This window comes from Devosia sp. CAU 1758, assembly GCF_054482695.1.
Genome location: NZ_JBTLRJ010000003.1, coordinates 1 through 112,552, shown reverse-complemented (window position 1 = coordinate 112,552; position 112,552 = coordinate 1). Strand labels below are relative to the sequence as shown.

The window sequence follows — 112,552 nt, the reverse complement described above, 5'->3', positions numbered from 1 at the left end:
CGTCGATGCGCTCGAACTGTCGGCCTTCTATGACCATCTGGTATTGTTTTCCGGCGACGGGAATTTCACTGCGCTGGTTGCGGCGCTGCAGCGCAAGGGCAAGCGTGTGACCGTAGTCTCGACGCTGACCACTTCGACCCCAATGATCTCCGACGATCTGCGCCGACAGGCCGACTTCTTCCTCGATGTCGCCGAACTGGCCAAGACGGTGGGCCGTCCGCAAGTGCAGAAGCCGGCAGAGGCCTGAAGACTCTCGCTATTCGAGCATAGCTGTAGTGGCCTGCTCGCCTCAAATCTCTCGGTCGGGGAGACTTGCCCTGCGGGACGGCTCTCAGCCCCGGCCGCCCTCCTTCATGATGCGGGCCTTGTCGCGGTTCCAGTCGCGGTCGCGGCTGGTGGCGCGCTTGTCGTAGTTCTTCTTGCCCTTGCCGACGCCGATGAGCAGCTTGGCCCTGCCCTGGTCGTTGAAGAAGAGCTTTAGCGGCACGATGGTATTGCCAGCGCGGGCCACTTCCTGGTCGAGCTTGGCCAGCTGCTTTTTCGAGACCAGAAGTTTGCGGGGCCGCTTCTCCTCATGGTTGAAGCGATTGGCCTGCAAATATTCCGGAATGTGGGCGTTGATCAGCCAGAGTTCGCCGCGCTCTGGCGAGGCATAGGATTCGGTGATCTGCGCCTTGCCCAGCCGCAGTGACTTCACCTCGGTCCCGGTCAGGACAATGCCAGCTTCCACGGTCTCGCCGATTTCGTAATCAAAGCGCGCGCGACGGTTCTCGGCCACCTGCCCGTGGCTGATCCAACCATTCTTGTTCTTGTCGTTCTTGCTGGCGGCCATGACGTCAAACTAACTCAAATGTGGGATTGCGCCGTCCATAGAAATATCCGGGGTTGCCCGGGCATGCCGAACAGACGGAATATCTGGCGCCTCTTAGATAAGACCGGCGTGACGCATTGCAAAGTCCATGGCGTCCGCTGTCGGCTTGCTGACGGGCACCAGGGGCAAACGCATTTCGTTGGCACAAAGGTTCAACCGGTTGGCGACATATTTTGCCGGCGACGGGTTCGGCTCCATGAACAGGTCCTTGTGCAGGTAGGCCAGCTTGTCGTTGATGTCGCGGGCACCTGCGAAATCACCGGCAAGCGAGAGTTCCTGCATTTGCGAGCACAGGCGCGGCGCGACATTGGCCGTCACCGAAATGCAGCCACGACCGCCATGCGCATTGAAGCCCAGGGCCGTGCTGTCGTCGCCCGAGAGCAGAATGAAGTCCTTGCCGAGCTTGTTGCGCTGCATGGTGGCGCGTTCCATGCTTCCGGTCGCATCCTTGACACCGATGATATTGGAATGGGCATCGCGGAGCCGCGCAATGGTGTCCACTGTCAGGTCGACTATGGTGCGGCCGGGGACAGAGTAGAGCACGATTGGAATGCCGACGGCGCTGGCAATTGCGGAGTAGTGGTGGAAAAGCCCTTCCTGGTTGGGCTTGTTGTAGTAGGGCACGACCGACAACACCGCGTCGGCACCGGTCTTTTCAGCGAACCGCGCCAACGCGACCGCTTCGGCCGTGGCATTCGAGCCGGCGCCGGCAATCACCGGAACCCGGCCATTGGCGACTTCAATGCAGATTTCCACCACCCGGCGGTGTTCCTCGTGGCTGACCGTGGGGCTTTCGCCCGTGGTCCCGACCGGAACCAGGCCATGCGTGCCCTCGGCGATCTGCCATTCGACAAAGCTGGCGAAGGCTTTCTCATCGACGGCCCCATCGCGCATGGGGGTGATGAGTGCCGTTATCGAACCACGCAGCATTTGTCGGAATTCCTTAATAGGGTGCCGGTCACATGGCCGGCCGTGTTCTCTCGTGTGACAGCCCGGCGCAGAACCGCGCAGGCCGGGGCGCACCATACTTTCAACAGCGACAAGTCACAAGGCACGCGAAACGCCTTGTGAGCTGCCGTACCGGACCGGTAAATGAGTGTATGAAACCGCTCTTCCCATCTCGGCGCAAGGTTCCCGAGGAACATCCCGCCTTCGCGGGCCTGCCAGTATCGCACATTGCCCTTTCGGATGCGCGGACAAGGGCCGCCGTACATTTGCGTGGCGATTTCAAGCAGGGTCGGATGCCGGTGGTCTGCCTCGCCGGTTACAACCGGAACATGAGCGATTTTTCCGCATTCGCCGACTACTTCCAGCGGTTTGGAAGTGGCGACTGGCCGCTGATACTGCTGGACCTGCCGGGGCGCGGCCGTGCGGATGACCGGCCCAGGCGCACCTATTATAGCACGCTGACGGACGCACAGGATGTCGCCGATGTCCTGGCGGCACTCGGCATAGGGCGGGCCATATTGCTGGGCCAGGGGCATGGCGGACAGGTTGCCATGGCCCTCGCCGCGCAACGACCCTTGCTGATTGGCGGCACGGTCCTGCTCGATGCAGGCCCGGTGACAGATTCGCGGGGCATCGTGCGGCTGAACAACAATCTGGCGCATATCGAGGCCCTACGAGGCAAGGCCGTCAACGCCGGCTTCAGGCGGATGCTGGGGGGCGTCTATCCGGGCCTTGTCGAGGCAGAACTGGACGCGCTGGCGCTGCGGAGCCACTGGTTCGACAAGCGCGGCCGACCTCGCCCGCTGTTCGATGCAAGGTTGATCGAGCAGATAGGGGACATCAGCTTTGACGACATCCTGGTGGCCCAGTGGCCGCTCTACGACGCGCTGAGTTGTGCGCCGCTGATGCTGCTGCGCACGCAGCTGACCGACCAGGTGCGGCGCGAAACCTTCGAGGAAATGATGCGGCGGCGGCCCGATGCCGAAGCCATTACCATTGCCGGCCAGGGCTCACCGGCCCTGTTCGACGAACAGGCAGATATCGAAGCCGTTGCGGTATTCATATCCCATGTCAGCAATCGGAGGCGCAGGGTCGCGTGATGCCCCCCGTCGAGTCATGACCGGAGACTGCTCAGGCGGTCGATGTCGCCGTCATCAGCAGGATGGCCTGCTCCACCCATTGCTCGCGCCGGATGCGACCCCTGACGGCAATGCGGCCCTCCAGCCAGTCGATATGGGCCGGACTCCAGGCCGCGACCTGGTCCAGATGATAGATACCCAGATCATTGAGCGCTGATTCCGTTTTTGCCCCTATACCCTTGATCTGTTTCAGATTATCGGGCTTGCCGCCGCGTGGTGTTGGCAGGTCAGGTGGGCGTTTCTGCGTGGACAAGATCGCGGTGGGAGGAGAGGCAGGCTGCGGGCTCGTCTCGCGCTCGACAGCGCCGGCCAGCCGCCGAGCCGCCGATTTCTGGACCGGTGCAGCGGATTGTGTGGGCGTTGCGCTGGCGCGCTCCTTGAGCATGCTGGCCGCCATCTGCGCCTGGAGCTTGGTCTCAAAACGTGGGCGCGCCGCATAGGCCCGCACGGCAAAGTGGGCGATATAGCCCAGCACACAGCCGACCAGATAGGCCAGAAGCATCAGAAGCGCGATCTCGATCACATGATCGAAGGGGATCACCGGGTGCCCTCACCCTGCTTGCCGCTGAGGCTGAGCCAGCCGGTAACCAGCCCCACGGCGGCGACGACGGCCAGAAACGGCCAATAGACTCCGATGAGGAACTGCACTGAACTCAGGACCCCCGCCATATCGCGCTCCGTCAGCCCGGCTCGCCAGCATCGCGCACGGAAACCACAATGCGGCGGTTGCGGCGCTTGCCATCGGGTGTTGTGTTGTCAGCCACGGGCCGGGTTTCGCCATAGCCGATGGCGTAGAGGCGGGACGGCGCCACGCCGCGCTCGATCAGCGCATTGACCACGGCCTCGGCCCGCGCCACCGACAGCGCGAGGTTGAGACGGTCGTCGCCATCGCTATCGGTATGACCTTCGACTTCGATGACGGCGCTTGGGCAACGCAGAAGGGCTTCGGCGAAGGCATCCAGCTCACCCAACGCACCGGCCGCAATAATCGCCGCGCCGGACTGGAAGAGGATAGCATTGTGCGCCGACAGTTCAGCCACCCGCGCCTGGCACAGGGTGAGATCGGAGGGCGCGGAAATATCCAGGGACCAGTCCACGGACAGCACCCCCAGCTGGGCCTCGATTGCCGATTTCTGCTCGTGACTCACAGCCCTGCCGGTGAGCCTCCAGACGCCGCCGGCAAGTTCCAATTGTCCCTGCTGCAACTGCAACAGTGCGCGCAATCCGGCCTGCGCGTTGCCGGCAAAGTCCTCGGGTGCCTGCGGCGAGACCACAAGGTCGCCGGCCGCGCCGCCGGTCAGCGTGGCGAAGTAACGCGCGGTAGCCTCTGCGGGAATCTGGCCGGAGAGGCTCATGGAACCATCGTCCGTGCGGGTAGCCATGAAGCCGTAGGCGGGATCGACCTCCGTTGCGGGTGCCGGGGCGTCCGCGACGGTTTCGGGTTCTTTTGGTGCAGTCACGTCCGCTTCGGTCATTTCAACCGCCTCGGCGGGTGGAACCGGGGCATCGCCCAGTTCCAGCGTCCAACGCGGCGCCGCTGTGCCGAGCAACGTGGTCGCCGCGGCAATGGCATCGGCGTCGCTTGACGTGCCGCTCGCAGTCCAGGCGGCGCCGTCAAAGGTAACTTGTCCTTCCGTCAGCAGCGCCAGCACATCCATGGCCTGGAGTACATCGGAGGCAAAACCCTCGGGCGCGTCGGTGCGAACCAAAGTCCTGTCATCCACATCGGCGCCGGCCCGGACTGCGAGGAAGCGCTGAAGGGATTCGGCCGGAACGGCACCCTCGAGCAAAATTGCATCGCCGGTCTTGCTTGCCGACCAGGCATAGGGTCCGGCGGGCGCGGTTTCGATCACCGCTATTTCAGCGGCCTCGCCCAGCTCCAAGGTTTCAGCGACCAGCAGCACATTGTCACGCGATGCGGCATTGGGCGCTGTTCCGGCAAGGCTCCAGCCCTCGCCATCATATTCGGCCCTACCCTGCTCAAGCCCCAGCAGGGCATCGACCGCCGCACGCACGGCAATTGCAAATCCTTCCGGCGCGCCATGGGCCACCACGCTGGTGTCTGCCACGCGGGTGCCGACATGGACCTTAAGCCAGGACTGCAAGCTGGCAGCGGGAGTATTGCCTGCAAAGAAGAAGCTGCCATCCGGCAGGCGCTCGGCGGACCAGATATAGGGGTCGGCAAAGCCTGGTGTTGTTGCCGGGTTGGACAACGCCAGCGACCAGCCGGCTTGCGCGAGACCGCGAACGGCGAATTCGGTTTCGATCGAGCCCTTGTCTATGGCTGAATTGGGTTCGCCCTCGACCGACCAGCTCGTGCCATCAAAGCGGACGCTGCCGCGCCGAAGCCAAGGCAGGAATTCCAGTCCCTGTTCGGCCGAATTCAGGAAATTGGGCGTTTCGCCCGAAGCATAGCTGACGCGCGATTGCGCGCTGCCGCCTGCGGAACCCAGAAGCGAGGTTTCGACGTCCGGACCGGGCAGCATGCCTTCAAAGATCACGCTGCCACCGGCATCCTTGCGGACGGCGAAGAGATAGCTGGCGGCGGGCGGCGCCTGGATGGCCGTCCGCCCCAAGGTCAGGCCCTGCGGGGCGCTGGATTCGAGCTGCGCCAGCAGCGTGCGGAAATCGGTCGGCGACAGGGCGATGCCCGACACCGAGATCACATCTCCAGCAAGGGAGAAACGGCCCTCGGACAGATGGCCTAGCAGTTCCAGACCGAAATCGGCCCCACGGCGATAGGCTTCAGGGGCCCCCGCGCCATACTTGAGGAAGCTGACATCGGCCCCGGCGAGGCCGGCAAAATGCTCTCGGGTCGCCTCGTCCGGCACAAAGCCGTCAAAGACTAGCACGCCGCCGGGCTGGCGATTGATGCTAACCCAGTAATCGGCGATGCGCGGCGGGGCCAGATCGACGATGGAATTGGTGCCGGACAGCGCCTCGGTCACCGCCTGGGCAATGCCGACGCTGGGCGGCACGCCGACCAAGTGACTGACGCCGTCAACAATGCGCGCCTCGCCCTGCTCCAGACGGGCAAGCTGCTCCACGAGGAGTCTCGTGTGTTCGGCAAAACCTACCGGCGCGCCAGAGGCCAGAGAGAGACCGGTGGCAACCGGCACCCCGGCCACATCGGCCATGCGCAGGCGATCCGCCAGCCGTTCCTCGGGCACGTGGCCGGAAATGGCAATGCGGCTGCCGTCGAATTCGGCGCGCCAAGTGTAAGGCGCTACGCGAACGGGCTCCACGGCAATGTCGCCTACTGCCACGCCATCGGGCAGGTCCACCATCGCCATCTGCAACCGGCCGAGTGCCTTTTCCGAACTGGCCCGGCCAACAGCATTGAGTGTCAGCCCCGACAATTCGAAATAGCCGCTCTCCACCAGCGGTGTCTGTGCGAGCGCAAAGTCCAGCCCGGCGCGCCAGAGAGCTTCATCAGGCTGCCCGGAGCGGATCTGCAGGTCGATGCTCGCGAGGCCGGGAGCGGTCATGAAATGCTGGCGCAATTCCTCATTTGGTACACTGCCATAGAGACTTACAGCACCATTCTCAACCGCAACATTGATTCGATATGGAGCGGCCAGGGGCGCGATGGTGACCGTTTCATCCACGGACACGATGCCGTCCAGCGCCATCAGGCCTGCAATGGCAAGGTCGCGCTCGGTGTCGGATGATGTGGTACCGGTAAGGTGAACCCGGCGACCGGATAGCGCAATTTGCGCCCAATCCGATCCGGCCTCTTCCAGCGCAATTCTTCCTTCTTCCGCAAGCGCATCCAGCATGGCCGGTGTTGCCATTGCCAGGGCAGCAACTGTGCCGCCCAAAACTGTCACAACTCCCGGCGCCACCCACTTGAGGAGGTCCCTGATCATCCCGAATCCATTGGAAAACCGCAACTTTTCAAAGGGTAAATGATTTGCGGAGAAGGACAAAGAAAAATGGCATGGGCGCGGGCACTTTTGCGGCAGAGGCAAGATGCGAATTGGGCTCGCGAACAGGATGCCGCCACACATTCTGAGCCCGACTTCACTATTGACGCAAGGACCTGTGGCAATGACTGCCGTATCGTGGTGGAGGCGAGACCCTCGGATCAAGTTTGACGGCGGCACGGCGCCTGGGTGGGGAGGCGATGAACATCGAGCCTCCGTCTTCCCTGCCCTCTCACTCGAAACAAGGCGAGGGACCGGGGCCAAGAGGACAAAAAGAAAGGCCCGCCGAAGCGGGCCTTTCCGAATTCAGTCGTAATCCAAGGATTACTTGAATTCCTTGGCGGCCTTGAAGGTGACCTTGTAGGCACCATTCTGGTGAGCTTCGCCCTTGACCGAGGAGGTGAAACCACCACCCGGAGCCCAAGCCAGCTCGGCAGCGCCGTAGAAGTCGGTCGTGGCAGCAGTGACGTTGCCGAAGACACCAACTTCACCGGTGACCTTGATGGTCTCGGAGACAGCAGCAACGAGCTGAGCGGCAACCTGGTAGCCGTCCGAACCGCCGTTGTTGTCGTCGAAGTACTTGCCGCCGAGGTTGATCGACACACCTTCGGTGACAGCGGCGCCGATGGAGCCACCAAAGCCGAAGTCGGTGTTCGCACCAACAGCAGTGTTGTTCACAGCTTCACCCGACAGGGCGATGGTGAACATGTCGAAGGTACCCTTGGCCGAAACCAGGGCATGCCAGGCAGTGTTAACAGTGTCGTTCTGGACGGCAAATGCACCGCGAACCTGGAAGGCGTCAAGGTTGGCGGTGATGCCGGCATGGAGAGCCCAGGCGTCGACAGTGCCATCCAGGAGACCACCAGCAAGGCCGGTGACATGAGCGGTAATGCCGGCACCGGCGTATTCCAGAACGCCGACAGCGGTACCAGCATGGGTAGCGATGGGGTCGTTCAGGTTTTCAAGGCCAGCCTTGAGGGTGATGCCATCGGCAACAGCCGAGACGACCTGAATGACGTGACCACCGGTGTCGAGGTTGCCGTCGAGGATATCCCACTTGACGCCCTTGTCAGCCCAGTCGGAACCGAACAGGCCGAGGAAGTTCAGCGGCTCGTCGTCGCCGAAGTTGGCAATCGAACCCTTCTTACCAGCCATGATGGTGGTGGTGTCGCCGACAGAAACGAAGGCCTCGTCAACGATCACACCACCGGTGTCGTCGCCATGGACAACGCCCGCAGCTTCGTTCTGAACGCGGATGTACTGAACGTCCTTCAGCTTGATGGTGGCCGAGGCCGGACCGAAGTCAGACGACGCGGTGCCAACAAACTTCAGCCAGGATTCAACCTTGGACTGCCAGTCGTGCTCTGCGGGAGCAACGCCGTCGTTGTCCATGGTGTCACGAACACCGATGATACCGCCGCCGGCAACCGGGAACGAACCACGGTAGTCGCCCCACTGGAATTCATAGGACACGCCGCCAGTGATCTGCAGGCAGTTATCAGCGGACGAAATGGTCAGGCCGGAAATGCCCAGCGAGTCGCAAACGTCGAGCGAGGTGAGAACACCCAGATCAGCAGCGAAGCCGGCGGTCGAGAGACCAGCGGCAGCAACAGAACCGAGGATCAGGCTCTTGAGTTTCATTATTTGACCTCCAAAGTCAGTCATTTTTGGTGCCGGTTACCCAGCGGTTTGTCGAAACGCGACCACACAATTCGTGGTGCTGTGTGTTGCCGTCGCGTTGCGACCGACAAACGATCCCATGCATGGATTCGCAAGACCCACTCTACGCATGCAAAAAGCTGACGCAATCATGACGACAGGGTTTTGGGCTCGACACAATGTGGTTGCATAGCGGTTGTTGCAGATTCAGCACACAGCTGGAAACGGACTGTTAAGCAAGTTAAAGAAACCGTTAAAATTGCTGGCAAGTTAGGGCATTTGTGCGCCTCCCACGCCGTTTTTGCATACGCTTGGTGCGTCTATCATCATAGAACAACGACCTGCCGCAATCGCGGCGGCGCGATGGTGGAAACAAGGAGGACGGCATGGAAAGCAAGGGCATTGCACTGGTGACGGGCGGCACGTCGGGTATCGGACTGGCGACGGCGCGTGGTCTTCTCGCTGCAGGCTGGCTCGTGGTCATCTGTGGGCGGCGGCCCGAACTGGTCGAGCAGCTTTCAGATGCTTACGGGCTGGATGGCGTCGTCTGCGACGTGACAGACCCGCAATCGGTGGCGACCATGTTCGCGGGGATCAGGCAATCGCACGGTCGGCTGGATCTCGTATTCAACAATGCCGGGCGCTTCGCCCCAGCGACAGTATTCGGAGATCTCGATGTCGCCACCTGGCGCGAAATGATCGACACCAATCTCAACGGCGCCTTCTATGTGGCGCGCGAAGCCTTCCGGCTGATGCGGGAGCAGGCGCCCCAGGGTGGTCGCATTATCAACAATGGCTCGATCTCGGCCTATGTGCCGCGCCCCCAGGCTGCCTCCTACACGACAAGCAAGCATGCCATCACCGGCCTTACCAAGGCGATCTCGCTTGATGGCCGGGCGTTCAACATCGCTTGCGGGCAGATCGATATCGGCAATGCTGCCACGGACATGACCAGCGGCATGAGTTCAGGGTCGCTACAGGCCAATGGCACGATGATGCCCGAGCCGACCTTCGACGTGGCTCATGTCGTGGATGCGGTGCGATATATGGCGAGCCTGCCGCTGTCGGCCAATGTGCAGTTCATGACTGTGATGGCGACCACCATGCCCTATATCGGGCGGGGCTAGGGCCGGCTCAAGTTCGCGAGCCCCACACCTTCTCACCAGCGATCCAGGTGGACTTGACCTGCCGCTGGTCGGACAGGTGCACGAAGCTGGCGGCGGCGGAGGGGCGCAGATGACCCAGAGTGTCCGCCATGCCGATCGCGCCGGCCGGATAGAGGGCGGCCATGCGGAAAGCCTCGGCTGGTGTCGAGCCTATGGTGTCGATCATGAAATTGACCGCGTCGATCATGTCGAGGTCGGCGCCGGCCAGGGTTCCGTCGCTGAGGCGCAGGGCGCCCTCGGCGCGGGTGATGGCACGGCCATTGAGTTCGAACCGGGTCAGGTCGGTTCCGGTCTGCGACATGGCGTCGGTGACCAGGAATATGCGACCCGGCGGGCGCTTGGCGCGCAAGGCCGCCCCCATGGTAGCCGCATGCACATGGATGCCATCGGCGATCAGCCCGGCATGGATCTCGGGCCGGTCCAGGGCGGCGCCCACCACGCCCGGCTCGCGATTACCGAGTTGGCTCATGGCATTGAACAGATGCGTCACCATGGTAGCGCCGGCATCAAAGGCGGCGCTGGCCTGGGCATAGCTGGCGTCGGAATGACCGATGCTAACCACTGCGCCAGCAGCCACCAGGGCTGAGATCTGCGCGGGGGGCACGGTTTCAGCGGCAATCGTGCAGATGAGGTTGGGTAAGGCCTTCGCCGCCGCGGTCAATCGCGCCAGATCGGCCGTATCCATGAGACGGATCAGCGCCGGATCATGCGTACCCTTGCGGGCCAGCGAGAGATGCGGTCCCTCCAGATGCAGGCCGATAAAGCCGGGCACGCGTTCGGCATGGGCTGCCATGCCGGCGGCGATAGCTCGGTCATTGATCTCGACTGTGTCGGTGATCAATGTGGGCATGAGGGCCGTGGTACCGAACTGGGCATGGGCCGCGCAGATGGTGCGGATGGAAGCGAGCGTGGGCGCGTTGTTGAAAAGCACCCCCCCGCCGCCGTTGACCTGCAGGTCGATAAAACCGGGCACGACCATACCGCCACCAAGTTCGACCCGCTTTGCATGAGCCGGAATGGAAGCATGGGGGACAATCCCGGAAACATAACCGAACTCGACAAGCAGGGCAGCGTTGTCGTGCCAATCGTCGCTGTCAAAAATGCGGGCGCCGCAGATGGCCAGCAGATCGCTCATATGGTTTCGGTCACCTTCTTGAGGGCCGGCGGCACATCGGGGTTGAGCCCGCGATGGCGCGAGAGGGCCTCGACGAACCCATAGAAAGAGACGATCAGCGCCAGAGGATCGGTGATCGGGTGCCCGGTGGCGGCAAAGGGCAAGGCCATGGCGGCTCCGGGCTGGTCACTGGTCAGAAAAGCCATGGCGCCCTGCCCGGCCAGCTTGTGTGCCATGTCGGCGACGGACGCTTCGGCGGCATCGCGCGCGGCAAGACCGAGTACGGGATAGCCCGGCGTGACGATGGCGACCGGGCCATGCATCACTTCTGCGGCGCTATAGGACTCGGCCTGAATATTGCAGGTTTCCTTGAATTTCAGGGCGGCCTCGTTGGCGATGGCAAAGCCGGGCCCCCGCCCAAGAACATAAAGGGCCTCGTGTCCATCGAGTGCTCCGACCATGTCGGACCAGTCGCAGGCAATCGCGCGGGCCAGGCTTTCGGGCAATGCATCAATGGCGCGGGCCATGTCGGCATCGCCGCTCCAGCGCGCGAGGAGAGCAAGACCCGCAACGACCGAGGTGACGAAAGTCTTGGTGGCCGCGACACTCTTTTCCTGGCCGGCATGCAGGTCGATGGTGAAATCGCTCGCCTCAGCCAGGGGGGAGCCGGCTGTATTGGTGATGGCGATGGTGGTGGCGCCGCTACGGCGCGCCGACTGGGCCATGCCGACAATGTCCGGGCTCTTGCCAGATTGCGAGATGGCAATGGCGGCCGCCCTGCCCAGCTTCAGATCGCGCCCATATATGGAGGCGATGGAGGGACCGACCGACGCCACCGGCACGCCCAGGGTCAGTTCAATGGCGTATTTGAGATAGGCTGATGCGTGGTCGGACGAACCACGGGCAACCGTCACCACAAGGGCGGGATCCAGGGCACGCAGGCGCGCCGCAGCATCATCGAGCGTATTTGCAGAGGCCTTGAGGAACCCGGCGACCACCTGCGGGATCTGATCCACTTCCTGGCGCATGAAGGTCTGTTCAGTCACGGCTTGCGGGCTCCATTGCTGGCATCGCCAAGACGCAGTTCGGCGACAAAGTCGTAGGTATCGCCCCTGTAGATTGAGCGGGTGAATTCGATGACGCGACCAGTCCCGAGATAGGAAATGCGCTCGATATGCAGGCCTGCCGAACCCACCGGGATCTGCAGGAGATGCGCATCGTCCTCGGCGATATTGGCGGCGCGGATGCGCTGGATGGCCCTGACCGGCCTCGTGCCTGACATTTCCAGGTGCTTGTAGAGCGAATCCTTGATCGACATCGGGTCCGGCAGGACCTGAGCGGAAAGGCTGGCGCGCTCAATGGCCAGGGGCATGTCACCAGTGAGGCGCAGGCGGGAAATCCGCGCAACGCGCTCCCCCGAGCCAAGACCCAGGGTGATGGTTTCCTCGGGCGAGGGCACATAGAGGCCGCGCTCAAGCCATTCGGCCCGCACTGCCATGCCGCGACGGGCCATATCCTCAGTGAAGGAGGTAAGTTGGGAAAGCGACTGTTCGACGCGCTGGGTCTCGGGCGCAACGAAGGTGCCCGAGCCGTGACGCTGCACCAGAATCCCCTCATGAACCAGTTGCTGCACCGCCTTGCGCACGGTGACGCGGGACACATCGGCGCGCTGTGCCAGGTCACGTTCGGAAGGCAAGGCATCGCCGGGGTTGATATGCCCGCGCTTTATGGCATCTTCTACCCAGCGCTTGAGCTGGAGATAGAGCGGGCCGCCAATGGGCAGCACGACCGGACCGTCGCCAAAGATATTTCCGGACTGTTCAGTCACACGTCCTCCTCAGCCGCCCATGTGCAGGGTCGGCAGGTCTGGTACGGCAGAACCGCTAGGGCCATAATACCAATAAAATACCATTTACCAAGCCCCCTTGTGCGGTTCAGTTCATAAACATCCCATCCCGCTGTGGATATTGCGTTTTTGAAAAAGGGGAACTATCCCTTGGCCAGAAAATTGCGATAAGTGGTATTTTTTTGGCATTGTTGCCGGCTGGAGACACTGATGGCTGAAAAGCAGACGGAAGGGCGCCACGCAGGGGCGGTAGGGCTGGACCTGCGCGTCGATGGCGAGATTCTCGCCTTGCTGGCGGCCGGCCAAGTGCAGGCTGCCGCGTGCGTCGAGCCTGCCTCACCGGCCATCGCAGAAGGGGCGGCCCTGGCAGCGCAGGCGATCCGGAGCGGCGGGCGCCTGATTTATGCAGCGGCCGGCAGTTCCGGCCTGATGGCACTCGCCGATGCCCTGGAACTGCCCGGCACCTACGGCATTGCACGCGACCGAGTCGTGGTGTTGCTGGCTGGAGGCAACGAGGCTCTGGTCGACATGCGTGGCGGCCCGGAGGACGATGCCGACGCAGCCCGTGCAGCACTTGCCGCGATCGCGCCGGACGAGAACGACTGCCTGATTGCCGTGACGGCCAGCGGCCACACGCCCTACCCGCTCGCGGCCGCAGAAGCGGCCAGACGCGCTGGTGCCCGGGCTATCGGCATTGCCAACAATAAAGGGGCCCCCCTTTTCGACGTGGTGGATATCGGCATCTGCCTGCCGACACCGCCGGAGGTGATTGCCGGATCGACGCGAATGGGGGCAGGCACCGCGCAGAAGATCGCGCTCAACATGTTGTCGACACTGATGGCCATTCGCCTGGGCCATGTGCATGAAGGCTATATGGTCAATGTGATTGCCGACAACGAGAAGTTGCGCGGCCGGGCCCGGGGCATCGTGGAAGCGGTGGCCGGGGTGGATGAAACGACGGCTGATGCGGCTCTGAGAACCAGCGGCGGAGCGGTGAAATCGGCCATTCTGGTCGCGCGCGGGGCAGCGACGCTCGCATTGGCCGAGGACCTGCTTGCCCGGCATGAGGGCCAGCTGCGGCGCGCTCTTGCAGACCTGCCAGAACCTATAGCCGGGTAGTCCTCGCCTCCGGAGCCTGCTTGACTTGCTTCCGGAGAAGGCGACCGGGAGCAGTGGCAATGTCGTGGCTATCCATCAAGACGGCAAACGGCCTGTTGAAGATCAAGCCCCGCTGGCAGGCGCGCTGGGCCGAACGGACCGGCCGCGTGCGCGTCATAGATCTCGGTCCGGTGCTGGTGACCTGGTGGTCCAATGAGGACCTCAAGCGGTTTCAGTAGCCGCCTGTGCCAGGTCATTGGCGCAACGCATCACTGGCGCTGTGGTCAAGTCGGTCATTGTCAGCTGTGCCGCGCAATCGATTGAAAACATGTGGCTTTGCCCCGGCAGAAGCGTCACCAGCATGTCACTGATCTCCGCCTCGGGATGCAGCCGGTCGACGAAGATGCACACATCCCTGAGCAGTGTCCGCGCAGTGACCGTCAATTGCCATTTGCCGGCACCGCAATCGGCCAGCGCGAAGTCGGCCTGCGGCTCCGGGAGGTTGATGGCAATGTCCTCAGCGAAAAAGTGCATGGCCGTGCTGTCATGCATGGTGGCGACAAGCAGTTCATTGCGCGGGTCGCCCGGCTCCGCCACCTCAATGGGGATGGCCAGTTCAGCCAAAGAGAGGCGGTCCGCGCAGAGACGCCAATGGGTCCATTCGGCCAGAATGGTACCGTCAAAGCGCATGCGCCGGATCGTCACCGGCCCGCGCCAGAACAGGCTGCGCTCGTTGACGGCCACCAGTGCCAAGCCGCTCTCGCGCGGCTGGATGGTGAGGAAGTGCGTGGCATAGACGGACCGCAAGGCGTACCAGAGCGGCTTCTTGCGCCCATATCCATCGATGGCAGCCCATGACGTCACGGGCCAGCAATCGTTCAATTGCCAGACAATAGTGCCCATGTTGCGTGGACGATGGCTGCGCATGTGGGCGATGCCGAAGCCGATGGCACGGGCCTGGTTGAGCTGGGTGGCAAAGTGCCAGTCGTCCATGGTTTTCGGCATGGGTAGATGGCCTTTTAGACCGCGCAGCAGCTTGTCATTGCCGATGGTCGCCTTCTGGTGGTGCCAGACACCCGGCGAGGTCGGGGTGAGCGGATCATCGTGTACCGCCTCGGTCAGCGTTGCCCAGGTCGGCGGCGCCTGCCAGCCGAATTCGGAGCAGAAGCGCGGGACGCTATCCGCGTAGTGCTCATACCCAATGTCGTTCCAAACATCCCAGAGATGGGTGCAGCCATGGGCGGGATCGTTGGGATGGATGTCCATTGAACCCGAATAGGGTGAACCGGCCCAATAAGGGCGCTCCGGATCAAGCTCGGCGACGAGGCGGGGGAGCAGATCGAGATAGTAGCCCTGCCCCCAGGTCCGGCCTTCGAGGACGTCCTGCCAGCCCCAGTCGAACCAGCCCCAGATGTTTTCATTGTTGCCATTCCAGAGCACGAGCGCCGGGTGCGGCAGGAGGCGGACAATGTTGTCACGGGCCTCGGCCTCGATTTCGGCAGGCAGGTCGCCCTCTTCGGGATAGGCCGCACAGGCAAACAGAAAATCCTGCCACACCAGCATACCGGCGCGATCGCAGGCCTCGTAGAAGACATCCGTCTCGTAGATGCCGCCGCCCCAGACCCGCAGCAGGTTGATGTTGGCGGATTTCGCCTGGTCGATGCGTTCGGCATAGCGCGCGGGCGTCACGCGGGGGAGGAAGCAATCGTCCGGAATCCAGTTGGCGCCGCAGACATAGATGGGCACGTCGTTGACGATGAGGGTAAAGGCCGAGCCGTGCTCGTCGGGACCGGTGTCGAGGCGGATGGAGCGGAAGCCGATTTCGCGGCTCCAGCGGTCGATGACGGTGTCGCCGGACAGCAATTCGACTTTGAGCGGATAGAGCGGCCGGCTGCCGAGATGGTGCGGCCACCAGAGTTGCGGGGATTTTACCCGCAGATCGAGCGAAGAGGCGACACCGTCCGCCGGCAAATTCCCGGTCACACCTGCAACCGACACGCGCAGCGAGAGGCCGGTCGTATCGCCGACCACATCGGCATTGAGGCGCACCAGGCCGTCGGCGCCATCGAGCGTAATTTCGGGTCGGATGCGGTCGAGCCGCGCACCGGACCAGGTTTCAAGGGAGACACCCTGCCAAACGCCAGCGGTCACCAGGGTCGGGCCCCAGTCCCAGCCGAAATTGCAGGCCATCTTGCGCATCAGATTGGCTGGGCCAGGATAGTTGTTGGGACGCGGTTCGTATTGTCCTTCCAGCGCTTCGCCGCGCTTCCATGCGCTTTCAAGGGCGACGACCAGGTGGTTCTCGCCCACGCGCAGATGGTCACGGATGGCGAACCGGTACGTGCGGTTCATATTTGCTGTGCGGCCGATTTCGACGCCGTTGAGCGCGATTGTCGCGAAGGTGTCGAGGCCGGCAAACACCAGTTCCACCTGTTCGGCGCCCTCATCCCGCCAGTCGAATTGGGTCTCATAGCGCCAGTCGCAGCGACCGACCCAGTCAACGGTGATCTCGTTGAGATCAAGATAGGGATCGGGGATCAGCCCGGCAGCGAGCAGATCGGTATGCACAGTGCCCGGAACAGTGGCCGGAATGGCTTCGGGCAGGCCCGGGCGGGCGCCGGAGCCACCGAGACAGGTCAGGGTCCAGCCGGAGTGAATTGTACGGGTCTGGCGCTGCATGGAAGCCTCGAAATCGTTTTTCGACGCTTCCATACATGAGCACGGCGAAAATTCCAGCCATTCTCCTGGCGGTCCCCTACCCCCAAAAAGCCCCAACCGGAGGCCGGGACACGCGGGACTCCTGTTCGCCGACGACTACGCCACGCGTTGCTTGCGCGTGCCGCGCGCCCATTCGGGTAGCATGTCCCCATGGGCAACCAGCAAGTCGTCGACCAGGTTCCATATCTGGTCGAGGTCGAGTTCGGCGGCGGTATGCGGGTCCATCATCGCGGCGTGATAAATGTGCTCGCGGTTCTCGTCGATGAGGGCACGGACGGTCAGTTCCTGCACATTGATATTGGTGCGGATGAGCGCGGTCAGTTGCGGCGGCAGGTCACCGATGAAGGTGGGCTGCAACCCGTTGTCATCGACCAGGCACGGCACTTCCACGGCTGCGGCATCGGGCAGCGAGGTGATGACGCCATTGTTCCTCAGATTGCCGTAGATCACCGAGGGCTCGCCGGTCCAGACCGAGTTGACGATGGAGGAGGCATATTCCTTGGAAGGCTTGACCGTGATGGTGTCGGCGGTGCGGTACTGTTCCGAGGTCTTCTTCCAACCCTCGATTTGCTCGACACAGCGCTTGGGATACTCGTCCAGTGGAATGCCGAATTTCTCGATCAGATCCTCGCGGCCGTCCTTGATGAAATAGGGCGTGTATTCGGCAAAGTGCTCCGAGCTTTCGGTGACGAAATAGCCCAGCCGCGTCATCATCTCGTAGCGCACCTTGTTGGGGCAGCGCGGGTTCCAGCCCGGCTTGGGCGCCCTGCCCTCGCGATAGGCGCGGTGCAACTCCGGGTAGAGATCCCGGTAAGAGCCGTCGGGCTGGCGGTGCTCGAACTTGAGATAGAAAGCCATGTGGTTGATGCCAGCCGAGCGGTAGCGGATTTCCTCATAAGGGATGTCGAGGTCGTGAGCCAATTCCATGGCGGTGCCCTGCACCGAGTGGCAGAGGCCGACTTGCCTGATGCTGGGGTATTTCTCGGCAATGGCCCAAGTGTTAATGGCCATGGGGTTGACATATTGCAGCATGATCGCGTCGGGCGCGACGGCCAGCATGTCCTCGCAGATGCTCCAGAGGTGCGGCACTGTGCGCAGGCCGCGCATGATCCCGCCGACGCCCAGCGTATCGGCAATGGTGTGGCGCAGATTGTACTTCTTGGGCACCTCGAAATCGACGACCGTCGAGGGCTCGTAGCCGCCAATCTGGAAGCAGACGACGACGAAATTGGTGCCGTCCAGCGCCTCACGCTGGTTGGCATAGGTTTTTACAGTGGCCGGCATGCCCAGAGTCTTGACCAGTTTTCCGGCGATCACTGCGCTCTCTTCGAGACGGGTTGGATTGATGTCCATCAAGCGGATTTCGGCACCGGCGAGCGCCGGGCGCTGCAGGATATCGCCGACAATGTTTTTCATGAACACGGACGAGCCGGCGCCGATGAAGGTGATCTTGGGATTGGCCATTTGAGAAGAGCTCCAGAGGTCTTGGCGACACCGATTGCGCCAAGCTTACGACTTGCCGACGCCAGTGCAATCCGGAATGCTAGCGGCTTATTCCGGTTTTCTCAGGTTTAGACAGACGTGGTGATGGATGAGGCAAGAGCGCTGGAATTGCGCCTGCGCGACAAGGCACCTCGCCCTGTGTCCAGGTTATTGCGATCCGGCTTCAGGCGATGCCGCCGAGGCAGACATATTTGATCTCAAGGAAGTCCTCGATGCCGTAGCGGGAGCCTTCGCGTCCGAGGCCTGATGATTTCATGCCGCCAAAGGGCGCCTCGGCGGTGGAAACGAGGCCGGTGTTGACCCCTACCATGCCGTATTCGAGCGCTTCGGCCACTCGCCAGACGCGGCTGAGGTCGCGCGCGTAGAAATAAGAAGCGAGGCCGAATTCGGTGTCATTGGCCTGGGTGATAACATCGGCCTCGTCAGTGAAGCGGAACAGGGGCGCCAGCGGGCCGAAGGTTTCTTCGCGCGCTACCGCCATGTCGGGGGTGACGTCGGCCAGCACGGTGGGTTCGTAGAAGGTACCGCCCAGCGCGTGCGGCTTGCCGCCGCGGAGCACCTTGGCGCCCTTGCCCAAGGCATCCGCGACGTGTTCCCCGACCTTGTCGAGGGCAGCCTGGTCGATCAGCGGCCCGAGCATGACGCCTTCATCGAAGCCATTGCCGGTCTTGAGTGTGCCCACGGCATTGGCGAGCTTTTCAGCAAAGGCATCATAAACGGCATCCTGCACATACATGCGGTTGGCGCAGACACAGGTCTGGCCGTTATTGCGGAATTTTGCGATCAGCGCGCCGTCGACCGCTGCATCGAGATCGGCGTCGTCAAAAACGATGAAAGGCGCATTGCCGCCCAGTTCGAGCCCCAGCTTCTTGATGGTGGGCGCGCTTTGCGCGTAAAGCGTGGCACCGACTTCAGTGGAGCCGGTGAAGGTCAGCTTCCGCACGATGGGGCTGGACGTCATTTCGGCGCCAATCTCGCGGGCTGAGCCGGTGACGACGCTGAAGAGACCTTTGGGCAGGCCGGCGCGTTCGGCGAGGACCGCCAGCGCAATGGCCGAGAACGGGGTTTGCGATGCCGGCTTCAAGACCATGGCGCAGCCGGCGGCGAGCGCCGGACCGGCCTTGCGGGTAATCATGGCATTGGGGAAGTTCCAGGGGGTGATCGCTGCGACCACACCAATGGGCTGCTTCATCACCATGATCCGCGCGTCTGCCCGATGGCCGGGAATGAGGTCGCCATAGACGCGGCGAGCCTCCTCGGCGAACCATTCGATGAAGCTGGCGCCATAGGCGATCTCGCCAATGGCTTCCTTGAGGGGCTTGCCCTGTTCGAGCGTGAGGATGCGCCCAAGATCGGTCTGGTTCTCGATCATCAGGTCGAACCAGCGCCTAAGGATATGGGACCGGTCCTTGGCGGTGCGGGCGACCCAGCTCTTCTGGGCGCGCTGTGCGGCTTCGATGGCAGAGCGGGTCTCGGCAGTGCCGAGTTTGGGCACGAAGCCAATGGTCTCGCCGGTTGCCGGATTGGTCACGGCTATGCCGGTGGACGGATCGGCGTCGATCCAGGTCTCGCCGACCAGAGCGCTCTGGCGGAAAAGGGTCTTATCATCGAGCTGCATGGTTCCGGCTCCTTCTGGTGGTCTTGTTGTTCTGGCCGCCAAAGCGGTCTGTTGTCCAAAGGAATACCGCCTCGACGCATGGAAGTTCCAGCACCGAGACAAGAGTTTCGCACCAGAGCGGGACCGTCAGAGGTGCCCGCCTTGCCGGCTGGGCTAAGAAGTCCGACATCGCGCCGGTCGAGCATATGGACCCTCTACGTCAACAGCTGGGTCTTGCTCTGATGCGACCTCACAATTGGGGACACAGTCCGAAGGTATCCCCCGGAAAGACAACAAGCTCGAAGTTTTTGGGGACCAAAAAAATGGCGGAGAGGAAGGGATTCGAACCCTCGAGACAGTTGCCCATCTGCACCCTTAGCAGGGGTGTGCCTTCGACCACTCGGCCACCTCTCCAGCGCGGTCGGGTCTAGCGGGCGGTTCCCTAGATGGCAAGCGCTTTTTGTCAAAGCCGGAGCAAGGACTTGCCGCCTGGCGATGAGCGGGAACCGCCACGCCCGCAATTTGTTGGTAAGCGAGGTAATTCTTGGATTAGATCGTCGAGCGGCGGCGGCGCTTCGAATCGATTGGCGGCACGAGGCAGGCAAGAGGCAGGAACCTATGGCAGGCGTGATAGGCTTGAACAAGCAGGTGTCGCAGTGGCTGGCGGGCGCCGCGCTGATGTCGGTGGCGGGCGCGGCGCAGGCGCAGGAGCCAGCGGTCATCCCCGAGGCCGTCGAGGGCGTATGGCGTACCAAGCTCGCCTCGGAGGTCACGATCAGTCCCTGCGAAAGCGGTTTTTGCGGCTATCTCTCGCATATCGTGGTGCCCGAGGGCCTGTTGAGCGGGGCCGAGGCGGAAGCCGCAGCGGCAATGGCGCCAGAGGAGTTCTTCGACTATCGCAACGAAGATCCTTCGTTACGCAACCGGCCCATGCTGGGCCTGCAATTGCTGACGCTCTGGCAAGGCAACGAGTCCGATATCTATGACGGGAAAATCTACAATCCCGAGGATGGCAAGACCTATACCGGCTATATCGAGATGATCGATCCGGACACGCTGCGCCTCAATGGCTGCGTGCTGTTCAATGTGGTGTGCCGTGGCGAGGACTGGACGCGGGTGCCGGATGAGGAAGTCGACGCGCAGCAGGAGGCCGAGGCGGCCAAAGCAGCCCGGGCGCAGTAGTTTCAGGCCCGCATCAGGCGCATCTGTGGCTGACCATTGCCCCGCAAGGCCGGCGAGATGCCATGGATATCAACGGTGGCGACGACGCGATGGCGCAGCGCCGCGAACATGAAGGTCGGCGTTACATTGACCGGTTCGTCGAATTGCACGGTCACGGTGAAGGACTGCATATTGCCCAGCAATTGCACGCCGATGAGCAGGCCCTTGAAGGGCTGCTCAAGGTAGAAGCCCTTGACCCGCATGCCGACCTGGAAGGGCACGGCAATCCGATCCGGCAGCGCGGCGCGCGCCGTGTTCCAGTCGCGATAACCGTGAATACGGGCGACTTCTTCGAGGGCAGCGCCATGGGTAATCGGCTGGCCCGCCTGGGCGCGGGATTCGCGCAGGTTCCTTGCCTCGGACTTGAGAGTCTGTGCAGAGGGGGTATCGAGGGAAAAAGACATGGTTCGGGTCTCTCCAATATTGGAGGCGACTATGTTCACGGGGCCCGCATTGCCATGATGCGCCTTGGGAGAAAACAACCGAAGGGATCATATATCTGCTGAACTTCACCATGGACCTTGCGATCCGCGGGCGGCAGGCGCCAGCAACCGGAGCGGTAAATGCGCCCGGGACATGGGAAAGTCAAGGTCAGACCGATCAAATGCGGTGATGGCCCAATCAGACAATTGCGTTGGGCGGGGCGTCATCGAGGCGCTAGGAGGACGGATGAAGGGCCAGGAGTGTCATGATGAACGAGATTCTGCTTTTTCTGGCCGGCCTGCTTGGCGGGGCGCTCAATTCGCTCGCCGGCGGCGGTTCGTTCATCGTCTTCCCGGCGCTGCTGTTCTCTGGCGTGCCGCCGGTGCTGGCCAATGCCTCCAATACCTATGCCGCCCTGCCCGGCTATGTCAGCGGCGCGGTGGGCTATTGGAAGTCGGTCGCGCATTACAGGGACAGGCTGGTTCTCTATGGAATCGTCGCGGCCCTGTTTGGCTATATGGGGGCCGAACTGCTCCTGGTGGTCTCTGATGAACAGTTTTCGCTGGTCGTGCCGTGGCTGATGGGCTTTGCCGTAGCGCTCTTCGTCTTCGGCAATCAGATCAATGCGGCGCTCAAGGCGCAGAGCGGAACACGACGCGGCATGAAGGCGCTCGGCGCGGTGCTGCTGCTGGCGCTCTTGGCCGCGGTCTGCGTCTATGGCGGCTTCTTCAATGCCGGGCTGGGCATCCTGCTGCTGGCTTTCCTCGCCATGGCCGGGATGACCGACATCCACGCCATGAACGGGCTTAAGCTCTATATCTCGTCCGTGGTGGCGCTGGTGGCGGTGGCTCGGTTTGCGCTCAATGGGTCCATCGACTGGTATCACGGCTCCATCGCGCTAGTGGGCGTGACCATTGGCGGCTATGCGGCGGCGCGGCTGGCAAAATTCATCCCCACCCAGTGGATACGCATGGGGGTGATCATCTATGGCATCGGGATGACGGGATATTTTTTCTGGGGCGCCTATTTCGCTTAGTCTCAGAAACGCGATGCCGTCCTTGGGCTGACTGACTTGCCTTGGCCTTCGCACCTGTCGTGACTGGCCCTCGGATCTAGTCCGAGGGCGGCCCGGCGGGCGGGAAGGCCCCGGCTCAGCCCGCCTTCCTGATCCACACCGCCGCGTCGTGGAAAGGCGCGCCGCCGAAGGGCGGCGAGGGTGTCGCGCTGGTCAACATGTTGATGCCCTGCCCGCCGCGATGCGCCTTGTTGCGATGGAGGCCCTCTGCAATGATCACGCCGGTCTGCAGGCCAGTGTGCAGGTAGGCGGTGAGTTCGACCTGGCCACGACGGTTCCCGACGATCACCGCATCACCATGGACGATGCCCAGCCGCACGGCGTCCTCGGGGTGAATGAACACAGTGGGTTCACCCTCGCGCCGGAGGCTGCCCGGTGTCTGGTTGAAGGATGAATTGAGGAAGGCGCGCGCCGGGCTGGTTGCCAGCTTGAACGGATGTGCCTCGTCGGCAGACTCGTTGATGGCCCAGTGGTCGGCAAAGCGCGGCATGTCGGCCGGGTCGCAGACCCAGCGATAGCCCTTCCTGTCCGCAACGGCCTGCCAATCGGGAGCGAAGCGGAAGCGACCATCGGGCCAGCCGAAGCCATTGGCGAAACGGGCGACCTCGTCGGGGCGTTCGCGGTCGATGAAGCCTGTCTTTTCGACCTCTTCCAGCGGGGGATAGTTCGAGCGCGCGAAAGTATCGGCCACGACTTCGCGGTCACTGGCATGGAAGCTGGGGTCGTCGCTGCCCAGCCGCAGGGCGAGGGCGTTGATGACCTCGTGATTGGAACGCGCCTCGCCGGGGGCTTCCATGACGGCAGGACCGAAGAGCACGCGGGTATGGCCGCCGCGCGTATAATAGTCGTTATGTTCGAGGAACATGGTGGCGGGCAAAACGATGTCGGCCAGTTCGGCCGTCTCGGTCATGAATTGCTCGTGGACGACGAGAAAGAGATCGTCGCGCATCAGTCCCTGACGCACCAGGGACTGTTCGGGGGCGACCGTTGCCGGATTGGTGTTCTGCACGATCATGGCGTGAACCGGCCCACCGCCCTGGAGGGCCTTCACGTCGCCGGTGAGGATGGGGCCGATCTCGGACATGTCGAGGAGTCGCGGTGTGCCCTTTTGCAGGTGGGAGCCTTCAAGGCGCGACTTGTCGAGGCCCCAGGTGCCTGAATTGGAATGGAAGGCCCCGCCGCCGCGATGCTGCCAAGCGCCGGTCATGGCGGGGATGCAGAGCGCTGCGTGGACGGCGGTAGCGCCATTGCGCTGGCGCGAGAAGCCGTAGCCCAGCCGAAAGAAGGTCTTGGGCGTCTGGCCCACGAGATGGGCGAAGGCTTCAATTTCGGCCACCGAAAGCCCGGTGATTTCCGAGGCCCATTCCGGGGTGCGGGCGGCCAGATGTGCCTCAAACTCGGACGAGAAATCGGTGAATTTTGCCATATAGGCGCGGTCGGCCAGGCCATCGCGCAGCAGCACATGCATGGTCGCAACGGCCAGCGCGCCATCGGTGCCGGGCCGGAGGACCAGGCCCATATCAGCCTGTTCCATGGTGGCATTGCGGTAGATGTCGATGACCACGACCTTGGCGCCGCGCGTCTTGCGAGCCTTCATGGCGTGGGTCATCACATTGACCTGGGTATGCACTGCATTGGTGCCCCAGATGACGACGCAGTCGGCCTCGGCCATCTGCTCGGGATTGACCCCGCCGAGCAGGCCCGTGCCAGCAATGTAGCCAGGCCAGGAGAGGCCCACGCAGATGGTATCGTATTGGTGCGAGTAGCCGCGCACGGCCCGGAGGCGCTCGATGCCGTCGCGATGCACATGACCCATAGTGCCGGCATAGAAATAAGGCCAGACGGCCTCGGCACCGTGGGTCTGTTCGACAGCGAGGAAGCGTGCGGCGATTTCGTCCAGCGCCGCGTCCCAGGAGATGGTTTCCCACTGCCCTGCCCCCTTGGGGCCAACCCGGCGCATGGGATGCAGCAGCCGCTCGGGGTGGTGGATGCGCTCGGCGTAGCGGGCGACCTTTTCGCAGATCACGCCAGCGGTATAGGGATCGTCCTTGGCGCCGCGCACTCGCCCGACTGTACCATCGGGCAGGATATCGACATCAAGCGCGCAGACCGAGGGACAGTCATGCGGACAGACGGAGCGGATAGTGCGCTGGGTAATGGGAGCATTCATGGCCGAAGGGTAGCGCCGCCCCCGCCCCGCGACAATCGCATTGTGGTGATGGGACGGATCAGGAGCGGTGATGAGCGCGCTTAGGTCGCAAATGCCTTGGTCGCTGTTTCGGCATTGCGGCGGGCGCGGATGGTGGCGTGCTTGGCCAATTGCGATGCCCCGGCATGAAATTGAGAGAAAGTAATGCGGCCGCTGGTTCCGGCGATGGTGACGCCGCGCCAATTGGGACGCACAGAGCGGACCTCGGACCAGTCAAGCGCCACTTCCCGGCCCATGGCATTGCGATGCCTGACCTGACGATGGTCCCATGAAGTCTGGGTGAAAAGACCCGCCATGCCAATACCGAGCGAACCACCGGACAGCAGCAGGACGGCCAGATAGGTGGCGACGAGCTGGGTGGTGTCGGCCACATGGCCCATGACAATCACGGCAAAGAGCAGGACGGCCGCCAGGGCCGCGGCGCCGTAGCAGGCGAAGTATTCGACGATCGAGGGTCGTAGTTCAGCCTTGCCGCCCTCGACCACAATGGCCTCTTCAGGCTGCAACAGGCGCAGCGCCAGGAATGCCGCATAACCGAAGGCGACGACACCGGCGGCGCGCGAAAGCGGCAGATGAGCAGTGGCGGGCAGATATTTGAGGATGATGAGAAGGGTGATCGTCATGAGTGGCAATGCCACTTCCTGCCAACGCAAAGGCACTCTGCTATTCTCCAAATTGCGGGGCCGGTGACGCGAAATCGGCAGCTCTACTCATTCAAGGGTACGCATCACGCGTGATTTGGCTATTCACAATTTCGCCATAACTGGGGCGGGGACGCTGGGAGGGCTTGAGAAAGCGGTTCAGGCCGCCGAGACGAAGATTCAAGCGCCTCGCAGGGTGATTCCGCAATGGCGGCAAGCTACTGTTGTAGCTCGACATTTTGTAACCGAACAATCATTTCATCCCGATTTGGTCCGGGGCGATCCCGGTGGTGTTATTTCCGTCCATCGTGGCCGAAAAGACTCAGCGGGTGGCGGTCGCAGGCGCGCCTACAATCGAGGCTGCGACCTGCTTCTCCGCCTCTGTCTCGGCTTCGGGCTCATGGCGCAGGGAATTGGACAGCGGCAGTTCCTGGAGCAGAAAAGTGAGCCCGAAGGCAAGTATGGCAGCGCCAGCACCGGTGAAGAATACCGGATGCAAGGCGCTGGCAAAGGCTTCGAGCACCATCACGCGGACCGGTTCGGGCAAGGCGGCCACGGCCTGGGCGCTGAAACTGCCGGCATTGCCGCCCTCTGGCATCACATCGCCCAGGCGAGTGGCCAGCCCACTGGTAAAGATCGCGCCGAATATGGAGACGCCGATGGAGCCGCCGATCTGGCGGAACAGGGTATTCCCGGCGGTCGCGACCCCCACGACCGCGCGCGGCACAGCATTCTGGGTTGCGGTGATGCTGACGCTGTTGACCGGCCCGATGCCGGCGCCCACCAGGAACATGTAGATAGCGATCTGCCAGGAGGGCGTATCGAGTTGCATCGTGGCGAGCAGGATCAGGCCACCAACGAGGAGGAAGGTGGATATCTGCGGCAGCAGCTTGTAGCGCCCGGTGCGGGTCATCAGGAAACCAGAGATCGTCGAAGCCCCGATCAGGCCCACCATCATCGGCACCAGTTGCAGGGCGGAATCGGTGGGCGAGACGCCCTTGGCCAGTTGCAGATACATGGGCAGGAAGGTGATTGAGCCGAACATGGCCATGCCGACGAGGAAGCCGACGGCACTGGTCACCGCAAAGGTGTTGTTACGGAATAGCGTCAGCGGCAGCACTGGTTCGGCGGCCCGCGCTTCCACCCAGAGGAAAGCGGCGAGCATGGCGACGGCCAAAAAGACCAGCCCGATGATCTGGACTGAGAACCAGCCCCAGGTATTGCCGCCCAGCGAGGTAGCCAGCACGAAGGCGGTCAGGCCGCCGGAGAGCAGCACGAAGCCGGAATAATCGATCGAATGCCTGACGCGGTCGGCGCGGGGCTTGAGGGCCATAGCAATGATGGCCAGCGCCAGCACGCCCAGGGGCACGTTGATGAGGAATATCCACTGCCAGGAGCTGTGCTCGACAATAACCCCGCCCAGCAAGGGGCCGACCACGGTGGCGACACCAAAGACCGCACCGAACAGGCCCTGCACCTTGCCGCGCTGACGCGGGGGGATGATGTCCGCCACCACGGTCACGGCCACGACCATAAGTCCACCGCCACCTAGGCCCTGAATGGCGCGGGCGAGGATGAGGAAGGTCATGGAACTGGCCATGGCCGACAGGACGGCACCTACCAGAAAGATGACGATGGCGGCCTGCAGGACGATCTTGCGGCCATAGAGATCGCCCAGCTTGCCATAGATGGGCGCGACGACGGTGGAACTGAGCAGATAGGCGATGACCACCCAGGTCAGGTGCTCGAGGCCGCCAAGCTGGCCGACAATGGATGGCAGGGCGGTCGAAACGATGGTCTGGCCGAGTGACGCGAGCAGCAGGGTCACAGCCACGGCGCCGATCACCAGCCTGGTGGAGGCGTTCTCCGGCGTTTCGTCCGGTTGAATGGTTTCAGACATTGGGGCATTCCTTGCGAAGGGGACCAACGCGCTGCATCGGCCCTTGCGAATTCAATTCTGGCGGCATACATGTGCCGAGGGCAATTGCATGTCAATAGCATGCAATTGTCGAAAGCATGCAAACTTGCGAGGGTTGCCATGCCTGTGAGCGACAAGACCGAACTGGGTGCGCTGCTGCGCAAGGCCGGAATCGACACCGCGACAGCCGAGGCGGTGATGGATATTGACGGGCTGATGCAGAAATGGCGCCGTCGCGCCATGAAGCGCGAACTCGGTCACCGCGCGCTGGTCACGCTCAAAGTGGGCATCGACCTGGCACAATTTGACGTGCTGGCCGCCATCGAGGGCCCTGCCCCAGAATTCGGCGAGGCACAGGGCGAAACCATGGTCGGAACCGTGGCGGAGCGGCTCAACATCGACCCATCGCGCGCCAGCCGGCTGGTGAGCGAAATGGTCGAACAGGGATTTGCCCGCCGCGCCGTGAGCCAGGCCGATGCGCGGCGCACCATCATCGAGCTGACCGAGCGCGGGCACGCCGTCGTCGATGCCGTGCGCGCCTACAAATTCCTCATCATGGGCGACTTCCTTGCCGAATGGGACGCGGGGGAATTGGCCGCCTTCGTACCGCTGCTCAAGCGCTTCGGCACCTGGATGGACGGGATTGATCCCAGTACCGAGAAACATGCCGAGGAGATCGCGGCGCTGGCCAAGGGCATTGAGACGACGGCCACTCACGCAGAGCCGGCCGAATAGAGGCCGGCGTCACGGGATTGCACGCTCCACGCGGCAGTTTCTGGCGGCGCGACCACTTGGCGTGATAGCTGCCATGAAAATGATTTGTTGGACAGCAAGGGCTTGGGCCCCTAGCAGTCTCTCCGCCTGGGGAGGAAAAACTGGAAATGACACAAGCCCGCCTGCCGGTCACGGCGCTCCTTGGCGCCAACATGTTCTTTTCCGGGGTCACTTACGCCGCGACCATGCCTTATGCGTCTCTGGTAGGGGTCGACACGCTGGGCTTGTCAGCGGGCTTTTTCGCAATGGTCATGAGCACCGGCGCCATTGTGGGCACCTTCGTTTCGCTCGGGCTGGGCTATCTCTCGGACAAGCTGCGGGACCGGCGCATCCTGGTGCTGATCACGGCACTGGCCGGCGTCCTCGCCCATGGGCTTATCTATCTGTTTCCCTCGCAGGCCAGCTTTGCCATCGCCATGGGGCTGATCATGCCGTTGGCGGGGGCGTCCTACGGGCAGAGCTTTGGCTATCTGCGCGTCTTTTATCTCAAGCGCCGGCCGGACAGGGCCGATTTCATGGTCACCTCGTTGCGGACAGTGTTCACCCTGGCCTGGATCATCGTTCCGCCACTGGCCGGGTGGGTGGCGGCAGAGTTCAGCATTTTCAATGTCTATCTGGCGTCGGCGCTTAGCTATGCGGTGATGGCCGGAATATTTGCTTTGCTAATGACCGACCCCGCCACGGCAGTACAAATGCCTGCCCCGGTGCGTGCAGAGGGGGCTTCGCTGCTGTCGGTCTTCGCTTTGAAACCCGGCATCCTGGCAGGTCTGGCGGGTCTGATCGTCATGGTTGGTGCCACGCGATTGCTGACCCTCAGCGTGTCGCTGTTCATCGTCACGGACCTCGGCGGCACGGTGACGGATGTGGGGTTCTACGCCGGGATCACCGCCGCGGTGGAGGCACCGTGCATGATGCTCCTGGCCTATCTGACGACGCGGCTGAGCAAGGAAACCCTGCTGGCCGCCGCAGGATTGGTGATGGCCGTCTTCATCGGGCTGACCAGCATCCTCACCGATATGACCACGCTCTACTGGCTCTTGCTGCTCAATGGCCTGGGCACGGCGGCGCTGATGAGCGTCAACATCCCCTATATCCAGGAAGCCATCAAAGGCCGCGTCGGTCTTTCGACGTCGCTGATGGACATTGTGGCAATCGGCGCCAATCTGCTGGGCGCCGCAGGGTTTGGCATCCTGGCGTCCGGCGGCAATTACCGGCTGGCACTCGGTGTGGCGGCCGGCCTGTCGGTGGCTGGAGCGGCCATCATGGCATTTGGCAATCTGGAGCGGCTGGGGCGGCTGAAGCCCCAGCCTGTCGCAAGCTAGATATCGCTGCGGCTCTTCTTGTGGTCCTTGGGCTTGGCCGCCTTCTTCTTGGGCGGGCGGGCTTCGCCCTCGGCGGCTGGCTTGGACCACTTGGGCTTGCCCTTGTCCTTGGGGAAGGACTTCGCCGACTTTGCCGGGCGGATGGTGGCGCGCTCTTCGGCCTGGTCCACAGGGCGCGTGGCCGGGCGGGTGGCAGCACGCTCGGCGGGCTGCTCGAAATCATCAGAGCGCAGCTTGGCTGAACCATAGCGCTGCTTGCGGTCGGCCTTTTCCGGGCGTGGCGCCATGGGATCATAGCGCTCCGGCGGGCCAGGCGGGCGGCGCTTTGCCGGCGGGCGCTCGGAGCGCTCGGGACGTTCACCAGGGCCATCGACCGAGGCAATGTGGACGCCGCGCTCCCCGGTGCCGTTCTTGCCTACATTGCGCAGGAAGCTGTCGACCTTGTCGGCGGCGACCTCGAAAATGGTTTCGGTATCGAAGATGCGGATCGAGCCGATGGCCGATTTGGTGACTCCGCCGGCCTTGCAGATCATCGGCAGGAGCCAGCGCGGTTCGGCTCGTTGCTTGCGGCCGACGGAAACCTTGAACCAGCTGCCGCCGGCAAAGGCCTCGCGGGTGCGCGGCTCGCGGGCGCCGAACTCACTCTGATCGGTCACCGTGACATCTTCGGGCACCGGGCGAGCGGCCAGTTGCAGGCGTAGGTAGGCCGCTGCAATGGCCTCGGGACCATGGCGCTCCAGCAGTTGCGCCACGACCGGGGCTTCGTCCTCGGTTGCAGGCGTGCTGAGGGTCTCGGCGGAGAGGATGTGCTCGCGATAGCGCGCATCGATATCGGCAGCGCTTGGCGGGGCGAGCATTTCCGCCTCGATCTTGGCGGTGCGCAGGATCGAGAGGGCAACCCGCTTGCGATGGGCGGGAGCGATGACCACGCAGGTACCCTTGCGCCCTGCCCTTCCAGTGCGGCCCGACCGGTGCAGCAGCGTATCGGCATTCATCGGCAGGTCGGCGTGGATGACGAGATCGAGATTGGGCAGGTCGATGCCGCGTGCCGCGACGTCTGTGGCGACGCAGATGCGGGCGCGACCATCGCGCATGGATTGCAGGGCGCTGGTGCGTTCGGCCTGGGTCAGTTCGCCCGAAAGGGTCACGACGTCAAAGCCGCGATTGTGCAGCCGCGCCGAAAGGTGCTTCACCGCCTCACGGGTCGAGGCGAAGACGATGGTATTGGTGCTTTCGTACCAGAGCAGCGTGTTGATGACGGCATTCTCGCGCTCGGCGGCGGGCACCGACATCAGCTTGTAGTCGATATCGGCATGCTGCGAGCCGGAGCTGACGGCCGTGACGCGCAGCGCATTGCGCTGGAAGGTCTTGGCCAGTTCGGCGATCTGCTTGGGCACAGTGGCCGAGAACAGCAGCGTGCGGCGATCTTCCGGAGCGGCGTCGAGGATGAATTCGAGGTCTTCGCGGAAGCCCAGATCGAGCATTTCGTCGGCTTCATCCAGCACGACGGCGCGCAGCGCCGAGGTGTCGAGGGCGCCGCGGGTGATGTGGTCGCGCAGGCGGCCCGGTGTGCCCACCACGATATGGGCGCCACGCTCCAGCGCCCGGCGTTCGGTGCGCTGGTCCATGCCGCCGACACCAGCGGCCGTCTGGGCGCCCATTTCGGCGTAGAGCCAGGTCAGTTCGCGCTGGACCTGCATGGCCAGTTCGCGCGTCGGCGCGATCACGAGCGCCAGCGGTGCACTCGGGGGCGGCAGGCTGTCCGCATCGCCGAGCAGCGTGGGTGCGATGGCCATGCCGAAAGCCACTGTCTTGCCCGATCCGGTCTGAGCCGAAACGAGCAGGTCGCGCCCCTCAGTTTCTGCTTCGATGACGGCGGCCTGAACCGGCGTCAGGCTGTCATAGCCCTTGGCCCCAAGGGCTCGGGCGATGGGGGCGAGGATGGTATCGGGAAGGGACATGAGGGGCTTTCATAAAGCAGAACAGCCCCGGCAAGCGCGATGACCACTCCAAAACTCCGGGACATCTTCGCTGGTAAAGGGCAGTCATTGGAAACAAGGGCCCAGAAACGAGCCGGGGCCAAGGCCTCTTGGGCCCTGTATAACACAAACAAGCAAAAAGGCCGCCCGGCTGGGCGGCCCTTTCGCGAGGCAAGGCGCGTTTGCGCTTAGCCAACAATCTCGTCGTCGGAGAAGAAGAACTTGATTTCTTCGGCAGCAGTCTCGGGAGCATCCGAGCCATGGACGGAGTTCTCACCGACGGACAGAGCAAATTCCTTGCGGATGGTGCCCTCGGCCGCGTTGGCCGGGTTGGTCGCGCCCATGATCTCGCGGTTCTTGAGGATGGCGCCTTCGCCTTCCAGGACCTGCACGATGACGGGCGAGGCAATCATCTGCTCGACCAGTTCACCGAAGAAGGGGCGTTCCTTGTGGACCGCGTAGAAGCCTTCGGCCTGGGCGCGGGTCATGTGGATCTTCTTCATGGCGACCGGGCGCAGACCGGCTTCCTCGAACTTGGCAACGATCTTGCCGATGAGGTTGCGGCGGACGGCATCGGGCTTGATGATGGAGAAGGTGCGTTCGATCGCCATGGCGGTCATATCCTGCATTGCTTGGGAAAGGTGGCGCCTTTTAGCGGGAGCCTGTGTCGGGCGCAAGACGGACCCTCGTCCGCGACGCCAATCGTGCTGAAGTCGCACCTCTGCCGATCGGAACAGTGATACGACCTTCAATAGGAATGTCACCATGAAGTACGAAGGATCACTGGTGGATCGCGATCACCACCACGAAAATAAACTCTTATATTATACTAATTAGTAGTATGTTTAAATAATACGTGATTCCAAAAATTCCGCATTCGATGACAGAAGTGGCTGATCTTTATATTTTTATATTGCAGTACCAACTAAAAAAATCAGAAAAGGAAAAAATATGAGATACATAGGGGAAACGTTCGACGGCGGTCAAGTTGTTGTAGACAACAATGAGTACTTTGATTGTATCTTCAATGGAGTACAGGTCGCTTTCACGGGGGGCCACCCCCCCAGCTTTATCCGCTGCACATTTACCGGCCGAGGACGGTTTGTATTCTCTGACGCCGCCGGAAATACAGTTTCATTTTTGAGGAGCATGACGAAGGCAGGTGGTGGCTTAGCTGAGATGGTGCAAAATACCCTTCTAGGCGAGGACACGACACCAGAGGGCCAAATCCCTGACTAGTGCTCTTTTCCCATTCTGATTATTGAGTCGCGAAGTTCAATTACCACCTCAGTTAGCTCATGAATATTAAACCGCTCGCCCCAAAAAACTAACAATCCAGTCCTGTGACTATAGATTCGAAACCGGTCTAGCTCAATGTCTGCGGGATAGTCCTCAGGCTGTCCGGTGCACATGTCGGTAAACTGGTGCCCAGGGGATGCTTGCCACCATCGGTCCAAGCGCTCGTCGAGATGCTCGAAGTGATTCCGCATTGCTATGTCTTTAAATGGCGACGGCTCCTCAATCCGAAGAAACTCCCGCAGCGGAGCGCGTTCTGCAGACTTGCCGCCCCGTTGCCCCCAAAGAAGCTTTGCGATGTTTGCGCACGCCACCAACATATTCTGAAGAGCGTAAAATATCTGGCGAGCATCACCATGCTCGGCCCGCCAAGCAGCATTGAGTTCCTTTCGCGCAGACAAAGCGCAATCGCATTGAAAGAACACCTGGGTCACATACAAGCGCTTTAGTTGCTCGTCCACGTCAAGATCCATCTTCCTGAAATTCTGGGCGTAATAGAACCTAGCAAACGCTGGCCTGCAACCACCAGCCGCTGACTCAAGTCGGGCATCGCGGCTCTCATATCCAAGCCGACAGGGCAACACCGTCATTCATTCAGGTTAGCGGTTGCCATAATCAGCCTTAACTCTATCCAGCCGCCATCATGTTGCCGCAGGCATGCTCTCCCAAGCTAGGCTTTGGTCCGCGCGTTCTTCATTCGAAACGAAATCTCGCCATGCTGACGATCAATAGCCTGACCTACCGAATCCAGGGGCGCGAGCTGTTCGAGGACGCCTTTCTAGTGCTGCCCGACGAGGAAGCATCCCTTTACACGGCGGCGATCGATACGGTCTTTGCGGGCTATCTCGGGGTAATTTTCAAACGCCTCTTCCCTTTGAATTGGGTCGGCTAGAGCTGACCGGCGACAAGGTTGCCGGTCACCCTTAGGGGCAACTTGCCGGCGCTTCAGCCCTTCGCCTCAAGGCAATCGTCCTGACCTTCGCTCGCCTCGACCTGACCGCTCGCCACGACATTGTTCTCCGGGTCGCCAGCGGTGACGGCTAGATTGATGACCGGGTCCCGCGCTTCGATCACCTGCTCGGTGCTGACCGGGACAATCTGCATGGTGCACATTTCGGCGGTGCTGATGGTGGGCAGGTGCACTGCAACGATCGTGCCGCGCGGCTCGGCAAGTTCGGCCGTCTCTACCGCCCAGCAGGCGCTGCCGTCGAAAGTGGCTCTGAGAAGTATGCGCTCGCTATCGAGCCGGCAGGCCGACAGGTCCGTAAAACTGGCTGCCTCCTGCGCAATGACACTGCCGCAACAGAGCGCCAGCCCCAGCGCAGCGGGAATGGAAGCCAAGGTCCTACGCATTAGACATCTCCTCGGGTGCAGGCTATTGCCTCAGGCAACAACGCAACTCAGTTACGGGTCGCCATCCTGATCACCGGATCGGCGAGATTATGGCATGCTGACGATCAATAACCTGACCTATCGAATCCAGGGCCGCGAACTGTTTGAAGACGCATCGCTGGTATTGCCTGACGGGATCAAGGCCGGCTTTGTGGGCAAGAATGGCACAGGCAAGACCACGCTGTTCCACCTGATCCAGCAGCATATCGGCCCCGATGCCGGCTCGATAGAGGTCAACAAGAAGGCGCGGATTGGCGCGGTGGCGCAGGAAGCGCCGGCCGGCAGCGAAACCGTGCTCGACGTGGTGCTGTCCGCCGACAAGGAACGCACGGCGCTGCTGGCCGAGGCGGAGACAGCGACCGATCCGCACCGGATTGGCGACATTCACATGCGCCTGGCCGATATCGACGCCCATACGGCCGAGGCGCGTGCCTCATCAATTCTCAAGGGCCTCGGGTTCGAGCAGGACCGGCAGAATGCCCCGACCCGTGAACTGTCGGGTGGCTGGCGCATGCGCGTGGCGCTGGCGGCAGTGCTGTTTTCGCAGCCCGACCTGCTGCTGCTGGACGAACCAACCAACTATCTCGATCTCGAGGGCACGCTGTGGCTGGAAAAATACCTCGCCACCTATCCTTACACGGTCTTCCTGATCAGCCATGATCGCGACCTTCTTAACAAGGCGGTCAATTCCATCGTGCATCTCGAACACCGCAAGCTGACCTTCTACAAGGGCAACTACGACACCTTCGAAGCCACGCGCCGCATGCAGATGGAGCTCAACAACAAGACGCGCGAAAAAACCCTGGACCAGATCGCGCATCTGCAGAAATTCGTCGATCGCTTCAAGGCCAAGGCCACCAAGGCCAAGCAGGCCCAGGCGCGCGTCAAGATGATCGAGAAGCTCAAGCCCCCCGAGGCGATGTTCGACGAGCATGCGGCCCCGTTCCGCTTCCAGCAGCCCAAGGTGGAACTACCCACCCCGATGATCACGCTTGATGGCGTGTCCACCGGCTATGGCGACAAGGTGATCCTGAAAAACATCACCCAGCGCATGGACCCCGACGCCCGCATCGCGCTGATCGGCGTCAACGGCAATGGCAAGTCGACCTTCGCCAAGCTGCTGGCCGGCGATATTCCGGCGATTGGCGGCACCATGCGGATCAACAAGAAGCTGGAGATCGCCCATTTTGCCCAGCACCAGATGGACAAGCTCAAGCCCGAGCTGACGCCGCTGGAGCATGTCACCGAACTGATGCCGCTCGACAACGAGGCGAAGCGCCGGAGCCGGCTGGCCCAGATGGGGCTGACGACCAGCCGCATGGACACCAAGGCCAAGAACCTTTCAGGTGGCGAACGGGCGCGGCTGCTGATGGGGCTGATTACCTTTTCGGGGCCGTCGATGATGATCCTGGACGAACCGACCAACCATCTCGACATCGACAGCCGCGACGCCCTGGTCTACGCGCTCAACGACTATCAGGGTGCCGTGCTGATCATCAGCCACGACCGGCACCTGATCGAAGCCACATGCGATACGCTCTGGATTGCCGAGAATGGCACGATCCGCGAGCTGGACGAGGACCTCGACAGCTACCAGCGCAGCATTACCTCCAGCAAGGAGGGCAAGGGCGGCGGCGGTGGCGGTGCGCGTAAGGCCAGCAAGCAGGAGGCGGCTGCACGGCGGGCCGAGCTGGCGCCCCTCAAGAAGGCGATCTCCGACGCCGAGAACAAGATAAGCCGCCTCAAGACCGAGATCGACAAGGTTGAGGTGCAACTGGCTGACCCCAAGGTTTATGACGGTCCGCCGGACCGCCTGATCGCGCTGGGCAAGGACAAGGCCCGGTTCGGCGCCGACCTCGAAAAGCTTGAGGAGAAATGGCTTGAGCTCAGCTCGGAACTGGAAGAGGCCGAGCGGGCCTGAGCCGGGGCGGTAGGGTGACACTTTACTAATCTGGCGGGAACACGTTGACGGCGGCGCCGGGCTGGCCTTTGCTGCCGCTGAACATGCATGAGGCAAACCATGAAGCGCCTGTCTGCCCTGATCCTCGCCCTGGCGCTGACCCTGGCGGCCCTGCCCGTACAGGCGCTGGACCTCTCCGGCCTCAGCAAGCATGACCGCGCCGATACGCTGCGCTTTGCCGTCAACAACGGCCTGTTCACCCTCTATCACGAGATGGCGCATCTGCTGATCGACAAGCTGGCTCTACCGGTGCTGGGCAAGGAAGAGGATGCGGCGGACAATATCGCGACCTGGATATTGCTGGAACAAAGCACGCCCGAGGCCAATCAGACGCTCGAGGACGCCGCGCAGGGCTGGGTGCTCACCGGCCGCAGCTATGGCGACTATTTCGGCGATGACGACTATGCCTCGGGATACAGCCCCGATCGGCATCGGGCCATGCAGATCGTCTGCCTGATGGTGGGTGCCGATGGCGCTGCGTTCCGGCGCATCGCCAATGCCTATGACATCCCGTCCGAGCGCCAGCACACCTGCTTGTTCGACTATGAGCTCGTCGATCGGAGCCTGGGTGGACTGCTGGTCAAGAGCGCCTCCGGCACCCGGGTCGATGTGACCTATCATGATGGCGGGCATCGCTGGCAACTGGCCGAGCGGGTGTTTCGCGGCAGCGGGATATTTGATGACATCGCCGAGGAGCTGCGCAGGGGGTACCGGTTGGATGGGCGGGTCAAGTTCACAGCCCGGCGGTGTGGGGAATCCAATGCCTTCTACGACCCGGCGACAACCGAGATCATCTTCTGCTATGAGCTGATGGAGGATTTCATGCAGCTCTATGTGGATGACCTGCCACAGCGCAGCCGCGACTGATATCCAAGGGGCATTTTGTTCGGGAGCGGAGGGATACCGCTCCCTCGGGGATTTCCATGAAAGCGATGATGGCGGCACTGGCCGCGGTGATTCTGTGCGTGGGATTCCACGCTTCGGCGGCGGCGCAGGATGAAGACGATGTCATTCTTGGTGAGGCCATGACCTTCGCCCTGCACGATGCCGCCTTCACCATGTATCACGAGATCGGGCACATGCTGGTGGGTGAACTGGGCCTGCCGGTCCTCGGCAAGGAAGAAGACGCGGTCGATGCGCTGGCGACAATCTGGCTGCTCGAATTCGACGAAGGCGAGGACAGCTATGACGCCCTGATCAACGCTGCCGATGGCTGGTATTTCAATGCGGTCAATTCGACCGGCGCGGGGGTGGACGACTTTTCCTATTATTCAGATCATAGCCTCGATATCCAGCGCGCCTATGCAATGGTCTGCATGATGGTGGGCAAGGACCCCGAAGTGTTCGGAGAAACCGCCGACATCTATGAGATCGACGCCGATCGTCAGGAAGCGTGCAGCTACACCTATGATCAGGCGTTCTCCTCATGGATGACCCTGCTCGACCCCCATCTTATCAAGGATGACAGCGTCTCTGAGATCGAAGTTATCTATGAGGATGCCGGCGACTACGAGCATTTTGCACAGGCGTTGAAAGACTATCGGATCATGGAGTACGCCGCAGAGACTGTCGCTGCCAGCTTCGCCCTACCCCGCTCGGTGACGTTCCGCGCCACCCAGTGCGGTGAGGCGAACGCCTTCTACAATCCGAGCGCAGGCGAAGTGATCTATTGCTACGAGATGGCCGAGCACATGTTCTACATGTACCTTTACGACATCGTTGGATGGGGCGACACGGCCAACTGACCCCGCCCTTTCGAGCGATTATTAACTGAAACCGACATAGCGTCCCGGCCGGTGGTTGAGCGCGATAATCATGTTGAGCACCAACGCGCCCAAGATCGAATAGAGCACCCGGTCAAAGGGCAGCACGAAGAAGGCGATGACCAGGATCACGGCATCAACGCCGAGCTGAAAATAGCCGGCGCGGATGCCAAAGTTTTCCTGCAGGTAGAGCGCCAGGATATTTATGCCGCCCACGCTGGCCTTGTGACGGAACAGCGAGAGAATACCCAGCCCCATCAGTCCGCCACCCACGAGAGCCGCAAACAGGGGGTGGATCTGCTCGATGCCGATCCAGCCCGGGATCTGGCTGGTGAAGTACGACACAAGCCCCACGCTGGCGATGGTCTTGAGCGCGAAGGGCCAGCCCATGCGCCAGAAGGCCAGGCCGTAGAACGGCAGGTTGATGGCAAAGAACAGCCAGCCGAATGGAACGCCGGTGATGTATTGCAACAGCAGCGCCAGGCCGGCGCTGCTGCCGGTGGTCAATTGCACCTGCGCGTAGAAGGCAATGCCGAGTGACACCAGCATGGTGCCGATGAGAATGGCGAAGATATCTTCGTGCAGAAGGTGGCGGCTGGGCGTCGAGAGATCCGGGGTCATGCCTGTGCCTTGTTCACCCAACGGCCATTAGCGTCCTGCTGCCAATAGGTGACTTCATTTTCGGCTCGCAAGTCCCGGTAGGCAAGACGGGCCGCCGCCATGGCCTCGGGGTCGTGGCCCGAGAACAGGACGACGATGCGCTGATAACCCTCGCCCGACTTTGGGACGGCGCCATCGGCAAAAAAACGTACCGCTGCGCCATTGGGGTTGTCGTCGCCAGTAGTGATCAGGATCGGCTGATGGGCATCGCTGTCTTCGCCCGCCAGGCCATGGGCCAGGAAGCTGTCATCGCGATAGGTCCACAAATGCGCGTCAAGTGCCTCGGCGCGCTCACGCGAGCCCACTTCGACCACGGCGCGCCAGCCGCGCTCCAATGTCTTTTCCAAAAGCAGTGGAATGACCGCTTCGAGCGGTCGGGTTTCGAGGTGATAGAACAAGACTTCGGCCATGGAATTACTCTAACCGCGGCGCCGGTCTTTCGCCAGCGAGTCGCGCAGCGCTGTGTCCTGTCGCCGCCGATTTCGTGACCCCATGGGTGATTGTGCCGTGACGCGAACTACCGCAAGGTGCGCGCCGGCTGGCTTCCACCGGCAGAAACGACGGACTGGCGCACTATCCTTCATGAGACGACTGACAAGCTATCTGACGCGGCTGTTTGCCACCGATGCGCTGATCCTGTTCGGTATCGCGTGCTTCCTGTTGTGGCTGGTCAATTGCCTGCGCTCATTCGACGTAGTCTCGGTCAAGGGGCAGGGCTTTGGCACGCTGGCATTGCAGGCGCTCTACACCATGCCGCCGCTGGCGCTGTCGTTCTTCTATATCTGCGTCGGCATTGGCGTTGTCCGGGCTTTGACGGCGCTGCAGACAAGCCACGAACTGCACATCATCCACACCAGCAACGGGCTGGGGGCGCTGTGGCGCGCCATCGCCGTCACCTGCGGCGGTGCCATCGCGATGGTGCTGCTGCTAGCGCATGTGGTGGAGCCCTTGGCTAACCGGCAGCTCAACCAATTGTCCGCGGAAGTGGCGGCGGACCTTGTCAGTTCCACCCTCAAGCCCAATCGCTTCACCCAGGTAACCCCCGGGGTCATCCTGCTCATCGGCGGGCGCGCCGATGGCGGCGTCATCACCGAGTTCTTCGCCGACGACCGGCGCGACCCCGAGACCCGGCGGACCTATATCGCCGCTTCGGCACGCGTCCTGGGCGTGGACGATGACTATGTGCTCGAACTGCGCGACGGCACCTTGCAGTATTTCGAGAACGACGGACGCTATTCGGAAATCCGCTTTTCCCGCTACGACGTCAGCGTCGACAGCCTGGCCCAGCAGGCCCTGCGGGTCGACAAACTGGCCGAGACCGACAGTTTCGGGCTGATCGACCGGGCGCTCAATCAGACGGGGTGGGAACCGGACATTGTCAAGCGCCTGCTCGACCGTACGGCCGAGGGCCTGCGCGTGCTGGGCCTGGTCATGCTGGTCGTGGCCATTGCCGGGTTCCCGAGCGGCAACCGCATGCGCATCAAGCTGCCACTGGAAGCCATCGTCATGCTGCTGGCGTTCGGCGAACGTGGCATAAGTGCCTATAGCCCATGGGGCAGCGCGACTGGTGCGATAGTCCTCGTGGTACTGGCCAGCGCCCTGCTGGCCTATCGCCTGTGGCCACGTCATCCGACCGGGGTGGTCCCGGCATGATCAACCGCATCGACATCGTGGTGCTGGCACGGTTGTCGAGCCGCATCGCCGCCACGGTCTTCATCTTCTACGGGCTGATCGCGCTGGTGGAATCGCTCGACACGTGGCGCTTCACCTATGTCGCCGAGCAACACGGCCTGCACATGGCTATACTTATGGTCGCCATGAGTGCGGTGCGCTGGACCATCAAGACGCTGCCGGTGACCGTACTCATGGGCGCCATACTGGGCCTTATCGATCTCAAGATGCGGCATGAACTGACCGTCATCAAGACCAGCGGCATCTCGATCTGGCGCCTGTTGCGGGTGCCAGTGGTGGTGCTGATCGCCTCCAGTTTCCTGATCGTTCTTGGTGCCGAGACGTTGAGCACCCAGATCAACCGCGAACTGGCCCCGACACCACCCGGGCAGACAGCGCAATTGACGCCGCCGGGCGAAATCTGGCTCGAACAGCGCGGCGAAGGCGCCCATTACGTGCTCATGGCGCGCAGCATGACTCAGGGCGGCTCGACGCTGGCCGATGTGACCCTGTTCCACCTGGGGGAGAGCGACATACCCCGGCTCGAAGCCGCCGAAGCCATTCTCAAGGCCGGCCACTGGACCTTTCCCGTTGCCACGGTGCGCACCCCGGACAACCCCGCCCGGCAGGTGTTCGATACCAGAATACCGACCACCTCCAGCGCCGCCGAAATCAGCCTCAAGCTGGCTTCGACCGAGGACATGACATTTTTCGAGCTGGCCCAACTGTTGCAGCGCGGCGTGAGCGATCCGACCATCAGGTCGGCCACTGCCATGCGACTCATCAAACTGCTTGCCCTGCCCCTGGTGCTGACGGGTTCGCTCCTAATCGCCTTCGCGTTTACGGCCGGATACACACGCAACACCCAGTTCGGGCCTGCGGTTCTCTACGGCATGATCCTGGGCTTCCTGGTCTTTGTCATCACCGAAATGGCGGACCGGGCCGGCTCGACCGGTGTCCTCGATCCGGTGTTTGCTGCGGTCGGACCAGCCGTCGTCGCCATTGTCATCGGGGTGTCGGTGCTGTTGCACAAGGAAGATGGCTGGGCCTAGCTGCGTTGACCGATCCGGGTGGTATTCAGATTTTGGCCGTATTCATCGCCCAATTGACAGCGTGACCACAACGCCGCATTGAAGGCGTTAATCGAAAAGCGGACCAGATTATGACCCTTGCAGACCTACGGCGCGCCCTCGGCGCGATGTTCATCGGCCTCGCGCTGGCATTCGTGCCGGTCGTTCCGGCGATGGCAGCCACCGTTGTGACCGTGAACGGCGAGCCGATCAGCGACGTGCAAATCGACCAGCGCCTGCGCCTGTTCCGTATGGAAGGCAATAATACCGGCCGCAGCGGCGCCATGAAACAGCTGATCGACGAAGCGATACAGATCCAGGAAGCCAAGCGTATCGGGATCAACGTCTCCAATGCGCAGATTGACGAGGCGCTGCTGCAGATTGCCCGCAATCTCAGTGTCAGCCGCGACCGTCTGCAGCAGATGCTGCAACAGGGTGGCGTCAGCGGCACCACGCTACAGGATCGCCTGCGCGCCGCCATTGCCTGGAATGGTGTAATCGAATCCGCCGTTGCCCCGCAGGTGCAGATTTCCGAGCTGGAACTTGACCAACAGGCGGCCCAAAAGATCGCAGATTTCCAGAATTTCGACTATATCCTGAAGGAAGTGGTGTTCGTCGGTGGTGGCGGCCGTTCGGGTCAGGCGAACCAGTATCGCTCCAGCTTCGCAGGCTGCGACACGGCCGTCGAACTGTCAGTGGCCTACACCGATGTGGCAGTGGTTGATGTGGGCCGGCGCCATGCGACCCAATTGCCCGACGCGCTAGCCAAGGAACTGGCGGGGCTCAATGTGGGCGGCATCACCAAGCCGCGTGCTGTCGAGACGGGTCTTTCCATGCTGGCGGTCTGCGAGAAGGTGCAGGCCGAAGACCTGACTTTCGTCAAGGGCGGCCTGCGCGAGGATGTCGGTGGTGATGCGATGGCGCGGGAAGCCGATGCCTATATGGCGCGCCTCCGCAGCCAGGCCAAGATCATCTACCAGTAGGCTGTCGGCGCCTGCCGCGGCACGAGGCCCGGACGAATGGGGGGATTTTGCGGCCGCAGATCAGTGCGGCCGCACTGTCTTTGGGGGACAGGATGACCAAGCCGCTTGCCGTGACCATGGGAGAGCCGGCCGGCATCGGACCGGACCTGCTGCTTGTGCTTCACGCGCAGCGTGTCGAACGCAGCTTGCCGCCCTTCGTGGTCTTCGGGCATGTGGATTTTCTCAGGGCCCGGGCTCAGCGACTGGGACTCGATCTGGCCATCGAGACCTGCGACGTCGATGCCGCTACTGACATGTTCGCCAGAGCGCTACCCGTCGTGTCGGTTGCAGGCCGAGTTCAAGACACGCCCGGATTGCCCGATGAACACGCTGCCCAGGTGGTGATCAACGCCATTTCCGAGGCGGTACAGGCCACCATGAATGGCCATTGCCGCGCAGTAGTAACCGCTCCCATCCACAAGGCGGCCCTCTACCATGCCGGGTTTCACCATCCGGGGCACACTGAATTCCTGGCGGAGCTCTGCGCCTTCGGCGGCACGCCAAAACTGCCGGTCATGATGTTGGCGCATGAGGACCTGCGCGCCGTACCGCTGACCATTCATGTGCCGATCAGGGATGTGCCGGGGCTGATCAGTAGAACGTTGATCCTCGATACGCTGAGGGTCATATCTCATGACCTCAGGCAACGCTTCCACATCCCGGTGCCGCGCATTGCCGTAGCCGGCCTTAATCCCCATGCGGGGGAAGGCGGCACCATCGGCCGCGAGGATGTCGAGATCATTGGTCCCGCCATTGTCGATGCGCGTGCCGAAGGCATTGATGCGGTTGGTCCCCTGCCCGGCGACACGCTATTCTATCCGCCGCATTGGCGGCAATATCATTGCGTGCTGGCCATGTATCACGACCAGGCGCTGATCCCGATCAAGACCGTGGCGTTCGACGCCGGCGTCAATGTCACGCTGGGCCTGCCCATCGTGCGGACCTCGCCCGACCATGGCACCGCATTCGACCTGGCCGGCACCGGCAAGGCCTCTCCTTCCAGCTTCGCCGCGGCCATTGCCATGGCAGACCAGATGACAGCAGCAAAGCCATGAGTCAGATCGACAATCTCCCGCCCCTGCGCGAGGTGATCGCCACCCACGGTCTGAGGGCCAAGAAGGAGTTGGGGCAGAATTTCCTGTTTGATCTCAACCTGACAGCGCGTATTGCCCGGGTTGGTGGATCGCTTGAAGGCGTGCGGGTCATCGAAGTCGGCCCCGGTCCCGGGGGGCTGACGCGAGCCTTGCTGGCCGAAGGCGCACGCGAAGTGATTGCCATCGAACGCGACGCGCGGGCGCTGCCGGCCCTGGCCGAGATTGCGGCGGCCTATCCGGGCCGGCTCACCGTCATCGGCGGCGACGCCATGGACATGGATTACCGCCTGCTGGCAGACGGGCCCACGCGGATCATTGCCAACCTGCCCTATAATATCGGCACGCAATTGCTGACTGGCTGGCTGACCATGGAGCCCTGGCCGTCATTCTTTGAAAGCCTGACGCTGATGTTCCAGCGCGAGGTGGCCGAGCGCATCGTGGCCCAACCCGGCGACGACGCCTATGGACGGCTGGGCGTGCTGGCTGGATGGCGGGCAGAGGCGCGCATTGCCTTCAATGTGGGCCGCCAGGCCTTCGTACCGCCGCCCAATGTCACCTCCGCCGTGGTGCATCTGGTGCCCAGGCCAGTAGAAGCCGGACTGCCGGTGAAACTGGTGGAACAGGTCACCAAGGCCGCTTTCGGCCAGCGCCGAAAGATGGTGCGACAGTCCCTGAAATCGCTCGGCGTGCCGGTCGAGGGCCTGCTGGCGGCAGCCAGTCTGAAGGGCAATGAGCGCGCTGAGGATTTACCCATTGAGGCGTTTCTCGCCATGGCGCGGTCTCTGCCGGGCTTGCGGTCGGCCGGCTAGAGCCGTATCCATTTCGATTGAATCGACATGGGGCCCTAAGTCTTTGTAATGTCGTGATCGAACCGCAAAAGTCTGCAACTATTGCCGATCACCCTCTAGCTCGGCGGCAAGGGCTGAGCGGCCTTCTCCGGGGCTGGCAATGGCGCCACGAAGATCAGTCGGATCGCCACGAGTAGCGCCAGCAGGGCCGCACCGCCGCTGACCAGCATGACCCCGCCCCAGCCCCACGCCGTCCAGGCATAGCCGCCCAGAGTACCCAGAATCGATGCGCCGAAATAATAGGCGACGAGATACATTGCACTCGCCTGCGCCCTGCCCGTTCGCGCCCGTCGGGTAACCCAGGCGCTGGCGACGCCATGGGCGGCGAAGAACCCCATGGTGGCAATGGCAAGGCCAAAGATAATGGCGATGGTATCCGGGATCATGGTGATGCCCATGCCCGCACCCATCAAGGCCACAAGCACCCAGAATACCTTGCGGCGGCCCAGGCGCTGTGACAGCCCACCGGCCCAAGTGGAACTGGCGCTGCCCAGGAGATAGACCAGAAAGATCGCGGCAATGGCCGAATGGCTGAGCGAGAACGGCGGCAGGGCCAGGCGGAAGCCTGCATAATTGTAGAGCGTAACGAAGCCACCCATAAGCAGGAAAGAGGCGGCGAACAGCCAGGGCAGCGCCGCATCGTCAAAGCTGGCCCGGCAGCGCCGCCAGAGTTCGGGCAGGCTTATAGGATCCCGGACGAACTGGCGTGGGCGGGGCAGCAGGATTGCGACCGCCAGTACGGCCAGCACGATCAGCCCAGCAAGAATACCGGTGCCGACGCGCCAGCCAAGCCAGTCGGACAGGACGCCGGAGATGACGCGACCGGCCATGCCGCCGATGGCCGTGCCGCCGATATAGAGGCCCATGGAGAAGCCCAGGGCGTCGGGGTCCATTTCCTCGGAGAGATAAACCATGGCCACGGCAGGGATTCCTGCCAGCGAAATGCCCATCAGCGTGCGCAGAGTGATCAACTGCCACCAGACCTGGGCGAAGGGCAGGAGCATGCCCAGGAGTGCCGTGATGAACAAGGCGCCGATAATCAGCCGGCGGCGACCGAGACGGTCGGCGAGAAGGCTCGCCGGGGTCAATGCCAAAGCCATGGTGGCCGTGGTGGCCGAGAGCGCCAGCGAGGCGGTGCCCGCGTCGCGCACCCAATATTGGGCGAACATAGGCAGCAAGGGCTGCACCGAATAGAGCGAGGCGAAGACCGAAAACGCGGCGAGAAAGAAGGCGATATTGGCGCGCAAGAACGCGGGCGTGCCGCGCCGGATGGCGGGAGAGGAAGAGGCCGGTCCGGTCACGTTTCCTCCCTCACCCGTCGATTCAAGTCGCTCTCAAAGAGAGTCGATTTGGCTCTGCAAGTCTTTGACGAAGATCGCAAAATTGGTCTGGCGCTCGCGTTTGAGGCGGGCGGAGGCGAGAATCGACCGGACGTTCTGCACGGATTGCTCAAGATCGCGGTTGATGATGACATATTCGTATTCGTCAGCATGATCGAGTTCGATCCGCGCGTTGCGCAGGCGCTTTTCTATGGTGCCCACGCTATCTTGGGCGCGGCGCTCAAGCCGGGCGCGCAACTCTTCAATCGTGGGCGGCAGGATGAACACCGTTACCATGTCGTCGCGGCACTTTTCATAGAGCTGTAGGGTGCCCTGATAGTCGACATCGAAAAGGATGTCGTTGCCGGCGGCAAGCTGCTGCTCAACCTGAGCGCGCGGCGTACCGTAGAAATTGCCGTGAACCTCGGCAGATTCCAGCAGCCCATCATCAGCCTTCATGCGGTGGAAGGTTGGCACGTCGATGAAGTGGTAATGCGTGCCATCCACCTCGTCGCTGCGCCGGGCGCGCGTGGTCACCGAGACGGAGAGGCGGATATTGGGATCCTGCTGGAACAGAGAACGGGAAATCGAGGACTTTCCCGCGCCCGACGGGGAGGCAATCACCAGCATGACGCCGCGGCGCTGAAATTCCATTGTGTGCACTCTATTCGATGTTCTGAACCTGCTCGCGTAGTTGATCGATCGCCGCCTTGAGGTCAAGGCCGATGGAGGTGAGCTCCACCGCGTTTGCCTTGGAGCAGAGCGTATTGGCCTCGCGATTGAACTCCTGAGCCAGGAAATCAAGCCGCCGCCCCACCGGACCGCCCTCGCCGATGAGCTTGCGCGCCGCCGCCACATGGGCCCGCAACCGGTCGATCTCTTCCTGAATGTCGGCCTTGGTGGCAAGCAGCAGCGCTTCCTGCGCCAACCGGTCCTGGGGAAGGCTTATGTCGGCACTGAGCGCTGCAAGCTGTTCGCGTAACCGCGCCTCGACGGCGGCGCGTGAGCGGGACGGATGGGACTCGGCCTGGGCCACGAGGGCGGTGATGGCGTCGAGTTGGCCCAGCAGAACCGCAGCGATCTCGGCGCCCTCCTGCAGCCGCGCCGCCTTGAGGCGTTCGATGGCTTCAGCGGCACAATCCAGGATCAGCGCGGATTGCGCTTCTTCGTCCACCGCCCCTGCCCCATCGTCGACCTCCAGCACGCCGGGCAGCGCCAGGATGCCATCTAGGCGCGGTGGCGCCGAATCCACCTGTCGCAGTTCCTCGAGGGCTGCGATCACCGTTGCCAGCGCCTGGGCATTGACCCGGACGGCGCCACCATTAGCCCCGCGATCCAGAGTGGCGAGCAGGTTGATCGATCCACGAGTGAGGGCCCTGGACAGCAATTGGCGCAGCGGGATTTCGACCATGTCGAGCCCTGGCGCCACGCGCAGCCGCATGTCGAGCCCGCGCCCATTGACCGATTTGAGTTCGATACGCACCCGCAGATTTCCGGCCTGCCGCTCAGCGCGGGCAAAGCCGGTCATGCTGGAAAGGGTTGCGCTCACTGTCCGGTTTCGCCTTCCGCACCGGTCTGTCCGGCCTCCTCGGCTTCCAGCGCCTGTCGCGCCGCTTCCGCCTCTTCCTCGGCCTGCGCCGCTGCCTCGGCCGCTATCTCCCGATAGCGCGCTACATTTTCCTGATGCTCGGCATAGGTCTCCGCGAAGACATGGCCCTCGCGCGGGGTCGCGCCCTTGGCCACGAAAAAGAGATAGTCGTGGCTGTCGGGATTGGCGACGGCCTGCAAGGCCTCGATGCCGGGATTGGCGATGGGGGTCGGGGGCAGTCCGTCGATCTGGTAGGTGTTGTACGGCGTCTCACCCTCGATCTCGGAGCGACGGATACCGCGATCAAGCGTCGATTGCCCCAGGGTGATCCCATAGATGATCGTCGGGTCTGATTGCAGGCGCATGCCCTCGCGCAGGCGGTTGACGAAGACCGCGGCGATCTGCGGCCTTTCGGTGGCGACACCGGTTTCCTTCTCCACGATGGACGCCAGGATCAGCATTTCCGCAGGGGTTTCGAGCGGCAGGTCGGCCTGGCGGGTCTCCCAAATTTCCGCGAGCGCCTGGGTCATGGCCAGCTGCATCTTGTCGAGCACCGACTGGCGGGTATCGCCGGGCATATAGTCATAGCTGCCGGGCAGGATCGAACCTTCGGGCGGCAATTGGTCGATGGAGCCGGTCAGCCGGTCATCGGCATTTATCCGCTGGATGGCCTGCCAGACAGTCCAGCCCTCCGGCACCGTGACTGCATAGCGCAGGGGATTGCCCTGGGTCAGTTCCTTGAGGATCTCCGACATGCTGGCGCCGGCCGGAATGCTGAAATCGCCGGCCTTGACGATGGCGCTTTCCTCGACGCGGCTGCCAAACTGGCTGAAAATGAAGGAGTTGGTGATGAAGCCCTGCTCTTCGAGGCGTCCGGCCGTGGTCGAGAGCGTATTGCCGGTTTCGACCCGAAACACCCGTTCCTCGCGGGTGGGACCGTCACCATAGTACTGTGAGGCGACGTAGAACACACCGCCGCCAATGACGACCAGCGCGATGACCAGCAGCGTGAGCAGGCCGTTGAGGATATCGATCAGGCCGTTGCCCGAGCGGCGGCGGCGCCGGTTCCTGCGGTCGTTCATCTTAATTGTGTCACTCGCAATTGGGGTCGTGTGGGGCCGTATTCGGCCTTCATGTCATTGTTCTTGCGCCAAACTGTGGCGGGTCTGCATTGTTCGCAACCAAGCCGCGCAAAGACAAGGGGGCACATCGCTACCAAAGCGATGTGCCCCCTGAAATTCGTTGGAAATTCTAGCTGACCTTGCGCATTACCAGCGTAGCATTGGTTCCGCCAAAGCCAAAGCTGTTGGAGAGCGCCACGTTGATTTCCTTCTCGATCGGCTTGTGCGGCACAAGATTGATGGCGGTTTCAACCGAGGGGTTATCCAGGTTCAGCGTGGGCGGCGCGATATTGTCGCGCATGGCGAGCAGGCAGAAAATGGCTTCCACCGATCCGGCCGCACCCAGCAGGTGGCCAACGGCCGACTTGGTTGAGCTCATCACGGCCTTGCCTGCGGCATCACCCAAGACGCGGGTCACCGCACCCAGTTCGATCTCGTCGCCAAGCGGCGTCGAGGTGCCGTGGGCGTTGATGTAGTCGACCTCGGACGGAGAAATACCGGCCCGCTTGATCGCCGCGCTCATGGCGCGGAAACCACCATCGCCATCGGGCGACGGGGCGGTGATATGATAGGCGTCGCCAGAGAGACCGTAACCGCACACTTCGCCATAGATCTTGGCGCCGCGCGCCTTGGCTCGCTCATAGTCTTCCAGCACGACTATGCCTGCACCCTCGCCCATGACGAAACCATCACGGTCCCTGTCATAGGGTCGCGAGGCGGCAGTTGGATTGTCGTTGAAACCGGTGGAAAGTGCCCGCGCCGCCGAGAATCCGGCAAGGGCCAGACGATTGACGCAGCTCTCTGTGCCGCCTGCTACCATCACGTCCGCATCGCCCAAGGCGATCAACCGCGCTGCATCACCGATGGCATGCGCCCCGGTGGAACAGGCCGTCACGACCGAGTGGTTCGGCCCCTTGAGGCCAAAGCGGATGGAGACATGCCCGGAGGCCAAGTTGATGAGGCGGCCCGGGATGAAGAACGGGCTGATACGACGCGGACCCTTTTCATGCAGCGTAACGGAGGCATCATAGATGCCGCCGATGCCGCCGATGCCCGAACCGATCAGGACGCCGGTGCGCTCCTGCTCTTCCTGGGTCTTGGGTTCGACGCCCGCGTCCTGGATCGCCTGAGTGGCCGCAGCCATGGCATAGACGATGAACTCGTCGACCTTGCGCTGCTCCTTCACTTCCATCCAGTCATCGGGATTGTACTTGCCTTCGGCATAGTCACCACGAGGAATGAGATGGGCGATCTGGCAGGCAATATCATCGACCTCGAAGGCGTCGATGCGCTTGGCGCCGCTCTTGCCTGCGAGAATATTGGCCCATGAGGCCTCCACTCCGCAGCCAAGCGGCGTCACAAGTCCCAGTCCGGTTACGACGACTCGGCGCAATTCCATGGTCAGCGGCCCAACCCCAGTCTTAGCTGGTGGCCTTGGTCAGGAAGGCGACCGCATCACCGAAAGTCTGGATCGACTCGGCGGCGTCGTCGGGGATCTCGACAGAGAATTCTTCCTCGAAAGCCATCACCAACTCGACCTGATCGAGCGAATCCGCGCCCAGATCGTCGATGAAGCTGGCCTTTTCGGTGACCTTCTCGGCATCCACATTGAGGTGTTCCACAACGATCTTGCGGACCCGATCAGCGACATCGCTCATATTTGACTTCCCTTTTTAGAAATCGAAGTTTCGTTTCGCTTCTTATTGGCGCAAAGCCAAATCATCAAGCGCAGTGTTGGTTTGCACAGGGGCAATGTAAGCGGCCTTCCTGGCGCCCGCAAGGCAGGCCGGCAAGGTGGACCGGGGCGCGGGGTATCACGTTTTTCCCGCCATAGCCAGTCGCGTTCACCCCGGTTTCCAAGGCTTTCGCCCAAAAACCGGGCATCAGATCATCGCCATGCCGCCGTTCACATTAAGCGTGTGGCCGGTGACATAGGCCGCCGCATCGCTGGAAAGAAAAACAGCGCAACCGGCAACTTCCTGCGCCGTACCCAGCCGTCCGGCCGGAACGGTGGACAGGATCGACTCACGCTGCTTGTCGTTCAACTCGTCGGTCATGGCCGAGGCGATGAAGCCCGGCGCTATGGAATTGACGGTAATATTGCGGCTCGCGACCTCGTAGGCCAGCGCCTTGTTCATGCCGATCAGACCGGCCTTGGAGGCGGCATAATTGCCCTGCCCCGGATTACCCATGACGCCCACCACCGAAGAAATGCCGATGATGCGGCCCCAGCGCTGCTTCATCATCCCGCGCAGCACGGCACGGTTGAGATGAAACGCGGCTGTCAGGTTGACGGCGAGGACATCGTCCCATTCCTCGTCCTTCATGCGCATGAACAGATTGTCGCGCGTCATGCCGGCATTGTTGACCAGGATATCGAGCCCACCCAAGGCCGCCTCGGCCGCAGGGACCAGCTTGTCGACCTCGTCAAGCTTGGAAAGATTGGCCGGCAGGATCGGGCAGTCCTTGCCGATCTCCCTGGCCGTGTCTTCGAGCGCCCCCACGCGGGTGCCTGAGAGCGCCACGTTGGCGCCGGCCGCAGCCAGCGCCTTGGCGATCTCGCGCCCGATGCCACCGCTGGCGCCGGTAACCAGGGCACGTTTTCCAGAAAGATCAAACATTTAGGGCCTCCCCTGGGAGAATAGAGTTAAGCGCTTCAGTTTTTGATTCAGGCGCTTAGGACGTCAGTTGAGCGACAAAGGTGTCAATGTCGGCCGGCGTGCCGATAGCCTGGGCCGAGGCATCTGAGGCAATGCGCTTGGCAAGGCCGGTGAGCACCTTGCCGGTTCCCAGTTCCACCAGGTTGGTCACATCGCCCTCTGTGGTCAGCCAGGTCACGCTCTCGGTCCAGCGAACAACACCGGTCACCTGTTCCACCAGGCGCTGGCGGATTTCCGCCGGGTCGGAAATGGGGGCAGCGAGCACATTGGCGACCAGCGGCACGACCGGGGCCCTCATTTCCACCTCGGAGAGAGCCGCAGCCATGGCGTCGGCGGCGGGCTGCATGAGCGAGCAATGGAACGGGGCGCTCACAGGCAGCAGCAGGGCGCGCTTGGCGCCCTTGGCCTTGGCGATCTCGACGGCCCGCTCGACGGCCGAGACGGCGCCAGAAATCACCACCTGGCCGGGCGCATTGTCGTTGGCCACGTCGCAGACATCGCTCTGGGCGGCCTCTGAGGCAACGGCCCTTGCCGTATCAAGATCGAGGCCCAGCAACGCCGCCATGGCGCCATGCCCGACCGGTACGGCCTTCTGCATGGCCTGACCGCGGGTGCGTAGCAGGCGCGCCGCGTCGGTGAGGCTGAAGGTGCCGGCAGCGCAGAGGGCGGAATATTCGCCCAGCGAATGACCGGCGACGAATTTGGCGTGGTCCTTGAGCGACACGCCCCTGGCTTCGAGCACGCGGATGACGGCAACGCTGACGGCCATCAGGGCCGGCTGGGCGTTTTCGGTCAGCCGCAGGATGTCTTCAGGACCATCGAACATGATGGCCGAGAGGCGTTCACCCAAGGCTTCGTCAACTTCATGGAAGACAGCGCGCGCCTCGGAATAGGCGGAAGCGAGATCCTTGCCCATGCCAACGGCCTGGCTGCCCTGGCCGGGGAAAGTGAATGCAGTGCTGGACATGGTGCGTCCCCCCTTTGCAATCCAATGTGACAACCCGCAGGAGGGCTGTCCAGTTGCGCCGGGCTTTGCCGGGAGTGTGTGGCGGAGTCAAGGCGCGGCGGGTCCGGCGCTTGCCTTCTCCCCCTCTTTCCCCTATAGCGACGCCAGCAATTCGTTTGGCCGGGGGCTGAACGGAGGGTTTTTCCATTTGGAAAGATAGGGTTCGTCGAGCCCGGCCTCCCGTGTTCCCGCTCTTTGCAAGACTGCTTTGACGCCTTTCCGGCTTCGAAGGGGCTCCGCGCCAAGCATTGCTGAGTACAACTCGAAAGGAAGGCGCATCAATGGCCCTCTATGAACACATCTACCTCGCCCGCCAGGACGTGTCCCAGCAGCAGGTCGAGGAACTGACCGCACAGCTGTCCGAAGTTCTCGGCCAGGGTGGCGGCAAGGTCACCAAGAACGAATATTGGGGCCTCAAGGGTCTCTCCTACCGCATCCGCAAGAACCGCAAGGCCCACTACACCCTGCTCAACATCGAAGCGCCGGCTGCTGCCATCGCCGAGATGGAACGCCAGATGCGCATCAATGAAGACATCCTGCGCTTCATGACCGTGCGCGTTGACGAGCTGGAAGAAGGCCCGTCGGCCATGATGCAGAAGCGCGATCGTGACGACCGCGAAGGCGGCCGCGGCGGTGACCGTGGTGGTTTCTCCGGCGAACGCCGCCCGCGCCGCTTCTAAGAAAAGGAACGAGTTCAAATGGCTATCAAAGACCTTACCACTTCCCAGGCCCGCCGCCCGTTCCAGCGTCGTCGCAAGACCTGCCCGTTCTCGGGCGAGGGCGCACCCAAGATCGACTACAAGGACGTTCGCCTGCTTTCGCGCTACGTCTCGGAGCGCGGCAAGATCGTGCCGAGCCGCATCACCGCCGTTTCAGCCAAGAAGCAGCGCGAACTGGCCCGTGCCATCAAGCGTGCCCGCTTTATCGGCCTGATGCCTTACGCAGTTCAATAAGCTCGCCGGGACGGCGATCTAGCGGCGCTCGGCTGCGCTTCCGGTGCTCGCGTATCAATGTACGCTTCGCTCCGGTTCTTGCCGAAAACCGCTGTCTCATCCCTCCCGCCGGCTTCTTGAAAGCGTAAGGGCCCCTCACCCAAAAGGTGAAACGCTGGGGTCGCGAATGGTTCGCGGCTCCTAACCGCCGTAATGGCGGGACAGCCACAAGGAATACCGAAATGAAAGTCATTCTGCTCGAGCGCATTGGCCGCACCGGCTCAATCGGCGATGAAGTCAGCGTCAAGGACGGCTTTGCCCGTAACTTCCTGCTGCCCCAGGGCAAAGCCCTGCGCGCCACGGAAGCCAACCGCAAGAAGTTCGAAAACGAGCGCGCTCACATCGAACAGCGCAACGAAGAACGCCGCAATGCCGCTGCCGGCATTGCCGAGGGTCTCAATGGCCATTCGGTGATCATGATCCGCCAGGCCGGCGAAACCGGCCAGCTCTATGGTTCGGTTGCCGCCCGCGACATCGTGGAAGCCCTGGCCAAGGACGGTTTCACCGTCCAGCGCAATCAGGTCGACCTGATGGACCCGATCAAGACCGTCGGTGTCCACACTGTCGCTCTCTCGCTGCACCCCGAAGTCGCCGTCGAGATCACCGTCAACGTCGCGCGTTCGGAAGACGAAGCCGTGCGTCAGGCTGCTGGTGAAGACGTTTCCGTTCCCACCTTCGATTCCGATGAAGATGGTGACTTCGCAGCCGGTCAGGCCGCTGCCGCTGCCGAAGACCGTTTCGAAGAATAGTTTTCGATCACTTTTCGCATCGAAAGGCCGGGCCGGGTGCCCGGCCTTTTGCTTTTCGGGACGGATTGGGCGAGACTCAGCCCGCTCGGCGGTGAGTCTCGTCACGCAACCGGCACTTTCCAAATTCCCCGTTGTCCACAATGTTCACAGCCCCGTTTCGCACTCTGTTAACCCTGTGGAAGTAGGCCCAAGACTCTGCCCGCCAAGGCATGGTTAAGAAAGGTTAACACCCTCAGGAACACCCATGGCCGAGATCGCCCGCCTTCATCCCGCCGAAGAAAAGTCCTTCCGCGTCGCCCCGCACAATGTGGAGGTGGAGCAGGCGCTGCTGGGCGCGATCCTAATCAATAATGACGCCTTTTATCGCGTCGCAGATTTCCTGCTGCCCGAGCACTTCTACGAGCCGATCCACCGGGAAATCTACGAGTTGGCCGGCAAGATCATCCGAGCCGGCAAGGCTGCTGAGCCGGCGACGCTCAAGACCCACCTGCCCGACCAGCTGCTGCCTGAAATCACCATGATGCAGTACCTGTCGCGCCTCGCCGCCGAGGCCACCACAGTGCTCAACGCAGGCGATTACGGCCAGGCCATCTACGATCTTGCCATCCGCCGCAACCTGATCCAGGTGGGCGAGGAAATGGTTGGCGTCGCCTATGACGGTGACGTGGAAATGACCCCGGTCAAGCAGATCGAGAAGGTCGAGGGCGAGCTGTTCCAGTTGGCCGAAAAGGGCCGCTATGATGGCGGCTTCCAGAATTTCTCCGCCGCACTTAATGCCTCCATCCAGATGGCTGGCGAGGCCTTCCAGCGCGATGGCGGGCTTTCGGGCGTTGCCACGGACCTACACGATCTCGACCGGCAGATGGGTGGCTTGCAGCGCTCGGACCTGATCATCCTTGCCGGCCGCCCGGCCATGGGCAAGACCTCGCTCGTCACCAATATCGCCTATAACGTCGCCAAAGCCTGGCGCGGCGATGTTGCCCCCGATGGACATACCAAGACTGCCAATGGCGGGATTGTGGGATTCTTCAGCCTGGAAATGAGCTCCGAACAGCTGGCCACGCGTATTCTAGCCGAGCAGTCGGAAATCTCCTCGTCCGATATCCGCCGCGGCCGCATTCACGACAACCAGTTCGCCAAGCTGGTCGATGTCAGCAACATGATGAGCAAGGTACCGCTCTATATCGACGATACGGGCGGCATCTCGGTGGCCCAACTGGCCGCCCGCGCCCGGCGCCTCAAGCGCCAGAAAGGCCTGGACCTGCTGATCGTCGATTATCTCCAGCTTTTGTCCGGTTCGTCCAAGGCCTCAAGCCAGAACCGAGTGCAGGAACTGACCGAGATCACCACTACGCTCAAGGCCCTGGCCAAGGAACTGGAAGTGCCGATCATTGCGCTCTCCCAGCTGTCTCGACAGGTGGAGTCGCGCGATGACAAGCATCCCCAACTGGCCGATCTGCGCGAATCGGGGTCTATCGAGCAGGACGCGGACGTGGTTCTGTTCGTGTATCGCGAAGAGTACTATCTCAAGAACAAGGAACCCAAAGAGGGGACGCCGGAGCATTTGACCTGGCAGGGCGAAATGGAAAAGGTGCACGGCAAGGCGGAAGTCATCATCGCCAAACAGCGCCACGGCCCGACCGGTACGGTGCAGCTCAGCTTCGAGGCGCAATTTACCCGTTTTGGTAACCTTGCCCGGGCAGACTATCTGCCTGAACGCATGGAATAGGCATGGCGCTGACTTCGGGCCTGGGCGGCCAATTGAGCATTGATCTGGGCGCACTGGCCCGAAACTGGCGCGCCCTCGACAAGGTGAGCGCCGGCGCGTTGACCGCTGCCGTGGTCAAAGCCGATGCCTATGGCGTGGGCATCGAAATGGCTTCAAAGGCGCTGCATGCAGCGGGAGCGCGATTCTTTTTCGTGGCCACGCCCGACGAGGGCATGGAAGTGCGCGCGGCCGTGCCCGACGCCCATATCTTCATTCTCTACGGGCTCTATCCTGGTGCTGCCAATCTCTATATCCGGCAGAACCTGATGCCGGTGCTCTCGTCCATGGCCATGCTGGAGGAGTGGCTGGCCAAGTGCCTGGAACGCAACGAGGCCTACCCCTCCGCCTTCCACTTCGATACCGGCATCAATAGGCTCGGCTTCCGCCTCAATGAAGCGGCGCTGGTGCGCGAAAGCATCGAGAAGCTGGGTTATGCGCCGCAGATGGTGATGAGCCACCTGGCCTGTGCCGACCAGCCGAGCCACGAGAAGAACCGCACACAACTAGCCCTTTTCGGTTCAGTCATGGCGCAATTTCCCGGCATTCCGGCCTCCTTGTCCAATTCGGCCGGGCTGATGACGGGTCGCGACTATCATTTTCAGATGGTGCGCCCGGGCATCGCGCTTTATGGCGGTCGGGCCGTCAATGGCCGCAAGAACCCGATGCAGCCGGTGGTGACGCTTCACGTGCCGATCCTGCAGGTGGCCGAGGGGCGGACCGGCGAGACCGTTGGCTATGGCGCTGCCCACACGCTCAATCGCAACAGCAAACTGGCCGTGCTCGGCTATGGCTATGCCGACGGCTTTCTGCGCTCCCTGTCCGGCACCAATCAACGGCCCGGCGGCAAGGTGTTCATCCGCGGCAAGCTCTGCCCCGTGGTGGGCAAAATCTCGATGGACCTGACGGTGGTGGACATCACCGAACTCGGGTCCGACCTGCCTATGCCCGGCGAAGGTGCGGAAGTGCTCGGCGGCCATGTCAGCATCGACGACCAGGCCGATGCCGGGGGCACGATCGGCTACGAAATCCTGACCAGCCTCAAGGGGCGGTATAGCCGCAATTACGTGGGCGACGGCCGACTGCCGGAATAGAACCTTATTGCGTCAGCTCGGCAGGCTCGTCGGCGGGGCCGGCAGGCAATTCCTGCTGCTCGATTAGCTCGTTCGCGGTCTGTGCGCCGTCCGTCTCCGGCGCCTGGTTGATCGAGGTGAATATCGTAAAGGCGAAGATGACGACTGCCACTGCGACCACGATAGCGATTAAGGTATTTCGGTTCATGAGGGGGACTCCCGTGCTGGCTGGACAATTCCGAGGGCCAGACAAGAGTTCCCGGCGCGCTCCGTTTGACTGACAATGTTGCCTTTTTGTTCTTGCCGGATCTGATCCGTCTTGATAGGCTCCCGGCTGAATGAGCAGGAGCGCACTTGGCTGAAAAAGCAACGACGTATGTCATCCTGCTGCGTGCCATTGGCCCGGTGACACACCGGCTGATGCGCATGGAACAATGGCGCGCTGCGTCGGAGGCCGCTGGGTTCGTGGCGCCGGAAACGCTCGTCAATACCGGCAACATGATTGCCGGGTTCGATGGCAGCGCAATTGCGGCGCGTGCTGCCATGGAGCCGGTGCTGCGCAGCTTCGGCCTGGGCGAGAACGTCGTACCCGTTGTTCGGACCCCTGCCCTTCTTCGCAAGCTGGTCAAGGCCGACCCGATCCCAGCGGCCAGGGACCGCCCGGCGGAAACTGGCGTCTATTTCTTTGCGGCGGCGAAGCCGGATTTCGGGTGGATTTCGGATCATGATGGTCCCGAGATCATTCAGGTCGTGGCAGGCCATCTGGTGGTGGATTTCAGCCAGGACGTCGCCAAATCCGGGCGATTAATCCGCCTAATCGACAAGAATTGCGGCACCAACACGTCCCGCAACTGGAACACGACGCGCAAGCTCGCGGAGCGCTGCACGGCGCGGGAGAAGGAATAGCAGTGGCAAAGGCCCGATCCAATTTCGTCTGCCAGGCATGCGGGGCCGTCTCCAGCCGCTGGCAAGGGCGATGCGATGCATGCGGCGACTGGAACACTATCGTCGAGGAAATGGTCGATTCCGGCGTCGGCGCCGGGCCGAAATCGGCCAAGTCCAATGGACGCCCCACCAATCTGGTGCCTTTGTCAGGCGAGACCGAAAGCGCGGCGCGGATCACCACGGGCATGGCTGAGCTCGATCGGGTCACCGGTGGCGGGTTCGTCAAGGGCTCGGCCCTCCTGGTGGGCGGCGATCCGGGCATCGGCAAGTCGACGCTCTTGTTGCAGGCGGCCGCGGCCCTGGCGCGCAAGGGCAAGCGTGTCATTTATGTCTCAGGCGAAGAGGCGGTGGCGCAGGTGCGCTTGCGGGCGCAACGCCTGGGCCTGGGCGAGGCCGAGGTGCTCCTGGCCGCCGAAACCAATGTCGAGATCATTCTGGCCACGCTGGAAAACGGTCCACCGCCCGATCTCGTCATTATCGATTCGATCCAGACCCTGTGGACCGACCGGGTGGACTCGGCGCCGGGCACGGTCACCCAGGTCCGCACCTCGGCCCAGGCGCTGACCCGCATGGCCAAGAAAAGCGGCGCTGCCGTGGTTCTGGTCGGCCATGTCACCAAAGACGGGCAGATTGCCGGGCCCCGCGTGGTCGAGCACATGGTCGATGCGGTGCTCTATTTCGAGGGCGATAGCAGCCACACCTTCCGTATCTTGCGCGGGGTGAAAAATCGCTACGGCGCCACCGACGAGATCGGCGTCTTTGCCATGACCGAGCGCGGGCTCGAACAGGTGGCCAATCCGTCCGCCCTGTTCCTTGATCAGCGCGACAAGGATGCAGCCGGCTCAGCGGTTTTTGCCGGTATGGAGGGGACGCGGCCGCTGCTGATTGAGATCCAGGCGCTGGTCGCCCCCTCCCCTCTGGGCACGCCGCGCCGGGCGGTGGTGGGCTGGGATTCGTCGCGCCTCTCCATGGTGCTGGCGGTGCTCGAGACGCGTTGCGGCGTGCGCATCGGGGCCAATGACATCTATCTCAATGTGGCGGGCGGGCTGAAGATCAATGAGCCGGCGGCAGACCTTGCCGTGGCGGCAGCGCTGATCTCCTCGCTGACCGGTTCGCCGCTGCCGGCCGATGCGGTCTATTTCGGCGAGATCTCGCTGGCCGGGGGTGTTCGTCCGGTGGTTCACGGCGCGCTGCGGCTGCGCGAGGCGCAAAAGCTCGGATTCGGTTCGGTGGTGACTGGCAAGCTGGGCAGCGCTGATCGCGCCTCGGGGCTCGAGGTCACGGAATATGCGCAATTGAGCGACATGGTCAGCCGCATCGCTGCCCAGGGCAAGCGACCGATCCCCGAGCCGGAGCCCGAGGCATGGTAAACAATCCGTTTCCGGGGACATCGGTGCTGCGATGATCCAGCGCCCTTGGCATAGCGCGACAAAGTCGTTAAAGCTCCCGCAACAAGCCGGGGCGGCAAGAAAACAGGGCAAGAACATATGCTGACTGCGTTCGACGTTGGTGTGGGTGTGCTGGTGCTGATCTCGGCGATCCTGGCCACTGCGCGGGGCCTCACCCGCGAAGTCCTCTCACTTGCGACATGGGCGGGTTCCGCCGCCATCGCCGTCTATATGTGGCAATATCACCCCGACATCGCCCGGCAATACGTTGCGGAGCCGGTCATTGCCGACATTGCCACGGTCGTGGTCACCTTCATCGTGGCGCTCATCGTGCTGCACCTGCTCACCATGCGCATTGCCGACTTCGTGGTCGACAGCCGTGTCGGCCCGATCGACCGCACTTTGGGCTTTGTCTTCGGTGTGCTGCGTGGCGTGCTCATTGCCATCGTGGTGACGATATTCGGTCTTTGGCTGCTGCCCAACAATTTGCCCGACTGGGCCGAAAACGCCCAGTCGCTGCCCTATCTGCGCGACATGGGCAACACGCTGATTTCCATGCTGCCCGAGGGCCTTGAGCAGCAGGTGACCGATATCCTCCAGGGTGGCGGCGCCAATTTGACCGAGGATCCTCAGGTTCCGGCTGCTCCGCTCGATGGTGGCGCAGTCGACCCCAATAACGGAACGGTCGATCCGACCGATCCTGTCGTCGATCCGGCGCCGGAGGCCTGAGGCAATTTTCAAGGCGGGACCAGCGCACCCGCCGCAAACCTGCCGACCGCACTTGTCATTGGTAGCCGGCAGGAAATTGCGCTATTTGGCGAACACGCAGCAAATCGCACGGAGCCCCCGGTGACCCATCGCAGCGATGACGATTTCGACCTCAATGGAGACACGCTGCACGAAGAGTGTGGCGTGTTCGGCATTTTGGGGCATGACGATGCATCCACGCTGACCGCGCTCGGGCTGCATGCCCTGCAGCATCGCGGGCAGGAGGCTGCCGGCATCGTCAGTTTCGACGGCCGGCAGTTCTATCAGGAAAAGCGGATGGGACTGGTCGGTGACCATTATACCGACCCCGCCGTGCTCGCGAAGCTCCCGGGCAATATCGCCATCGGCCATACCCGCTATTCGACGACCGGCGAAGTGGCCCTGCGCAATGTGCAGCCACTGTTTGCAGAGCTAGAAGTGGGCGGCATCGCCATTGCCCATAACGGCAATTTCACCAACGGATTGACGCTGAGGCGCCAGATCATCGCCACCGGTGCCATCTGCCAGTCGACTTCGGACAGCGAGGTGGTGCTGCATCTGATCGCCCGTTCCCGCCACTCCTCGAGCACCGACCGCTTCATCGACGCCATCCGCCAGATGGAAGGCGGCTACGCGATGCTGGCGATGACGCGCACCAAGCTGATCGCGGCCCGCGATCCGGTCGGCATTCGCCCCCTGGTGATGGGCGAACTCGACGGCAAGCCGATCTTCTGCTCGGAAACCTGTGCCCTGGACATCGTCGGCGCCAAATATGTTCGCGACGTCGAGAACGGCGAAATCATCATCTGCGAGATCCAACCCGATGGCTCGATCGCCATTGAGGCCCGCAAGCCCGCTCGCCAGGTGCCGGAACGGCCGTGCCTGTTCGAATATGTGTATTTCGCCCGTCCCGACAGCATGGTCTCGGGCCGCAGCGTCTATACGGCGCGCAAGAACATGGGCATCAATCTCGCCAGGGAAGCGCCGGTCGAGGCCGATGTGGTCGTGCCGGTGCCCGATGGCGGCACCCCGGCAGCCATCGGCTTTGCGCAGCAGAGCGGCATTCCGTTTGAATTGGGCATTATCCGCAACCACTATGTGGGCCGCACCTTCATTGAGCCGACGCAATCCATCCGCGCCTTCGGCGTGCGCCTGAAACACTCGGCCAACCGCGCCGAGATTGCCGGCAAGCGGGTGGTGCTGATCGATGATTCCATCGTTCGTGGCACGACCTCCATCAAGATCATCCAGATGATCCGCGATGCCGGCGCCACCGAGGTGCATATCCGCGTCGCCAGCCCGATGATCTTCCATTCGGACTATTATGGGATCGACACGCCCGATCCGGACAAGCTGCTGGCCAACCAGTATGGCGATCTGGACGCCATGTGCCGCTATATTGGCGCGGATTCGCTGCAGTTCCTGTCCATCGATGGGCTCTACGAGGCCGTGGGTGGCGAGAAGCGCAATCCCAAGGCGCCGCAGTTCACCGATCACTATTTCACTGGCGACTATCCGACGCAGTTGACCGATCTGCATGGGCGGACGATGAGCGATCCCAAGCAGATTTCGCTGCTCAAGGAAGCGGGTTGATGACTGACAAGACAGAACTGGCCGGCAAGGTCGTCCTGATCACTGGCGCCTCGCGCGGCATCGGTTATGCTGCCGGCATCGAGGCGGCACAACGCGGCGCGCACGTGATTGCCGTGGCGCGGACCGTCGGCGGGCTGGAAGAACTCGATGATGCCATCCAGGCCATTGGCGGCTCGACTACGCTTGTGCCGCTCGATCTGCGCGATGGCGACGCCATCGACCGGCTGGGCGCGGCAATCTTCGAGCGCTGGGGGTATCTGGATGGCCTTGTCGCCAATGCCGGCCTATTGGGCGTGCTGAGCCCGGTCGCCCACATCAAGCCCGATGAGTTCGACAAGGTCCTGGCGGTCAACGTCACCGCCAATTATCGCCTGCTGCGTTCCCTCGACCTGCTGCTGCGCCAGGCCGAGGCCGGCCGCGCCGTTTTCGTGTCCTCGGGCGCTGCCCGCTCCGCCCGGCCGTTCTGGGGGCTTTATGCAGCCAGCAAGGCGGCGCTGGACGCGCTGGTGAAATCCTATGCCGGCGAGGTGGACAGCACCAATGTGCGCGCCAATGTATTCTATCCCGGCATCGTCCGAACTGCGATGCGAGCCAAGGCCATGCCGGGTGAAGACCCCAACACGCTGCCGACGCCGGCAGAAGTCGCGCCAAAACTGATCGACCTGCTCAGCCCGGGAGTGTCCGAAAACGGACGCCTGTTCGACGTGGGCACCGGCGCTTTCGAAGATATTTGATCGTGGTCATCCTGCGCGCCTATACCCCCGCCGATCTCGATGGCCTCTACAGCATTTGCCTGCAGACCGGGGATTCCGGCCAGGATGCGACGACGCTGCACAACGATCCGCAACTGATCGGGCACATCTATGCAGCGCCCTATGGGGTGCTGGAGCCGGACAATGTGCTGGTGGCAGAGGATGAAACGGGCGTCGCCGGCTACATTGTGGGTACCTATAATAGCGACGCGTTTGCGCAAAGGCTGGACCGGGAATGGTGGCCAGCCCTGCGAACCCGCTATACTGGCGCCACCGGCATGACGACCGCCGACAAGGGTCGCATCGCAGCCATCATGAAGCCGCAGCAGTCGCCACCGGACCTGGTTGCGGCCTATCCCGCGCATATCCACATGAACCTGTTGGAGCGGCTGCGCGGCCAACGGGTGGGCACGCGCCTTCTTCAGGGCTGGATTGACCGGGCCAGGGCAAATGGGGTCAGTGGCATCCATCTGGGCGCCAGTACGACCAATAGCGGCGGTATCGCTTTCTGGACCCGCAGCGGGTTCACGCCGCTGCGAGAGGAGCCGGGCGTCCTCTGGTTCGGGATGAACCTCTAGTCAGGTCGTATTTTCGGTCGCGATCGGTGCCACGAGCACCTTGTCGATGCGATGCCCGTCCATATCCATCACCTCAAACCGCCACCCGTCACTCTCGAAGCTCTCGCCAATGGCCGGCATATGATTGAGATGTGAGAGTACTAAGCCTGCCAGCGTCTCGTAGCGGGCGTCTTTGGGCACAGCAACGTTGAAGCGTTCGCTGAAATCCAGCACCGGCATCCAGCCGGCCACTAGCCAGGACCCGTCCTTGCGTTGGGTCAGGGCCGGTTCATCGCCCGCTTCACCGTCATAGATGCCGGTAATGACCTCGAGGACGTCGCCATAGGTGATGATGCCTTCGAAATGCCCGTACTCATCGACGACCAATGCCATCTGGGCTCGCGCCTTTCGCATGGTTTCGACGACATCGAGTGCGTCGGCCAGTTCCATGACAACCGGCACTGGTCTTACCAATGCTCGTAGATCCGGCTGCTGTCCTGCTGCCAGGGGCGGAAGCAGATCGGATAGCGCCAGAACGCCGAGGATGGAATCAGAATCGGCCTCTTGGACCAAGACCTTGGTATGGGAGGTTTCGAGGATAACCTTGAGATTTTCCTCGTAGCTGTCTTCGAGGTCGATTGCCACCACATCGAGGCGCGGGGTCATGATGCCACGGGCTGAGCGGTCGGCCAGGCGCATGACGCCGGAGATCATCGAGTGTTCTTCAGTTTCAAGAATGCCTGCGGTGGTGGCTTCGGCAATGATGGTCCGAACTTCTTCTTCGGTGACCGAATTTTCGGACTCGCCGGACTGGCCCAGAAGACGAAGAACAAGTTTGCCGGAAATGTCGAGCAGCCAGACAATGGGCGTGCCCACCAGCGCCAGGATGGCCATGGGCTGGGCGACGCGCGAAGCCACAGCCTCCGGATTGCGCAGGGCGATCTGCTTGGGCACCAGTTCGCCCAGGATCAGCGATGTATAGGTGATGAGGACGACCACCACGCCGACCCCGGCCACATCGGCAATATTGTCAGGGATACCGGTCTGTTCGAGCCAGACCGTCAGCCGCAGCCCGAGCGTGGCGCCGGAAAAGGCGCCTGAGAGGATGCCCACCAGCGTGATGCCGATCTGCACGGACGACAGGAATTTACCCGGGTCATCGGCCAGACGCATGGCCGTGGCGGCGCCTTTATTGCCTTGGTCGGCCATGACCTTGAGACGAGCGGAACGGGATGACACGACGGCCAGTTCGGACATGGCCAGGGCGCCGTTCACGAGAGTCAGAACGACGACGATGAGAATTTCTGTAAGCAACAAAGTGCACTGTTGGCACGCCGCGACCAGTGGCGGGGTGTTACGACATGCGCACTATAGGGCAATCTCCGCGGGGGTGAACAGGCCACGAGCGCAATTGCGCCTGCGACCTCTTCACGTCTGCTACTTCTTGTCGACGTAAGGGTTCTTGCCGCCCCGCAGCCAGATGCGGATCGGGGTGCCGGGCATGTCGAAGGCCTCGCGCATACCGTTGACCAGATAGCGCTGGTAGGATGCAGGAACCACATCGGGTCGCGAGGCGAAGATGATGTAACTTGGCGGCCGGGTTTTGGCCTGGGTCATGTAGCGCATCTTGAGACGGCGACCCGAGACAGCCGGGGGCGGATGCCCCTCGATCATGCCCGCCAGCCAGCGGTTGAGCCGCGAGGTCGAGACATGCGAATTCCAGCTGCGCTCGATAGCGAAGATGGCTTCCATCAGCTTGTCGATATTGCGTCCGGTGAGGCCCGAGAGCGTCACCAGCGGCACGCCGCGCAACTGTGGCAGCAGGCGTTCGCATTCCTCGCGCAGGAGTTTGAGCGTCTCGTTCTTGTCTTCGATCAGATCCCATTTGTTGAGCGCGATGACCATGGCGCGGCCTTCGCGCTCGACCAGGTCGGCCAGCGCCAGATCCTGCTTTTCGAACGGCACAGTGGCGTCGAGCATCAGCACGACGACCTCGGCGTACTGAATGGAGCGCAGACTGTCGCCCACGGCGAGCTTTTCGAGCTTGCCGGTCACACGCGAGCGGCGGCGAATGCCGGCAGTGTCCACCAGATTGATAGTACGGCCTTCCCATTCCCAGGGCACCAGGATGCTGTCGCGGGTGATGCCGGCTTCCGGACCGACCAGCACGCGGTCTTCGCCTACCATGCGGTTGACCAAAGTCGACTTGCCGGCATTGGGGCGGCCGACAATGGCGACGTTGAGATAGCGGCGCGGATTCCAGCGCAGGGTCGCGTCATCGCCCTCGCCCTCGAGCATGTCGGGGGTGATATCGACATCGACTTCGGGCATGAAATCGAGGTCGCCAGCGGTCTCGGCATCCTCGGCGGCCTGTGCGGCCTTCTTCTCGGCAGCCTTGTCGATGGCGGCGGAGACGATGGAATAGAGCTCGGACAAGCCAAGGCCATGTTCGGCCGAGAGAGCGATCGGCTCACCGAAGCCGAGCTTGAAGGCCTCCACAAGACCATCTTCAGCGGCGCGGCTTTCGGCCTTGTTGCCGACCAGATGCACCTGCTTGCCGGCCTTGCGCAGGACCTGGGCAAAGCGCTGGTCGAGCGGCACGACGCCAGCCCGGGCATCGATCATGAACAGGATGACATCTGCCTCGCGGATGGCCATTTCCGTCTGCTGGCGCATGCGGCTTTCGAGGCTGTCGTCGGTGACGTCCTCGTAGCCAGCGGTGTCGAGGACCTTGAAGGTCAGGTCGGCAATATGCCCTTCGGCCTCGCGGCGGTCGCGGGTCACGCCGGGGGTATCATCCACCAGGGCGATCTTGCGGCCAACAAGGCGGTTGAACAGGGTCGATTTGCCGACATTGGGACGGCCGACAATGGCAACGGTGACCGTCATGCGGTATCCCCTAATAGTTCGGCTGATTATTCGGCGGCAGGTTCTACGACAGCGTCCGCAGCGTCATCCTGAACAATCGCATCGATGGCATCGGCAGCAGCTTCGGCCGGGGCCTCGGCGGCAATGACGCCTTCCGAGAGCATCTGGGCCAGGTAGTAGGCCATGCGGTTGCGGATGCCGGACTGGGCCAGCGGATCATTGAGAACCTCCTCGAAACTCGCCTGAGCGGCGGCGAAGTCGCCAGCCTTGTATTGGGCCAGGCCAAGCTGTTCACCAGCGACACGACGCATCTGGGCGTCGTCGGTGGCGAGCGTGGCGACGCGGGCTTCGACATCGGCCAGCGAACCGCTATCGACCAGAATATTGGCGGCGAGCAGCAGGGCCAGTTCGCGCAGCCGCGGATTGGACTGGCTGTTGGACAGTGCGTCATAGGCCGCAACGGCGCCCGTGCTATCGCCCTGCTCTGCGAGGAGCGCCGCCTTGCGGAACTCGGCCAGAACCGGATAGCCCCCGGAGCCTTCGGCCGCCAGAGCGTCCAACTGCGCCTGGGCCGCTTCCAGGTCGCCGGCCTCGGCGGCATCGAGCGCCACATAGAGCTTTTCGGAGGCCGCTGCGGACTGACTGCTGGTGTACCAGGCCCAACCTTCATTGACCGCCACCAGCGCCACGATGGCAATCGCGCCACCGATGACGAAGGGCGCAAACCGACGCCACAGCGCCCGCATGCGATCGGTGCGCAGCTCTTCGTCGATTTCCTTGAAGATATTCTCGTTGGACATGGCCGGCCTAAAGTCGAAAGAAAGTGTGGGGGAGCATTATCACGCGCCCCCGGGAATGCAAACCGGCTCGCCTTGACGAGCCGGATGGGCTGCGATGCAGTCGCGCATTCAGTCTATCGGGCTATTCCCACTCAATGGTTCCCGGCGGCTTGCTAGTCACATCATAAACCACGCGGTTGATACCGCGGACTTCGTTGATGATGCGGGTGGCGGTGCGCCCGAGGAAGTTCATGTCGAACTGGTAAAAATCGGCGGTCATGCCGTCGACGGAAGTGACGGCGCGGAGAGCGCAGACGAATTCATAGGTGCGGCCATCGCCCATGACGCCGACGGTCTGCACCGGCAACAGCACGGCGAAAGCCTGCCAGATCTTGTCGTATTGGCCCGACTTGCGAATTTCATCGAGATAGATGGCATCGGCCTGGCGGAGGATATCGAGTTTTTCGCGGGTGATGCCGCCAGGGCAGCGGATAGCGAGGCCCGGACCCGGGAAGGGATGGCGGCCGATAAAGCTTTCGGGAATGCCCAGTTCGCGGCCAAGGGCGCGGACCTCGTCCTTGAACAGTTCACGCAGCGGCTCGACGAGCTGCATGTTCATGCGCTCGGGCAGGCCGCCGACATTGTGATGCGACTTGATGGTGACCGAGGGGCCGCCGGTGAAGGACACGGATTCGATAACGTCAGGATAGAGCGTGCCCTGGGCGAGGAAGTCGGCGCCGCCGAGTTTCTTGGCTTCTTCCTCGAAGACTTCGATGAACAGGCGCCCGATGATCTTGCGCTTGGTCTCGGGGTCGAATTGGCCTTCAAGCTCGCCGACGAAGAGCTTTTCGGCGTCGACATGGACCAGCGGGATATTGAACTGGTCGCGAAACATGGTGACCACCTGTTCGCTTTCATTGAGGCGCATCAGGCCGTGGTCGACATAGATGCAGGTGAGCTGGTCGCCAATGGCTTCGTGGATCAACACGGCAGCCACAGAAGAGTCGACGCCGCCGGACAGGCCGCAGATAACCTTGCCGGTGCCGACCTGCTCGCGGATCTTTTCGACCATCTTCTGGCGATAAGCCGCCATGTTCCAGTTGGACTCGAGGCCCACGATCCTGTGCACGAAATTGGCGAGCAGCTTGCCGCCATCGGGGGTGTGGACCACTTCGGGATGGAACATGGTGGTGTAGCGCTTGCGGCTTTCGTCGCCGGCAATTGCAAAGGGTGCGTTGGGCGATGTCGCCATGACCTTGAAGCCCTCGGGCAGTTCGGTCACGCGGTCGCCGTGGCTCATCCAGACAGGGTATTTTCCGCCAACTTCCCAGATGCCGTCATAAAGAGCGCTCGGCTCGAGCACTTCCAAATCGGCACGGCCGAACTCGCGATGGTGTCCACCCTCGACCTTGCCGCCAAGCTGCAGGCAGAAAGTCTGCTGGCCATAACAGATGGCCAGGATCGGCAGGCCGGAATCGATGATCGCCTGTGGTGCCCGGGGACTGCCCTCCTCGGTGACAGATGCCGGGCCGCCCGAGAAGACCACGCCCTTGGGCCGCATCGATGCGAAGGCGGCGTCCGCCTTGTTGAAGGGATGCACTTCGCAATAGACGCCCGTCTCTCGTATGCGGCGCGCAATCAATTGTGTGACTTGCGAACCGAAGTCGACAATGAGAATGGTGTCGGTGAGGGAGGCGGTGTCTGGGTGCTGCATGGCGAGGCTTTAGCCGCGCCAAACGGATTCCGCAAGCGGAGCGTTCGCACAACGCCCGTGCATATTCTTGGGGGGAACATGTCGGAACAGTCCAATCGTCTTCTGGGAGCAGACTTCGTGCGGGCCAGTGCCTGTCTGATCGTGCTTTTTCACCACCTGACGCAGAAGATTGATTTCCGCTCCTCCCTCGGGGAGGCCGACATTGCGCAGGTGCTTGCCAATGGCGGCACCTTTGGCGTGGGCATCTTCTTCGTGCTCAGCGGCTTCCTTCTGGCGCGGCCATTCTGGCTGGCCCTGGACCGGGGCGAACCCCTGCCCTCGCTGCGCATCTATGCGCTGCGGCGGGCGGCGCGCATCCTGCCCGGCTTCTGGGTGGCACTGACGATCACGTTCGTTCTCAGCATCGTGGTGTGGCGCGCCATCCCGGACATCTGGCTCTGGGTGCGCTATGCGTCCGGGCTGCTGCTGGTCAGCGACTGGCACTGGCTGACCTTCTTCCCTGTCGAGGTCAACGGGCCGCTCTGGTCGATCGGCTTTGAGGTCACGTCCTATCTGCTGCTGCCGCTCGGTTTCGTGCTGCTTTTTGCGTTCGGCCGGCAATCACCGCCATGGATTGCCCGTATCGCCTTTCTTGGCATTATCGGCGTGGCGCTTCTGGCGCATATGGCCTTCAGCACCCTTGTGGTGGTCGATCCGCACCGGATGGGCTGGGAATATGGGTTGCAGGGCGGCGCCAAGACCTGGATGCCCTGGTTCAATCCGTTTTCCTTCTTCGCCATGTTTGCCTTGGGCGCCCTGGCCGGCGGGGTGCAGGTAATGCTGGCGCAGGTCCGGCACTGGGTGATGGACCTCGTCTGCCTGGTGGCGCTTGTGGGTGCCGCCAGCTTCATGTGGGTGGAGGCCTATCGGGAGGCGGGCGAGCTCTATGGCTGGCTGAGGGTACCCTACCGTTTTCCCATCATGCATGCCCTGGTCGGGATCGTGCTGGCGACCGGGCCATCGACGGTATTGTTCGGCCGGTTGCTGGACAATCCGGCCACACGGTTCCTCGCCCAGATTTCCTTTGGCATCTATATCTACCACACGCTGGTCATCGAGCTGATCCAGGTCTATTTCGTGCCCAAATTCCTCTACGGCACGATGACCGATGGCGTCCTGTGGCTGACGGCAACCGCTGCGGCAGTCGGCATCTCGGTTGGCATCGCCACCGCGTCCTATCGCTGGCTGGAGGCGCCGGTCATTGCCTGGGCAAGGACGCTGGAAAAGCGTTCGCCCAATGCTGCCGTGCCTCAACCAGCCTAGTTCAACAGGGCAATTGAGAGGTTGAGGTAGCCCGCAAAACTCACCCAGGCCAGATAGGGCATGAACAGCCATGGAGCCAGCCTATCGTGCTTCTGGGAGGCGAGGATAAACCCGGCGATGGAGAGCCACATGGCCACCAGGATGACGAAGGCGAGCCAAGGCTGCTGGGCCAGGAACCAGACCGGCGACCAAGCCCAATTAAACAGCATCTGGGCGCCCCAAAATTTCATGGCGCCTGATTGCGGCGCCGCGACCCAGATGCGCCAGCCAGCGACGGCGATCATCACGTAGAGGGCGAACCAGACCGGACCGAAGACCCAGTTGGGCGGATTGAGCGGCGGCTTGGTGAGAGATTCGTACCAGGTGCCAGGGGTGGACTGGGTGCCGATCAGCGCGCCGATGCCGATGACGAGGGCAAGGAATACGGCGAGGGCCACCCAGGAGGCCGGGCTGCGATAGTCGGTGGTTGCTGCGGACATTTTAGTCTCCCGATAGCGGTTCTATTGTCAGAACGACGAAAATGCGCGTGTGGTTCGCCCAGAACCCAAGTTCTGCGACCCCCCCCCCAACCGCTCCGTCCAAGCGGAGGAACCGGATCCAGTCGGGGCTTAGTTCTCACCTCACGACTTGCGGCTCAGCAGGTGGCAATAGAACCCATCCGTGTTGGCGCGGCGCGGGGTGAGGCAAATGCCGCCGCCCTTTGTGGCCAGGCCTTCGGGCAGGTCCGTGATCAGCGCCTGACGCCAAGCCTTGGACATGTCGATGGTTTCAAAGCCAGGATTGGCGGCGAGGAAAGCAGCGATCTGGTCGTCGTTCTCCTCGGGGAGAATGGAGCATGTGATATAGACTAGAGTGCCGCCGGGTTTCACATAGCGCGCCGCCTCGACCAGAAGCGCGGCCTGTTCGGACTGACGCTGCACCAGCAATTCGGCGGTCAGCTTCCACTTGGTGTCGGGACGGCGGCGCCAGGTGCCGGTGCCGGTGCAGGGGGCATCGACCACGACACGGTCCATCTTGCCCAGAAGGTCATCGAGCGCGCCGGGATGAGGGGCGCGGACCTGGGCATTGCGCACGGCGTTGCGCTTCAAACGATCATAGATGGGCGCCAAGCGCGAGCGATCGCTGTCATAGGCGAATATTTGGCCCTTATTGCCCATGGTGGCAGCCAAGGCCAGGGTCTTGCCGCCTGCCCCGGCGCAGAGGTCCAGCACCTGTTCGCCCTCTCGGGCGCCGGCCAGTGCCGCGACAATCTGGCTGCCCTGGTCCTGCACCTCGAACCAGCCCTTCTGGTAGCCTTCATCGGTGGTGACATTGGGCGTACGAGCATCCCGCGGTCCGGCGGGCATGGTGATGCCGAAAGGCGCGACTGTGGTTGGTTGGGGCGAGAAACGCGCCAGCGATTTCATGACCTTTTCAGGCGCGGCCTTAAGCGCATTTGCGCGCAGGTCGAGCGAGGGGCGACCAGCCATGGCCTGTCCTTCGGCGATCCAGTCGGCGCCGAATGCACGCTGCAAGGAGGGTGCCAGCCAGTCTGGGAAATCGGCTTGAACCGCTGGTGGCGCGACGGAGAGATCGGCCGTTGCGGCAGTCGCTTCTTCGTCCGTAAGCGGTGTCGGCGCATGGCTGTCCTCCCCGAAGACGGCGTTGAGCGCCTCGGGTGTTTCGCCCCAGTCGCGCATGGCGACCGACAGCACCAGGGCGCGCGGAGTGTCGCTGCCCATGGCGAAGGCATGCGAGGAGCGGCGGCGCAGGGCGTCATAGACCAGGTTGCCGATGGCGGCGCGGTCCCCTGCCCCGGCGAAACGATTGTTGAGACCCCAAGCCTTGAGCGCTTCCGACACGGGCCGCTTGCGTGCCTCGACGTCAGTCAGAACTTCGATGGCAGCAGCAAGACGGCCTGGAAGGCGCATGGATCAGCTTTCGGGAAAATGGCAGACATTGACGCGGTTGCCGGCGATATCGACGAAGTCAAACCAGGTCATGGCGCCATTGGAATTGATGGTCGTGACCTCGCGCCCGTCGTCCGTTAGAGCGGTGTGGAGGGCAGTCGGGTCACGTGTGTAGAAGTTGAAGGCCGCAAAGGGCTGGTCGGGCATCTTATCGACCGGGATGAGGGTTAGCGCCGTGGTGGTGGATTCGGCGCCTTCCAGCCGCATACCGATATAGCCGGCGGAGCGGAATATCTCGACCATGCCGAACATGCGCGCATACCATTTTGCGGCAGCGTCGGTGTCGAGTGCCGGAACAAAGATCGTATCGATGCGGGAGATCAGGGACATGGGGCACTCAACTCTGCAGAAGGATGCGAAAGGTGAGCCATAGCCAAAACAGGGTCAGCACGGCAAGTCCAGCGGTATAGGCCACGAAGCGGCGATAGACGCGATTGGTGGTGACGTGGATGAGCGCATGGGCAAGGCGCAATGCCACGAACAGCCAGGCAAGGGTGACGTCAACCCACCCTACCAAGTCAAGCTGAAGCAGGAGCAGTGCAGCGACGAAGAACAGCACCGGGAGCTGGAACTGGTTGTCGAAACTGTTCGAGAGCAGTTTCGCCTTGAGCGGATAGCCCGTGCGTTCGACGGCAATGTCGGCAATGCGGATTTCGCCACGGGCGATGCGCGGCACGCGTTCAAAGCCGAGCCAAAAGACCAGTCCGATGGCCAAGAAGGCTTGAACAGCCATCGCGAGAATCAGGAGCTTGTCGAGCAGAGGCAATTCACGCTCCGGCGAAGATTCGGATTAAAGCAGTAACGGCTTGTAACAAAACGCGATTTGTTAGCACGACAATGTCGATCAGCGGCCGGTATGATCCTTCTCCGCTGATCGCCACACCGTCTCGGCGGACGTTTCGGAGGACTGGACAATAACTTCAGCGCCGGAATCCCCGGAGGCCTGCGCCTCCTCGATGGCGGCTTCGATAGCTGCCTCCCGACTCATAAACGGCGCGGACGTTTCGCCGCGATGCGTGTGCTGCCAGGCCCCGTCACGCAGGCAGACAATAAAATGGCTTTCGCTCATCAGCATCTCCTCCTTTTACCCATAACGTGGAAATGCGCCTCACGTTGCCGCCAAAGTCATTGACGCGTTCGTATCCGCCACCTACCGCCCGCTGCGGTAGTTCGGGGCTTCGCGGGTGATGGTCACGTCGTGGACATGGCTTTCGCTGAGGGCGGCGCCGGAAATCTTGACGAAGACGGAATTGTCGCGGAAGTCCTGGAGATTGTGCGCGCCGGTATAGCCCATGGAGGCGCGAAGACCGCCGGCGAGCTGATGCAGCACGGCGTTTACCGGGCCCTTATAGGGCACCTGCCCTTCGATGCCCTCGGGCACAAGCTTCATCTGGTCGCGCACATCCTGCTGGAAGTAGCGGTCGGCGGAGCCAGCGCCCATGGCGCCTACCGAGCCCATGCCGCGATAGGATTTGTAGGAGCGCCCCTGATAGAGGAACACCTCGCCCGGCGCTTCATCGGTGCCCGCCAGGAGCGAGCCAACCATGACGCAGGAGGCGCCGCCGGCCAGGGCCTTGGCCATGTCGCCTGAAAACTTGATGCCGCCATCGGCGATGACCGGTATGCCGGACTTACTGGCCTCTTCGGCGCAGCCCATGACAGCGGCGAGCTGGGGCACGCCGACGCCCGCGACAATGCGGGTGGTGCAGATAGAGCCCGGACCAATGCCGACCTTGACCGCATCGGCGCCGGCATCGATGAGGGCGCGGGTGGCCTCGGCAGTGGCGACATTGCCGGCCATGATACGGGTGGAATTGCTCTCGCGCTTGACGCGTTCGACGGCTTCGGCCACGCGGACGGAGTGGCCATGGGCGGTATCGATGACGAGGAGGTCGACCCCCGCGTCGATCAGGGCCAGCGAGCGCTCGAAGCCATTGTCACCGACGGTCGAGGCGGCGGCGACGCGCAGTCGTCCCTGCTCGTCCTTGACGGCATTAGGGTGAAGCTGAGCCTTTTCAATATCCTTGACGGTGATGAGGCCGGTGCAGCGATAATCCTCATCGACGACGAGCAGCTTTTCGATGCGGTGCTTGTGGAGCAGGACCTTGGCCTCGTCCTTGGAGGCGCCGTCGCGCACGGTGACCAGGTTCTCGTGCGTCATCAGCTCGCGGATGGGCTGGGCAGGATGCGAGGCGAAGCGCACGTCGCGATTGGTGAGGATGCCAACGAGCTTGCCAATAGCGCGGCCGCCTGTGCCACCGTTCTCGACCACCGGAATGCCGGAAATACGGCTCTGCTGCATCAGTTGCAGGGCATCGGCCAGGGTGGCATCGGGACCGATGGTGATGGGATTGACCACCATGCCGCTCTCGAAGGACTTGACCATCCTGACCTGCTCGGCCTGTTCGGCGGCGGTGAGGTTCTTGTGGATGACGCCCATGCCGCCGGCCTGGGCCATGGCGATCGCCATATTGGCCTCGGTGACCGTATCCATGGCCGATGACAGGATGGGAAGATTGAGCGCTATGTCCTTGGTGACATAGGTAGAAACGTCAGTCTCGGTTGGCAGGATGTCGGAGCGCGCCGGCTGCAGCAGCACGTCGTCAAAGGTGAGCGCCGCATCGCCGGTGATGGTGGTAATAATCTTCGCCAAGGCCAGACCCTTCCTGCCTTCTGATAAGAACCAGAGCTCTATGGAATATGAACCGGCGACAAGGACTCGCGGGTTCAGGTTGGCGAGGGTCAATAGCACCCAAGCTGGGCTTTGCCTAGGGGGCCGGCGGATGACGCCTTGGCAAGGCAAGTTCGCATTGCCAAGCCAAAAATTCAGTGGCTATTGTTCTCTGGTATTAGCGGGGGATAATTTATGGAAAATGATTCACAGCAATTAACGTCGTCCGTCGCCAAGGCTAGAATAGCTGCAGGCATACTCGCCGTAGCAACTATACTGGCGATTTTGGCGCTTTATCTATTCCGATATAGGCCGTCGGCGCTAGTCTATGATGGCACAATCGACGATGTGGTTTCATTTTATGTGGGCGAAATACTGCCAGATATGGTCGCAGCCGGCTTGGTAGCCACGATTTTGATTGTCTTTGCTCGGATGTTCCTCGACCCTATCGATTCCCTCATCAAGGAAGCGCAAGGGCGGCGCGACGAGTGGAGCAATACAGCTATCGTTGCGACGGCACTGACTTTCCACGCGGCCCGGCCGGGCAGTGAACTGGATTTCATCTACTACTACGACGGCACTGGCGATAGGTTCGTCAATCCCAAGGTACAGGACCGGCTCAAGGTGTATCTGAGTGAAACCGGTGTCGGCGCGATTGATCGCTACGTTGCTCGGTGGACGCAAATCGCCAAGGACGCCAACCGCTTTTTCGATGCCCTGGACCGCGGTGCCAAAGAGATAGGGCAAGGCTCACTCAACCGCATCGCGCTCGACGTCGAAGAGGGCGGCGCTTTTTTCTACGCCTTTAATGACGATAGTAAATCCGCCGGAACGGGCGATGAGAGGCATTATATGTTCGCTGTAACGGTCAGTCAGCGCGCAATGGAGAATGGGCGTGCCTATGCCCAAATCCAGAACATATATGAAGAACTGATGCAGATTCGCCAAAGCAAATCCGGCGCGTGACAAATGCCCGAGATTTTTGGCATACTGACCCGCTTCGCCTTGCTGGCTGCTCCCGCAGCCCTAGCTTTTCTGTTTTTTCCGTCCAGCCTTTCGGCAGCGATTGGCTTGGGTGTGTTTTCTTACATAAGCACGGCACTGCTAAGCTTGGGTCTATTCATCAACACGAACAGTGTTGATGGATCGTCCATCGGGAAGAATGTGCCAAGCTATATCGGGCGCCTCCTCGTAGCAGCGGGCGTCAAGGCTTCGCTGCTCGCAGCGGTGGTTTTTACCGCTACCCGGGACCCTATGCTAGCCATGTGCGCGGCCCTGGTCACCCAAATCGACCCAGTCGCCAGCAGCATAAATGACAGGGCGGATTCCATCCCCGGCATCAGCGCAGGTACGATTGTCCTGTTAAAAAACTGGGCGGTCATTGATGGCGTCGCCATCATTACGATTGTCGTTGGCGCAAGCGCGATCGTGTCAGGGGCGAGCAGTATTGAACACAGCGGCTTCGCACAACCAATCCTGTTCTTCGCACTGTCCTGCCTGTTCTGCCTGGTCTATTTCAGCGCCAATGACGCCATACGCCCGGGCACCCCGCGGTCTCGGGCAATGGACGCTGTGGCAGTCGCCGTTTCAATCTCCTTCGGCCAAGCCTTTGTTGCCGCCATTGCCGGCTTCATGTCGCGCAATCACTATCCGTTCGAGACGTTCAAGGCGGGCCCGATACTGCTAATCATTTGTGGCGCGGTCATCGGCATGGCGGCGACGCTTGGCGTCCACTATACTGCGTCAGAGGTCCTGACCGGGCTGGCGGTTGGTGGGTTGGCCTTTGCCGCCCAGGCATTGGTATCGCTACTGATCTATAACGACCTGTCTAACCCAGACAAAATTTACCTGGCCCTAGCCCAGCAAAGCGGTATTACCGCGACATCATCGGTGCTTGTCATCGCAATCGCCCGATCCGACCTGCTGGTGGTATGTTTCTTCTCTATCGTGGCGATCAATGTGTTGCACGCGCTCGGTCGATTATTCCTTGTCAGAGCGATGAACCACGGCGCGGCCTAGTAGCTTTCGGCGTTGCGCCGCGAAGGTGACCCCTTATCCGCCGGCGGCGCGGCGGCCTCGTCAATCACGAGGACCTCACTCTGATCGGTAATTGCATCGTCGCCCAGGGGTACCCCGGTCAAGTAGGCGGCCTTGCTGAGCAGATGCGCAGCCAAGGGCGAAGTGATGGCGACCAGCAGCACGATCAGGAGGGACTTCCAGATCACCCCGCCATCGCCGGACGAAATCATGGCCGACAGCAGGACAAAGCCTACGCCAACCGTGCCCGCCTTGGTTGTCACGTGCAGGCGTGAATAAAAGTCGGGGAGCCGCAAAAGTCCAAGCGACGCCGAGAAGATCAGCCATGCGCCGATCAGGAGCACAATTGCGGGAAGCCATTCGAAAAAAGCGTCAAACATCGTCTGCTCCCTCAGCCGCCGCGGTCCTGCCGCGCAGGTGGAGGTAGCGGGCGTAGGCCACAGTCGCCAAGAATGAGACGAGTGCCACGCCAATCGCAATATCAAGATAGAGAAACTGACCGGTCAGCACCGAATAGGTGCAGATGAAGCAGATGGCCACAATGCCAAATGTATCGATGGCCCATATCCGGTCGGCAAGCCGCTTGGACGCGACAATCTGGTATATGTCGATCAGCGCCGCCAAAATAACCAGGATCATGGACAACATGGCCACGCCCCGAGGCGTTACAAGATCAAGCATCGGGCTACCTCACACCTATGGCCGAAATCACCTTTGCCTCGAAGGAGGACTTGACATACTCCCGCAGCTTCCCTCGCCGCAGATCTTCGGTTTGCATATCCTCACGATCACTCGCATCCAGGACATGCATATAGAGAAGCTTCCTGTCTTTGGAGACGTCGACAGCCACCGTGCCGGGGATCAGAGTGATCAACATGGAAAACAGGCTGATTTCAACGTCAGTCCGAGCGTCTAGTCGGACAGCCAGGATGCCCGGATGGAAGCGCCAGCGCGCGCTCGGCTTGTACATCATAAATGCAATCTGAAACGCTGAAATCAAGAGTTCCCGAAGAAAGATATAGAGCATCCCCAAGGTAGGCCCCAACCGGATGACATGTTGAGTCTGTCCCACTTGCGACGGCCGCACCTGTTCGCGCATGAGAATGATGACGAGCACCCCAAGGGCCAAGCCAAACAGGATATTGGCGCCACTCGCGTTACCTGAGACGCTGATCCAGCCGATCGCCACCAGGCTCATCAGCATCAAGGTATAGGACGTTAGTGTCATAGCTCTTGTACATACTCCCGCGAACAAGCCGAGACCAAACCGCTCGCATTCTTTAGACGGCAAAGCGCGTCTGTTAGCAACCCGATGCGTTGGAGAATCGGGCACGCACTCAGGGCAAAATTCGGACCCAAAGGTGACGGCCATCGCTCTCATGGGCCCTACCCAATCTTTGCATCCTGACATCTTTGCATCCTGACAGATATGGCGGATGATCGACCAGCAAGGGGAAAACGATAATGAAGGCAAAGGCGATTCTGGCAGGTATTGTCACACTGGTCACTGGAACGGTGCTGGCTGCCGAACTGACAGAATTCGTGCCGGCCGAAGATGGGGCGGCGGCGTGCTGGCAGCGGGTCTATGACGGGGAACACCTGGCTGCGCATCCCGACCAGCAGGTGACCGCCATGACCCTCTCGATGAGCTTTGAGAAATATGACGCGGCCGATTCCGGCATGCATTATTTCGCGGTCGATGTGGCCCTGCGCGATGGGCGCAGGGGAACGACCGCGGGCGGATGCTGGGTCTATGACGGGGCCGCGCGCTGCGGCGTGGACTGCGATGGCGGCGGGATGGAGCTGGCGCTGGATGGCACCGGCAACCTGCTCGCGGACCTGGACGCCTATGGCTATATGCGCGTCGAGAGCGAATGCGGCGGCGGCGAAGAAGCAGAGACGTTCGAACTGCTGCCGGGGATCGACGACAAGCTGTTCCTGCTACACAGGGCGGAGGCCAAGGTGTGCAAGAGCCTGCTGCCAAGCTGGTAAGGTCACCTTCCATACAAGTTTTCGCATTTTGGGACTAGGCGTCGTGACGGGCCCGGCTCATAGTGTCCGGGCCGCATTCGCGACGTTTTTTCGATTCATCCGGTCATTGCCTCGTGATCCGCGTTACTCCGCTCATCCTGGCGGTCGCCCTGTTCATGGAACAGATGGACTCGACCGTCATTGCCACATCGCTGCCTGCCATCGCGGCCGATATCGGCACCGAGCCGATTGCGCTCAAGCTCGCGCTGACGGCCTATTTCGTGGCGCTGGCCATCTTCATTCCCATCAGCGGCTGGATGGCCGACCGCTTCGGCGCCAAGAACATCTTTCGTCTCGCAATCGTCGTATTCATGCTTGGCTCGCTGGCCTGCGCCTTCTCCTATTCGCTGGAAACCTTCGTCGCCTCGCGCTTCTTCCAGGGTATCGGCTCATCGATGATGACCCCGGTGGGACGCCTCCTCCTGGTGCGCTCGACTCCGCGCAACGAACTGGTCTCGGCCATGGCCTGGCTGACCGTGCCGGCATTGGTGGCGCCGGTGACCGGGCCGCTAATCGGCGGATTTTTAACAACTTATCTCAGCTGGCACTGGATTTTCTGGATCAATATCCCGATCGGGATTGCCGGGATCATCCTGTCGAGCATCTATCTGCAGGTGCCCGATGAACGTACGCCCAGACCGGTGGACCTGGTCGGGTTTGTCATTGCCGCCATGGCGTTTTCCGGCCTGGTCTTTGGACTCTCGGTGGTCAGCCTGCCGGCCCTGCCGATCATCTATGGGTATCTGACGCTGGCCGTCGGGGTGACGGCCTCGCTGCTTTACCTGCTGCATGCGCGCAAAACCGAGTTTCCCCTGCTGGACCCAAGGCTGCTGCGGCACCCGCTGTTTCGCTCCTCGATCACAGGCGGCTCGCTGTTCCGCATCGGGGTGGGCGCCGTGCCATTCCTGTTGCCGCTGATGCTGCAACTGGGGTTTGGACTCAATCCCTTCCAGTCTGGCGCCATCACCTTCGTTGCCGCGCTCGGCGCCATCGGCAGCAAGTTCATCGCCGAGCGGGTGTTTGCGCGCTTCGGCTTCCCGCAGGTGCTGGGCTTTGCCGCGCTGTTTGGAGGGCTTCTTATTGCGGCGCAGGGCCTGTTCACGGCCGAAACCTCGGTGCCGGTGATGATGACGGTGCTGATCCTGGGCGGAGTGCTGCGCTCGATGTTCTTTACCGGCAGCAATGCCATCGGCTATGCCGACGTGTCGGACGAGGAGGCCAGCCAGGCGACGGCAATCGTGGCGGTGGCGCAGCAAATTTCGGTCGCCTTCGGCGTTGCCGTGGCCGGTGGCATCCTCGAAGTCAGCGCCGCCTATACCGGCGGGCACCTGACGCTGCTCAATTTCCAGATTGCGTTCTTTGCGGTTGGCGGGTTGAGCGCGCTGGCCGGCATCATTTATTTCCGCCTGCCGCGGGATGCGGGCAGCAACGTTTCAGGCCACACGGCCATGGCCAGGGAGTAAGCGGGCCTTCGGGTTCGCCAAGAGAACAGATTGTCCCGCGCCACGCCCCTGATCCTTGCCACCGCGATCTTCATGGAAAACATGGATTCGACGGTGATCGCCACCTCCCTGGCCGCCATTGCCGCCGATATTGGGACCGATCCGATTTCGCTGAAGCTGGCGTTGACGGCCTATCTGGTGGCATTGGCCATCTTCATCCCGATCTCGAGCTGGATGGCCGACCGCTTCGGGGCAAGGCTTGTGTTTCGCGTGGCCATGCTGGTGTTCATGATCGGGTCCATCGGCTGCGCCCTTTCCGGCTCGCTACCGCAATTCGTGGTGGCGCGGTTCATTCAGGGGATGGGCGGGGCGATGATGGGGCCCGTGGCGCGCCTGGTGCTGGTGCGGATGACCCCGCGCCATCAACTTGTCGATGCCATGGCCTGGCTGACCATTCCGGGCCTGATCGGCCCCATTGTCGGGCCCCCCTTTGGCGGGTTTCTCACCACCTTCTTCTCCTGGCACTGGATATTCATCATCAATATCCCGATCGGCCTGTTGGGGATGGCGCTGGTGGGCCTTGCGCTGCCCAATGAGGTACGCAGCAGGCCGCGCGATATCGATGGCAAGGGGTTCGTGCTGGCGGGACTGGCCTTCGCGCTCTTCGCCTTTGGCTGTTCGGTGATCAGCCTGCCCGCCCTGCCCCCGATCTACGGCATGGTAGCGGCAGCGGCCGGTATCAGCCTGGGCTGTCTCTATGTGCGCCATGCCCTTTCCACCGAATATCCGCTGCTCGACCTGCGGCTGCTGCGCCTGCCGATCTTCCGGGTCTCGGTGGTGGCGGGCAGCTTTTTTCGGCTTGGCCAGGGGGCGGTGCCCTTCCTGTTTCCGCTGATGCTGCAACTGAGCTTTGGGTTTTCACCGTTCCAGAGCGGCATGGTGACCTTTGCCGCGGCCATCGGGGCCCTTGCAGCCAAGTTCGTTGCCAACTGGATATTCAAGAACTGGGGGTTCAAATATCCGCTGGTGTTCTCCACCCTGGTCTCGACCCTGGGCATATCGGTGATGGGTTTTTACGAGCCCGAAACGCCCATTCCGTTGATCCTGGGCATCTTGGTGTTTACCGGGTTCTGGCAATCAACCTTCTGGACCGGCTCGAACGCCTTCGTCTTTGCCGATGTGGAAGACAAGGATGCCGGACAGGCCAATGTGATCAGCCAGGTCTGGGGGCAATTGATGTTTGCCATGGGCGTAGCACTGGGCGGCGGCACGCTGGAACTGGCGCATCGGCTGCGCGGTGGCGGCGAACTGGCGCTGGCCGATTTCCATTTCGCCTTCTTCGTAGTGTCGGCGGTCAGCGCGATTGCCGTGGTGATGTTCATGCGCCTGCCGCGCAATGCCGGTCACCAGCTAATGCGGGGGCCGCATATGCATTGAGGGCTAGCCTCTTCCTCCAGGAGGAGGAGAATAGGAAGGCAATTGCTCGCATCCCGCCCGCCATTCGAGCATAGCTCTCCTGGCCTTCTTGTCTTGAATAGCTCTATTGGAGCTATTCATTCGCCTCGCGGATCGACGGCACCCGCCATTCGAGCATAGCTCTCCTGGCCTTCTTGTCTTGAATGGCTCCACAGGAGCTATTCATCCGCCGCGCGGACCGACGGCACCCGCCATTCGAGCATAGCTCTCATGGCCTTCTTGTCTTGAATAGCTCCACAGGAGCTATTCATCCGCCGCGCGGACCGACGGCGAAGCCTTGAAGCCTTTCGCGACAAGGTATGCCTCGGCCGAGTCCTTGCGGCTCGATGGCGGCTTGACGTGATAGGTAGTAGTGAAGTGGCGCTTGAGCATGTGCAGCAACTCGTGCTCGGTGCCCCCCTGGAAAACCTTTGCGACGAACGAGCCACCGGGCTTGAGCACGTCGATGGCGAATTCGGCGGCAATCTCGATCAGGTGGACGATACGCAGATGGTCGGTCGGGCGATGGCCGGTGGTGGGCCAGGCCATGTCGCTCATCACCACGTCGGCCTTGTAGCCCCCCATGGCCTCCACCAGCATGGCGGGAGCGTCATCTTCGGTAAAATCCTTCTTGAGAAGGATCACGCCGGGGATATCGTCCATGTCTATATAGTCGATGCCAACGACCAAGGGATTGTCGACGGTCGACCCGACGGCCTTGGCCGCCACCTGGGACCAGCCGCCAGGCGCAGCCCCCAGATCGACGACATGCATGCCCTTCCTGAAGAGCTTGTGCTTCTCGTTGATCTCCTTGATCTTGAAGGCAGCTCGGGAGCGGTAGCCTTCCGAGCGGGCGCGGGCGACATAGGGGTCGTTGAGCTGGCGCTCGAGCCACTTGGTCGAGGCGACCTTGCGGCCCTTGGCGGTCTTCACCCGGATCTTGAGATCCTTGTCGGACTTGCGGCCGCCCGTGCCCAGAGCCTTGCTATTGGCCATTGCCCTGCCTCCTCGGGTAGCGGTTGGGACGCTTGTGCGTCCGGTCGGCGTCCATCAGTGAAATCAGAATGCCTTCGCGCAGACCACGATCGGCGACACGGACGCGCTCGGTCGGCCATTCGCGGCGGATGGCTTCAAAAATGGCGCAGCCGGGCAGGACCAGATCGGCACGGTCCCTGCCAATGCAGGGATGCGCGACGCGGCGCTCGAACGGCATGCCGAGCAGTGCCCGCATGGTCTCGTCCACCTGGTCGCGGCGCATCCAGAGACCATCCACCTTCTGCCGCTCATAGCGTTCGAGGCCCAGATGCAGGCCCGCCAGCGTCGTCACCGTGCCCGAGGTGCCGATCAGATGCACTTTGTGGGTGCCAATCATCTGACGGAGCTTTTCGCGGCCGCGGAACTGGCGCAAATGGGAGGCGACGAATTCTACCATGGCTTCGAACACTTGGGTGGTGACGTCGATACCGCCGAATTTCTCGGCAATGGAAACCACACCGACCGGCAGCGACTGCCAGGAGCGAATCGAGGCCGACATACGACCCTGAGCGCGGGGCCGACCGCCCCGGAAATCGAGCCAGGCCAGTTCGGACGAACCGCCGCCAATGTCGAACATTAGCGCGCCCTGCGCCTCGCCATCGATCAGGTCGGCGCAGCCGGTGACGGCCAATTCGGCCTCGGTGCGTCGATCGACGATTTCGAGATCGAGACCGATTTCATTGCGGACGCGCTCGATAAAGGCCGGACCGTTCTCGGCGGCGCGGCAGGCCTCGGTGGCGATCAGGCGCATGCGCATGGGCTGGTGGTCGCGCAGCTTGTTACGGCATTGGCGCAGCGCTTCCATGGTGCGTTCCATGGCCGCGTCGCCCAACCGTCCGGTGACTGAGACGCCCTCGCCCAGGCGCACGATACGGGTAAAGCCGTCGAGTACGCGAAAGCCCCGCTCATGCGGACGGGCGATGAGCAGGCGACAATTATTGGTTCCCAGATCGAGCGCGGCGTAGAGCGGCCCGCGGCTACGGCGCGAATGGAGGGCGGCAGGCGTCCGCTGATCCGGCGCTTGGGCGGGCGGCGTTGTGCCGACCTGCTTCTCCCGGCTGGTACCGGAAGCTGCGCCAGGCCCTGCCTCGTCCACAAGGGCCGAGGCAGCGGCGGACCGAACAGAATCGGTCACGTGAGGCTCCTTCGTGCGCGGTCGCAAGAGACCGATACAATCGGCCGCGCCCGAACGCACATCATGTTGCGTTGTCGGACACGACGGTAGAGCAAGGGGGCCCGTAGCGCAATGCAAAGGATGGGAAGCGGAGGCTTGGCCCTCGCCGATGCTCGGACGTCTATTGTTGCCGATCCACCGGGTGCTGAATCGCCCCATGCGAGGACGTCGCCGGCACCTAGTGGTCGCCTGCCAGAGCCAGGATGGACTTTAAGACACCCTCGCGCCACCGAATTCCCTGCCCAGTCCTTTGGATTGACTTGTGGGTTTCCACACTTCCTCACCGCGCCCTGCGCCAGACGCTTGCAATCTCTTCGCGCTTTGTCTAATGAGACCCCGCACCGCGCTTCGCAGCCTTGCTGCCCCGTCCGCGTCGCCTAGCCAGCAGGCCTTGCTGGGGAATAGTTCAATGGTAGAACAGCGGACTCTGACTCCGTCGATCTTGGTTCGAATCCAGGTTCCCCAGCCACACTCTCCGCAAAACTCCAGGTTTTCCGCAGGTTTCAGCCAGCTCTAGCCGGCCAAATCGTGGATTTTCCCACCGGTTTGGCCACCAGATTGGCCACCGGGCTTAGCTGCGGAGCGAGTGCGAATCTCGATGCATCGCCTCCGCACCTGCTGCGCAGCGAGACCGGTCATGACGGAGAGTGTCATGGCTTCCGATACCTTTCTGGGCCTTAAGGGGCGCACCTCCTACTTCCGCCGCAAGATTCCGGCCGCCCTCCAGACTCAGCTTGCGTCAACCGAATCTGCTTCAGACTAGGCGTTATCGACAGGGATTCGGGGCTGCATCTGGGCCGACGCCTCGCTGTTGCGGTCGATGCGTTCTTTGTATCTGCGTATCTGCGCGTAGGGATAAACTGCTGTCGTCACAACAACTGTCCGCCGTGCTTGGCTCGGCGCTGCAGGACTGGCGGTCCACCATTCTGCCCGTTCCGGTGCCTCTTGTATCGACGCGTAAACAGGCCAAGGACTTGGCTTACATGGCCGATAGCCTCCTGCAGCGCCAGAGTTATGGCTATCCCATCATCGACGACGACTTCGTCGCCGAGAAGCTCGGCGCCGTGGGGATTGCGGTGCCCGAAGCCCCCATGGCTGCGCGATTGGCCGGCAATGCACTGACAGCAGGCATGGCAGCGCATTATCTTGAGACAGCGGCTGAGCTGGCACGACAGAGCGGCCTCGACCATGGCCTCTTTAGACTGCCGGCCAGCGCATGGGAGGAAAAAGCGGCCCAGCTACTTGCTCCCTTTGGCGATGGTGAGGCAACGGTGCCAATGCCAAATCCTCCCCAAGCCCCCGACCCGCTCAACTCGCCGACAATTGCCAAACGTCATCGCCAGCTGTGCCCGTCGCCACGACAAAGTTCGACCGAGAAGCCGGGGTCAGCTTTTCGAGCCAGGCCAACTACATTGTCACCGAGCGGATGAAAGCGCGACAGGTCGGCTCCGATGCAGTGAAAAATCTGGGGCCGTCGCTGTTGCTCCACTCAGACCAGGGTTCCCAGTTTACCAGCATGGAATGGGCCAGCTTCCTGCGGCACCACAATCTGGTGCACTCCATGAGCCGCCGCGGGCAACTGCCACGACAATGCGGTGGCCGAGAGCTTCTTCAATTTGCTCAAGCGCGAGCGGATCAGGCGTCGGACCTATCGGACACGGGACGAAGCTCGCCAGGATGTGTTCGATTACATCGAGATGTTCTACAACCCGACCCGCAAGCACGTCCGCAACGGCATGCTCTCACCCGTCGAGTTCAAACGGCGACACCAAATCTAACCCCGAAGGTGTCCACAGAACGCGGGGCTATTCAGATCGCGCGACAGCTTCAGGCGCTGCTACCTGCTGACAGAATCTGAAAGCCCCTTGCCCTTCCCACCAACTTCACAGGTGACCTTCAAGGGCCGCGAGGAGCCAGCAGCGCGGCACTTCCACTGGCGGAGCGAACATGAGATCGCCATTTTACTGCGCTGCCTCAAAAACATGCACCAGTTCCAGGTCAATGCCGAGCCCGACCTCTGAGCCTATTTCTGGTTCGTCGTTCGCTTGGTAAACAACCAGCGCAATCGTGCCATCGGCCAACTCTACGTGCAGTAGGCTTTCGGAGCCGCTGTATTCAGAGGTAAGCAATCGACCGGTCAGGACCGCCTGATCCAGAGGAACCAGACGAAGATGCTCCGGTCGCATGCCGACCTGCGCACCTTTGGATACCACAAGACCCTGCGTCGCCAACCGCTCGCTGACCATGGCGACTGGTAAGAGGTTCATCTTGGGGCTGCCAATAAATTGCGCCACGAAAGTGTTTGCCGGGTTCTCATAGAGTTCTCGCGGCGTTCCGACCTGTTCAACGCGTCCGTCGCGCAGTACGACGATCCTGTCAGCGAGTGTCATCGCCTCGATCTGGTCATGAGTGACATAGATCATGGTGTTGCCGAGCCGGCGATGCAGGCTGGCAATCTCGGCACGCATATGAACCCGCAGTTCGGCGTCGAGATTGGAGAGCGGTTCATCAAAAAGAAACACCTCCGGCGCCGCAACGATAGCCCGCCCAATGGCAACCCGCTGGCGTTGGCCACCTGACAGTTCGCGCGGGTAGCGGTCGAGCAAGGCGCCAAGTTTGAGAACCTCGGCCGCTTCGCCCACCTTCTTGGCGCTTTCGGCCGCCGGCACTTTGCGCACCTTCAGCCCGAAGCCCATGTTCTCGCGCACCGTCAGGTGCGGATAGAGCGCATAGGATTGAAACACCATCGCAACGCCCCGGCGCGCCGGAGGCACCTCGTTCATCTTCCGGCCGCCGATATTGAGATCGCCCGAGGTGACATCTTCGAGCCCCGCGATCATGCGCAGCAGTGTTGATTTGCCGCAGCCCGAGGGCCCAACGAACACGATGAATTCGCCATCCTCGATGCTAAGGTCGATATCGCGGATGACTTCGACCTTTCCAAAGGTCTTGCGCACGTTTTCCAGGGAAAGACTGGTCATGATCTGGCTTTCTTTTTCAAGTTTGCGCGGAGCATCATCCCTTCACTCCCGACATGGCAAAACTCTCGACGATTTGACGTTGGGCGATCAGATAGACACCGAGGATCGGCAGCACGGCGAGGCAGGTGGCTGCAAGTTGCAGGTGCCAGAGCGGGGCTCCATAGGGATCAGTGAAATTGCTGAGAGCCAGCGGAAGGGTGAACATTTCGAGGGAGCTGACGAACACCAACGGCTCGAGGAACAGGTTCCAGGAATGAAGGAAAGTGATGATGGCTACCGCCGCAAGGGCCGGCCGTGACATCGGCAGCGCGATCTTCCACCAGATACCCACGGTGGTCAGCCCGTCCATCCGCCCGGCCTCTTCAAGCTCTTTTGGCAGGGCCAGAAAGAACTGCCGCATCAGAAAGGTCGCCATGACACCGTGAGGTCCAAAGACCGGCAATAGCACCAGGGGAACATGAGTGTCGCTGAGGCCCATCCATCCAACCAGGAAGAAGTTGGGAATGATGGTGACCTCTTCGGGCACCATCAGCGCCGAGATCAACCCCACCATCAACAGCCCCGAACCCGCAAACCGGAGACGCGCCAGCGCATAGCCCGCGAGCGAGGAGATGATCAGCGTTAGCCCGGTAACAAGCCCTGCGATATAAAGCGAGTTGAAATACTGCCGTGCGAACGGCTGATATTCGAACACCTCGACGAAGTTTCGCCAGTGCCAGACCTCAGGAATGAGGCTTGGCTGGCCAAAGATTTCCGATGCCGATTTGAAGCCTGAGGCCACCATCCAGAGGAACGGGAACACAAACGGCACCGAAACGACGCCAAGCGATATGACCCAGAGAACCTGTTTGAGGTGTTGCAGATTGCGGGCACTCATGCGGCTCCCCTTCCGCGCATCATCACCTGGACGATGGTGAGCGCCAAAACGATGACGAACATCACGATTGCCAGGGCCGACGCGTAGCCGATTTCAAAGAACTCGAAGGCCTGCTGGTAGATGTAGAAGGCAAGCACCAGCGTGCCGTTTTCCGGCCCGCCACCGGTCATGAGAAAGATGTGGTCGAACACCTTGAACGAACCGATCGTGGTTAGCACCACGATGATGAGCGTGGTCGGCGCCAAGAGCGGCCAGGTGACATAGCGAAAAATCTGCCATTCCGATGCGCCCTCGAGCCGGGCCGCTGCGTCATAGTCGCGCGGAATGGCCTGCAGTGCAGCGATATAGAGGATCATGTTGAGCCCGACCATCTTGATCACCCGGGTCACGATCACTGAAACCATCGCCCAGTTGGGATCGCGCAGCCAGTTGGGTCCGTCGATGCCGATATTGGCCAGCATCAGGTTGACCCCGCCCGCTTCGCCCTGCAGCAGGAATTTCCAGACGATCGCCCAAGCGACGGCCGATGTGATCACCGGCGCAAAGAACACCGTACGAAAGAAGATGACCCCGGGACGCGGACGCGACAGCGAAACGGCAAGTATCAACGCCAGTGCCATGTTCATGGGCACCAGCCCGATGGCAAAGATCGTCGAATTGCCCATCACATGCCAGAAATCGGGATTGCGCGTCAGCGCATCGGCGAAATTGTCCAGTCCAACAAATGTGGAGCGCTGGCTAAGCAGGTTCCACTCGGTGGTGGCATAAAACACCACCGCCAGCAGCGGCCCGACGAAAAAGATCATGAAGCCGATTGCGGTCGGGCTGACAAAGAGCCAGGCGACAAGGGCTTCACGCCGCCTGAGCGTCAGGAGGGGCGCGCTTTCGCGGCGCGCCCCGGTTGAAGTGGATAAGGTCATCTGTCCCACCCGGATTTCCTGGCCTAGAGGTCGGACTGGATTGCCGAGCACAAGTCCTCGAGGGCCTTGGCGACATCTGCATCGGCGCGCCACAGGGCGTCCGAACGCGGCTTGATCGCTGCAAGGATCTGCGGCATGCGTTCATGAGCGGGCAGCACGGTTCCTGCCTCGATAGCGGACTTCACATGCGCCATCTGCTCAGGAGGAATGGCCGGGTTGCTATCGGTAAAGACGGCATCGTCAAGCACAGACTGACGTGCTGGCGGGAAGAACTGCGCCATGGTGACGACGTTTTCCGCGCTCGTCATGTGCGCTAGGAACTCAGTGGCGAGTTCCTTCTGTTTGCCGGTGGCAAAGACGACGATCCCGGCTTGGCCGACTACCGGCGATTCCCCGGCAGGTCCTTCAGGCAAGGGCGCGATGCCCCATTCAAATCCCGCGTCCGTCAGTCGCGAGGCGCGCGAAATCTGGTTGATGGTCATGGCGGCATCGCCGGCAAAGAAGTCACCCTGTTCACCGGGCGGCACGATGGTCTTGTCTTCAAACACCATGTCGTGGAGCAGCGTGACGGCTGCGACCGCTTCCGGCTCTGCCAGTCCGCAATTCCCGTCCTGCCAGGCATATCCGCCATAGGCGCGAATGGGGGGCATCAGCGCATGCATGATGCGCGAGTCATATCCCTCGCCGTCCTTGAGCTCGAACCCCCAGGTCTCGTTGGCGGCGGCAACCTGCTGGGCGACTTCGCGCAGCTTTTCCCAGGTCCATTCGCCATTCTCATGTAGCTCGAGCGGATCCTGTGCGCCGGCTTCATCGAACATGGTCTTGTTGAAGTAGATCATGAACGGCGAGGTGGAAAAAGGAATGCCATAGACTGCATCCCCTTCCGCCCATAGGCCCATGGCATCAGAGGAGAAGTCGGCATAGTCATAGTCTTCTTTGGCGCGCAGAGCCTCGCCGACATCTTCAAGCATTCCGGCGTCAACGAAAGCGGGAGCCGGCTCCTCGCCCAGCCAACCGAGATCGGGTGCATTTCCGCCAGCCAGTTGGAAGGTCAGCTTCTGCACATAGTCGGCAGCCGGAATGGTTTCAAACGTCACACTCACGTCCGGATGGGTCTGCTTGAAGTCCTCGGCGATGGCATTGAGCATCGACAGATGCGCCTCGTTGCCGGTCCAGACGGTCATGCGCAGGTCCTCCGCCGACGCAGCGGTGCTGGCCAGAAGCGCCAGCGCCAGTCCGGATAATCTCTTGTCGATATGCATAGTCTTCTCCCTCTTTCCTTGCCCGGATTGATTTGATTACGGTGACGGCTCAGGCCGGCGCGTCACCGATACTCCACCCGCCATCCACCATGATGTTGGTGCCGGTGATGTAACTTGCCTCCTGCGAGCACAGCAGCAGCACCGGCGCCACGATGTCCTCGGGGGTCCCTGGCCTGCCGGCCGGAATTTTGGCGCAAACGGCCGCGGCAAAGGCCGGATCGGCATAGCGATGGACCGTGCGCTCGGTCACGATGGCACCGGGCGAAACCACGTTGATGGTCACTCCGCCCGCGGCCACGTCGCGCGCGATGGATCGAACCGCTGTCAGCTGCGCCGATTTGAGTGAGGCGTAAGTCAGGGTTTCCGAGCGCGGCCGGTCGGCCATGATGCTGCCGATGCAGACGATCCGGCCCCATTCACGCTCCAGCATCGGGGGCATGCAGGCCTGCATCATGTTCAGCGTCGCAATGAAATTGGCCTGCACATGGTCGCCGACCATGGCCGCATCAATCTCGAGCCACGGCCCGCGCCGCTCGATAGCGGCATTAGCGATGAGAATATCGATCGCCCCATGCTCGACAAGCAGACCCTCGACCAGCTTTCCGGCTGCATCGGGCTGGATGAAATCGGCAGAAACGACACGGGCGACGCCCCCCTGCTCGACGATCAGCCCCGCCGTCGCGGCAGCCACTTCAGCCTGGTCATGGTGATGGATGATCACTTCGGCGCCCCGGCCCGCAAGGCCAAGCGCGATGGCTCGACCAATGCCCGAACTTCCCCCCGTGACCAGCGCCCTGCGCCCTGCGAGATCCCTTGGGCTCATGATCCGCTCCCATCGAGCTTGCCGGCTACTTCGAACGTGGCGATGTCGGCGGCACTGTAGTGATCGCGGATGCGCGCTGCAGCAGCCTCCTCGTCGCCGGCCTCGATTGCCTGCAGAACCGCCTCGTGCCGCGCGATCGTGCGCTCCCAGTCTTCGGCTGAACGGTTCGATCTTTGGGTGAACAGCTCGGAAACTTCGCGCTGAATCGATCCTAGGCCTTCCATCTGCACCACGACCATGGCGTTGCCCGTGGCGCGCGCCATGCCAAGGTGAAAGGCGATGTCACATTCGGTGAACCGCTCTGGCTGCAAAATCGTCGAACGCATCTTGGCTGTTGCAGCCTTCATCTGCGCCAGGCCGTCGGCGCTGCGGCGATGGGCTGCGAGCTGGGCGATTCCCGTTTCAACCACCCGGCGCATTTCGTTGGCTTCGCGCAGACGCTTCAAGCTCGACCGGACCGCATACCCATAAAAGCGTTCCAGCGGCTCGCCGTTGAGCGCCTTGGCGCGGGCAACCTTGCCCTGCTGGGTGTGGATAAGCCCCACCCCCGCCAGTTGGCGCAAGGCTTCACGCGCGATCGGCTTGGACACACCGAATGTGCGCGCAATCTCGCCTTCGGACGGCAGGGCATCGCCCGGCGCGATGCGTCCATCCAGCAGTGCACCGGCAATCGATTGTGTCACCGTGTCGGCCAGCCGGGCCGCCGGGGGCACGACATCAAACAGGGACTGGTCTTCGGCATCTTCATGCATGAACGACTTAACCTCTCTCTCACGACGCTAAACAAACCTTGCCAACTTAGCAACTAGGTTTTTTAGTTGTTTAGTTGCTCGTTTTTGCCTACGAGTTGTCGCGTCACTGTTTAGGGAGAGGCGGATGTCGAAACAATCGGGTCATCGCATTGCGGAAGTGCGGGTCTTTCCGCTGGTCCAGCGATTGCCCCAGCCCGCGAAAACCTCCTGGGGCACTTATGACGAGGTCTCGATCGTTCTAGTCGAAATCGAAACGAACACCGGCCTGCGCGGCGTTGGCGAATGCCTCGCGCGCTTTGCCCCGAAGGGTTATGCCGAAGTCATCAAGGCGGCCCTGCCCCGGCTCATCGGCCAGGATGCGACAGCGATCGCAGCGCGCTGGAAGGACGTCCGGCGCACCCTCTCGGGCCGCTCGGGCGGTATCTTGATCGAAGCGATATCGGCCATCGACATTGCTCTCTGGGACATTCTGGGCAAGGCGGCCAACCTGCCAATTTCGCAGTTACTGGGCGGCGTAGGACGCACCCGGGTTCCCGTCTATGGCGCCTCGGTTCGCTGGGGCACCGATGAACAGACCGACAGCGACCTCGACGCGATGCTGGATCGCGGCCTGACCGACATCAAGGTCAAGATCGGCAATCCGGTTGCCGATGCAGTACGCCGGATCGCCCGCGTGCGCGCTCGCGCCGGCGACGACATTCTTTTGAGCGTCGATTCCAATTGGGCCTATACGCTCGAGGAAGCAGAGATCGTGGCCAAAGCCTTGCGTGACAATAACTACCACTGGTTCGAGGAGCCCGTGCGCCCCGAAGATGAGGATGGCTATCGAAAGTTGCGCCAGCGCACTGACGTGCCGCTTGCCGCCGGCGAGAGCAACTACACGCTCGACCAGGCCATGCCGCTGATCCGCGATCGCGTGCTTTCTGTCCTTCAGCCTAATATCACGCGCTCGGGCGGCATCACCGAAGCTCGCCGCATGGCCGAAATGGCGGCCATGTCAGACATTGCCTATGCCCCCCATGTCGGCATGTCGGGAATTATCTGCGAGGTGGCGAGCCTGCATCTGGCAGCCGCGATGCCCAACACGCGCGCGCTCGAATGCCCCTTCTCGGCCAACCTCTTCCGCGACGGCCTTGCCAGTATCGCGCCGGCTCACACCCGTGTCGAGAACGGCACAGTCGCGGTACCGCAGGGCCCCGGGCTTGGCATTGAAATGAACTGGGACGCCGTAAGAGAGATGACACGATGACTGACGTATTGATCACCGATGTGATCGCCCATCCGTTGACGCAGACGATGACGCGCCCCACCAGCACCTCCTGGGGCACCTATACCGAGGTGTCGATGGTGCTGGTCGAGGTGCGCACCGATGCCGGCGTGACCGGCGTAGGCGAAACGCTGGCGCGATTTGCCCCCAGGGCCTATGCTGAGATCATCGAGACGCTCTTGAAGCCGCGCCTTGTCGGCCAGCCCGTCTCCAATATCTCGGCTCACTGGAATGCGATGCGCCGGGCTCTCTCGGGGCGCGCCGGCGGCATGCTAGTCGAAGCGATTGCCGGGGTCGATATCGCCCTCTGGGACATCATGGGAAAGCTCGTCAACATGCCGATTGCCCAATTGCTGGGCGGCATGAACCGGTCCGAGATCGATGTCTACGCCGCCGCCATCAACTGGGTTGACGACGACGAGGCCGATGCGGAGCTCGACCGCCTTCTGGGCCGCGGGTTTACCCGGATCAAGGTGAAGATGGCGCATCCGGTCAAGGACGCCTGCCGCCGGATCGAGCGGATCCGCAACCGGGCCGGCGATGCCGTCGGCCTCTGCGTCGATGCCAACTGGGCCTATGGCCTCGATGAAGCGATCGAGGTCGGCCGGGCGCTGGCCGCCAATGACTATTTCTGGTTCGAGGAACCGCTCCGCCCCGAGGACGAACAGGGCTACGAGGCCTTGCGCCAGCGGTGCGACGTGCCCCTGGCGGCCGGCGAAAGCAACTATACCGTCGATCAGGCCCGCCGGCTCGTTGCCAACCGCACCCTGTCGTACCTTCAGCCCGATGTTGCGCGCGCAGGAGGCATCACCGAGACCCGGCGGATGGCCGTTCTGGCCGATGCGCATGATGTCGGATACGCGCCCCATATCGGCATGTCAGGCATCGTTTGCGAGACCGCCAGCGTCCACCTCTCGGCCGCCATGCCGAACTTTCGCGTTATGGAATGCGAATGTGACGAAAGCCCCTTCAAGGTGCAGATCGCCGATCTGCGCCCCGGCTGCATGCGCCAGGAAAACGGCCGCCTCAAGGTCCCGACCGGTCCCGGCCTCGGGCTCGAGATCGACTGGGACGCCGTCGCACATCTGCGCAGCAAATGACAACTGCCGCCCGCCCATCTTAAAAGGAAACAAATATGACAGAACAGATGGAAGTCATGCGTCGGGAGCTGCGACTGGCCGATCCCGCCCTCAGCCGCTTCGACCCGATGCGCCGCATCATCTCGCACGACGATTTTTCGCGGGGCCATTGCGGGTGGTCGCAGCTTGTCGGCAACTATGAGGGCAGTCTCGACACCATGCTGCCCGGCTATGCCCAGCACACCAGCGCAATGCTATCCACCCTGCCTCACTGGGATGCGGGCTCCCACGGTGGCGTCGACAGCTCCTATGCGCTCAAGATCGCAACGCGTCCCCGTCCCGGCGCCCAGAACGTCGCCATCAAGCGCCTGACGATGCGCAAGCGTTGCCCGATCCGCTTCGAGGCCTATGTGACCTTTAAGCCCGAAGCGACCGAACTGCGCCTGGGCGACAACGACGTGCGCTCCTGGGGCTTCCTGTTCGATCTCCAGGGCGGCGACCGCGATGGCGACGACCGGCGCGTCATGCCGCACCTGCGCTTCCTCAACGCCGAGAACGGCGAAACCTTGCGCAAGTGGCAGTTCAAGCCCGGCAGGACCCAGTTCACCGCGATTGGCGACGACAACAAGACTCTCAGCCACTATCACCTGTCGCCCGATGGCTGGACCGACTTTCCCGACGGCAACCAGCTCGTCTGCTACAACGAGATCGCCACCAAGGTGAATTGGCACTACGTCTGCTTTGATTTCGACCTGGTGACGATGAAGCCGCTTCGGTTCACCTGCAACGACCGGGAAATGGATCTCTCGACCTTCGAGTCCATCTCCATTCCCGCCATGCCCAACCTCTGGAACATGCTCAACTTCGCATTCTTTGTGGAAACCGACGCCGCCAAGCGCGCCTTCCTTTATGTCGATTCCGCCTGCATCTCGGGGGAATTCTAATATGCTGCCCGAAAACATTACCGCCATTCTCGCCCGCAACGAACTCTGGCAAGGTAGCACCGCAAGCGAACCTTATGAGGCCGGCTGGGCAAAGGAAGCCATCCTCTTCGTGCGCGCCCTCAAGCAACCCGAAGGTCCCCGGCCCTTGGCCCGCGTGCAGATATCGGCTGACGGCATGAACTGGGTCGATGAAGGCTCGACGGTTGAACTTCCCGGAGACGGGCAGACGCGCGCCGTCAAACTCACGCATTTCGGCAACTGGTTGCGCCTCTGCGCTGATTTCGAACCGGGCGCATCCGCCACCCTGCTCGTTTCTCTCCATCTCAAGGCCTGAGGAGAGCCGGTCGCGTGAGGCAAGCTGAGATCCGGGCGCTGCCCGACACCCAATGCCAGACGGGCGAAGGCATCATCTGGTGCCCGCGCCGGCATCGGCTGTTTTTCGTTGACATCGCCGGGCGCGCGCTCTGTTCCTACGATCCTCAGACAAACTCGGGCAGCCGCTGGCCGCTGCCTGAAATGCCTGGTTGTATCGCATTGACAGAGGGCGACGAGATCATCGTTGCCCTTCCCGACGGGCTTCACAGCTTTGATCCGAAAACCACGGCGTTGACCCTTCTCGTCGCTTTGCCGCAAGACGCCCCGTCCGGCCATCGCGCCAATGACGGAGCAACCTCTCGCGGCGGCCGACTGGTCTTTGGAACGATGACCCTTGGCGATCGCTCGATAGCATCCGGATCGCTCTACCACTGGGATGGCGTCAACTTGGAACGCCATTTCAGCGGCCTCCATATCGTCAACGGCCTCGCCTTCAGTCCGGACGACCGCACCGCCTATCTCTCCGACAGCTATACGGACGTGCAGACCATCTGGGCTTTCGACCATGACCCCGACACCGGAGCTCTGACCGGTCGACGTGAGTTCTTCAGGACGAACGAGTTTGCCGGGCGCCCGGACGGGGCCTGCGTTGATACCGATGGCTGCTACTGGATGGCCGGCGTCGGCGGTGCGGAATTGCTGCGCATCAGCCCAGTCGGGAAAATCGACCTTCGCATTGAAGTGCCGGTCCAATGGCCAAGCAAACCGTGCTTCGGCAGCAGCGACCTCCGGAAAATGTACGTTTCCAGCCTCCGGCTTGCAGATTCCTCCGACGTTGAAGGTCAGGTCATCGAGATCGATTCCCCCTACCAAGGACTTCCGGAACCGGTCTGCCGATTCCGGCCAGCATGAGGCCGCAGAGAACTGGCAGGGGGATTAGGCCAACTATCGAATCCCCAGCCACCTAATCTGTCATGGTAAGGGTTCAAGGGCGATCTGCCTGTGCAACGACCACCTATATGGGGGCACGCCCAGATACTGCATATCGATACGAGGCGAGCGATTGCAGGCACTCATCGACTTCGGACGGATGCTCCATCTTTTCTGTCAGCTTAGATGAAGCGGCACAATCACACCATAATGTATTGCGGCGACGAAAGAGCAGACTGACAACTTTCGTGAATTCGCGACTTCTGGTTAAACGGCTGAAATGGGGGGCGTCTCCGTCAGACAGCAGTTGACCCATTCCGGTCGATCGCATCACTTGTCGGCCCTTCCGACAACTGCCGTGGTCGGCGTGGACCAGTCATTTTTCAGACGATACTGAAATGGGGAGCCTGACGTTAGGCAGTTGGAGAGCTCATCGACCTACTTCAATGATACACGCGCCAACGAGGGCTTGGGGTCGACTACCCGCGCTCCGATTACCAGCCCCCTTTCTAATAGACTTCTTCTCTCGCGCTAGTTCAACAATCCGGCAAAGCGCGGCAGCCAGAGCACCAGGTCGGGCACATAGGTGATCAGCATCAGGATGCCGACGAGCAGGGCAATATGAACCCAGACCTCGCGGATCATCTCGCCGAGTGGGATGCCGTTGATGGCCTTGATGATGTAAAGCAATATGCCATAGGGCGGGGTGATCAGCCCGATCATCATGTTGAACACCACGACGATGCCGAAATGGTGCAGGTCGATGCCCAGCGCCGCTGCCGTCGGGATGAACAGCGGCGTGATCACCAGCATGATGGTTGAGACGTCGAGGAAGCACCCGAGGATCAGATAGAGGATGTTGACGAACAGCAGGAAGGTCCACTGGTTCATCTCGAAGCTCACGAGGAACTCGTAGAGCATCTGCGGTACGCGCTCGATGGCGATGGCGTAGTTGAAGACGAAGGCACCGCCCAGAACGAGGGTGACGACGGCGGTGGTCTTCACCGTCTCGCGGACCACATTGAAGAAGTCGGCAAAGCCCATGCTGCGATAGGCGACGACCGCCAGGATCAACGCATAGAAGGCCGAAACGGCAGCGGCTTCGGTAGGCGTGAAAGCGCCGGAATAGATGCCGCCCAGCAGGATCACCGGCATCATCAACGGCGGAATGGCGCGGATGATAATGAGCGGGTAAAGGGCCCATGGAATGGCGTCCTCGACCGGGAATTTACGCCTGATTGCGACGATCTGCACGAAGACGCATTGCACCAGCACGATGATTAGCGCCGGCACGACGCCCGCAATGAACAGCACGCCCACCGAGGTGGACGAGATCAGGGCATAGAACACCAGCGGAATGGAAGGCGGGAAAATCGGACCGACCACGGCGGTGGCGGCCGTCAGCGCCCCGGCAAAGCCGCGCGGATAGCGATCCTTCTCGATCATCATGCCGGTGACCACCTTGCCGACGCCCGCGGCGTCGGAAATGGCCGAGCCACTCATGCCCGAAAAAATCAGCGAGGTGATGACATTGACCTGGGCCAGGCCGCCCGGCAGGCGCCCGACCATGGCCAAGGAGAATTTGAGCAGCCGCTCGGTGATCTTGCCCGATTCCATGATGTTGGCGGCAAAGATGAACAGCGGCACCGCCAGCGCGACGAAATTGCCGAAGACGCCGTTGAGCACGTTTTCGGCGGCCAGGCCGACGTCGCGGCCCGATACGAGGAGATAAAAAATCGAGGCAACGATCATCGAGATCGAGAATGGCAGGCCGGAGGCCGTGATTACGATCAGCAGGATGACGAGAATAGGAAGGGCGTAATCCGCCAGCATGATGGAACTCCTTGCGGGCGGGTCAGAGGTGGTGGCGCCAATTGCGCCCCATCAGGCCATAGAGGCGGTAAATCCCCTGCCCCGAAAAGGACACCAGGAACACCAGATAGCAGCCATAGATCCATTCCATGGGCAGACGCAGCACCGGCGAATTCTTGCGGGTGAGGAAGGCCAGGTAATCCATGGTGTGGGGAATAAGCAGCCCAAAGGCGAGCAGCAGGACGACCATCGCGAAGATGGCCGAAATCCGCCGCCCGCCATCGGGGAGAACGTCGTAGAGCACATCGAAGGATACATGCTCCTTGATGCGCACCATGAAGGCCGCCGCCCAGAAGACCGCCCAGATGAAGGCGATCATCACGAATTCTTCGGTCCAGGCGAGCGGCCGGTTCATGACATAGCGCATGAAGACCTGGACGATGAAACCGCCAAAAGCTGCCGTGAAGAAAATGATCCCGAGGGCGTCGGCAATCATCCGCAATCTGGCAAGGAGGGACTTCTGGCTGTCGTTCATTGCGTCGTCCAGGTCAGGCGTGGTCGTGGCTATCAGGGGGCCAGTTCGTTGATGCGGTCAACCCAGCCCTCGGGCCACGAGGCTGCGCGGTCGGAGGTCAGGTAGAAATTCTGCACATGGGTGCGGAAGGCATCAACGTCGGGGGTCGTGACGGTCAGGCCCTCTGATTCAAAAAATGCAACCAGGCGGTCTTCATCGGCGATGCGTTCGGCATTGTTCCAATCACAGGCGGCGACGGCGGCCTCGGTCATCTTGGCCCTTTCGTCGTCGGTCAGCTTGTCCCAGGTCTCGTTGTTGACCACCATGGGCAGGCCGTCGACCAGGTGGCTGGTCAGCGTGATCTGCTTGGTGACTTCGTAGAACTTGGCAGCCTCAACTGTCGGCAGCGGATTGTCCTGTGCGTCGATGGTGCCGGTCTGGAGCCCGAGATAGACTTCGCCGAAGGGCAGCGGGGTCGGATTGGCGCCCAGGGCTTCGCCCAGGAAAAGCCAGCTGTCCGAACCGGGCATGCGCAGCTTGACGCCGGCCAGATCTTCAGGGGTCTGGATATCGCGTTCGCTGCGCAGGTTGAGTTGGCGGGTACCGAGATAGCAGGCATCGAGAATATGGATGCCCATTTCGTCGGACACGCGCTGCTTGAATTCGGTGCCGATGTCGCTTTCGAGCACGGCACGATAGTGCTCGGGGCTCTGGAACAGATAGCCGGCGGTAAACAGGCCATATTCGGGAATGGCGTCGGCGATCAGCTGGAATGCCACATAAGCCATTTCCGCATTGCCGCGCTGCAAGGCATCGAGATCGGCGTTCTGGCCGAACAGCGAACCCGAGTCATAAAGCTGGGTGTCGAAGCGGCCGGGGACCAGCTCCTCGAGCTTTTCGGCAAAGACCTTCATGGCCTGGGTGTGCAGGTCCGTGGGCACCGACACGGTGGTGAACTTGAGTTCCAGCTTGTCCTGGGCAAAGGCGGGCGCCGCCATCAGGGTGGCGAGTGCAGTGGCGGTCATGGCGACCAAGGCGGTTTGCTTAAGGGTCATTTCGATCCTCCCTCTCAAGCGATGTTGGATGCGGCTCACTTCCTCCTCTCCGGCATCAGCTCGCCAGTGAAAGTGTCCGCTTGTTTTGACGGGTGGACTTTGCAACAGGAAACGACTGATGTAAACAGTGATGTGATAACTGATTGTATCAGTGTGCTGACAAGGCCCAGACGGAGGACTAACCCTTGGCAAATTCAGACCTTTCCGGAATCATTTGCGCATCGGTGACCCCGGTCAGCCCGCAATTCTCCATTGATGCAGGGCGTCTGGCCATGCATTGCGCGCGGCTTTTGAACGAGGGTTGCAGCTTCGTTTCGACCTTCGGCACAACCGGCGAGGGGGCTTCGTTTTCCACCAATGAGAAGATCGCCGCACTGCGGGCGCTGAGCGATGCCGGCGCCGACATGGGGCGCCAGATTCCCTCGGTGATGACGCCCAGCAGCGACGAGGCAGGCCGCATGATTGCCGAGATCGCGGCACTGGGTTGTCGCGGCGCCCTGGTGCTGCCGCCCTTCTATTATGCCAGCGCCACCGAGGAGGGCATTGTCGCCTTTTTCGAGAGGGCGCTGGAGCGGGCGGGCCATCCCGATCTCGACATCCTGCTCTACAATATCCCGCAATTCTCGCGCATCACCTTCACCCCGAGCCTGGTCCGCAAGCTGATTGCGCGGTTTGGCGACCGGATCGTGGGCATCAAGGATTCCACCGGCAAGCTGGAAAGCGGCGTGGAACTGGCGGAAGGCTTTCCGCAGCTGTCGATCTTTACCGGCGATGACCGCGTCCTGCCCAACCTGCTCGCCCGCGGCGGTGCCGGCATGATCGGCGGCATGCCCAATGTGTTCAGCAAGGATCTGCGCGCGCTCTACGAGGCGCCCGATGCCGAAGCCTCGGCCCCGCTCAAGGCCAATGCCGCTACACGCATCGAAGCGGTGGATGGCAATGGCGCGCTGCTTGCCCTCAAGGCCGTGCTTGCCGCACTCTACAAGGACACGGAATGGTCGCGCGCCATGCCGCCGCTGATGGCGCTGGCGCCGGAGAGGGCCAACATGGTCTTTGACGCCATCGAGGGCACCGGCTTTGCGGTGCGCAAAGCCGCCTGATCAGTCGAGCCATGGAGGGGAATATGGCCCGTTCGTCCAGCATAGCCGAGCCATTGGGCACCGCGCCGGCCTCGGTGAAGAAGGCGGCCTATGAGCGCTTCCAGCAGGAATTGCTCGCCGGACGGCTGCGTCCGGGCCAGGTCGTGTCGCAGCGCGAACTGGTGCAGACGCTGGACCTGTCCATCGGCGCGCTGCGCGAATTGCTGCCGCGGCTTGAGGCCGAGGGCCTGCTCAATGTGATGCCGCAGCGCGGAATCCAGATCACCACCATCGACCTGCCCATGATCCGGGACGCCTATCAGATGCGCATGGCGTTCGAGCGCGAGGCGACGCTCTACGCCGTGGACCGCATGCCGGACGAGATGGTCGAGGAGCAGAAGCGGCTGCACCTGGAAATCCTCGAACGACTCAAGGCGGAGCGAAGCACCGCATTCTTCGAGGAAAGCCAGGACGTCGATACGCGCTTCCATGAATTGCTCATCGACTTCACCGAGAACGAATTGCTGGCCCAGGCCTATGACGTCAATTCGATCCGGGTGCGATTGATCAAGCTCGATCGCATTACGCTGAGCGCCACCACGCTGCCGGCGGCCTTTGGCGATCACCTGGCCATTATCGATGCCATTCTGGAGCGCGACCGCAACAAGGCGGCCGCGGCCATGGAAGCCCATATCCGCAATGCGCGGGAACGGGCGCTGGCCCTCTAGCGCCCCATACCGCCACCATCGTCGAGTTTCTTAAGGTGACTGCCTTGCGTCCCGTCGCGCTCCGCTGCGAGCACCAGAGTGCACCCATTGGCCTCAACCGCCCCCGCCCGCGCTTCGGCTGGGCACTGGAGGGCGATGGCCATGACCGGCGCCAGACCGCCTATCGGCTGGTGGTGTATGCCGGCAGGACCACGCTATGGGACAGCGGCAAGGTCCTGTCCGCCCAGACGCGGCAGATCGAGTACGCCGGACCCGACCTGCAGTCGGACCGGGTCCATAATTGGACTGTCATGGTCTGGGACGAGGCGGACACGCCTACGGACTGGGCTAAGACACAACAGTTTTTCACCGGGCTGATGCAGCAGCAAGACTGGCAGGCGCAGTGGATTGCCCGCTATTTCGTGCTTCCCGCCGGGCGCGAGGCGCCGGCCGATAATCCCTATGACAATCGCTGGCAGGCGCGCCCCGCCGACCATTTTCGGCGCGATTTCGCAACGCCTGAAAAGCCGGTGCGCGCCACGGTCTATGTGACGGCGCTGGGGCTCTACGAGCTATATCTCAACGGCACCCGCGTCGGCGATGCGGTGATGGCGCCGGGCTGGACCGATTATCACCAGCGAGTGGAGTACCAGTCCCATGACGTGACCGATCTGGTGCGCTCGGGTGCCAATGCCCTGGGCGCGCTCCTGGGCGAAGGGTGGTATTCGGGCCGGGTCGGGCACAATCAGCGCCGCGCCGGCAATCACTATGGCGGGCGGCCCTCCCTCTTGTGCCAATTGCATCTCGAATATGCCGACGGGCGAATCGAGCGGATCGTCAGTGACGCGGATTGGCGCACCATGCAGGGTCCGGTCTGCTACAGCGATTTCCTGATGGGCGAACTCTATGACGCGCGGCTGGAAATGCCGGGCTGGGCCGAACCGGGCTTTGATGATGCGCGCTGGCAGCCGGTGGACGTATTCACCCCCGAACCCCGCCCGCCGCGCCGCGAAGCCGCCCGTGCCCCGCAGGTGCGCGAAATTGTGCGTTTCCCGGCGCGCTATCTGCACCGGGCAAAGACCGGCGGGCACATCTATGACCTGGGACAGAATATCGCCGGCTATATGCAGCTTGAGGTGCAGGCCACGTCAGGCGACCGCTTCACCCTGCGCCATGGCGAAATGCTGGACGGCGAAGGCGAACTCTATACCGCCAATTTGCGGCACGCTGTCGCCGTGGATCACTACATCGCCAAGGGCGAAGGCCGCGAAAGCTTCAAGCCGCGCTTCACCTTCCATGGCTTCCAGTTTGTCGAGCTGATCCTGCCCGATAGCGTGTCGCCCGATGAAGTCACGCTCACCGGCATCGCCATCCACAACGACCTGCCGGTGACGGCGGCGATGCAGACTGGCTCACCCATGGTCAACCAGCTGATTTCCAATATTGAATGGAGCCAGCGCGACAATTTCCTGTCGGTGCCTACCGATTGCCCGCAGCGCGACGAGCGGCTGGGCTGGAGCGCCGATGCGCAGGTGTTCTGGAAAACCGCCGGCTATGTGATGGAAGTCTCGGCTTTCCTCGAAAAATGGTTTGAGGACATTGCCGAGGCCCAGCTTCCGGACGGTGCCTTTACCGATATTGCGCCCTCGCGCCCGCTCAATCCCTATCGCCAGTCGGCCCAGCCTGGCGCCCCCGGCTGGGGCGATGCGCCGGTAATCATGGTCTGGCAGCATTGGCTGCGCTATGGCGACAAGGCCTTGATCGAAAAGCACTTTGACCGGCTCGTGGCCTGGCTGAAGCACATTGCCGATGCCAATCCGGACCATCTGCGGGTCAATGCGGTCTACAACAACTACGGCGACTGGCTGAGTGTTGGCCCGGCCTCGGACCGCACCATGGTCGCCACGGCCTATTGGGTGCATGTGGCCGAATTGATGGCGAAGCTCTCCAGCGTTGTAGGGCGTGTCGACATGGTTAGACACTTCGAAGATCAGGCCGCAGCGGTTCGCAAGGCCTTCATAGCCGCTTATGTCGAGACGGATGGCCGGATCAAGGGCGACACGCAGACCGCCTATCTGCTGGCCCTCGATTTTGCCGTGCTGCCGCCCGACCTGCATGAACAGGCCGGAGCGCACCTTCTGCGCAAGCTGGATGAAGCGGACGGTCACCTGCAAACGGGGTTTCTCGGGGTGAAGCACCTCTGCCCAGTTCTCAGCGACACCGGCGCGCCGGAGCGGGCCTACGACCTCCTCCTCAACGAGACCTATCCGAGCTGGGGCTTTTCGATCGCACAAGGCGCCACAACCATCTGGGAGCGATGGGACGGCTGGACTCCGGACAAGGGCTTCCAGAGCGTCAACATGAACTCGTTCAACCACTATGCCTATGGCGCGGTGGGCGAATGGCTCTATACGCGCGTCGCCGGGATCGATTGGGACGAGGCCGAACCGGGCTATCGCTCAATTCGCATGCGGCCCCAATTCGACCGGCGGCTGGGTTGGGTCGAGGCGCATTACGACGCCCCGACTGGTCGCGTCGAAAGCGCCTGGCGTGTCGAGGGGGACATGGTCACTTGGACCATTCTCATCCCGCCAAATTGCACCGGCCAGATCGAACTGCCCCATGCGCCCCTGTCCCTATTGCAATGCGACAGCGCCCTGCCTCTTCCCGACGCGCAATTCACTCTCAGCTCCGGCCGCTACACCATCTCCATCGCTCTCTGACCCGAGACCATTTGTATGACTGAAGCAAAGCGTCCACTTCTGCACCTTATCGGCAATGCCCATCTCGACCCCGTCTGGCTCTGGCGCTGGCAGGAGGGATGCGCGGAGGCCATCGGCACCTGCTGGGCGGCCATCGACCGGCTGCGCGAGGGTGAGGGTTTCGTCTTCACCAAGGGCGAAGCGCATATCTATCGCTGGATCGAGGAGTTGGAACCGGCACTGTTTGCCGAGATCAGGCGCTACGTCGCCGAGGGTCGCTGGATAATTGTCAACGGCTGGTGGATCCAGCCCGATTGCAATGTGCCCAATGGCGAAAGCGTTATCCGCCAGGCCCTATATGGCAAGGGCTATTTCATGGAGAAATTCGGCTTCGAGCCGACGACCGGCTACAATGTCGACAGCTTTGGGCACCCCGGCACCTTCCCGATGCTGCTGCGCCATACTGGCTTTACCAGCTACACCTTCATGCGCCCTGGCCCGCACGAAATGGACCTGCCCGGAGAGCTGTTCACATGGCAGTCGCCGGATGGCTCGGCCCTGCCGGCCTTCCGAATTCAGGACGCCTACAACACCTCCAAGCGCTCCACCCCGTTGCCGCCCAAGATCGACCAGCATTATGCGCATATGGCCAGACACGGCCATGACTTCATGTGCTTCTATGGCGTCGGCAACCACGGTGGTGCACCGACAATTGAGAATATCGCTGAGATCGAGTCCCGGCTGGCAGCAGGCGAGCCGGTGACCTTTTCCGACCCCGAACGATTCTTCCGCGAGGTAGACACCAGCGACCTCCCGGTCGTCGTTGCAGAGCTGCAGTTCCACGCCATCGGCTGCTACTCGGTCGCCTCTTCACTCAAGGCGCTCAACCGCAAGGCCGAGAGCCTGCTCGAACAGGCCGAAGCCGCTTATGCCCTAGCCCAAAAGGCGACCGGCACCGCCTATCCGGCGGCGCGCTTTGCCGCGCTCTGGCAAGTGCTGCTGTTCAACCAGTTCCACGACACGCTCGGGGGCACCAGTATCGAGACAGCCTGCGTCGACAGCGAGCGCGAACTGGCTGGCGTCATCGCCGGGGCCGAGGAACTGCTCAATGCAGCGGTCCGGCGCCTCGATGGCACCATTGCCCCGCCAGTCGATCCGACAGATGCGACGTTCGTCGTGATGAATTTCACCGGCGTCACCTCAACCGGTCTCGTCGAAGCCGAGCCGTGGGTGGACAAGGATACGCAGACCACGCGCCTGTTGCTGGACGAAGACGGCAAATCCATTCCGTTCCAGTATATTGATCCCGCTGGCAAGACCACGGGATTGCAGCGACTGGTATTTCTGCTCGAAGTGCCCGCCTATGGCCATCGCGTGCTGCGCTTTACAGCGAACGACGCTGGCATCAAGGCGCCGGGCGTCAGCTTTGGCCGACCTCATGAGGGTCTGCTGCGGTTCGAGACAGCGGGCTATACACTCGAATTATCCAGTGAGACCGGTGCCATCACCAGCCTCGTCAACCGGGAGAGTGGCATCGAGCTGTTCACCGCGCCGGGGCATCTGGGCGTCGTCGTCGATGATCCGAGCGACACCTGGACGCATGGCACCGACCGCTTTGGTTTTTCCGGCCGTGCGATGCAGCTCGCTGGCGTCCGCGTGGTGGAGGATGGACCGGTTCGCACCACCGTGGAATCGACCGCAGTGCATGGTCTTTCCATGTTCACCACGCTGATCGTGCTTCCTACCGACCCGGCCCTGCCAGTGGAATTGCGGGTGACATTGGACTGGCGCGAGCAGCGCAAGCTACTGCGTCTGGCCTATCCGCTGGGCGGCAAGCGGTTTGAATATGAGGTGCCTGGCGGCTGGGAAAGTCGACCCGATACAGGCCGAGAAGTGCCCGGCCAGCGCTGGGTGCGGGTAGCGGCCAAAGGTCACGACGTGGCCGTGATCAACGACGCCAAATATTCCTACGCCGCTGACGACGGCACGCTCTACATAACCGCCGTCCGCGCTCCGATCTTTGCCCATCACGACCCGATTCCAGCCGAGGACGGCGCGCGCTATCGCTACATGGATCAAGGCGAGCAGAGTTTTACCATTCTGCTTCACGCGGCCCCTGAAGTTTCACGGCTGGATGCGGCGACGCTAGCCGAACGGCTCAACAAGCCCGTGGTGACTACTCCACATGTAAGCCGAGGCGGTGCAGGCGATCACAATGGTCAGTGGCTGCGCGTCGAATCAAAGGGCGGCATGGTCACCGCACTCAAGGGCGCGGAAGACAGCGACGGACTGATCATGCGCGCGCTTGATCTGTCAGGCGTCCTGGCCACCGTCGGCATCGGGCGCGATCACATCGAGCTCGCCCCCAGGGAAATCTCAACTCTACGCCTACGCAAAGATGGATTGTACTCGTGTGACGGCCTTGAACGACAACCGTCACCTAACAATCGATAGCCTTCAACCGCACCAGCGCCAGACTATCGCCCCCAGAGCTGGAAGGCTGCGATTTAGGGCGACGGTGATCTTCCATACAATGAGCTCAAGCGAGCGACGGATGTTCCGCCGGATGCAGAAGGATAGCGTGATAGATACGGCTTCACTATCGAGCAATTCGCCAAGCCGCACACCCGCTCAGCCAAGGGCACTGACCGCCGGTGTCCATGTGCTGTTACGTTACCAATTATACGCCTTCGCCGCCTGGCTTGCCGTCCTCTATGGCCAGCGGCGAACTCAGGAGCCGCACCATTTTGGCGCGCTTCTCCGCTTCAATCGTTTTCAAAAATCTGTCGACCAGCACTTCGCGGAATGGAAGCAGCTTAGCGACTATGCAGCCCATCTCGGATGCAGCGAAAAGAGCCTGACCCGGGCAACGGGATTGGCGGCCGGAATGAGCGCGAAAGCCTTCATCGCGAAGCGCATCAATCTCGAAGCCAAACGCCTGCTGGTTCATACGGATATGCCGGTCGGCGTCATTGCGGAAAAGCTCGGATTTCAGGAAGCAATCCATTTCAGTAAATTCTTCAAGCGGGAAACAAGCTTCACGCCCAAAGAATTCAGGGCCTGTTGCTGCTGCCGCTGCCCTGTGGACCACAGTCAGCTAAGGGCTCCGTGGGCGTGGCCGCTGTCCTTGTCTGCGCCAACGTGCTGTTAACTCCAACGCCGAGACCAACTCTCCATCTCAGGGGAGCTTTAGCGCCGTTTCGCGTTCGGCGTAGTATTCACAAAGTCCAACGCCAGCTCCAGATTGCATCGCCTTTTCCCCGCCATTCAAACCCCGCCGCACCGATGCCTCTCGCCATCTTTTGGTTCGTCAGGCGGCGTGTGCCAGAGGGCACTGTTGAGACCAATTTGGACGACGTGTCACTCGCCGCCTCGCCAAGTTACGATCTGGCGAGCTATCACCAGCCGGCCGAGGCCATGGCGGATGCCTTGGTATCGCCCCTAAAGGGCAAAGCGCCAGCTGGCGCGACTTCACCCGCCACTGAGTGAATTGGTCGTGTCGCATCAACATCCAGGCCAAGCTGACTGCCGTGGGCGCGTCAAAGGTCCGTGCCATGAGATCCTGTCATCCGGATGGCACGCACCTTCTGGTTTCAAGTACACCGTTGGGGTTAGGCGGCAAGCATTTCCAGCATTGCCCTCACCGCCGTGTCATATCCCCTTGCGCCCAGGCCTGCGATGACCGCGTCCGCGCGCATTGATACATAGGAGCGGTGGTAGATCTGTTCGCGTTTGTGGATATTGGAGATGTGCAGTTCGATCACCGGGGCGTCGACCATCTTCAGAGCGTCGAGGAGAGCGAGCGAGGTGAAGGTGAAGGCGGCGGGGTTGATGATGATGCCGCAGGCCTCGTCGATGGCTTCGTGGACCCAGTTGATGAGAGCTTCTTCGCTGTTGGTCTGGCGGAAGACCACGGGGTGGTCGCCGGCGGCGGCACGGCAATTGACCTCAACTTCGGCCAGGGTGGTCGTGCCGTAGATATGCGGCTCGCGCTTGCCCAACCGGTTGAGGTTAGGGCCATTGAGGATGTAGATCGGTTTCACAGCAGGGCTCCCCGATAACCGAACAGCTTTGGCAGAAAGAGCACCGTTTCAGGCACAAAGGTGAAGAGGGCCAAGGCGATCATCAGGCCGATCAGAAACGGCATGACATCGCCGATCAGCGCCTTCATCGGGGACCCAGATATGCGGGTCATGATGAAGAGCAAGAGGCCATAGGGCGGGGTAATCAGCCCGAGCATGATGTTGACCACCACGACGACGCCGAAATGCACCAGATCGATGCCCAGCGCCTGTGCTGTGGGGATCAGCACGGGGACGATGACCAGGAGGATGGTCGTGCCCTCGAGCACGCAGCCCAGGATCAAGAGGATGATGTTCACAATGATCAGGAACATCAGTGGATCAAGATCCCAGGAGAGCAGCAGCATGGAGAGGCTGCGCGGGATATTCTCGATAGTCACCACATAGTTGAACACCAACGCCCCGGCGATCAGCATGCCGATGGAGGCCGTGGTCTTGGCGCTCACCAGGAGTGAGCGATAGAAATCACCGGCGCGGACGCTGCGATAGACGACGATGGAGACGATGAGCGCATAGGCGGCGGCAACGGCAGCCGCCTCAGTTGGGGTCGTGACGCCGCCATAGATGCCCCACATCAGCACCACCGGCATCATCAGCACCGGCAGCGCTTCCCAAGTCATTTTGGGAAGCTGGCGCAGCGGCACGGGTGGTTCGACGGGGAACTTCTTGATCCGGGCCGTGACGCCGATCTGCACCATGAGGAACAGCGACATCAGGAGGCCCGGCACCAGCCCGCCAAGGAACAGGTAGCCAATGGAGGTATCGGCCACCAGGGCATAGAGCACCATGGGAATGGAGGGCGGGATGATGGGACCAATCACAGCCGTGGCGGCAGTCAGCGCAGCGGCATAGGAGGGCGTGTATTTGTTATCCTTGGTCATCATGTGCTGCATCATCTTGCCCGAGCCGGCGGCGTCGGCCACGGCCGAGCCGCTCATGCCGGCAAAGACGATCGATTGCAGCACATTGACCTGTGCCAACCCGCCCCGGAAACGCCCGACAAGCGCGTCGCACCATTTGAGCAGCCGGTCGGACAGGGAGCCCGAATTCATGATTTCGGCGGCGAGGATGAACAGCGGCACGGCCAGCATGATGTAGTTGGAATACATGCCGTTGAGAAACTGCTCGGCAACGATCCCCATGTCCTGCCCGCGCATGAGCAGATAGAGGATGGAGCCGGAGATCATGGCCAGGCCCATTGGCAGGCCGAAAAAAGCCAGGAAGGTGATCAGCCCCAGCGCGACAAGGAAAGCGAGGGAGACGGTCATACGCCCGACCCCGCGCGGCCCGGATCGAAGTCGTCATCACCCCTGCCCCATACCGCCCTTCCGGTCAGCCAGAGCTGGCGCACGATCATGGCGAGCGCAAAGATTCCGTAGATGGAATAAAGATAGTCGAAGCGGATATCGAGATAGGCGGTCTTTTCCACCTTCATGAAGGTGATGTAGTCGATGACCGCCGGCAGCGAGATGGCAAATAGGGCCACCAGGATAAGCCCGGTCATGGCGACCATGGTCCGCTTCACCCGGCCGCGCGCCGCGCCATAGAGAATGTCGAAGCGGATTTCCTCGCTGTCGCGCACCACGAAGGCCGAACCGAATAGAACCAGCCATATCCACATGATAACGCTGACCTCATGGGTCCAGCCAATGGGGAAGTTCAGAAGGTAGCGGAAGACGATCTGCAGGATGAACACGGCGAACATGACCGCGAGCATCAGAGCCAGGAGGTTTTCCGCCCTGGCATGAAGCCAGGCGCCGAGATGGTGCATAGAGGTTGGCATGACGGGATTCCGCTGTGGTCGGCCGGGTCGACCGAAGATGCCGCAAAGCAAGGGGCGGCGCCAAGCCTTGGCACCGCCCCGAGGGATCAGGTCCTAGAGGCCGTTGATGGTATCCACGGCGCCTTCCGGCCAATCCTTGGCCAGATCGGATTCCAGATACATCTGCTGGGCATAGGTGCGGAACGCATCCTGGTCCGGCTCATAGACATCGAGACCGGCGCTCTTGAAGCGTTCGACCAGCTCGGCCTCGCGCTTGAGATGTTCTTCCTGACTGAAGTCAATGGCAACGGTAGCGGCGGCCTGGAAGGCCTCCTGCTGTTCCGGGCTCATCGCATCCCAGGCGGTATTGCTGATGACCAGAAGGTCAAAGCCCACAAGGTGCGAAGTCAGGACAATCTGGTCCATCACTTCGTAAAACTTCATGTTCTCCACATTGGGGAGCGGATTGTCCTGGCCGTCGATGGCGCCGGTCTGCAGGCCGGTATAGACTTCGGCATAGGCCATCGGCGTGGGGTTGGCGCCCAGCGACTGGCCCAGGAACTGCCAGGCGTCGCCGCCGGGCATGCGCAGCTTGATGCCAGCCATATCCGCTGGGGTGTTGATCTGCTTGTCGCCGCGCAGGCCCACCTGGCGGGCACCGAAATAGGTCGGACCCAGCACGCGGATTCCGAGCTGGTCGGAGGCCATTTGCTTGAACTCGGCGCCCAGATCGCTGTCAAAGAAGGCGCGCAGATGAGCGGCGTCGCGGAAGAGGTAGGCCGAGGTCAGTAGCGACCAGGCCGGAATCTGGTTGGAAATATCCTGTGGGGCAATATTGCCCATTTCGAGGTTGCCGCGCTGCAGCGCGACCAGTTCGGTCCCCTGCTTGAACAGGTTGCCGCCGAGATAGGTCTCGATAGTGACGTCCTCGGCCACCTGCGAAGACAGCAAGTTCATCATCTCGGCGCGGATATCCTGCTCCGAAAACACGGCAGAGAAGCGCAACACCGGCTTATCCTGTGCCATGGCCGGAAATGCGGCAGCCAACAGCAGTCCGCCCACCATGAGTGCGCGACGCGAAAGCGAAATGGTCATCAATATTCCTCCCTGGAGTGCCTTGCACTCCTTCTTGGTTCTGCATCATGAGATCCAAATCCGCACGGCGGGTCCGGTCCGATGCCTTGAAGGGTCGCAACCCCCACCAGGCCTGCCCGGCCTGAGGCCGATGACCTCCCGCCACCAGCTCTTGACTACTTTGTACGAAACAGTTCGTTCATGTCAACGGCCTGTACGACCAAAAGATCAGCGCACTTCCATTTTATACCATATTTTGCTATTTATCAGATGGACTTGATTTTACCAGATGAAAATGATGATCGAAAGCCTGACTCCTCCCAGCGTGGGAGAAGCGACTTACCACCGCCTTCGCGAAGATATTATCGCCTGTCGCCTGGCGCCCGGGCATAAGTTGCGGCTGGAGGCGCTGCGCGAACGCTATGATGTGGGCGTAAGCACGCTGCGCGAAATCCTCAATCGCCTAGCCAGCGAATCGCTGGTGATGGCAGAGGGGCAGAAGGGGTTCATGGTAGCGCCGGTGACGGTGCAGGATCTGCGCGAGATTGCCGATCTGCGCCTGTTGCTGGAAAGCCACGCGCTGAGCCTTTCCCTGTCCCGAGGCGACCTTGAATGGGAGGGAAGGGTGGTGGCCGCACACCACAAGCTGGCAGCGACCGAGAAGCGGTTGCTGGCCGGCCAGGAGCGCCACACGGTCAACTGGGTGCGCTATGACTTTGCCTTCCACAACGCGCTAATCTCGGCCTGCGGTTCGCAAGCGCTGCTGGACCTGCATGCGGCCGTATTCGACCGCTTCCTGCGCTATCACATGCTGGCGGTAAGCTTTCGCGGCGCCGGCGTGGTCGCGGACCACAAGGCGCTGTTCGACATGGCCATGCAGCGCCATGTCGAGGGGGCGCTGGCCATGCTGGCCGGGCATGTCACCAGCGGGGTCGAGCACGTGCTTTCGACCGGCAAGCTCGGCAATCAGGCATAGGCGGCAAAGGTCTTGCCCATTTCGGCGCTGTCCGGCTCGATGCCGGTGAAGAGGCGAAAGGCCCGCACGGCCTGATAGATGGCCATGCCGCCGCCGGGCAAGGTGCGGCAGCCAAGTTCGGCGGCACGGTGCAGCAGTTCGGTTTCCCTGGGGAAATAGACGAGATCGGCCACCCATTGGCGGCGGCGCAGCAGAGACGGATCGAATGGCAGGCCGGGATATTTCTCCATGCCCACCGGGGTGGCGTTGACGATGCCGGCGGCAAGACCGATCACTTCGCCCAGCTGGGCCGGCGCGAGGGCCTGAGTACGGGTCTTGGAGGTGCGGGCGATATGGGCCGAGAGCGCCTTTGCCCGGCCCGCGTCGGCATCGACCACGTCGATGCACATGGCCCCCAATTGCACCAGGGCATGGGCAATAGCGGCCCCTGCCCCGCCAGCGCCGACCTGTACCACATGATCCACCTGCACGGCGCCCAGCCCGGACCGCAGGCTTTGGGCGAAACCCCAGCTGTCGGTATTGTGCCCCATGCAGGTGCCCTCCCGCAGCACCACGGTGTTCACGGCACCGATCAGTTCGGCCTCGGGGGCCAGATCGTCGAGCAGGGGAACGATGGCCTGTTTGAAGGGATAGGTGACGTTGAGGCCCCAATAGCCGCGGGCCCGGGCGCCCTGCAGCATAGTATCGAGATCGGCGTCCTGGAGGCCGAGGCGGTCGAAATCGATCAGATCGTAGCGATAGTCGAGGCCGTGGCGGCTGCCCTCGGCCTCATGCATGACGGGGGTTAAGGACGAGCCAATGCCGCGCCCCATGAGCCCGATGCGCACGGCAGTCGCGCCGCCCGATGCGTCCGCCACACGGTTGGCGTCGATCAGCGCAAAGGCATTTCGCACCCGATCGGGCTCACTGGACATTGCTACGCTCCCCCGCAGGGCCTATCCGCCCTTGTTTTCGCCTAGGTCTCGCCGGTACAAGACCATAGGCGATTTACACCACAATGTACGAACTGGTTAGTTTGGTCAATTGCGGGCGGGACTGAGGAAAGCGTTTTAGCCATGTCGGAGAGCGGGTCTGAGGTGCGGAAAGCGGCGCGCAAAAATTCGACGCGGCAGCAGGACCCGGAAGGAACGCGCAAGAACATCATCGAGGTGGCGAGCCAGGAATTCGCCCTCAATGGCCTTTCTGGCGCGCGCATCGACGAGATCGCGGCCAAGACGCGCTCGTCCAAGCGCATGATCTATTATTATTTCGGCGACAAGGAAGGGCTCTATCTCAGTGCGCTCGAAAGCGCCTATGCCCAAGTGCGCGAGGGCGAGGCGGAACTGGACATTGCCGGCCTCTCGCCCGTCGATGGGTTGAAACGACTGGTGGAATTCACCTTCGCGCATCATCACCAGCATGAGGATTTCATCCGCATGGTGATGATCGAGAATATCCACCACGGGCAATATCTGGAACGCTCCAGCGTGGTTCGCGACCTCAATGTGACGGCCATCGCCCATATCAAGGACCTCTATGAGCGGGGCCTCGCCGAAGGTCAGTTCCGCGCCGGCCTCGACCCGCTGGAAATCCACTGGCAGATCAGCGCGCTGTGCTTCTTCAATGTTTCGAACCGCGCCACCTTCTCGCAACTCTTCGCCCGCGATTTCGGCGCCCCGGACATGTTGGAACGGCTCAAGGCGAACACGGTGGAAATGGTGCTGCGCTATGTGGCCAAACCCGAGATGCTGAAGGGATAGGCGCGGGTGTTGGTGGCGGCGCTCGGGGCGGGTCTGGCTCCTTTTCGACCAATGGACGCGTCAGCGCGCCGGATCGCCTCGCGGCTTCCGGTTGAGAAATGGACGTGTCCCGAGGCGCGTGCGTCTCAGTAAATTTTAGTAGATAGAGACGTCGCCGCCTCGGGACACCGGTTTTTCGTAGAGGACTCCGGACCCCTTTGAACGCTCGTCGCAGGGTGACCGCTTCCTAGACGCGCAACTGGAGCGACCCAGCTACGCCCGGCTC

108 protein-coding genes, 2 tRNA genes and 1 pseudogene (1 of these 111 cut by a window edge) are annotated in these 112,552 nt (G+C 62.0%); 50 read left to right on the top strand and 61 right to left on the bottom strand.

Going from position 1 to position 112,552, the window contains the following annotated elements; translation table 11 throughout:
* Window positions 1-247 carry the 3' end of a LabA-like NYN domain-containing protein gene (locus tag ACXYMS_RS10655; RefSeq protein WP_458906152.1) on the top strand. 305 nt of this gene lie to the left of the window's left edge, so only the last 247 of its 552 coding nucleotides appear in the window; its start codon lies off the left edge, out of view; its stop codon occupies window positions 245-247.
* 84 nt (window positions 248-331) lie between these two features.
* Here the strand turns inward: ACXYMS_RS10655 and smpB are convergent, their stop codons facing one another.
* The gene (gene smpB / locus ACXYMS_RS10650; RefSeq protein WP_458906150.1) at window positions 332-832 is read right to left on the bottom strand and encodes an SsrA-binding protein SmpB; all 501 of its coding nucleotides are present in this window, start codon (window positions 830-832) and stop codon (window positions 332-334) included.
* Window positions 833-925: 93 nt separating this feature from the next.
* Entirely contained in the window at window positions 926-1,801 is an 876-nt protein-coding gene (gene dapA / locus ACXYMS_RS10645) for a 4-hydroxy-tetrahydrodipicolinate synthase (RefSeq protein WP_458906148.1), read from the bottom strand.
* Between the two features lie 170 nt (window positions 1,802-1,971).
* Here dapA and ACXYMS_RS10640 point away from each other — a divergent pair, with 170 nt between their 5' ends.
* A complete protein-coding gene (locus tag ACXYMS_RS10640) occupies window positions 1,972-2,919 on the top strand; it encodes an alpha/beta hydrolase (protein WP_458906146.1) in 948 nt (315 codons plus the stop codon).
* Window positions 2,920-2,950: 31 nt separating this feature from the next.
* Here ACXYMS_RS10640 and ACXYMS_RS10635 read toward each other — a convergent pair whose 3' ends face one another.
* The 4 genes from ACXYMS_RS10635 to ACXYMS_RS10620 form a co-directional block, all read right to left on the bottom strand.
* On the bottom strand, window positions 2,951-3,499 hold the full coding sequence (locus ACXYMS_RS10635) for a hypothetical protein (protein ID WP_458906144.1): 549 nt from the start codon (window positions 3,497-3,499) through the stop codon (window positions 2,951-2,953).
* Window positions 3,496-3,627: a hypothetical protein gene (locus ACXYMS_RS10630; protein ID WP_458906142.1), complete on the bottom strand. Its 132-nt coding sequence runs from the start codon at window positions 3,625-3,627 to the stop codon at window positions 3,496-3,498. Before ACXYMS_RS10630 ends, ACXYMS_RS10635 begins: the two co-directional genes overlap by 4 nt.
* Window positions 3,628-3,638: 11 nt before the next feature.
* Window positions 3,639-6,827 carry an OmpA family protein gene (locus ACXYMS_RS10625; RefSeq protein WP_458906140.1) on the bottom strand — a complete coding sequence of 1,063 codons (3,189 nt, stop codon included), beginning with the start codon at window positions 6,825-6,827 and terminating at the stop codon, window positions 3,639-3,641.
* A gap of 381 nt (window positions 6,828-7,208) precedes the next feature.
* On the bottom strand, window positions 7,209-8,525 hold the full coding sequence (locus ACXYMS_RS10620) for a hypothetical protein (protein WP_458906138.1): 1,317 nt from the start codon (window positions 8,523-8,525) through the stop codon (window positions 7,209-7,211).
* Window positions 8,526-8,929: 404 nt separating this feature from the next.
* Between ACXYMS_RS10620 and ACXYMS_RS10615 the strand changes: the two genes are divergently transcribed.
* Window positions 8,930-9,670, top strand: coding sequence for an SDR family oxidoreductase (locus ACXYMS_RS10615; RefSeq protein WP_458906136.1), 741 nt, complete (start codon window positions 8,930-8,932; stop codon window positions 9,668-9,670).
* Window positions 9,671-9,677: 7 nt separating this feature from the next.
* Here the strand turns inward: ACXYMS_RS10615 and nagA are convergent, their stop codons facing one another.
* The 3 genes from nagA to ACXYMS_RS10600 are packed head-to-tail and all read right to left on the bottom strand — an operon-like array spanning window position 9,678 to window position 12,651.
* A complete protein-coding gene (gene nagA / locus ACXYMS_RS10610) occupies window positions 9,678-10,844 on the bottom strand; it encodes an N-acetylglucosamine-6-phosphate deacetylase (RefSeq protein WP_458906135.1) in 1,167 nt (388 codons plus the stop codon).
* Window positions 10,841-11,869, bottom strand: coding sequence for an SIS domain-containing protein (locus tag ACXYMS_RS10605; RefSeq protein ID WP_458906133.1), 1,029 nt, complete (start codon window positions 11,867-11,869; stop codon window positions 10,841-10,843). The genes nagA and ACXYMS_RS10605 overlap by 4 nt, the downstream gene beginning before the upstream one ends.
* A complete protein-coding gene (locus ACXYMS_RS10600; RefSeq protein ID WP_458906131.1) occupies window positions 11,866-12,651 on the bottom strand; it encodes a GntR family transcriptional regulator in 786 nt (261 codons plus the stop codon). The genes ACXYMS_RS10605 and ACXYMS_RS10600 overlap by 4 nt, the downstream gene beginning before the upstream one ends.
* A 228-nt stretch (window positions 12,652-12,879) precedes the next feature.
* Between ACXYMS_RS10600 and ACXYMS_RS10595 the strand changes: the two genes are divergently transcribed.
* Window positions 12,880-13,788 (top strand): N-acetylmuramic acid 6-phosphate etherase, encoded by a 909-nt coding sequence (locus tag ACXYMS_RS10595; protein WP_458906129.1) that lies wholly within the window; start codon window positions 12,880-12,882, stop codon window positions 13,786-13,788.
* 59 nt (window positions 13,789-13,847) lie between these two features.
* A complete protein-coding gene (locus tag ACXYMS_RS10590; RefSeq protein ID WP_458906127.1) occupies window positions 13,848-14,006 on the top strand; it encodes a hypothetical protein in 159 nt (52 codons plus the stop codon).
* On the opposite strand, the gene ACXYMS_RS10585 is transcribed toward ACXYMS_RS10590, so the two are convergent.
* The 4 genes from ACXYMS_RS10585 to ACXYMS_RS10570 all read right to left on the bottom strand — a co-directional run bounded on the left by ACXYMS_RS10585 (window position 13,990) and on the right by ACXYMS_RS10570 (window position 19,999).
* A complete protein-coding gene (locus ACXYMS_RS10585; RefSeq protein WP_458906125.1) occupies window positions 13,990-16,446 on the bottom strand; it encodes a glycoside hydrolase family 2 protein in 2,457 nt (818 codons plus the stop codon). The two genes, ACXYMS_RS10590 and ACXYMS_RS10585, sit on opposite strands and share 17 nt — an antisense overlap.
* 135 nt (window positions 16,447-16,581) lie before the next feature.
* Entirely contained in the window at window positions 16,582-17,949 is a 1,368-nt protein-coding gene (gene melA, locus ACXYMS_RS10580) for an alpha-galactosidase (RefSeq protein ID WP_458906123.1), read from the bottom strand.
* A 202-nt stretch (window positions 17,950-18,151) separates the two neighbouring features.
* Entirely contained in the window at window positions 18,152-19,606 is a 1,455-nt protein-coding gene (gene gabD, locus ACXYMS_RS10575) for an NADP-dependent succinate-semialdehyde dehydrogenase (RefSeq protein ID WP_458906122.1), read from the bottom strand.
* Window positions 19,607-19,909: 303 nt separating this feature from the next.
* Window positions 19,910-19,999, bottom strand: a tRNA-Ser gene (locus ACXYMS_RS10570).
* 222 nt (window positions 20,000-20,221) lie between these two features.
* Here ACXYMS_RS10570 and ACXYMS_RS10565 point away from each other — a divergent pair.
* A complete protein-coding gene (locus ACXYMS_RS10565) occupies window positions 20,222-20,767 on the top strand; it encodes a DUF2147 domain-containing protein (protein WP_458906121.1) in 546 nt (181 codons plus the stop codon).
* 2 nt (window positions 20,768-20,769) lie between these two features.
* On the opposite strand, the gene ACXYMS_RS10560 is transcribed toward ACXYMS_RS10565, so the two are convergent.
* Window positions 20,770-21,210: a glyoxalase superfamily protein gene (locus ACXYMS_RS10560; protein WP_458906120.1), complete on the bottom strand. Its 441-nt coding sequence runs from the start codon at window positions 21,208-21,210 to the stop codon at window positions 20,770-20,772.
* 287 nt (window positions 21,211-21,497) lie between these two features.
* Here ACXYMS_RS10560 and ACXYMS_RS10555 point away from each other — a divergent pair, with 287 nt between their 5' ends.
* A complete protein-coding gene (locus ACXYMS_RS10555; RefSeq protein WP_458906119.1) occupies window positions 21,498-22,265 on the top strand; it encodes a sulfite exporter TauE/SafE family protein in 768 nt (255 codons plus the stop codon).
* A gap of 115 nt (window positions 22,266-22,380) precedes the next feature.
* Here ACXYMS_RS10555 and ACXYMS_RS10550 read toward each other — a convergent pair whose 3' ends face one another.
* From ACXYMS_RS10550 to ACXYMS_RS10540, 3 genes are all read right to left on the bottom strand, one after another.
* The gene (locus tag ACXYMS_RS10550; protein ID WP_458906118.1) at window positions 22,381-24,474 is read right to left on the bottom strand and encodes a molybdopterin-containing oxidoreductase family protein; all 2,094 of its coding nucleotides are present in this window, start codon (window positions 24,472-24,474) and stop codon (window positions 22,381-22,383) included.
* An 80-nt stretch (window positions 24,475-24,554) separates the two neighbouring features.
* Complete coding sequence (locus tag ACXYMS_RS10545; protein WP_458906116.1) at window positions 24,555-25,172, bottom strand: hypothetical protein; 618 nt, start codon at window positions 25,170-25,172, stop codon at window positions 24,555-24,557.
* 304 nt (window positions 25,173-25,476) lie between these two features.
* Window positions 25,477-27,054, bottom strand: coding sequence for an MDR family MFS transporter (locus ACXYMS_RS10540; protein ID WP_458906114.1), 1,578 nt, complete (start codon window positions 27,052-27,054; stop codon window positions 25,477-25,479).
* 138 nt (window positions 27,055-27,192) lie between these two features.
* Between ACXYMS_RS10540 and ACXYMS_RS10535 the strand changes: the two genes are divergently transcribed.
* Both ACXYMS_RS10535 and ACXYMS_RS10530 read left to right on the top strand, forming a co-directional pair.
* Window positions 27,193-27,807: a MarR family winged helix-turn-helix transcriptional regulator gene (locus ACXYMS_RS10535; protein WP_458906112.1), complete on the top strand. Its 615-nt coding sequence runs from the start codon at window positions 27,193-27,195 to the stop codon at window positions 27,805-27,807.
* A gap of 146 nt (window positions 27,808-27,953) precedes the next feature.
* Entirely contained in the window at window positions 27,954-29,168 is a 1,215-nt protein-coding gene (locus ACXYMS_RS10530) for an MFS transporter (protein WP_458906111.1), read from the top strand.
* Here ACXYMS_RS10530 and ACXYMS_RS10525 read toward each other — a convergent pair.
* From ACXYMS_RS10525 to ACXYMS_RS10515, 3 genes are all read right to left on the bottom strand, one after another.
* Entirely contained in the window at window positions 29,165-31,129 is a 1,965-nt protein-coding gene (locus ACXYMS_RS10525) for a DEAD/DEAH box helicase (RefSeq protein ID WP_458906109.1), read from the bottom strand. The genes ACXYMS_RS10530 and ACXYMS_RS10525 overlap by 4 nt on opposite strands.
* Window positions 31,130-31,335: 206 nt before the next feature.
* Window positions 31,336-31,758, bottom strand: coding sequence for a nucleoside-diphosphate kinase (gene ndk / locus ACXYMS_RS10520; RefSeq protein ID WP_458906107.1), 423 nt, complete (start codon window positions 31,756-31,758; stop codon window positions 31,336-31,338).
* 624 nt (window positions 31,759-32,382) lie between these two features.
* A complete protein-coding gene (locus ACXYMS_RS10515; RefSeq protein ID WP_458906105.1) occupies window positions 32,383-32,916 on the bottom strand; it encodes a hypothetical protein in 534 nt (177 codons plus the stop codon).
* Window positions 32,917-33,158: 242 nt separating this feature from the next.
* Between ACXYMS_RS10515 and ACXYMS_RS10510 the strand changes: the two genes are divergently transcribed.
* Complete coding sequence (locus tag ACXYMS_RS10510; RefSeq protein WP_458906104.1) at window positions 33,159-33,335, top strand: hypothetical protein; 177 nt, start codon at window positions 33,159-33,161, stop codon at window positions 33,333-33,335.
* Between the two features lie 53 nt (window positions 33,336-33,388).
* On the opposite strand, the gene ACXYMS_RS10505 is transcribed toward ACXYMS_RS10510, so the two are convergent.
* A complete protein-coding gene (locus ACXYMS_RS10505; RefSeq protein WP_458906102.1) occupies window positions 33,389-33,796 on the bottom strand; it encodes a hypothetical protein in 408 nt (135 codons plus the stop codon).
* Between the two features lie 94 nt (window positions 33,797-33,890).
* Between ACXYMS_RS10505 and ACXYMS_RS10500 the strand changes: the two genes are divergently transcribed.
* From ACXYMS_RS10500 to ACXYMS_RS10490, 3 genes are all read left to right on the top strand, one after another.
* The gene (locus ACXYMS_RS10500) at window positions 33,891-35,756 is read left to right on the top strand and encodes an ABC-F family ATP-binding cassette domain-containing protein (RefSeq protein ID WP_458906100.1); all 1,866 of its coding nucleotides are present in this window, start codon (window positions 33,891-33,893) and stop codon (window positions 35,754-35,756) included.
* Window positions 35,757-35,855: 99 nt separating this feature from the next.
* Window positions 35,856-36,662, top strand: coding sequence for a DUF4344 domain-containing metallopeptidase (locus ACXYMS_RS10495; RefSeq protein WP_458906098.1), 807 nt, complete (start codon window positions 35,856-35,858; stop codon window positions 36,660-36,662).
* Window positions 36,663-36,718: 56 nt separating this feature from the next.
* Entirely contained in the window at window positions 36,719-37,540 is an 822-nt protein-coding gene (locus tag ACXYMS_RS10490; RefSeq protein ID WP_458906097.1) for a DUF4344 domain-containing metallopeptidase, read from the top strand.
* A gap of 21 nt (window positions 37,541-37,561) precedes the next feature.
* Here the strand turns inward: ACXYMS_RS10490 and ACXYMS_RS10485 are convergent, their stop codons facing one another.
* Together ACXYMS_RS10485 and ACXYMS_RS10480 are read right to left on the bottom strand one after the other, a co-directional pair.
* The gene (locus ACXYMS_RS10485) at window positions 37,562-38,179 is read right to left on the bottom strand and encodes a YitT family protein (protein ID WP_458906095.1); all 618 of its coding nucleotides are present in this window, start codon (window positions 38,177-38,179) and stop codon (window positions 37,562-37,564) included.
* A complete protein-coding gene (locus tag ACXYMS_RS10480; protein WP_458906094.1) occupies window positions 38,176-38,628 on the bottom strand; it encodes a DNA polymerase III subunit chi in 453 nt (150 codons plus the stop codon). The genes ACXYMS_RS10485 and ACXYMS_RS10480 overlap by 4 nt, the downstream gene beginning before the upstream one ends.
* A 172-nt stretch (window positions 38,629-38,800) precedes the next feature.
* Here ACXYMS_RS10480 and ACXYMS_RS10475 point away from each other — a divergent pair, with 172 nt between their 5' ends.
* The 5 genes from ACXYMS_RS10475 (at window position 38,801) to rsmA (ending at window position 43,884) form a co-directional block, all read left to right on the top strand.
* Window positions 38,801-39,871, top strand: coding sequence for an LptF/LptG family permease (locus ACXYMS_RS10475; RefSeq protein ID WP_458906092.1), 1,071 nt, complete (start codon window positions 38,801-38,803; stop codon window positions 39,869-39,871).
* Window positions 39,868-40,941, top strand: a complete 1,074-nt coding sequence (locus tag ACXYMS_RS10470; protein ID WP_458906091.1) for an LptF/LptG family permease — start codon at window positions 39,868-39,870, stop codon at window positions 40,939-40,941. The genes ACXYMS_RS10475 and ACXYMS_RS10470 overlap by 4 nt, the downstream gene beginning before the upstream one ends.
* Before the next feature lie 110 nt (window positions 40,942-41,051).
* Window positions 41,052-41,942 carry a peptidylprolyl isomerase gene (locus ACXYMS_RS10465; protein ID WP_458906089.1) on the top strand — a complete coding sequence of 297 codons (891 nt, stop codon included), beginning with the start codon at window positions 41,052-41,054 and terminating at the stop codon, window positions 41,940-41,942.
* A gap of 92 nt (window positions 41,943-42,034) precedes the next feature.
* Window positions 42,035-43,036, top strand: coding sequence for a 4-hydroxythreonine-4-phosphate dehydrogenase PdxA (gene pdxA, locus ACXYMS_RS10460; RefSeq protein ID WP_458906088.1), 1,002 nt, complete (start codon window positions 42,035-42,037; stop codon window positions 43,034-43,036).
* Window positions 43,033-43,884 (top strand): 16S rRNA (adenine(1518)-N(6)/adenine(1519)-N(6))-dimethyltransferase RsmA, encoded by an 852-nt coding sequence (rsmA, locus tag ACXYMS_RS10455; RefSeq protein WP_458906086.1) that lies wholly within the window; start codon window positions 43,033-43,035, stop codon window positions 43,882-43,884. Before pdxA ends, rsmA begins: the two co-directional genes overlap by 4 nt.
* A gap of 95 nt (window positions 43,885-43,979) precedes the next feature.
* On the opposite strand, the gene ACXYMS_RS10450 is transcribed toward rsmA, so the two are convergent.
* The 8 genes from ACXYMS_RS10450 to fabD all read right to left on the bottom strand — a co-directional run bounded on the left by ACXYMS_RS10450 (window position 43,980) and on the right by fabD (window position 51,578).
* Window positions 43,980-45,224: an MFS transporter gene (locus ACXYMS_RS10450; protein ID WP_458906084.1), complete on the bottom strand. Its 1,245-nt coding sequence runs from the start codon at window positions 45,222-45,224 to the stop codon at window positions 43,980-43,982.
* Window positions 45,225-45,257: 33 nt separating this feature from the next.
* A complete protein-coding gene (gene gmk, locus ACXYMS_RS10445; protein ID WP_458906082.1) occupies window positions 45,258-45,872 on the bottom strand; it encodes a guanylate kinase in 615 nt (204 codons plus the stop codon).
* 34 nt (window positions 45,873-45,906) lie between these two features.
* Complete coding sequence (locus ACXYMS_RS10440; protein ID WP_458906996.1) at window positions 45,907-46,770, bottom strand: YicC/YloC family endoribonuclease; 864 nt, start codon at window positions 46,768-46,770, stop codon at window positions 45,907-45,909.
* Window positions 46,771-46,787: 17 nt separating this feature from the next.
* Complete coding sequence (gene mltG, locus ACXYMS_RS10435; RefSeq protein WP_458906081.1) at window positions 46,788-47,912, bottom strand: endolytic transglycosylase MltG; 1,125 nt, start codon at window positions 47,910-47,912, stop codon at window positions 46,788-46,790.
* A 169-nt stretch (window positions 47,913-48,081) separates the two neighbouring features.
* Window positions 48,082-49,344, bottom strand: coding sequence for a beta-ketoacyl-ACP synthase II (fabF, locus tag ACXYMS_RS10430; RefSeq protein ID WP_458906994.1), 1,263 nt, complete (start codon window positions 49,342-49,344; stop codon window positions 48,082-48,084).
* A gap of 28 nt (window positions 49,345-49,372) precedes the next feature.
* Entirely contained in the window at window positions 49,373-49,609 is a 237-nt protein-coding gene (locus ACXYMS_RS10425; RefSeq protein ID WP_046103861.1) for an acyl carrier protein, read from the bottom strand.
* 225 nt (window positions 49,610-49,834) lie between these two features.
* A complete protein-coding gene (gene fabG / locus ACXYMS_RS10420; RefSeq protein ID WP_458906078.1) occupies window positions 49,835-50,572 on the bottom strand; it encodes a 3-oxoacyl-[acyl-carrier-protein] reductase in 738 nt (245 codons plus the stop codon).
* Window positions 50,573-50,627: 55 nt separating this feature from the next.
* On the bottom strand, window positions 50,628-51,578 hold the full coding sequence (gene fabD, locus ACXYMS_RS10415; RefSeq protein WP_458906077.1) for an ACP S-malonyltransferase: 951 nt from the start codon (window positions 51,576-51,578) through the stop codon (window positions 50,628-50,630).
* A 320-nt stretch (window positions 51,579-51,898) separates the two neighbouring features.
* On the opposite strand from fabD, the gene rpsF reads away from it, so the two are divergent.
* The 5 genes from rpsF (at window position 51,899) to alr (ending at window position 56,217) form a co-directional block, all read left to right on the top strand.
* On the top strand, window positions 51,899-52,297 hold the full coding sequence (gene rpsF, locus ACXYMS_RS10410) for a 30S ribosomal protein S6 (protein WP_458906075.1): 399 nt from the start codon (window positions 51,899-51,901) through the stop codon (window positions 52,295-52,297).
* Window positions 52,298-52,315: 18 nt separating this feature from the next.
* On the top strand, window positions 52,316-52,570 hold the full coding sequence (gene rpsR / locus ACXYMS_RS10405; RefSeq protein WP_067450285.1) for a 30S ribosomal protein S18: 255 nt from the start codon (window positions 52,316-52,318) through the stop codon (window positions 52,568-52,570).
* A gap of 221 nt (window positions 52,571-52,791) precedes the next feature.
* A complete protein-coding gene (gene rplI / locus ACXYMS_RS10400) occupies window positions 52,792-53,358 on the top strand; it encodes a 50S ribosomal protein L9 (protein ID WP_458906073.1) in 567 nt (188 codons plus the stop codon).
* A gap of 244 nt (window positions 53,359-53,602) precedes the next feature.
* A complete protein-coding gene (locus tag ACXYMS_RS10395; protein ID WP_458906071.1) occupies window positions 53,603-55,087 on the top strand; it encodes a replicative DNA helicase in 1,485 nt (494 codons plus the stop codon).
* Window positions 55,088-55,089: 2 nt separating this feature from the next.
* Entirely contained in the window at window positions 55,090-56,217 is a 1,128-nt protein-coding gene (gene alr, locus ACXYMS_RS10390) for an alanine racemase (RefSeq protein WP_458906069.1), read from the top strand.
* Window positions 56,218-56,221: 4 nt separating this feature from the next.
* On the opposite strand, the gene ACXYMS_RS10385 is transcribed toward alr, so the two are convergent.
* Window positions 56,222-56,404: a hypothetical protein gene (locus ACXYMS_RS10385; RefSeq protein WP_458906067.1), complete on the bottom strand. Its 183-nt coding sequence runs from the start codon at window positions 56,402-56,404 to the stop codon at window positions 56,222-56,224.
* 146 nt (window positions 56,405-56,550) lie between these two features.
* Between ACXYMS_RS10385 and ACXYMS_RS10380 the strand changes: the two genes are divergently transcribed.
* The 6 genes from ACXYMS_RS10380 to ACXYMS_RS10355 all read left to right on the top strand — a co-directional run bounded on the left by ACXYMS_RS10380 (window position 56,551) and on the right by ACXYMS_RS10355 (window position 62,199).
* Window positions 56,551-57,102 (top strand): DUF1697 domain-containing protein, encoded by a 552-nt coding sequence (locus ACXYMS_RS10380; protein WP_458906066.1) that lies wholly within the window; start codon window positions 56,551-56,553, stop codon window positions 57,100-57,102.
* A gap of 2 nt (window positions 57,103-57,104) precedes the next feature.
* The gene (gene radA / locus ACXYMS_RS10375) at window positions 57,105-58,511 is read left to right on the top strand and encodes a DNA repair protein RadA (protein ID WP_458906065.1); all 1,407 of its coding nucleotides are present in this window, start codon (window positions 57,105-57,107) and stop codon (window positions 58,509-58,511) included.
* A 117-nt stretch (window positions 58,512-58,628) separates the two neighbouring features.
* Complete coding sequence (locus ACXYMS_RS10370; RefSeq protein WP_458906064.1) at window positions 58,629-59,258, top strand: CvpA family protein; 630 nt, start codon at window positions 58,629-58,631, stop codon at window positions 59,256-59,258.
* A 120-nt stretch (window positions 59,259-59,378) separates the two neighbouring features.
* Window positions 59,379-60,869 (top strand): amidophosphoribosyltransferase, encoded by a 1,491-nt coding sequence (purF, locus tag ACXYMS_RS10365; RefSeq protein WP_458906062.1) that lies wholly within the window; start codon window positions 59,379-59,381, stop codon window positions 60,867-60,869.
* Window positions 60,869-61,603, top strand: coding sequence for an SDR family NAD(P)-dependent oxidoreductase (locus ACXYMS_RS10360; protein WP_458906060.1), 735 nt, complete (start codon window positions 60,869-60,871; stop codon window positions 61,601-61,603). Before purF ends, ACXYMS_RS10360 begins: the two co-directional genes overlap by 1 nt.
* Window positions 61,604-61,605: 2 nt before the next feature.
* Window positions 61,606-62,199, top strand: coding sequence for a GNAT family N-acetyltransferase (locus tag ACXYMS_RS10355; RefSeq protein WP_458906058.1), 594 nt, complete (start codon window positions 61,606-61,608; stop codon window positions 62,197-62,199).
* On the opposite strand, the gene ACXYMS_RS10350 is transcribed toward ACXYMS_RS10355, so the two are convergent.
* From ACXYMS_RS10350 to guaA, 4 genes are all read right to left on the bottom strand, one after another.
* Window positions 62,200-63,492, bottom strand: coding sequence for a hemolysin family protein (locus ACXYMS_RS10350; RefSeq protein ID WP_458906057.1), 1,293 nt, complete (start codon window positions 63,490-63,492; stop codon window positions 62,200-62,202).
* 123 nt (window positions 63,493-63,615) lie between these two features.
* Entirely contained in the window at window positions 63,616-65,067 is a 1,452-nt protein-coding gene (gene der / locus ACXYMS_RS10345; protein ID WP_458906055.1) for a ribosome biogenesis GTPase Der, read from the bottom strand.
* 26 nt (window positions 65,068-65,093) lie between these two features.
* The gene (locus ACXYMS_RS10340) at window positions 65,094-65,846 is read right to left on the bottom strand and encodes a tetratricopeptide repeat protein (protein ID WP_458906053.1); all 753 of its coding nucleotides are present in this window, start codon (window positions 65,844-65,846) and stop codon (window positions 65,094-65,096) included.
* Between the two features lie 121 nt (window positions 65,847-65,967).
* A complete protein-coding gene (gene guaA, locus ACXYMS_RS10335; protein ID WP_458906052.1) occupies window positions 65,968-67,539 on the bottom strand; it encodes a glutamine-hydrolyzing GMP synthase in 1,572 nt (523 codons plus the stop codon).
* Window positions 67,540-67,617: 78 nt separating this feature from the next.
* On the opposite strand from guaA, the gene ACXYMS_RS10330 reads away from it, so the two are divergent.
* Window positions 67,618-68,841, top strand: a complete 1,224-nt coding sequence (locus ACXYMS_RS10330; RefSeq protein WP_458906050.1) for an acyltransferase family protein — start codon at window positions 67,618-67,620, stop codon at window positions 68,839-68,841.
* Here the strand turns inward: ACXYMS_RS10330 and ACXYMS_RS10325 are convergent.
* From ACXYMS_RS10325 to guaB, 6 genes are all read right to left on the bottom strand, one after another.
* On the bottom strand, window positions 68,838-69,320 hold the full coding sequence (locus ACXYMS_RS10325; protein ID WP_458906048.1) for a TspO/MBR family protein: 483 nt from the start codon (window positions 69,318-69,320) through the stop codon (window positions 68,838-68,840). The genes ACXYMS_RS10330 and ACXYMS_RS10325 overlap by 4 nt on opposite strands.
* A gap of 141 nt (window positions 69,321-69,461) precedes the next feature.
* Window positions 69,462-70,751: an RsmB/NOP family class I SAM-dependent RNA methyltransferase gene (locus ACXYMS_RS10320; RefSeq protein ID WP_458906046.1), complete on the bottom strand. Its 1,290-nt coding sequence runs from the start codon at window positions 70,749-70,751 to the stop codon at window positions 69,462-69,464.
* Window positions 70,752-70,754: 3 nt separating this feature from the next.
* The gene (locus tag ACXYMS_RS10315) at window positions 70,755-71,120 is read right to left on the bottom strand and encodes a VOC family protein (protein WP_458906044.1); all 366 of its coding nucleotides are present in this window, start codon (window positions 71,118-71,120) and stop codon (window positions 70,755-70,757) included.
* 7 nt (window positions 71,121-71,127) lie between these two features.
* On the bottom strand, window positions 71,128-71,556 hold the full coding sequence (locus ACXYMS_RS10310; protein ID WP_458906042.1) for an MAPEG family protein: 429 nt from the start codon (window positions 71,554-71,556) through the stop codon (window positions 71,128-71,130).
* A gap of 78 nt (window positions 71,557-71,634) precedes the next feature.
* Window positions 71,635-71,859 (bottom strand): DUF2188 domain-containing protein, encoded by a 225-nt coding sequence (locus tag ACXYMS_RS10305; RefSeq protein ID WP_458906040.1) that lies wholly within the window; start codon window positions 71,857-71,859, stop codon window positions 71,635-71,637.
* Window positions 71,860-71,940: 81 nt separating this feature from the next.
* Window positions 71,941-73,443, bottom strand: coding sequence for an IMP dehydrogenase (guaB, locus tag ACXYMS_RS10300; RefSeq protein ID WP_458906038.1), 1,503 nt, complete (start codon window positions 73,441-73,443; stop codon window positions 71,941-71,943).
* A 213-nt stretch (window positions 73,444-73,656) separates the two neighbouring features.
* Between guaB and ACXYMS_RS10295 the strand changes: the two genes are divergently transcribed.
* Together ACXYMS_RS10295 and ACXYMS_RS10290 are read left to right on the top strand one after the other, a co-directional pair.
* Window positions 73,657-74,427 (top strand): hypothetical protein, encoded by a 771-nt coding sequence (locus ACXYMS_RS10295; RefSeq protein WP_458906036.1) that lies wholly within the window; start codon window positions 73,657-73,659, stop codon window positions 74,425-74,427.
* Window positions 74,428-74,430: 3 nt separating this feature from the next.
* Window positions 74,431-75,480, top strand: coding sequence for a hypothetical protein (locus ACXYMS_RS10290; protein ID WP_458906034.1), 1,050 nt, complete (start codon window positions 74,431-74,433; stop codon window positions 75,478-75,480).
* On the opposite strand, the gene mnhG is transcribed toward ACXYMS_RS10290, so the two are convergent.
* Genes mnhG through ACXYMS_RS10275 form a run of 3 tightly spaced genes read right to left on the bottom strand, consistent with a single transcriptional unit; the run spans window position 75,477 to window position 76,726 of the window.
* Window positions 75,477-75,878 (bottom strand): monovalent cation/H(+) antiporter subunit G, encoded by a 402-nt coding sequence (mnhG, locus tag ACXYMS_RS10285; protein ID WP_458906032.1) that lies wholly within the window; start codon window positions 75,876-75,878, stop codon window positions 75,477-75,479. The genes ACXYMS_RS10290 and mnhG overlap by 4 nt on opposite strands.
* Window positions 75,871-76,179, bottom strand: coding sequence for a monovalent cation/H+ antiporter complex subunit F (locus ACXYMS_RS10280; protein ID WP_458906030.1), 309 nt, complete (start codon window positions 76,177-76,179; stop codon window positions 75,871-75,873). The genes mnhG and ACXYMS_RS10280 overlap by 8 nt, the downstream gene beginning before the upstream one ends.
* Before the next feature lie 4 nt (window positions 76,180-76,183).
* Window positions 76,184-76,726 carry a Na+/H+ antiporter subunit E gene (locus ACXYMS_RS10275; RefSeq protein WP_458906028.1) on the bottom strand — a complete coding sequence of 181 codons (543 nt, stop codon included), beginning with the start codon at window positions 76,724-76,726 and terminating at the stop codon, window positions 76,184-76,186.
* A 236-nt stretch (window positions 76,727-76,962) separates the two neighbouring features.
* On the opposite strand from ACXYMS_RS10275, the gene ACXYMS_RS10270 reads away from it, so the two are divergent.
* From ACXYMS_RS10270 to ACXYMS_RS10260, 3 genes are all read left to right on the top strand, one after another.
* Window positions 76,963-77,490, top strand: a complete 528-nt coding sequence (locus ACXYMS_RS10270) for a hypothetical protein (RefSeq protein WP_458906026.1) — start codon at window positions 76,963-76,965, stop codon at window positions 77,488-77,490.
* Between the two features lie 113 nt (window positions 77,491-77,603).
* Window positions 77,604-78,992: an MFS transporter gene (locus ACXYMS_RS10265; RefSeq protein WP_458906024.1), complete on the top strand. Its 1,389-nt coding sequence runs from the start codon at window positions 77,604-77,606 to the stop codon at window positions 78,990-78,992.
* A gap of 30 nt (window positions 78,993-79,022) precedes the next feature.
* Window positions 79,023-80,408, top strand: coding sequence for an MFS transporter (locus tag ACXYMS_RS10260; RefSeq protein ID WP_458906022.1), 1,386 nt, complete (start codon window positions 79,023-79,025; stop codon window positions 80,406-80,408).
* Window positions 80,409-80,690: 282 nt separating this feature from the next.
* Here the strand turns inward: ACXYMS_RS10260 and ACXYMS_RS10255 are convergent, their stop codons facing one another.
* Window positions 80,691-81,422, bottom strand: a complete 732-nt coding sequence (locus ACXYMS_RS10255; protein ID WP_458906020.1) for an RlmE family RNA methyltransferase — start codon at window positions 81,420-81,422, stop codon at window positions 80,691-80,693.
* Entirely contained in the window at window positions 81,412-82,596 is a 1,185-nt protein-coding gene (locus tag ACXYMS_RS10250; protein WP_458906018.1) for a Ppx/GppA phosphatase family protein, read from the bottom strand. Before ACXYMS_RS10250 ends, ACXYMS_RS10255 begins: the two co-directional genes overlap by 11 nt.
* 434 nt (window positions 82,597-83,030) lie before the next feature.
* Here ACXYMS_RS10250 and ACXYMS_RS10245 point away from each other — a divergent pair.
* From ACXYMS_RS10245 to ACXYMS_RS10235, 3 genes and pseudogenes are all read left to right on the top strand, one after another.
* Window positions 83,031-83,104 (top strand) — tRNA-Gln (locus ACXYMS_RS10245).
* 514 nt (window positions 83,105-83,618) lie between these two features.
* Window positions 83,619-84,065, top strand: a complete 447-nt coding sequence (locus tag ACXYMS_RS10240; RefSeq protein WP_458906016.1) for a hypothetical protein — start codon at window positions 83,619-83,621, stop codon at window positions 84,063-84,065.
* Window positions 84,066-84,112: 47 nt separating this feature from the next.
* Window positions 84,113-84,413: pseudogene (locus ACXYMS_RS10235) on the top strand (IS3 family transposase); the annotation flags it as partial.
* A gap of 183 nt (window positions 84,414-84,596) precedes the next feature.
* Here ACXYMS_RS10235 and ACXYMS_RS10230 read toward each other — a convergent pair.
* The 6 genes from ACXYMS_RS10230 to ACXYMS_RS10205 are packed head-to-tail and all read right to left on the bottom strand — an operon-like array spanning window position 84,597 to window position 90,250.
* A complete protein-coding gene (locus ACXYMS_RS10230) occupies window positions 84,597-85,616 on the bottom strand; it encodes an ABC transporter ATP-binding protein (RefSeq protein ID WP_458906014.1) in 1,020 nt (339 codons plus the stop codon).
* Window positions 85,617-85,650: 34 nt separating this feature from the next.
* Window positions 85,651-86,493, bottom strand: coding sequence for a carbohydrate ABC transporter permease (locus ACXYMS_RS10225; protein ID WP_458906012.1), 843 nt, complete (start codon window positions 86,491-86,493; stop codon window positions 85,651-85,653).
* Window positions 86,490-87,413, bottom strand: coding sequence for a carbohydrate ABC transporter permease (locus ACXYMS_RS10220; RefSeq protein ID WP_458906010.1), 924 nt, complete (start codon window positions 87,411-87,413; stop codon window positions 86,490-86,492). The genes ACXYMS_RS10225 and ACXYMS_RS10220 overlap by 4 nt, the downstream gene beginning before the upstream one ends.
* Before the next feature lie 23 nt (window positions 87,414-87,436).
* Window positions 87,437-88,675, bottom strand: coding sequence for an ABC transporter substrate-binding protein (locus ACXYMS_RS10215; protein WP_458906008.1), 1,239 nt, complete (start codon window positions 88,673-88,675; stop codon window positions 87,437-87,439).
* Window positions 88,676-88,724: 49 nt separating this feature from the next.
* Complete coding sequence (locus ACXYMS_RS10210) at window positions 88,725-89,498, bottom strand: SDR family NAD(P)-dependent oxidoreductase (protein WP_458906006.1); 774 nt, start codon at window positions 89,496-89,498, stop codon at window positions 88,725-88,727.
* The gene (locus tag ACXYMS_RS10205) at window positions 89,495-90,250 is read right to left on the bottom strand and encodes a FadR/GntR family transcriptional regulator (protein WP_458906005.1); all 756 of its coding nucleotides are present in this window, start codon (window positions 90,248-90,250) and stop codon (window positions 89,495-89,497) included. The genes ACXYMS_RS10210 and ACXYMS_RS10205 overlap by 4 nt, the downstream gene beginning before the upstream one ends.
* A 124-nt stretch (window positions 90,251-90,374) precedes the next feature.
* Between ACXYMS_RS10205 and ACXYMS_RS10200 the strand changes: the two genes are divergently transcribed.
* The 5 genes from ACXYMS_RS10200 to ACXYMS_RS10180 are packed head-to-tail and all read left to right on the top strand — an operon-like array spanning window position 90,375 to window position 94,767.
* Entirely contained in the window at window positions 90,375-91,499 is a 1,125-nt protein-coding gene (locus tag ACXYMS_RS10200) for a mandelate racemase/muconate lactonizing enzyme family protein (protein ID WP_458906003.1), read from the top strand.
* Entirely contained in the window at window positions 91,496-92,617 is a 1,122-nt protein-coding gene (locus ACXYMS_RS10195; RefSeq protein ID WP_458906001.1) for a mandelate racemase/muconate lactonizing enzyme family protein, read from the top strand. The genes ACXYMS_RS10200 and ACXYMS_RS10195 overlap by 4 nt, the downstream gene beginning before the upstream one ends.
* Before the next feature lie 35 nt (window positions 92,618-92,652).
* On the top strand, window positions 92,653-93,540 hold the full coding sequence (locus ACXYMS_RS10190; RefSeq protein ID WP_458905999.1) for a DUF6772 family protein: 888 nt from the start codon (window positions 92,653-92,655) through the stop codon (window positions 93,538-93,540).
* Window position 93,541: 1 nt separating this feature from the next.
* On the top strand, window positions 93,542-93,874 hold the full coding sequence (locus tag ACXYMS_RS10185; RefSeq protein ID WP_458905997.1) for a hypothetical protein: 333 nt from the start codon (window positions 93,542-93,544) through the stop codon (window positions 93,872-93,874).
* A gap of 14 nt (window positions 93,875-93,888) precedes the next feature.
* Complete coding sequence (locus ACXYMS_RS10180) at window positions 93,889-94,767, top strand: SMP-30/gluconolactonase/LRE family protein (RefSeq protein ID WP_458905995.1); 879 nt, start codon at window positions 93,889-93,891, stop codon at window positions 94,765-94,767.
* 549 nt (window positions 94,768-95,316) lie between these two features.
* Here the strand turns inward: ACXYMS_RS10180 and ACXYMS_RS10175 are convergent.
* The 3 genes from ACXYMS_RS10175 to ACXYMS_RS10165 are packed head-to-tail and all read right to left on the bottom strand — an operon-like array spanning window position 95,317 to window position 98,166.
* Window positions 95,317-96,618 carry a TRAP transporter large permease gene (locus ACXYMS_RS10175; protein ID WP_458905993.1) on the bottom strand — a complete coding sequence of 434 codons (1,302 nt, stop codon included), beginning with the start codon at window positions 96,616-96,618 and terminating at the stop codon, window positions 95,317-95,319.
* A gap of 22 nt (window positions 96,619-96,640) precedes the next feature.
* Complete coding sequence (locus ACXYMS_RS10170; protein ID WP_458905991.1) at window positions 96,641-97,132, bottom strand: TRAP transporter small permease; 492 nt, start codon at window positions 97,130-97,132, stop codon at window positions 96,641-96,643.
* Window positions 97,133-97,164: 32 nt separating this feature from the next.
* Entirely contained in the window at window positions 97,165-98,166 is a 1,002-nt protein-coding gene (locus ACXYMS_RS10165) for a sialic acid TRAP transporter substrate-binding protein SiaP (protein ID WP_458905989.1), read from the bottom strand.
* Between the two features lie 185 nt (window positions 98,167-98,351).
* On the opposite strand from ACXYMS_RS10165, the gene ACXYMS_RS10160 reads away from it, so the two are divergent.
* The 5 genes from ACXYMS_RS10160 (at window position 98,352) to ACXYMS_RS10140 (ending at window position 105,805) form a co-directional block, all read left to right on the top strand.
* On the top strand, window positions 98,352-99,266 hold the full coding sequence (locus ACXYMS_RS10160; RefSeq protein WP_458905987.1) for a dihydrodipicolinate synthase family protein: 915 nt from the start codon (window positions 98,352-98,354) through the stop codon (window positions 99,264-99,266).
* Window positions 99,267-99,289: 23 nt separating this feature from the next.
* Window positions 99,290-99,973: a GntR family transcriptional regulator gene (locus tag ACXYMS_RS10155; protein ID WP_458905985.1), complete on the top strand. Its 684-nt coding sequence runs from the start codon at window positions 99,290-99,292 to the stop codon at window positions 99,971-99,973.
* A 35-nt stretch (window positions 99,974-100,008) separates the two neighbouring features.
* Window positions 100,009-102,675, top strand: coding sequence for a family 78 glycoside hydrolase catalytic domain (locus ACXYMS_RS10150; RefSeq protein WP_458905983.1), 2,667 nt, complete (start codon window positions 100,009-100,011; stop codon window positions 102,673-102,675).
* Between the two features lie 15 nt (window positions 102,676-102,690).
* Window positions 102,691-105,108: a glycoside hydrolase family 38 N-terminal domain-containing protein gene (locus ACXYMS_RS10145; RefSeq protein ID WP_458905981.1), complete on the top strand. Its 2,418-nt coding sequence runs from the start codon at window positions 102,691-102,693 to the stop codon at window positions 105,106-105,108.
* 100 nt (window positions 105,109-105,208) lie between these two features.
* Window positions 105,209-105,805: a helix-turn-helix domain-containing protein gene (locus ACXYMS_RS10140; RefSeq protein ID WP_458905979.1), complete on the top strand. Its 597-nt coding sequence runs from the start codon at window positions 105,209-105,211 to the stop codon at window positions 105,803-105,805.
* Window positions 105,806-106,265: 460 nt separating this feature from the next.
* Here ACXYMS_RS10140 and ACXYMS_RS10135 read toward each other — a convergent pair whose 3' ends face one another.
* The 4 genes from ACXYMS_RS10135 to dctP all read right to left on the bottom strand — a co-directional run bounded on the left by ACXYMS_RS10135 (window position 106,266) and on the right by dctP (window position 109,593).
* The gene (locus ACXYMS_RS10135; RefSeq protein ID WP_458905977.1) at window positions 106,266-106,697 is read right to left on the bottom strand and encodes a type II 3-dehydroquinate dehydratase; all 432 of its coding nucleotides are present in this window, start codon (window positions 106,695-106,697) and stop codon (window positions 106,266-106,268) included.
* Window positions 106,694-108,004, bottom strand: coding sequence for a TRAP transporter large permease (locus ACXYMS_RS10130; RefSeq protein ID WP_458905975.1), 1,311 nt, complete (start codon window positions 108,002-108,004; stop codon window positions 106,694-106,696). The genes ACXYMS_RS10135 and ACXYMS_RS10130 overlap by 4 nt, the downstream gene beginning before the upstream one ends.
* Window positions 108,001-108,519 carry a TRAP transporter small permease gene (locus ACXYMS_RS10125; RefSeq protein ID WP_458905973.1) on the bottom strand — a complete coding sequence of 173 codons (519 nt, stop codon included), beginning with the start codon at window positions 108,517-108,519 and terminating at the stop codon, window positions 108,001-108,003. The genes ACXYMS_RS10130 and ACXYMS_RS10125 overlap by 4 nt, the downstream gene beginning before the upstream one ends.
* A 93-nt stretch (window positions 108,520-108,612) precedes the next feature.
* Window positions 108,613-109,593, bottom strand: a complete 981-nt coding sequence (gene dctP, locus ACXYMS_RS10120) for a TRAP transporter substrate-binding protein DctP (RefSeq protein WP_458905971.1) — start codon at window positions 109,591-109,593, stop codon at window positions 108,613-108,615.
* Between the two features lie 277 nt (window positions 109,594-109,870).
* Between dctP and ACXYMS_RS10115 the strand changes: the two genes are divergently transcribed.
* Complete coding sequence (locus ACXYMS_RS10115; RefSeq protein WP_458906992.1) at window positions 109,871-110,548, top strand: GntR family transcriptional regulator; 678 nt, start codon at window positions 109,871-109,873, stop codon at window positions 110,546-110,548.
* Here the strand turns inward: ACXYMS_RS10115 and ACXYMS_RS10110 are convergent.
* Window positions 110,539-111,462 (bottom strand): shikimate dehydrogenase, encoded by a 924-nt coding sequence (locus ACXYMS_RS10110; protein ID WP_458905970.1) that lies wholly within the window; start codon window positions 111,460-111,462, stop codon window positions 110,539-110,541. The genes ACXYMS_RS10115 and ACXYMS_RS10110 overlap by 10 nt on opposite strands.
* Window positions 111,463-111,603: 141 nt before the next feature.
* Between ACXYMS_RS10110 and ACXYMS_RS10105 the strand changes: the two genes are divergently transcribed.
* Complete coding sequence (locus tag ACXYMS_RS10105) at window positions 111,604-112,287, top strand: TetR/AcrR family transcriptional regulator (RefSeq protein WP_458905968.1); 684 nt, start codon at window positions 111,604-111,606, stop codon at window positions 112,285-112,287.
* Window positions 112,288-112,552 lie beyond the last annotated feature (265 nt).

Coding starts and splice junctions, on each gene's coding strand:
- dapA (WP_458906148.1), bottom strand. CDS start 1,801: ATGCTGCGTGGTTCGATAACGGCACTCATCACCCCCATGCGCGATGGG.
- gmk (WP_458906082.1), bottom strand. CDS start 45,872: ATGCTGGTGATTGCCTCCCCGTCGGGCGCGGGAAAGTCCTCGATTTCC.
- ACXYMS_RS10530 (WP_458906111.1), top strand. CDS start 27,954: ATGACACAAGCCCGCCTGCCGGTCACGGCGCTCCTTGGCGCCAACATG.
- rplI (WP_458906073.1), top strand. CDS start 52,792: ATGAAAGTCATTCTGCTCGAGCGCATTGGCCGCACCGGCTCAATCGGC.
- ACXYMS_RS10510 (WP_458906104.1), top strand. CDS start 33,159: ATGCTGACGATCAATAGCCTGACCTACCGAATCCAGGGGCGCGAGCTG.
- ACXYMS_RS10585 (WP_458906125.1), bottom strand. CDS start 16,446: ATGCAGCGCCAGACCCGTACAATTCACTCCGGCTGGACCCTGACCTGT.
- ACXYMS_RS10165 (WP_458905989.1), bottom strand. CDS start 98,166: ATGACCCTTAAGCAAACCGCCTTGGTCGCCATGACCGCCACTGCACTC.
- ACXYMS_RS10440 (WP_458906996.1), bottom strand. CDS start 46,770: ATGACCGGCTTTGCCCGCGCTGAGCGGCAGGCCGGAAATCTGCGGGTG.
- rpsF (WP_458906075.1), top strand. CDS start 51,899: ATGGCCCTCTATGAACACATCTACCTCGCCCGCCAGGACGTGTCCCAG.
- nagA (WP_458906135.1), bottom strand. CDS start 10,844: ATGAGCGATCTGCTGGCCATCTGCGGCGCCCGCATTTTTGACAGCGAC.
- ACXYMS_RS10170 (WP_458905991.1), bottom strand. CDS start 97,132: ATGAACGACAGCCAGAAGTCCCTCCTTGCCAGATTGCGGATGATTGCC.
- melA (WP_458906123.1), bottom strand. CDS start 17,949: ATGGCCAATCCCAAGATCACCTTCATCGGCGCCGGCTCGTCCGTGTTC.
- ACXYMS_RS10465 (WP_458906089.1), top strand. CDS start 41,052: ATGACCCTTGCAGACCTACGGCGCGCCCTCGGCGCGATGTTCATCGGC.
- ACXYMS_RS10425 (WP_046103861.1), bottom strand. CDS start 49,609: ATGAGCGATGTCGCTGATCGGGTCCGCAAGATCGTTGTGGAACACCTC.
- ACXYMS_RS10215 (WP_458906008.1), bottom strand. CDS start 88,675: ATGCATATCGACAAGAGATTATCCGGACTGGCGCTGGCGCTTCTGGCC.
- ACXYMS_RS10210 (WP_458906006.1), bottom strand. CDS start 89,498: ATGAGCCCAAGGGATCTCGCAGGGCGCAGGGCGCTGGTCACGGGGGGA.
- fabD (WP_458906077.1), bottom strand. CDS start 51,578: ATGTCCAGCACTGCATTCACTTTCCCCGGCCAGGGCAGCCAGGCCGTT.
- ACXYMS_RS10240 (WP_458906016.1), top strand. CDS start 83,619: ATGGCCGATAGCCTCCTGCAGCGCCAGAGTTATGGCTATCCCATCATC.
- ACXYMS_RS10315 (WP_458906044.1), bottom strand. CDS start 71,120: ATGTCCCTGATCTCCCGCATCGATACGATCTTTGTTCCGGCACTCGAC.
- ACXYMS_RS10155 (WP_458905985.1), top strand. CDS start 99,290: ATGGCCCGTTCGTCCAGCATAGCCGAGCCATTGGGCACCGCGCCGGCC.
- fabG (WP_458906078.1), bottom strand. CDS start 50,572: ATGTTTGATCTTTCTGGAAAACGTGCCCTGGTTACCGGCGCCAGCGGT.
- ACXYMS_RS10535 (WP_458906112.1), top strand. CDS start 27,193: ATGCCTGTGAGCGACAAGACCGAACTGGGTGCGCTGCTGCGCAAGGCC.
- ACXYMS_RS10280 (WP_458906030.1), bottom strand. CDS start 76,179: ATGCTTGATCTTGTAACGCCTCGGGGCGTGGCCATGTTGTCCATGATC.
- rsmA (WP_458906086.1), top strand. CDS start 43,033: ATGAGTCAGATCGACAATCTCCCGCCCCTGCGCGAGGTGATCGCCACC.
- ACXYMS_RS10515 (WP_458906105.1), bottom strand. CDS start 32,916: ATGGATCTTGACGTGGACGAGCAACTAAAGCGCTTGTATGTGACCCAG.
- dctP (WP_458905971.1), bottom strand. CDS start 109,593: ATGACCATTTCGCTTTCGCGTCGCGCACTCATGGTGGGCGGACTGCTG.
- ACXYMS_RS10620 (WP_458906138.1), bottom strand. CDS start 8,525: ATGAAACTCAAGAGCCTGATCCTCGGTTCTGTTGCTGCCGCTGGTCTC.
- ACXYMS_RS10290 (WP_458906034.1), top strand. CDS start 74,431: ATGCCCGAGATTTTTGGCATACTGACCCGCTTCGCCTTGCTGGCTGCT.
- ACXYMS_RS10190 (WP_458905999.1), top strand. CDS start 92,653: ATGACAGAACAGATGGAAGTCATGCGTCGGGAGCTGCGACTGGCCGAT.
- ACXYMS_RS10495 (WP_458906098.1), top strand. CDS start 35,856: ATGAAGCGCCTGTCTGCCCTGATCCTCGCCCTGGCGCTGACCCTGGCG.
- ACXYMS_RS10370 (WP_458906064.1), top strand. CDS start 58,629: ATGCTGACTGCGTTCGACGTTGGTGTGGGTGTGCTGGTGCTGATCTCG.
- gabD (WP_458906122.1), bottom strand. CDS start 19,606: ATGCAGCTCGATGATAAGACCCTTTTCCGCCAGAGCGCTCTGGTCGGC.
- ACXYMS_RS10220 (WP_458906010.1), bottom strand. CDS start 87,413: ATGACCTTATCCACTTCAACCGGGGCGCGCCGCGAAAGCGCGCCCCTC.
- ACXYMS_RS10480 (WP_458906094.1), bottom strand. CDS start 38,628: ATGGCCGAAGTCTTGTTCTATCACCTCGAAACCCGACCGCTCGAAGCG.
- ACXYMS_RS10525 (WP_458906109.1), bottom strand. CDS start 31,129: ATGTCCCTTCCCGATACCATCCTCGCCCCCATCGCCCGAGCCCTTGGG.
- ACXYMS_RS10320 (WP_458906046.1), bottom strand. CDS start 70,751: ATGCGCCTTCCAGGCCGTCTTGCTGCTGCCATCGAAGTTCTGACTGAC.
- ACXYMS_RS10475 (WP_458906092.1), top strand. CDS start 38,801: ATGAGACGACTGACAAGCTATCTGACGCGGCTGTTTGCCACCGATGCG.
- ACXYMS_RS10360 (WP_458906060.1), top strand. CDS start 60,869: ATGACTGACAAGACAGAACTGGCCGGCAAGGTCGTCCTGATCACTGGC.
- ACXYMS_RS10110 (WP_458905970.1), bottom strand. CDS start 111,462: ATGTCCAGTGAGCCCGATCGGGTGCGAAATGCCTTTGCGCTGATCGAC.
- ACXYMS_RS10640 (WP_458906146.1), top strand. CDS start 1,972: ATGAAACCGCTCTTCCCATCTCGGCGCAAGGTTCCCGAGGAACATCCC.
- ACXYMS_RS10140 (WP_458905979.1), top strand. CDS start 105,209: ATGTTCCGCCGGATGCAGAAGGATAGCGTGATAGATACGGCTTCACTA.
- ACXYMS_RS10270 (WP_458906026.1), top strand. CDS start 76,963: ATGAAGGCAAAGGCGATTCTGGCAGGTATTGTCACACTGGTCACTGGA.
- ACXYMS_RS10185 (WP_458905997.1), top strand. CDS start 93,542: ATGCTGCCCGAAAACATTACCGCCATTCTCGCCCGCAACGAACTCTGG.
- ACXYMS_RS10625 (WP_458906140.1), bottom strand. CDS start 6,827: ATGATCAGGGACCTCCTCAAGTGGGTGGCGCCGGGAGTTGTGACAGTT.
- ACXYMS_RS10200 (WP_458906003.1), top strand. CDS start 90,375: ATGTCGAAACAATCGGGTCATCGCATTGCGGAAGTGCGGGTCTTTCCG.
- pdxA (WP_458906088.1), top strand. CDS start 42,035: ATGACCAAGCCGCTTGCCGTGACCATGGGAGAGCCGGCCGGCATCGGA.
- ACXYMS_RS10540 (WP_458906114.1), bottom strand. CDS start 27,054: ATGTCTGAAACCATTCAACCGGACGAAACGCCGGAGAACGCCTCCACC.
- mnhG (WP_458906032.1), bottom strand. CDS start 75,878: ATGTTTGACGCTTTTTTCGAATGGCTTCCCGCAATTGTGCTCCTGATC.
- ACXYMS_RS10230 (WP_458906014.1), bottom strand. CDS start 85,616: ATGACCAGTCTTTCCCTGGAAAACGTGCGCAAGACCTTTGGAAAGGTC.
- ACXYMS_RS10115 (WP_458906992.1), top strand. CDS start 109,871: ATGATCGAAAGCCTGACTCCTCCCAGCGTGGGAGAAGCGACTTACCAC.
- ACXYMS_RS10555 (WP_458906119.1), top strand. CDS start 21,498: ATGAACGAGATTCTGCTTTTTCTGGCCGGCCTGCTTGGCGGGGCGCTC.
- ACXYMS_RS10255 (WP_458906020.1), bottom strand. CDS start 81,422: ATGGCCAATAGCAAGGCTCTGGGCACGGGCGGCCGCAAGTCCGACAAG.
- rpsR (WP_067450285.1), top strand. CDS start 52,316: ATGGCTATCAAAGACCTTACCACTTCCCAGGCCCGCCGCCCGTTCCAG.
- ACXYMS_RS10470 (WP_458906091.1), top strand. CDS start 39,868: ATGATCAACCGCATCGACATCGTGGTGCTGGCACGGTTGTCGAGCCGC.
- ACXYMS_RS10130 (WP_458905975.1), bottom strand. CDS start 108,004: ATGACCGTCTCCCTCGCTTTCCTTGTCGCGCTGGGGCTGATCACCTTC.
- ACXYMS_RS10490 (WP_458906097.1), top strand. CDS start 36,719: ATGAAAGCGATGATGGCGGCACTGGCCGCGGTGATTCTGTGCGTGGGA.
- ACXYMS_RS10105 (WP_458905968.1), top strand. CDS start 111,604: ATGTCGGAGAGCGGGTCTGAGGTGCGGAAAGCGGCGCGCAAAAATTCG.
- ACXYMS_RS10175 (WP_458905993.1), bottom strand. CDS start 96,618: ATGCTGGCGGATTACGCCCTTCCTATTCTCGTCATCCTGCTGATCGTA.
- ACXYMS_RS10275 (WP_458906028.1), bottom strand. CDS start 76,726: ATGACACTAACGTCCTATACCTTGATGCTGATGAGCCTGGTGGCGATC.
- ACXYMS_RS10145 (WP_458905981.1), top strand. CDS start 102,691: ATGACTGAAGCAAAGCGTCCACTTCTGCACCTTATCGGCAATGCCCAT.
- ACXYMS_RS10195 (WP_458906001.1), top strand. CDS start 91,496: ATGACTGACGTATTGATCACCGATGTGATCGCCCATCCGTTGACGCAG.
- ACXYMS_RS10395 (WP_458906071.1), top strand. CDS start 53,603: ATGGCCGAGATCGCCCGCCTTCATCCCGCCGAAGAAAAGTCCTTCCGC.
- ACXYMS_RS10330 (WP_458906050.1), top strand. CDS start 67,618: ATGTCGGAACAGTCCAATCGTCTTCTGGGAGCAGACTTCGTGCGGGCC.
- ACXYMS_RS10385 (WP_458906067.1), bottom strand. CDS start 56,404: ATGAACCGAAATACCTTAATCGCTATCGTGGTCGCAGTGGCAGTCGTC.
- ACXYMS_RS10590 (WP_458906127.1), top strand. CDS start 13,848: ATGTCGTGGCTATCCATCAAGACGGCAAACGGCCTGTTGAAGATCAAG.
- ACXYMS_RS10550 (WP_458906118.1), bottom strand. CDS start 24,474: ATGAATGCTCCCATTACCCAGCGCACTATCCGCTCCGTCTGTCCGCAT.
- alr (WP_458906069.1), top strand. CDS start 55,090: ATGGCGCTGACTTCGGGCCTGGGCGGCCAATTGAGCATTGATCTGGGC.
- ACXYMS_RS10595 (WP_458906129.1), top strand. CDS start 12,880: ATGGCTGAAAAGCAGACGGAAGGGCGCCACGCAGGGGCGGTAGGGCTG.
- ACXYMS_RS10295 (WP_458906036.1), top strand. CDS start 73,657: ATGGAAAATGATTCACAGCAATTAACGTCGTCCGTCGCCAAGGCTAGA.
- ACXYMS_RS10225 (WP_458906012.1), bottom strand. CDS start 86,493: ATGAGTGCCCGCAATCTGCAACACCTCAAACAGGTTCTCTGGGTCATA.
- guaA (WP_458906052.1), bottom strand. CDS start 67,539: ATGCAGCACCCAGACACCGCCTCCCTCACCGACACCATTCTCATTGTC.
- ACXYMS_RS10205 (WP_458906005.1), bottom strand. CDS start 90,250: ATGCATGAAGATGCCGAAGACCAGTCCCTGTTTGATGTCGTGCCCCCG.
- ACXYMS_RS10630 (WP_458906142.1), bottom strand. CDS start 3,627: ATGGCGGGGGTCCTGAGTTCAGTGCAGTTCCTCATCGGAGTCTATTGG.
- ACXYMS_RS10125 (WP_458905973.1), bottom strand. CDS start 108,519: ATGCCAACCTCTATGCACCATCTCGGCGCCTGGCTTCATGCCAGGGCG.
- smpB (WP_458906150.1), bottom strand. CDS start 832: ATGGCCGCCAGCAAGAACGACAAGAACAAGAATGGTTGGATCAGCCAC.
- ACXYMS_RS10305 (WP_458906040.1), bottom strand. CDS start 71,859: ATGAGCGAAAGCCATTTTATTGTCTGCCTGCGTGACGGGGCCTGGCAG.
- ACXYMS_RS10560 (WP_458906120.1), bottom strand. CDS start 21,210: ATGTCTTTTTCCCTCGATACCCCCTCTGCACAGACTCTCAAGTCCGAG.
- ACXYMS_RS10325 (WP_458906048.1), bottom strand. CDS start 69,320: ATGTCCGCAGCAACCACCGACTATCGCAGCCCGGCCTCCTGGGTGGCC.
- der (WP_458906055.1), bottom strand. CDS start 65,067: ATGACGGTCACCGTTGCCATTGTCGGCCGTCCCAATGTCGGCAAATCG.
- ACXYMS_RS10340 (WP_458906053.1), bottom strand. CDS start 65,846: ATGTCCAACGAGAATATCTTCAAGGAAATCGACGAAGAGCTGCGCACC.
- ACXYMS_RS10500 (WP_458906100.1), top strand. CDS start 33,891: ATGCTGACGATCAATAACCTGACCTATCGAATCCAGGGCCGCGAACTG.
- ndk (WP_458906107.1), bottom strand. CDS start 31,758: ATGGCGATCGAACGCACCTTCTCCATCATCAAGCCCGATGCCGTCCGC.
- mltG (WP_458906081.1), bottom strand. CDS start 47,912: ATGAACGACCGCAGGAACCGGCGCCGCCGCCGCTCGGGCAACGGCCTG.
- ACXYMS_RS10505 (WP_458906102.1), bottom strand. CDS start 33,796: ATGCGTAGGACCTTGGCTTCCATTCCCGCTGCGCTGGGGCTGGCGCTC.
- ACXYMS_RS10485 (WP_458906095.1), bottom strand. CDS start 38,179: ATGACCCCGGATCTCTCGACGCCCAGCCGCCACCTTCTGCACGAAGAT.
- ACXYMS_RS10615 (WP_458906136.1), top strand. CDS start 8,930: ATGGAAAGCAAGGGCATTGCACTGGTGACGGGCGGCACGTCGGGTATC.